The organism is Amycolatopsis ponsaeliensis (genome assembly GCF_030182635.1).
Classification (GTDB): Bacteria; Actinomycetota; Actinomycetes; order Mycobacteriales; family Pseudonocardiaceae; genus Amycolatopsis; species Amycolatopsis ponsaeliensis.
Map to the genome: position 1 here is coordinate 1 of NZ_JAPZLD010000039.1, position 114,648 is coordinate 114,648.

Below are 114,648 nucleotides of genomic sequence, written 5' to 3' on the forward strand. Positions count from 1 at the left end.
CCTCGAGTACGCCGATCGCGGGGTCACGGTCAACTGCGTCGCGGTCGGGGGGCCGCCGCCCGCCCCGGCCCCGGGGGGACGGGGGGGGCCGGCGGGCGCGGGGGGGGGGGGCGGGGGGCCCCCCCGGGCCCCCGCCCCCCCCCCCCCCCCCACGCCGAGAGAATCATCGACCCAACGCAAGCCAAAAGCAGGACGCGGCGCACTAGAGGGTACCTTTCGTGGTGTTGCCGATTTCGGTGGCGTGGGATTCTTCGGCATTCGCGTACTTGCCTAGTGCGGCAACAAACTTGTCGGCCATCGCCTCGCAGTACCTTGCCCGCTGCAGCAAAGTTTCGGTCAGGGCCTTTCCTGAGGCTCGAACCAGTTCTGCGTTACCCGCACTCGCGTATTCCAAGCCGGGACCCTGCGCTCGCCCCAGTGTTTCTGCCTGTGCTAGGTCAGTGCGGAACTCACGCGCGAGGTCTCGCCAATCCTTGACCAGCTCGTGCAGCGTCGCCTCGTCGTACTGGAACCCCGTCCCACCAGCCCCCACATGAGGCTCACCGCCATAAGACCCCGCATGGTGGGTAACCGGCCTAAGCGGTGCCCGCCGAGTCCCATGTGGGTCGTAAACCGGACCCTCAGGCATCACTCAACCCCGTCGTCATCAGCTCTCCCCTAGCTTGCAGTGTGCTCCGCCCCGGGCACCCTGCGTATCCGACGGCGCACAGACTACCAGGGTTCCCACACCCCAAAAGCCGGGAAAGAACGAGGGCCGCGGCCCCCTCGGCCGCGGCCCTCCACACCTCTACGGGGTTGGTGAACAGGATGTGTGACCCAGCACCACCTGGCCGCTGATTCCCGACGCCGGGAGGAAATCGATCCGCAGCATCGTCAACCCGATGCTGCCGTCGCCCGGGAGGTTCTGGATGTTGAACACCGCGTTCGCCACCACCGTCCCGTTGGTCTTCTTGAGCGGCGACGTATACCCCACCGGGACCGGGCGCGGCGGGTTCGGGATGCCCGACATCCCGCCGTAGCTCCAGTTCGCGCTCGTCTGCGTCTGCGTTGCCGTGCAGGTCACCGTGTACGTCGACAGCTTCACGCGCGGTCCGCCCGCGCTCACCAGTGCCGACAGCTCGAACGCCTTGCCCGTCGCCGTGGACTTGGTCGACGTCGCGTCCGTGTCCGGGTCCGTCACCGTTGTCGTGCAGGACGACGTGCCGCCGCCGAACGTGATGCCCGTCTTCGTCACCTTCGGGGCCGTTGCGCTCGTCGGGCCGTCGATCGAGCACTTCGCCTGGACCGGCACCTTGACCGCCGCATCACCCTTGGTGAACTCCGCCGAGCCGATCTGGGCCACGCCCGGCTGCGGTGCGGCCTGCGCCGGCGCCGCGGTGACGGCGAGCCCGGCCAACATCAGTGTTCCGGCGAGTGCACCCCGCCTCGCGATGGTGTTGCGCATGTCGCGTCCTCCTTGCCGACCGGGGAGAGCGACGCTCTTCCTCGAGCTGAATATCCGCCCGCCGGAGACGTCCGTTGCGCCCGAAACCGCTGATCACCCCTTCGTGGATCATGAACCACCCGTCGGATAATCCCTTCGGTATCCGGATACCGCTCTGTATATTGCCGCGCATGCCGACCTACCGCGTCCTCGTCCGGGGCAAGTTCGACCGGCCGACCCAGGCCACTCGCGAGAAGCTGCTGAGTGCTCTCGACCAAGACGACCTCGGCGGGCAGCTCTTCAGCCCGGAAGGCACGCTCACCTACAGTCACCACCTCGGCGGCTTCAGCTTCCGGGTCACCGTCGACGTCGCTCCCGGTGACGACGCCACGCGGCAGGCCCACGACCAGGCCGAGCTGATGGCCATGGAACTGCTGGAGCGGGAGGGCTATCCGCACCGCGACCTCACCGTCAGCTCGACCTGCATGGACGACATCCGGATCAAGCGCCGCTGAGGTGTCATGTTCGTCACCGTTTCCGCAGGACAGCGGGTAAACGACCGCGCGGGGTAGCCACTACGCTCAAAGGCATAACCCGACCGGTGCACGAGTAGAGCGGAGCCGACGTGTCTGTGCCTTCCCCAGCCCCCGGGGCGGGATCCCTCCCCGCTGCGCCGGGTGGCGCCCTCGAGGACCTGCGCGCGTCGGTCGGCCTGCAGATCGCCGACGAGACCCTGCTGCGCGCGATCGCTACCGGGCTGGCCGACGTCGAGAAGCTGCTGCGCGACGTCGTCCGCAGCGACGTCCAGGCCGTCAACGACGCCGCGTTGCACCTGGTCGAGGCGGGTGGCAAACGCTTCCGTCCGCTGTTCACCCTGCTATCGGCGCAGTTCGGCCCGAAGCAGGACGACCACGTCGTGATCGCCGCCGCCGCGGTCGAGCTGGTGCACCTCGCCACGCTCTACCACGACGACGTCATGGACGAGGCGGACATGCGCCGCGGCGCCGAGAGCGTCAACGCCCGCTGGGACAACACCATCGCCATCCTCACCGGCGACTTCCTCTTCGCCCACGCCTCGCGCCTGGTCGCCGACCTCGGCACGGACGCGGCGCGGATCATCGCCGAGACCTTCGGCGAGCTGGTCACCGGCCAGATGCGCGAGACCGTCGGCCCCGGACCGGGTGACGACGCCGTCGCGCACTACCTCACCGTGATCGCGCAGAAGACCGGCTCGCTGATCGCGACGTCCGGCCGCTTCGGCGGGATGATGTCCGGCGCCGCCGAGGAGCACATCCAGGCGCTGCGCCGGTTCGGCGACATCATCGGTACCGCGTTCCAGATCTCCGACGACATCATCGACATCGCCTCGCCGTCCGACGAGCTCGGCAAGGCGCAGGGCACCGACCTGCGCGAAGGCGTCCGGACGCTGCCGATGCTGTACGCGCTGGCCGATCCGGACACGGATCCGCGGCTCACCGAGCTGCTTTCGGGCCCGATCGCCGACGACGCCGTCGTCCAGGAGGCCTTGGAGCTGCTGCGGGCGAGTAGTGGACTCGAACGGGCACGCGTCACCCTTTCCGACTACGCTCAGCGCGCGCGAGCCGAGCTTGCCGCGTTGCCCGCGTCACCCGCCCGGGACGCGTGCGAGTCGGTCGCCGACTACCTGGTCGCGCGCACGCACTAAACAGGGGCAGGGATAGATGTCCATATTCGGACAGGTTTGGCTGTGGAGCCTCGCCGCGTTCTTCGTCGGAGTCCTCCTCACCTGGCTGGTGCTGGTGCTGCCGCTCCGCAAGAGCGTTCGCAAGCTGGAGAGTTCGCTGGCGCAGGCCCACGCCGACGCCGCGCGCACCCCCGCGAACGCCGCCGGGCTGGCCGCACCGGGCACCGAGGTCTTCGCCCGGCCGGAGCGTCGGCCCGAGCCGCGGCCGGAGCTGGTGCCGTCGCGGCAGGAGACGTCGTACCCGGGCACGCTGGTCGCCGCGGCGCCGCTCAACCGCGACGACGTCCACGACGACATCGACGCGGACTTCGCCGAGCTGGATTCGCAGGTGCCGCCGGGGGCGCACCCGGACCCCGACGACGCCTTCCGGCCGGAGTCCGAGTCCGAGGACGACGCTGCGTACCGGGCCTCGGAGACCCAGGTCATGGCCCCGGTCGCCGAGCCGGAGGACGAGGACCCGTACCGCAGCGCCGCGAGCGAATACCTGGCGCCGGAGGACGACTTCGAGCCCGCCACGCCGGCGCTCTCGCGGCTCGAGCAGCAGCTCGACCCGGAACCCGCCGCCGGTTCGCTGTTCCAGCCCCCGGCGGAGGAGCCGCACGCGCCGGCGCCGGACTGGTTCGACCACGAGCCGCCGTCCGAGCGGTCGGCGTTCGAGGAGCCGATGGAGCGCACGCGCTACCTGTCGGTCGGCGGCGACCAGGTCGAGGAGGTCGAAGAGACCGAGCCGGAGGAGGCGCCGCAGTACGCGTTCGCCGGTGACGACTCCGGGGCCAACGGCGAGCTGGACGTGCCGCCGGAGACTCCGGCCGAAGCGACGCAGGTGCTGCCGAAGCGGCAGCCGCGGGAGGCGCTGCGCGGCGGGTTCGAAGCGCCGCAACCGATTCAGCCGTCGATGCGCACCGTCGAGCGGCGCGAGACCGACGTTTCCGGCGCGCACAGCGGCTCGCTGTTCGAGCCTTCGGTGCAGCCGAACCAGGCGGCGGTGGTCGCGCCGGAGCCCCCGCCCGCGCGGCAGGCGGCCGGTGACGCTGTCCCGCCCGGCCCGTTCGGCCCCGGCTCGGCGATGCCGCGCCCCGGTGGCGGGCGGCCCGGTGACGGGTTCGAGGTGAAGGCGAGCGTGACGGCGTTGCGGTACTGCACCGACGAATCGGCGCAGTTCCCGAAGATGGTGGCCGAGGTGTGGTTCCGGACCGCCGAGGACGCCGAGCGGGTCGGGTTCCGGCCGCTCAGCTGAGTTTCGCGTTGTGCCGTTAAGGCCACCTTACGGGCGTCAGACGCCCGTAAGGTGGCCTTAACGGCATTTCAGGCCGCTTGGAACAGGACCATGGCCGCGCCGCCGGGATCGGCGACCACCACCAGGGAACCGACCGGCAGATCGGTGCGCTCGCGCACGATCTTTCCGCCCAGCTCCACGGCTTTCGCCACCGCGGAGTCCACATCGGACACCGGCGCGTAGGGCAGCCACTGCGGCGCGCGGTCGTCGCCAGGGGCCAGCTCGGTCAGGCCGCCCCACGGCGCACCGTCGTCGGTCAGCAGGGCGCCGGACGTCTGCCAGCCCAGCAGGTCGGCGAAGAACCGCTTGGTGCCGTCCGCATCGGACGTCCGGACGTCGAAGAACACAAGAGGTCGCATGACCCAAAACTTAGGACACGTGTCCTATTCTGGCAATCCCGAAAACGCCGAAGGCCGCCACGCGCTGGGCGTGGCGGCCTTCGGAGCAGCGGAACTACGCGACCGTCCAGGTGTCCTTGCCGTTCAGCAGGCCCTGCAGGTCGGGCGTGCGGGCCGCGCGGGCCTGCTCGACCTGGGCGCGGGCGCCGTCGTCGTACGTCGGGCGCTCGACCTGGCGGAGGATGCCCGTCGGGACGTGGTTGAGGCTCTGGTCGCCGAGGCGCGACAGCGCGAACGCGTACGACGTGTCGTAGATCGACGGGTCGTGCACCACGACGTTGTCCTCGCCGATGTCCGCGACCTTCGCGACGTCCAGGCCGCCCCAGTCGCCGCGCTTGACGCCGAACTCCTGGTTGGGGCCGAAGCGGATCGGCTCGCCCGCGCGCAGCGGGATCAGCCGGGCGGCGGCCTCGTCGGCGTCCTTGAGGACGTCGAACGCGCCGTCGTTGAAGATCGGGCAGTTCTGGTAGATCTCCACCAGCGCCGACCCGCGGTGCTGCGCCGCCGCCTGCAGGACCTCGGTGAGGCCCTTGCGGTCGGAGTCCATCGCCCGGCCCACGAACGACGCCTCCGCGCCGATCGCCAGCGACAGCGGGTTGAACGGCGTGTCCACCGAACCCATCGGGGACGACTTGGTGACCATGCCCGGCCCGGACGTCGGGGAGTACTGGCCCTTGGTCAGGCCGTAGACCCGGTTGTTGAACAGCAGGATCTTGATGTTCACGTTGCGGCGCAGCGCGTGGATCAGGTGGTTGCCGCCGATGGACAGCGCGTCGCCGTCGCCGGTGACGACCCACACCGACAGGTCCGGGCGCGTGGTCGCGAGCCCGGTCGCGATCGACGGCGCGCGGCCGTGGATCGAGTGCATGCCGTAGGTGTTGAGGTAGTACGGGAAGCGCGACGAGCAGCCGATGCCCGAGATGAAGACGATGTTCTCGCGCTTGAGGCCGAGCGTGGGCAAGAAGGACTGCACCGCGTTGAGCACGACGTAGTCGCCGCAGCCGGGGCACCAGCGGACTTCCTGGTCGGACTTGTAGTCCTTGGCCTTCTGCGGCTCTTCGGTGGTGGGCACAAGGTCCAGGCCGCCGATGGTCGGAAGCCCGATGTCGATTGCGGTCACTTCGCCGCCTCCGTAGTAGCGCTGGTGATGATCTCCGCGAACAGGTCCTGCAGCTCTTCGGCCTTGAACGCCATGCCCGCGACCTTGGTGTGGCTGTGGACGTCGACCAAGTACTTCGCCCGCAGCAGCAGCGCGAGCTGGCCCAGGTTCATCTCCGGCACCACGACCTTGTCGTAGCTGCGCAGGATGTCGCCGAGGTTGGCCGGCAGCGGGTTGAGGTGACGCAGGTGCGCCTGCGCGATCGGCATGCCGAGCTTGCGTACCCGGCGGCACGCGGCCCCGATCGGGCCGTAGGACGAGCCCCAGCCCAGCGCCAGCACTCGCGCCTTGCCGCCGGACGGGTCGTCGACCACGACGTTCGGGACGTCGATGCCGTCGACCTTCGCCTGCCGCAGCCGCACCATCTTCTCGTGGTTGGCCGGGTCGTAGGAGATGTGGCCGGTCTTGTCGGCCTTCTCCAGTCCGCCGATGCGGTGCTGCAGCCCGGGCGTGCCCGGGACGGCCCACGCGCGGGCGAGCGTCTCGGGATCGCGCACGTACGGCCAGAACTCGCCGGAGTCGTTGTCCGCGTTCGGCTCGGACGCGAAGTCGACGTGCAGGTCGGGCAGCGTCTCGACGTCCGGGATCAGCCACGGCTCCGAGCCGTTGGCGATCGCGCCGTCCGAGAGCAGCAGCACCGGCGTGCGGTACTTCAGCGCGATCCGGGTGGCCTCGACGGCCGCGTCGAAGCAGTCCGCGGGGGACAGCGGCGCGACGATCGGGACCGGCGACTCGCCGTTGCGGCCGAACATCGCCTGCAGCAGGTCGGCCTGCTCGGTCTTGGTCGGCAGGCCGGTGGACGGGCCACCGCGCTGGACGTCGATGACGACCAGCGGCAGCTCCACCATGACGCCGAGGCCGACGGCTTCGGACTTCAGCGCGACACCCGGGCCGGACGTCGAGGTGACGCCGAGCGCGCCGCCGTAGGACGCGCCGAGCGCCGCGCCGATGCCGGCGATCTCGTCCTCGGCCTGGAAGGTGATGATGCCGAAGTTCTTGTGCTTGGACAGCTCGTGGAGGATGTCCGACGCCGGCGTGATCGGGTAGGTCCCGAGCAGGATCTGCAGGCCGGAGCGCTGCCCGGCGGCCACGATCCCGTAGGCGAGCGCGGTGTTGCCGGTGATCTGCCGGTAGGTGCCCTGGGCCAGCTTCGCCGGCGCGACCTGGAACGTCGTCGCGAACGACTCGGTCGTCTCGCCGTAGTTCCAGCCCGCCCGGAAGGCCAGGATGTTGGCCTCGGCGATGTCCGGCTTCTTGGCGAACTTCTCGCGCAGGAACTGCTCGGTGCCCTCGGTGGGCCGGTGGTACATCCAGGACAGCAGGCCGAGGGCGAACATGTTCTTGCAGCGCTCGGCGTCCTTCTTGCCGAGGCCGGTGTCGGCGAGCGCGCCCTGGGTCAGCGTCGACATGGCGACCCGGTGGACCTGGTAGGGCGCGAGCGTGTCGTCGTCGAGCGGGTCGTTCGCGTAGCCGACCTTGATCAGGTTGCGCTTGATGAAGTCGTCGGTGTTGAGGATGATCGTCCCGCCGTGCGGGACGTCGCCGAGGTTCGCCTTGAGCGCGGCCGGGTTCATCGCCACCAGCACGTCCGGGCGGTCGCCGGGGGTGAGGATGTCGTAGTCGGCGAAGTGGACCTGGAACGAGGAGACGCCGGGGATCGTGCCCTGCGGAGCCCGGATCTCGGCGGGGAAGTTCGGCATCGTCGACAGGTCGTTGCCGAACGCGGCGGCCTCGGAGGTGAAGCGGTCGCCGGTCAGCTGCATACCGTCACCCGAGTCGCCGGCGAACCGGATCACGACCCGGTCCAGCTTGCTGATCTCGGTGTGCCTGGTCGCGGCGAGCGAGCCGTGACCAGCGCCGTTGCCGTTCGCACTCGTGCTCATGGGTCAGGGATTCCCTCTCTCCCGACGTTGCGGCCATCGGTCACCTGCCCGGTGTCGTGACAGGCGGATCACCAGGCCCTACCACGAGGTTAGCTCGCGTCCGACCACGATGTTCCTAGACTCCCGCCGTCCGGAACGACCTCATTACTGCGCTACCGCTTCTTCTGTGCTGGTCCGACAAATATGTGTGACCGATGGTAACGGGTAAACCCCTGTCCTCGCTGTGACCCGAGTCTCGCGTAGGGGTGTCCACCTGGTGGGATCAGGAATGGGACCGGATCCGTGCCCGCATGGCCTCGAGCCGCTCGGCGAACTCCGGCGAGGCCAGCGACGCGAGCTGGGGCTGGAGCTCGACGTCGACGGCGTCGGCGTGCGCGGCCAGCGAGGCGGTCGCCCGGAGGCTGCGCTTGGTGGCCAGGAGCGCTTCACGCGGCGCGGCGACGGCCGGGGCGGCGAGCTCTTTCGCGGCGGCGACGAGGTCGCCTTCGACCACTCTGAGTGCCAGGCCGGCGCGCACGGCGGCTTCGGCGTCGAGCGGCTGCCCGAACAACGTCATCGCGGCGGCCTGCTGCGGGCCGGCCAGCCGCTGCGTCATCCAGGTCATCCCGCCGCCGGGGTGCAGGCCGAGCTCGAGGAACCGGGCGACGAACTTCGCGCGCGGCCCGGCGAGCCGGACGTCGGCGGCGAGCGCCAGGTTCAGCCCGGCCCCGACGGCGGCGCCCCCGACCGCGGCGATGGTCGGCAGCGCGCACCGCGCGACGGCGAGGAAGCCCTCGTAGATGGCCCGCAGGCCGGTCTCGTCGGCGCTGCCCAGCGCGGTCAGGTCGGCCCCGGCGCAGAAGGCGGGCGGCGTCCCGGTGATGACGACGGCGTGGACCGCTTCGTCCTGTTCGGCGGCTTCGACGGCGGCCGCGAGCTGGGCGGAGAGGTCGAGGGTGAGCGCGTTGCGGCTGCCGGGCGCGTCGACGGTCAGCAGCGCGACGCCGCCGGTGTGCTCGCTGACGATGCTGTCGGTCATCGGGTCAGGGTATTAGTGGGGTGTGGGGGAATTGCTGGTGGTGCTGGTGGGCAACCTGCTGACGATGATCGACATGACGGAGCTGTTCGGCGGCCGTCGTCGGCGCGCGCGGGCCGCGGCTGCTGCGCGTGGTGAGCGGGTGCCGGTTCCGTGCGTGCTGCGGTCCGAGGAGCTGACGGAGGGCCGGGAACGCCGTGGCTGGATCGCGGTGGGCGAGGGACCGGCGACGTGGCGGACGCCGGGCGCGGAGCCGGTGCCGTTCGACCCGGGCGAGCTGACGATGCAGGCGGTGGACAAGCAGTCGGTGACGTTCCACTCGGCGGGCGGCCGGACGGAGCTGCGGCTGCACCCGGACGAGGCACCGCTGGTGTTGCGGGCCCTCGCGAGCTGAGGGCGGGCCTCCGGCCCCCGGTCTCCAGCGTATCGGCGGTGGGCGACAGTTTCGCGATCTCGGCGGCGCTGCTCGCGGAGCTGTGCACAAACGCTCCGGGCTGTGGACAGGCGGCCCGCTCTGTGCGCAGGCGTCCCGGGCCTGTGGACAGGCGCGCTGGGGCTGTGGACAGGCGCGGCGGGCCTGTGGACAAGCCCGCGCACCCGGCCGAAATCGTCGGTACCCGCCGATAAGCTGGAAGACGGGGGCCGGAGGCGTCACTCCTCCGGCGTCGGCGGCCGCTCCAGCAGCCGCGAGAGCACCACCGTCGACACCGTCCGGTCCACGATCTCCAGCCCGCGCAGCCGCTCCAACGCCGTCTCCAGGTGATGGATGTCCGCCGCCCGCAGATGGACGATCGCGTCCGCCGCCCCCGAGACCGTGTACGCCGCCACCACTTCCGGGAGCGGCTCCAGCCTGGCGCGGATCCGGGCCGGCGTGATGTTGCCCTGGCACGTGACCTCGACGAACGCCTCCGTGCCCCAGCCCAGCGCCTCCGGGTCGACCACCGCCGTGAAGCCCCTCAGGATGCCCGTCTCGAGCAATCGGTCGACCCGTCGCTTCACCGCCGGGGCGGACAGGCCGACCACTTTGCCGATCTCCGCGTAGCTCGAGCGGGCGTTCGCCACGAGGCACGAAACGATTCGCTGGTCGATGGTGTTCACACGCAACACTTAGCACAGATACGCGCAGCGAACAGCGATTGATTGCGAGTTTAGGCGCGCCTTACCCTGCAATCATGCAGGGATCATCGCCAATGCGCGTACCGACCACCCGTCGATACCTGATGTGCCCCCCGCGCCACTTCGCGGTGGACTACGTGATCAACCCCTGGATGGACCCGACCCAGCCGGTCAGCGCCGACGTCGCCGTCGCGCAGTGGACCGAGCTGCGCGACACCTACCGCCGCCTCGGCCACACCGTCGAGGAGATCGACGCCCAGCCCGGCCTGCCCGACATGGTTTTCGCCGCGAACTCCGGCACCGTCGTCGACGGCCGCGTCCTCGGCTCGCGGTTCCGCGCGCCGCAGCGGGCCGCCGAGGCCGAGCACTTCCGCCGCTGGTTCGTCGAGCACGGCTACCGCGACATCACCATGCCGGAGAAGATCAACGAGGCCGAGGGCGACTTCGCCTGGACCGGCGCGCTGCTGCTGGCCGGCACCGGCTTCCGCACCGACCCGGCGGCGCATGCCGAGGCGCAGGAGGTCCTCGGCGTCCCGGTCGTCTCGCTGCACCTGATCGACCCGCGCTACTACCACCTCGACACGGCGCTGTTCGTGCTCGCCGAAGCGACGGACACGACGCGCGCGCAGATCGTCTACTACCCGGAGGCGTTCTCGGCCGGCTCGCGCCGCGTGCTCGAGCGGCTCTTCCCGGACGCCGTGCTCGCGACGAAGGAAGACGCCGAGTGCTTCGGCCTCAACGGCGTGTCCGATGGCCGCAACGTCGTCCTGCCCGTCGAGGCCACCCGATTGGGTGAACTCCTCATCGATCGGGGGTACGAGCCGGTGTACGTCGACATCTCCGAGCTGCGGAAAGCCGGTGGCGGGCCGAAGTGCTGCACCCTGGAAATCCGGAAGGGCTGATTTTCCGGAAAAGGTGTAACTCACCCGTTTGCCATGGCGATTAATCGAGGTAACAAATCGACTACTCGCAGTGGCAGGCGGTGGGAGTGGTGACCGTGAACCTCGCCGTGCACGGGATCGGGCGGCCGGCCCGTCAGCTCGACCCTGGCGAGGACGAGCGCTGGGTGACGGTCGAGCAGTTCGAGCAGGTGCTGGACGCCGTCGGCGAACGCGACGACGTCCACCTCACCTTCGACGACGGCAACGAGTCCGACGTCGAGGTCGCCCTGCCGCGCCTGGTCGACCGCGGGCTGACGGCGGAGTTCTTCCCGCTCGCCGGCCGCCTCGGCCAGCGCGGCTACCTCGGCCGCGACGCCCTGCGCGAGCTGACGCGAGCGGGCATGGAGATCGGGTCGCACGGCTGGGAGCCGCGCGACTGGCGCCGGCTCGACGAGCGCCACGCCCGCCGCGAGCTGACCGACGCGCCGAAGCTCCTCGGCGACCTGTGCGGCCGTCCGGTGCGCCGGTTCTCACTGCCGTTCGGCGCGTACGACCGGCAGGTGCTGACCCGGCTGCGGCAGGCGGGCGCGACGCGGGTGTACACGAGCGACGGCGGCGCGGCGAGCCACGACGGGTGGCTGCAGGCGCGGACGGAGCTCCGGCACGACCTCGACGGCGACTGGCTGGACGACGTGCTCGTCGCCGGGCGCCGGCGGGCCGGGAACTGGGTGAGCCGGGTGTTCCGGCGTCCCGCTCGCTGACGTCGTATCCGCTAAGTCGCTTTTGCCGGATCAGGGGTCTTCCCGGTCATCGGCACGGGGCCGGGACCGATTTCGCGGCCCGGCTCCCGGTGAGCAGCCTTTTCGTCAACCGGGCTCGCATGATGGGAAATTCCCGCACCGTCAGGTCTTGTACCGGCCCTCGCCCGGGGTGCATCCTGGTCGCCTCGCCGCCGTAAGGAAAGTTTCCTAACTAAAGGGAGCACCAGGAATGCGGAAACTGATCCTGCTCGCGACCATGGCACTCGCCGCGGCCGTGCTGCCCTCGGCCCTCGCATCGGCGGCGCCCGCCCCGGCCGCGCAACCCGCCACCACCGCGGCCGCCCCGACCGCGGCCCAGCTGCTCGCCAAGACGAACAGCTGCAAGCAGATCTCCAACGGCAAGTACAAGACCGACGAAGACGTCTCCGCCAAGACGGTCGCCGTCTGCGACGCCAACGGTGCCGTGTTCTGGAAAGCCGACATGGACATCGACTGCGACGGCCAGCGCTCCACGCAGTGCAACGAGGACACCGACTGCTGCTACCAGGACGACACGGCGTTCCACCAGTCCGACGGCAAGCCGCTCAACGCCGCGAAGCTGCCCTACATCGTCGTGCCGAGCTCGAGCAGCATCTGGAAGTACTCGTCGTCGCAGCTGAAGGGCGGCGGCTCCTGCGCGGTGATCTACAACGGCAAGGTCGAGTACGCGGTCATCGGCGACACCGGCCCGACGCAGATCATCGGGGAAGCCTCCTACGCCACCGCGAAGGACCTCGGCATCAACCCCGACCCGTCCAACGGCGGCACCGACTCCGGTGTGACGTACATCTGCTTCAAGAACTCGACGGTCTCGCCGATCGAGAACCACGCCAACGCGGTGAGCAAGGGTGAGGGCCTCGCCACCACCTTCGTGAACAACAACTGACCGACGCACGAGCCGGGGCCGATCCGTTCAAGACGGGATCGGCCCCGGCTGCTGTGCTGGGGGCATGAGCAAGGAACTGCTGAAACTCGCCAATATCGGACCGGCGATGGTCCGCGACTTCGCGCGGCTCGGCATCACCGAGCCCGCGCAGCTCGCCGGCCGCGACGCCGTCGAACTGTACGAGCGGCTGTGCGAGCTCGACGGGCAGCGTCACGACCCCTGCGTGCTCGACACCTTCATGTCCGCGGTCGACCAAGCCGACGGCGCCCCGCCGCGGCCGTGGTGGACCTACACCCCGGAACGGAAACGCCTTCTCGGGACCCGCTGACCGGAACCGCGACGACCGCGTTGCCCACCCACTGCAAGATGCAATTCGAGATCCGATTTTTACGCGAAAACCGTTACGCCTAACGGCCGTCTCACGCTTTACCCCGTTCGCCACCCCGGCGGTAACGATCCAGGGGAGCGCGGCGACCAACTTGAGGGTCGCGCGGAATAGCGGAGGTTTTGGCGTGAAGATCAGTGTCTTCGGGCTCGGTTACGTCGGTTGTGTCTCCGCCGCGTGCCTGGCGGGGCAGGGGCACCGGGTGGTCGGCGTGGACGTCAACCCGGTCAAGATCGACCTCATCACCCAGGGCAAGGCCCCGGTGGTCGAGGAGCGGATCGGCGAGCTGACCGCCGAAGTCGTCGCGAGTGGCGCGCTGAGAGCCACGACCGACGTCGCGGAAGCCGTCGCCGACAGCGAGATCTCGCTGATCTGCGTCGGCACGCCGTCGGCGCCGAACGGCAGCCTCTCGACGGTGTACCTCGAGCGCGTCGCCGAGGAGATCGGCGAGGCGATCGCGAACAAGAGCGAGCGGCACACCGTCGTCTTCCGCAGCACGATGCTGCCGGGCACCTGCCTGGACCTGCTGATCCCGATCCTGGAGAAGTCCTCGGGCCGCACGGCCGGCGTCGACTTCGGCGTCGCGGTGAACCCCGAGTTCCTGCGCGAGGGCACCAGCGTCCGCGACTTCTTCGACCCGCCGAAGACCGTGATCGGCGAGATCGACGCGGCCAGCGGCGACGCCGTCGCGGCGCTGTACGAAGGCCTGCCCGGCCCGGTCTTCCGCGTGGCGATCCCGGTGGCGGAGATGACGAAGTACGCCGACAACTCCTTCCACGGCCTGAAGATCGGGTTCGCGAACGAGCTCGGCTCGGTCTGCCGGGCCCTCGGGCTCGACTCGCACGAGGTGATCGACGTCTTCCTCGCCGACACCAAGCTCAACATCAGCCCGGCCTACCTCAAGCCCGGCTTCGCGTTCGGCGGCTCCTGCCTGCCGAAGGACCTGCGCGGACTGGTCTACGCCGCGCACCGCAACGACGTCAGCGTGCCGATCCTGTCGCACGTGCTCGCGTCCAACGCCGACCACCTGCAGCGCGCGTTCGACCTGGTCGCGCGCACCGGCAAGCGCAAGGTCGGGCTGTTCGGGCTGTCGTTCAAGCCCGGCACCGACGACCTGCGCGAGTCCCCGCTGGTCGAGCTGGCCGAGAAGCTGCTCGGCAAGGGCTTCGACCTCAAGATCTACGACGCCAACGTCAGCCTCTCGCGGCTGATGGGCGCCAACCGCGAGTACATCGAGGGCCGGCTGCCGCACCTCGGCCAGCTGCTCGCCGGGTCCGTCGAAGAAGTCATGGACCACGCCGACGTCCTGCTCGTCGGCACCAAGGACCCGGACGTGCTGGCGGCGTTGCCGCACGGCCGGGCGATCGTCGACCTCGTCCGCCTGCCCGACGCCGCCGAGCGTCGCCTTGAAGAGGGATACGCCGGCCTTGCCTGGTAAAGCGCTCATCCTCGTCGAAAACCTGTCCGTCCCCTTCGACCGGCGGGTCTGGCAGGAGTCCACGACCCTGCGCGACGCCGGGTGGGAAGTCCACGTGATCTGCCCGCAGGGCACCAAGCGCGACACCGAGGCCGAAGCCGTCGTCGACGGCGTCCACATCCACCGGTACCCGCTCAAGGCGGCGACCGGCGGACCCGCCGGCTACCTGCAGGAGTACGGCACCGCGCTGTGGCACACGCTGCGGCTGGCACGCAAGGTCGGGCCGGTCGACGTCGTGCACGCCTGCAACCCGCCGGACCTGCTGTACCTGGTGGCCAAGTTCCTGAAGCGCCAGGGCGCGCGGTTCATCTTCGACCAGCACGACCTGTGCCCCGAGCTGTACCTCTCGCGGTTCGACCGCGGGCAGGACCTCCTCTACCGCGGGGTCTGCGCGCTCGAGCGCGCCACCTACCGCGCCGCCGACGTCGTGATCTCGACGAACGAGAGCTACCAGCAGGTCGCCCGGATCCGCGGCGGCAAGCGGCCCGAGGACGTCTTCGTGGTGCGCAGCGCCCCGGTCGTCGAGCGGTTCCACGAGGTCCCCGTCGAGCCCGAGCTGAAGAAGGGCAAGCCGCACCTGCTCGCCTACCTCGGCGTGATGGGCCCGCAGGACGGCGTCGACTACGCCCTGCGCGCGCTCGCGAAGCTGCGGGACGAGATCGGGCGCACCGACTGGCACGCGGTGTTCGTCGGCTCCGGCGACGCCTTCGACGACATGGTGGCGCTCTCGGCGAAGCTCGGGCTGGCCAACCAGGTCGAGTTCACCGGCCGGATCCCCGACGAGGACCTGGTCCGCTACCTGTCGGCCGCCGACGTCTGCCTGTCGCCGGACCCGCTCAACCCGCTCAACGACGTCTCCACGATGAACAAGGTCATGGAGTACATGGCGATGAGCAAGCCGATCGTCTCGTTCGAACTGCGCGAAGCGCGCGTTTCGGCGGGCGACGCGGCGGTCTACGCCCCGGCGAACGACGAGTCGGCGTTCGCGAAGCTCGTCTCGCAGCTGCTCGACGACCCGGAGGAGCGCGTCCGGATGGGCAAGCTCGGCCAGGCCAGGGTCGCCGGCGCGCTCTCGTGGGAGAACTCGGCGAAGAACCTGCTCGCCGCGTATGAGCACGCCGTGAAGTCCTGATCGCCGTTAGGTCAAGAACTCACCGGACGTGTAACCAATGTCCCCGGTCCGACGACGGTTCGGGTAACCGGCCGATCATGTGACCCCGTTCGGCGTACCCGCTCAGGAATGGAGATACCGCCGTTGACTGACGACACGGTGCGCCTGGCCCTGATCGGGCAGGTCCTCCGCCGACGCTGGAGGTTGCTGGTCGCCCTCGCTGTCCTGGGAGCGGCGGTCGGTGCCGGCGCGTCGGTGCTGTTCTCGCCCGGCTACCAGACCTCGTCGAGCGTGCTGCTCCAGGGACCGCGTCAGGCGGACGAGCTGCTCACCCAGGCCGAGGTCGCGACCAGCTCGGTCGTCCTCGACCGCGCCGCCGCCGTGCTCCCGTGGCACCCGAGCGGCGCGGACCTGAAGAAGCAGGTCACGACGTCGGTGGCGAACGGCAACGTCGTGACGATCACCGTCTCGGCCGACACCGCGGAGCACGCCCAGCAGCTCGCGGACCAGATCGCGCAGCAGTTCGTCAAGTACTCCGGCCAGCTGGCCAGCAACTCCGCGGACGCGTCGGTGCAGCTGGCCCAGGAGCAGCGCGAGTCGCTGCGCCAGCAGGTCCAGCTGACCACGCAGAAGATCAGCGACCTCGCCAAGACCGTCGGCGGCGACCTGACCGTGGAGAGCGTCCAGGTCCGCACGCAGCTCGAAGGCCTGCGGACGTCGCTGGAACAGGCCATCAACGACCTCAACCAGGCCGACCTCGCGACCGGCGTCGGCAACACCGTGGTGCTGGGGCCGTCCGAGCGCCCGAGCGGGCCGGCCGCCCCGACGATGGTTCAGCTCGTCGCCGGGGGCGCGGTCCTGTTCTTCCTCATCGGCGTGTTCGGCCACCTGTTCGCCGCGCGCGCCGACCGGCGGCTGCGGGGCGAGCCGGAGATCGCTTCGGCGCTCGGTTCGCCGATCCTGGCCGGCGTCGACGTCACGACGCCGCAGGGCGACCGCCTCCCGGCGACCGGCCTCTACGGCAAGGTGCGGCGGCTGCTCGGCGGCGATCGGCCGTGGGTGCTGCCGCCGATCGCGAGCTCGGCCGACGGGGTCAACCGCGACATCCGCTACCGCCGCGTGCTGGCCCGGCTGGCCACCGGCCCCGCCGACGTCCTGGCGCTCGTGGCCGGCGACGACGAGACCGGCAAGCTCGCCGCCGGGCAGCTCGCCGAGCTGGCCGACCGGCTGTCCGTGCCGCTGCGGATCTTCGAGTTCACCGCCGGGCGGCCGACGGTGCCGGACGCCGGCCCCGACGCCGGTGTCCTGGTGGTGCTCAGTGCCGGCTCCCGCACCGCGTGGGAGCTCGTCCGGCTCGCCGAGGCCTGCAACGACGCGGGTCAGGAGATCGTCGGCGCGGTCCTCACTCATCCTGTCCGGCCATCCGCGCCGGAAGCCGAACCCGTGGCGGAAGACGCCCCCGAGAAAGCCCTGGCAGGTTCGGCGTGACGACTACCTCCGAGACTCAGGCCGCCCCGCTGCTGGACCTCCAGCGGCTCTTCGTCGCGATCCGGCGGCGCAAACGCCTCTGGCTGGCCACCGGGCTGCTCGGGCTGATCGCCGGGGCGCTGGTGGCGATCGTGCTGCCGACGCCGCCGACCGCGGTCACCAAGGTGATCATCGTCCACCAGGACGACTCGCCGACCGACAGCGGCACGCTGATGCGCACCGACGTCGCCGTGCTGTCGACGACCCAGATCGCCGAAGGCGCGCTGAAGAAGATCAACAGCACCGAATCGCCCGAAGAGTTCATGAAGAACTTCGCCGGGCTGGGCCTGACGAACAACGTCATGCAGATCACCGTCAAGGCGAAGAGCACCGAAGAGGCCGTGGCGCAGGCGCAGGCGCTGGCCGACACCTTCATCGCCGACCACGTCCAGCGCAGCCAGGCCGCCGCGGCCGCGCAGTCCAAGGCCATCCTCGACCAGCGGAAGAACGCCCAGGACGAGCTGACGAAGGTCGACCAGCAGATCGCCGACGAGACCGGCAAGGGCCGCAACGCCAACGCCAGCACCCTCGAAGGCATGTACGGCCGCCGCGCCGCGCTCGCGTCGCAGATCTCCGACTTCGACTCCCGCGCCCAGCAGGCCGGCATCGGCAGCCCGCAGGTCGCCGCGGGCACCCAGGTCGTCGACGCGGCCCGCGCGCTGCCGAAGGCGTTCCTCAAGACCACCGCGACCAACGGCGGCATCGGCTTCGCCCTCGGCCTGGTCCTGGGGATCGCGATCGCCGCCGTCGGCGCGGTCTCGCGCGACCGGCCGGTGCTGCGCCGCGAAATCTCCACGCACCTCGGCGCGTCCGTGCTCGCCCAGCTGCCGTCGAAGCGCCGGGGCCCGGCGCGGCTGTGGCGGCGTTCGCGGGCGGTGACCGAACGCCAGCGCGTCGCGACGACGCTGGTGCGCGCGATCAAGAAGGACAAGCCCGCCGTGTCGCTGCTGGAGCTCGGCGCACCGAAGGTCGCCGCCGCGCTCGCCCTCGACATCGCCGGGGAGCTGGCCGCGGACGGCAAGGCGAGCGTCCTCGACGACCTGCCGAACGAGGACGTCCGCAAGCTGGCCGGCGAAACGAACAGCGAGGTCACCGTCGTCGGGGCCGGCGACCCGGACGCCGAGCCGGACGAGCGCCGGGTCGGCGTCGGCACGGTCTCACCGGGCACGGCGTGGACCGACCTGGAGCACCTCGGCCAGGAGACCGTGCTGGTCGTCAAGGCCGGGCACGCGAACACGCTGTGGCTGCACACCGTGGCGCGGCAGCTCGCCGACCAGCAGATCCCGATCATCGGCGTGGTGCTGGTCGACCCGGACCCGCGCGACAAGTCCGACGGCACGCTGTGGGACGGCCTGCACACGGCGCTGCGCGGCCGAGCCAAGACGTCCCCCGCGGAGCACCGCGTCTCGGTCGTCGGGCACGACCGCATCGACGAACTGGCCGCCCGCATCGCCGAGCGCGTCGCGGTCGCGGAGCCGCCGACGCGGCGGATCGCGCCGGTCCGCCCGGTCGGCCCGCCGCCGGCGCCGCCCAAGCCTTCTGCCGCACCACTGCCGGAACCCGGGAAGGTCAGCGTCGACCACCTGGACGCGCCGACGAAGAAGTTCGCCCCGGTCAAGCCGAAGCGGCCGACGCCGTTCAAGCGCGACCACGGCGAGCCGGCGCACAAAGGCGAACTGAACGCCCAGCTCGAGCCAGAAAAGAGCGCGGAGGTCTCCTGACCCCGCGCGCCGCGACCAAAGGGGACCCACTCGAGATGTGCGGCATCGCAGGCACCTACCTCTGGCCGGACGGCGGGCCGCTCACCGACCGGCTGACCAAGACGCTGGCCCACCGCGGGCCGGACGGCTCCGGTCGCTACGACCACGCCGTCGGCGCGGGCTCGGTCCACCTGGGGCATCGAAGACTGTCGATCATCGACCTGTCCGAGACCGGCGCCCAGCCGATGGTCCTCGACGGCCTCGCGCTGAGCTACAACGGCGAGCTGTACAACGCCCCGGAGCTGCGCGCCGAGCTTTCCGCGGCCGGCGTCCGGTTCCGCGGGACGTCCGACACCGAGGTGCTGCTGCAGGCGTGGCGGCGCTGGGGCACGGACTGCCTGCCGAAGCTGCGCGGGATGTTCGCCTTCGCGATGTTCGAGGAAGGCACCGGCGAGCTGTTCCTGGTCCGCGACCAGCTGGGCATCAAGCCGCTGTTCTTCGTGCCGCGGGCCGGCGGGGTCGCCTTCGCCTCCGAGCTGAAGGCGCTGGCCGGTGAGCTGGGTGGGTCGCTGCAGGTCGACAACGCCGCGCTGATCGCGTCGCTGCTCTACTACTGGGTGCCGGACAGCCGCTGCGCCTACCAGGGCGCGGAGAAGCTGCAGCCGGGCACGTGGCTGCGCTGCCGCCCGGACGGCCAGCTCGACCGCGGCCGCTTCTGGTCGCTGCGGGAGGTCGCCGAGGAAGGCGCGGCGTTCGAGGGCGAGGTCGACCTGCACGAGGTGATCTCCGAGTCGACCGCCAAGCACCTGCTCTCCGACGTCCCGGTCGCGACGTTCCTTTCGGGTGGGCTGGACTCCAGCTACCTGACGGCGCTGGCCGCGCGCTCGCAGCCCGGGATCTCCGCTTACACCATCGGGTTCCGCGCCGAGGACGCCAAGTTCGAGGCCATGCCGGACGACCTCAAGTACGCCCGGATCGTCGCCGGGAAGTTCGGCGTCGACCTGCACGAGATCGAGATCGCGCCGCAGGTGCTCGACCTGCTGCCGAAGATGATCCACCACCTCGACGAGCCGATCGGCGACCCGGCGGCGATCAACTCCTTCCTGATCTGCTCGGCCGCGCGCGAAGCCGGCGTCAAGGTGATGCTGTCCGGGATGGGCGCCGACGAGCTGTTCGCCGGCTACCGCAAGCACCTCGCGAACCTGATCGCCTTGCGCTACCACAAGGTTCCGGGTGCGGTCCGCCGTCCCGTCGAGTCCCTGGTGGACCGGCTGCCGGTCGCGTCGGCCAAGCGCGGGTACCGGTCGGTGCGGTTCGCCAAGCGGTTCCTGTCCTTCGCGGGCCTGCCCGAGGAGACGGCGTTCCGGCGCAGCTACACGATGTACGACCAGGCGGAGCTGCTTTCGCTGGTGAACCCGGACTTCGCCCCCGAGGTCGAGGACGTGCTGACCGAGCACGCGGACACGTACAACGACCAGGCGCTCGACGACTTCGTCAACCGCATGTGCCTGGCCGACTCGCGGATGTTCCTGCCCGGGCTGAACCTGACCTACACCGACCGTTCGACGATGGCGGCGTCCACCGAGGTGCGGACGCCGTTCGTCGACGTCGAGGTCGTGCGCGCGGCGTTCAAGATCCCGGGGAACAAGAAGATCGTCGGCCGCGCCGGCAAGGTCGCGCTGAAGAACGCGGCGCTGAACATCCTGCCCAGCGAGATCGTGCACCGGCCGAAGGGCCTGTTCAGCGCGCCGCTGCGGGCGTGGATGAGCCGTGACCTGGCGCCGCTGGTGCGCGAAGTCGTCAACGAAGGCGTGCTCGTTTCCTCGGGTTTCCTGCAGCGCGAGGCACTGCAGCGCATGGTCGCCGAGGACGCCGCCGGCCAGGAGGACCGCGGCAAGCACCTCTGGCACGTCTTGACTCTTGAGTATTGGTACCGGAACGCGATGTCTGGAGCGGGAGCGAAGTGAAGCAGGTAGTCCAGAACTACAAGAGCGGGGAACTGGCGCTCCTCGAAGTCCCCGAACCCGCCTGCAAGCCCGGCGGCGTGCTGGTGCGGACGGTGTACTCGCTGATCTCGACCGGCACCGAGATGATGAAGGTGTCCGAGGCCAGCCTGTCCCTGGTGGGCAAGGCGAAGGCCCGCCCGGACCAGGTCGCGAAGGTCATGCAGAGCGTCGCCACCAACGGCCTCTCGGCGACCTACCGCAAGGTGACGTCCAAACTGGACTCCTACACCCCGCTCGGCTACTCGCTGTGCGGCATCGTCGAGCAGGTCGGCGACGGCATCACCGACGTCGCGGTCGGCGACCTCGTGGCCTGCGCGGGCAACGAGCACGCGCTGCACTCCGAGCTGAACTGGGTGCCCAAGAACCTCTACTCGCGCGTCCCGGCCGGCGTCGACCCGCGGCACGCGGCGTTCGGCACCGTCGGGTCGATCGCCATGCAGGGCGTCCGCCGCGGCGAGCCGCAGATCGGCGACGTCGCCCTGGTCATCGGGCTCGGCCTGATCGGCCAGCTCGTGGTGCAGCTGCTGTCGTCGTCCGGCGTGCGCGTCGTCGGCGTCGACCCCGACCCCGAGCGCTGCAAGCTCGCCGAGAGCCTCGGCGCGCTGACCTGCGCGCACCCGGCGTCCGGCATCGTCGACACGGCCGTGGACGAGCTGACCCACGGCGCGGGCGTCGACCAGACGTACCTCGCCGCCGGCGGCAACACGAACGACCCGGTCGAGCTGGCCGCGAAGCTGTCGCGCGACCGCGGCCGCGTCATCGACATCGGCAAGTGCAAGCTCGACCTGCCGTGGAACGCCTACTACGAGAAGGAACTGGACGTCCGGTTCTCCCGCTCGTACGGCCCGGGCCGCTACGACCCGTCGTACGAGCTCGAAGGCCGCGACTACCCGATCGGCCAGGTCCGCTGGACCGAGCGCCGCAACCTCGAGTGCGTCCTCGACCTGATCGCGCGCGACCGCCTCGACGTGGAGCCGCTGATCACGCACGTCTCGGACTTCTCCGACGCGGTTTCGACGTACAAGTCGTTGAACGAGGGCGAGCTCAAGGCCGTCGCGGTGCTGTTCCGCTACCCGGACGCGGTCGCTCGGACGGAGCCCGTGGTGACGTCCGCCCGCGTCGGGCTGATCGAGCACAAGGCCGCACCGCTGCCGGCCGGGCAGCCCGTGCGGCTGGGCTTCATCGGCGCGGGCAACTACGCGTCGTCGATGCTGCTGCCGCACCTCGTCGAGCGTTCGGATGTGCAGCTCAAGCACGTCTCGACGACCTCGGCGCTGTCGGGTGCCAACGCGCGGCGCAAGTTCGGCTTCGCCGCCGCGTCCACCGACATCGACGACGTCCTCGGCGACTCGTCGATCGACGCGGTGTTCGTGGTGACGCGGCACAGTTCGCACGCCGAGCTGACCCGCCAGGCGCTGTTGGCGGGCAAGTCGGTGTTCGTCGAGAAGCCCCTGGCGTTGTCCGCTGACGAGTTGCAGAAGGTCCTCGACGCGATCGAGGAGTCCGGCAACGACCGCCTGCAGGTCGGCTTCAACCGCCGGTTCGCCCCGCTGCTGCACGAGGCCCGCGGCCAGTTCGGCCCGCGCGTCGGCCCGGCGACGGTCCGGTACCTGGTCAACGCGGGCCGCCTCGACCACAGCAGCTGGTACAACCAGACGGCCACCGAGGGTTCCCGGTTCGCCGGCGAGGGCGGGCACTTCATCGACACGGTGAGCTGGCTGCTCGACGCCGACCCGGTATCGGTGTACGCGACTGGAGACCTCCAGGTGACGCTCGGCTACCCGGACGGTTCGACGGCGGTCATCACGTACGCGGAGACGGGCTCGTCGGGCTTCCCGAAGGAGACGCTCGACCTCACGGCCGACGGCAAGGTCCTGAAGTTCGACGACTTCGTGCGCGCATCGGTGTACTCGCGCAAGAAGTGGGCCAGCTCCCGGATCCCGAAGGGCCGCGACAAGGGCCAGGCCGCCGAGGTCGACGCGTTCCTGACGGCGGTGCGGACAGGTGGCCCGATGCCGATCCCGGTGGCTTCCCTGGCCGCGACGACGCTGGCGACGCTGGCCGCGCAGTCGAGCGTCTCGAACGCGGCGCCGGTGCGGATCGAGCTGCCGAACAAGGCGGGTGCCCCGGCATGACGAGCCTGGTGGCGGGCCGGCCAGAGCTGCGGTCGGAGGCGAGGTCCGGCGTGCCCAGCTTGGCGCGGGTTCGGCCGGAGCTGCCGTCGAAGGCAGGTGCCCGGACATGATGGGGCCCGGGTGGTACCTGCGCCGGCTGTCCCGGATGGGGCCGGCGGAGGTCGTCGGCCGTGCTCGGCATGCCGTTGTTCAGCGGCAGTGGCGGAGCGCGCTGCCCACTCCGCCCGACTGGCCGTCGCACCCGCGGTTCACCGCCGCGGTGCCGGAAGGCGTGCTGGGCACCGTGTCCGGCGAGGCCGTCAAGCGGCTGCTTGCCACCGCCGACGAGCTGATGGCCGGCCGCGCCGAGTACTTCGGCGTGGTTCGCACCGACCTGGAGTCTCCGGACTGGTTCCTCGACCCCAAGACGGGTCGGCGCGCGCCTTCCGATGTCTACGCCTTCGACGTGCCGTACCGGTCGGAGGACTCGGTCGGCGACATCAAGCAGATCTGGGAGCCGTCGCGCCACCAGCACCTCACCGTGCTGGCCGCGGCCTACGCCCTCACCGGCAACTCGGACTACGCCGCGCGCGTGGCCGCCCACCTGCGTTCGTGGTGGGCCGAGAACCCGCCGCTGCGGGGGCCGCACTGGGTGAGCGGCATCGAGCTGGGCATCCGGCTGCTGTCGTGGGTCTGGACACGCCGCCTGCTCGACGGCTGGGCCGGCGTCGGCGACCTGTTCGAGGACAACCCGGACTTCCAGCTCCAGCTGTGGCACCACCAGAACTGGCTCTCCACCCTGCGCAGCCACGGCTCGTCGGCGAACAACCACGTCATCGCCGAAGACGCCGGGCTGCTGGCCGCGGCGTGCGCGTTCGGCTGGTTCCCGGAGTCGGCGCGCTGGCGGACCGAGGCGATGCGCTCGCTGGACGTCCAGCTGGCCCGCAACACCTTCGACTCCGGGCTGAACGCCGAACTGGCGTCCGAGTACCACGGCCTGGTCCTGGAACTCGGGCTCACCGCCGCGGTGGAGGCCGACGCGGCGGGCACGCCGGTGCCGGACTCGACCTGGGACGTCCTGCTCCGGATGACCGACGCCCTGGCGTCCATTGTGGACAACCGGCTCCGGCCGCCGCGGCAGGGCGACGCCGACGACGGCTTCGGCCTGATCGTCGACGGGCTCGAAACCGACCGCTGGGCATCGCTGCTCGCTACCGGCGAGGCGCTGTTCGGCCGGCTCGACTGGTGGCCGCCGATCCCGGGCGAGGACGTCCGCACACCGCTGCTCGCTTCGTTGGCGTCCCGGACTCCCCGCGCTTCGGGCGTCCGCGCCGGTCGCCGTCCCGCGCACCTGCGGGACGCGGGCATGACAATCCTGCGGTCGGGCCGGATCTGGGCCCGCTGCGACGGCGGCCCGCACGGCTTCCTGTCCATCGCCGCGCACGCCCACGCCGACGCACTGTCGGTGGAGGTCCGCCACGACGGCGTCGACGTCCTCGCCGACCCGGGCACCTTCTGCTACCACGGCGAGCCGCGGTGGCGGTCGTACTTCCGGTCGACGCTCGGCCACAACACCCTCGAGCTGGGCGGGACCGATCAATCCGTGTCCGGCGGGCCGTTCCTGTGGACGCGGCACGCGGTCACGAAGGTGCTCGATGTGCGCACCCCCGACGAGGGACCCTCCCGCTGGACGGCCGCCCACGACGGCTACGCGCCCGCGGTCCACCGCCGCACGGTCGAGCTCGACGGCGACCTGCTGAAGATCGTCGACGAAGTGCTCGGCGACACCCGCCCGGCCGCGCGCCTGGCGTTCCACCTGGGCCCGGCGGTCACCGTCCGGCTCGAAGAGAACGTCGCGCACCTGAGCTGGCCGGGCACCTCCACCGGTTCCGTTGCCCCGGTGCACACCGCCGTCATGGAACTGCCGTCCGAGTTGTCGTGGACGGCCCATCGCGGTGAGCTCGACCCACCCCTCGGCTGGTACTCCGCAGGTTTCGGCCGCAAGGAGCCTTCGACCACACTCGTCGGCTCCGGCACCCCCGGACTCCTCGCCACCCTGCTCCACTTCAGTTAGGACCCGCCCGTGACAGCCCGCCGTTCCCGACTCCGCCGTGCCGCTCCGCTGCTCGGCGTCCTCCTCACGGTCGCGGCGTGCTCCAGCAGCCCGGACACCACCGGTCCGGCTCAGGCGACCCCGGCCCCCAGCGGGTCGGTCGCGGCGGTCTGTGACAAGGAACCGGCCGGCCCGGTGACGGCCCCGGCAGGCGCGGTCGCCGTCGATCCGGCGGTGCCGGGCGACCTCGCCGCGAAGACACGCGCGGCCGGCCCCGGCACGACGTTCTGGCTCAAGGCGGGCAAGCACATCCTCGGCGACGACAAGTACGACCAGGTGTCGCCCAAGGACGGCGACGTCTACATCGGCGCCCCCGGCGCCGTCGTCGACGGCCGGAAGATCAACCAGTACGCGTTCACCGGCCACGGGACGAACGTCAAGCTCACCTACCTGACCGTCCAGGGCTTCGCCGCGCCCCGCGACGAAGGCGTGGTCAACCACGACTCCGGCGACGGCTGGGTGATCGAGCACACGACCATCCAGGACAACGACGGCGCCGGCCTGATGGCGGGCGCGCGCCAGCAGGTGCGCGGCAACTGCCTGCGCCGCAACGGCCAGTACGGGATGAACGCCTTCTCCGGCAGCACCCCGATCACCGCGCTGGTCGTCGAGGGCAACGAGATCGCCGGCAACAACACCGGTGACTGGGAAGCGAAGGTCGACGGCTGCGGCTGCACCGGCGGCGTCAAGTTCTGGGACGTCAACGGCGCCGACGTGCGCGGCAACTGGGTGCACGACAACCACGGCACCGGGCTGTGGGCCGACACGAACAACAACGACTTCCTCATCGAGGGCAACCTCATCGAGAACAACGACAGCGCCGCGCTGATCTACGAGATCAGCTACAACGCGATCATCCGCGACAACACGATCCGCAAGAACAACTGGGTCGACGGCCGCAGGTACGCCGACAAGGGCGACAACTTCCCGACCCCGGCGATCTACATCTCCGAGTCCGGCGGCGAGCCACGGATCAAGGCGCGGACGGCGAAGATCGAGATCTCCCGCAACTACCTGGAGAACAACTGGTCCGGGATCACGTTGTGGGAGAACGCCGACCGCTACTGCAACAGCCCGGCCAACACCAGCTCCGGCGACTGCACCCGGCTGGTGCCGGAGGTCAAGACATGCGCGGACCCGGCCATCACGAGCGGGCCGCTGCTGAGCGACTGCCGCTGGAAGACCCAGCACGTCGACATCCACGACAACAAGTTCGTCCTGGACCCGGCCGTCGTCGGCTGCCAGGCGTCGTGCGGCCGGATGGGCCTGCTCTCGAACTTCGGCACCTACCCGGACTGGTCGCCGTACAAGGGCGACGTCGTCCAGGAAGCGATCACGTACAAGCAGGACAACCGCTGGCACGACAACAGCTACGCCGGCCCGTGGACCTTCATCGCCTACACGACCGACCGCATCCTCGAGGTCGGCGAGTGGGAAGGCTCGCCGTACTCGCAGGACACCGGCAGCACGTACACCGCACAGGGCGGGGGCTGACATGGCGGCGCACACCGGCATCGCGGGCATCCGCGGCGACACCGCGGCCGAGCCCGCGTCGGCGACCCCGAAGTGGGCGGCCCTGGCGTGGGCCCTGCTGATCATCAACACGCTCGGCTCGACCGGCGCGAAGACGGTCATCCCGCTGCCGCGCTCGGTCAGCCAGCTGGTCACCATGGGCGCGCTGATGACGGCGTTCGTGATCGCGCTGGTGCTGAACAAGCACCTGCGGATCCGGCCGAGCGCGTACCTGCTGCTGCTGACGTTGCTGCTGGTGTCGAGCATCCTGTCCAGCGCCGACCTGCAGGAGGGTGCCGGCGCGCTGTTCCGGTGCTTCCGGCTCACGGTGTTCGTCTCCACGCTCTGGTTGCTGACCCGCTGGTGGGACGGCGGGTTCACGTTCGTCCGGGCCCACATCCGCACGTACTCCGTCGTGCTCGCGTCGGTGGCCATCGGCCTCGTGGTCTCGCCCGGCAACGCGATGCCGGAGGAGTACGGCGGCCGGCTTTCGGGCGCGATCTGGCCGCTGACCCCGCCGCAGATCGGTCAGTACGCGGCGGTCATTTCCGGGCTCACGCTCCTTCTCTGGTTCGGGCGCCGCACGACGTGGCGCAGCGCGCTGTACATCGTGGTGCCGGCGTTGGGGCTGTTGTTGCTCACGCACACCCGCACGGCGACGCTCGGTCTGGTCGCCGGGCTGGCCGTGGCGTTCCTCTCGATGCTGTTGACCAGCGCCCGCGCGCGAAAGGTGTTCGCCTGGACGGTCGGCGTCGGCGGGGTCGCCGGCGTGGTGCTGGCGGGCGCGCTGCAGGCGTGGTTCCTCCGCGGGCAGAGTGCCGACAACTTCTCCAGCCTGACCGGCCGCGCGAAGGTGTGGGACTCGCTGCTGGAGGCCCCGCGGACGACGGCGGAGTACATCTTCGGGGTCGGGCTGACGGACAAGTCCTACGACGGCCTGCCGATCGACAACAGCTGGCTCGCGATCTACCACGAGCAGGGCTTCGTCGGGATCGCGCTGGTGGCGGGGTTCCTCCTCACGTTGGTCGTGGTGGCCGTGCTGCGGCCGCCGTCGCTGGCTCGCGCGTGCGCGATCTTCCTGATCACCTACTGCCTTTCGGCCTCCTACACCGAAGCCGGTCTCGGCGACGCGTCGCCGTACCTGCTGCACCTGGCCTTGGCGGCGTCGTTGCTGGTCCGCGGGGTGCCGCAGTCCGACGAACAAGCATTCATCCCGGCGAAGGGGACAGTCGCGTGAAGGTGCTCGTGGTGCACAACCGGTACCGGTCCGAGCAGCCGAGCGGTGAGAACAACGTCGTCGACGCCGAGGTGACGCTCCTTTCCGAGGGTGGGCACCAGGTGTCGCTGTTCGAACGCCGCAGCGACGACATCGCGTCGATGCCGGCGCCCCGCAAGGCCCTGGTGCCGCTGACGGTGCCCTGGAACCCAGCGGTGCGGAAGGAGCTCGCCGCCCGGCTGCGCGCGACCCGCCCGGACGTCGTGCACATCCACAACACGTTCCCGCTGCTGTCGCCGTCGGTGGTCGCGGCCTGCGCGGACGCGGGGGTGCCCGCGGTCGCGACGCTGCACAACTACGGGATGGTCTGCCCACCCGGCACGCTCCACCGCGACGGCCACATCTGCACCGAGTGCGTCGGCGGCGCACCGCTGCCGGCGGTGCAGCACGGCTGCTACCGCGGTTCACGCGTGGCGACGCTCCCGATGGCGGCGAGCACGGCCGCGAACCGGCGCCGGTGGTGGACGGGCATCGCCCGGTTCTTCTGCATTTCGGCGGCCCAACGTGACCTCCTGGTGTCGGCCGGGATGCCCGGCGAGCGGATGGCGGTGAAGCACAACTTCGTCACCGACCCCGGCGTCCGCCGCACCGGCGACGGCAAGCACGTGCTGTTCCTCGGCCGCGTCACCGAGGAGAAGGGGGTCGGCCTGCTGATGCGGGCTTGGGATCGTCTCGGCGGAGCCCTGGGCGTGCCGCTGGTCATCGCCGGCACCGGCCCGATGCAGGACGAGGTCGCGACCTGGGCGGCCGGCCGCGCCGACGTGTCGTATGTCGGTCTGCAGAACAAGGCGGAATGCCGTGCCCTGACGGCCGACGCGGTGGCGGTGGTAGCGCCGTCGACGTGGCTGGAAGCGTTCGGCCTGGTGGTCGTCGAGGCGATGGCCGCGGGCGTCCCGACGGTGGCGGCGTCGCACGGCGCGTTCCCGGAGCTGGTGGACGACGGCGTCACCGGCCTCCTGCACGCACCGAACGACCCGGCCTCGCTGGCGGACCGGCTGCGGGAGGTGGCCGGCGACCGCAACCACGAGATGGGTGACGCGGCCCGGGTCCGATACGAGAAGGACTTCACCCCGGCGGTCGGGCTCGATCGGCTGATCGCCGGGTACGAAGCGGCGATCGAGGCGCGCGGGTGAGGCAGCTGGTCCGGACGGCACCCGCGGCCCTGCCGGCCGCGTTGCATGCTCCCTTGGCCATGACGGCCGCCTTGGCGACGGCGGTGCTGATCGCGCTCGGCATCCTCCATTTCCACGACTCGGGGTTGACGGGAATCGACGCGGCGGTGCTCCCGTCGATCGACGGGGTCCAGCCGCCCTGGCGGTACGTGGCGCTGGTGTTCGACTTCGGCGGCGAGCCGGTGGGGTCGACGATCCTGGTCGCGGTACTCGCGGCGGTGTGTTTCCTGGTCCACCGCATCCGGGCGGCGGTGGTGACGGTGCTCGGCGTGGTGGTCACGGTGGCGGTGACGACGCTGCTGAAGCCGATCGTCGGCCGCACGATTCATGGCGAGTTCCTTTCGTATCCGAGTGGCCACACGGCGTTGGCTACCGCGCTGGCGTTGGTGATCGCGCTGCTGTTGGCCGACCGGCTGGGTCTGGGGCGGGCCGCGGCGGTGGTGTTGGTCCTGGGGTTGGCGTTGGTCGCGGGGGTGGCGATGGGGTGGGCCGAGGTGGCGTTGGGGGCGCACTACCCGACGGATGCGGTGGGTGGGTTCTGTGCCGCGCTGGCGGCGGTCCCGGCGACGGCTTGGCTGGTGGATCGCGTAGCCGAACGGCTGTGACACCGGCGCGAACTTCCGGCGGATCGCGTAGCCGACGGCTGTGATGCCGGGCCGGCGACGGCTTCTGGCGGCGTTTGTGCCGTCGGCGAGGTGAACGGCCCGTGGGTGGGCGCCCCGCCAGCGCGGGGTCGCCGCCGGGCTCGGTGCGGAGGTCTCAGCCCTGTCGCCCTGGTGATCGGCTGCCCCTGCCACTGGCCCTGGTTCCTGGCCCTAGCTCCACGGGCCCGGCTCAGCCTGGCCGAGGGGCAGCGCGCGGATTGGGCGGGCTCCGCCGCGCGGGTTGAGTGTCGGTCTGGGTGGGGCGCGTTCGTCGGTGGGGTGACCTACCTGCGAAGGAGAGACCGATGACCCAAGAACTGATCGCCGCCGAGCGGCGGGAGCTGGCTGCCGTGCTTGGGGAGCTCACGCCCGCCGAGTGGGGCTCGGCCACCCTGTGCGCCGGGTGGCGGGTTCCCGAGGTTGTTGCCCATATGACCATGCCCTTCCGGTTCACGACCGGACGGTTCGTGCGCGAGCTGGTGAAGTCCGCGGGGCGCTTCAACCGGATGGCCGATCGCGTGGCTCGGCAGGAGGCCGCCGTGCTTTCGCGGGATGCCTTGGTCGCCTCGCTGCGGGACAACGCCGAGCACCCCTGGCAGCCGCCCGGCGGTGGGCCGGAGGGCGCTCTGAGCCACGACGTCATCCACGGCCTCGACATCACGACCGCCCTCGGGCTGGATCGGCGCGTGCCCCCGGAACGGCTGGAAGTGGTGCTCGGCGGCGTCCGGCCCAAGCAGGCGAAGTACTTCGGCACCGATCTGGCCGGTGTCTGCCTGCGTGCCGACGATCTCGACTGGGAGTACGGCACCGGGGTCCCGCTCACCGGCCTGGCCCAGGATCTGCTGCTGGTGCTCTGCAACCGGCGTCTGCCGGCGGGACGTCTTCGGGGCGAGCCGAGCGCGCGCTTCACCACGGTCTGAGCTCCTTTCGCAAATCTTCCATTGTGGACAGTGGGGCGGTGCCGTACCGCAGTGCTTGGAGGCCGGCGGCGCGCGCGGCCGAGACGTTCTCCGCGCGGTCGTCGATGAGCAGGATCCGGCTCGGGATCACGTCGAGACGCCGGCATGCGCCGGTGAATGCTTCGGGCGCTGGTTTGCGCACCCGAGTGTCGCCGCTGATGAACCAGTCGGTCAGGTACTCGCCGAGGCGGAACCGTTCACGCAAGAGCTTCGACCACTCGCTGACGTCGTTGCTCAGGCAGCCGAGCCGCACTCCGGTCGCGTCGAGATCCGCGAGGACCGCGACCACGCCTTCCGTCAGGCGGTGGTTCCGGCAGTACTCCTCGTCCGATGCGCCGGAGGCGCCGGCGTCCGCCCAGAAGTCGGCCGAGGACATCTTGCCGAGGCTGCATTCCTGGTACAGCTGGGCGATTTCTTCCCTGCGCAGCACGCAGCCGTGGCTGCGGAGGTAGGGCACGAGCAGCTCGCCGACGTCGTCGGCGGCGGAGTAGAGGACGCCCATCGCATCGAACAGGACGATGTCGATCGCGTCGCGGTCGAGGGGTGCGGGGATGGCGGGCATGTCTCCGACGGTACCGAACACCCGTGCGAACGCCATCGCTGAAACGGGTGATGTGCGCGCTGTCCGGAATTCTCCGTTCGCGACTTTTCCCTTTGGTAGCAAGGGAATCCGGCATCAAAGACGGGTGCCGCGGCGAAAAGTGTCAGACCCCGTCGGCAAGCTCCTGATCAGCAGCCGGCGGTCCCACCGTCGAACGAAGAACACTCGTCCTGCGAGTAGGGCTCCGCCCGCCAGCCCGCAGCGTCGACCGTCCTGGAGGTGTCATGCGCGACGAAGGCCCACGGCCCGGCGTAGGAGTTGTCGTGCCACCGGTTGCCCTGCTGGAAGGTGATCGCCTCCTCCACGACGGTTCCCTTGTAGGGAGACCAGTCCGGGAAGGTCCCGTAGTTCGACAGCAGTGCCATCCGCCCGCAGAGGCTCGTGCAGCCCACCCGTCCAGGATCGAACCGGAAGGTGTTCCCGTGAACCTCCACGCGCTGGGTCTTCCAGCGGCAGTCGTCGTACGCCGGTGGCTTCGCGATCGTGCCCGCCGTGCACGAAGACTGGGAAGTCACCTTGGTGCAGTAGCCCGAAGACGTGTTGGCCGGGCTGGTGCAGAAGCGGTCGGCGTTCTCCCACAACGTGATCCCTGCCCAGTTGTCCTCGAACGTGTTCCCGCTGATGTCGACGGCCGACGTCCGCGCCTGAACGCGGGGCTCGCCGCCCGACTCCGACAGGTACACCGTCGCGGCCGGGAAGTTGTCGCCGCGCGTCGCGAACGCGCGGCCCTGCACCAGGGTGTTGCCGCGGAACGTGTTGCCGCGCAGCACGAGGTTGTAGCTGGTCTCGTAGAACAGCGCCTCGGCGTCGTTGGCTTCGAACAGGTTGTCCTCGACGAGGAAGTCGTTGTTGTTCGTGTCCGCCCACAGGCCGGCGCCGTGGTTGCCGTGGACCCAGTTGCCCCGGACGTCCGCGCCGTTCACGGCCCAGAACTTGGCGCCGCCGCTGCACCCGCAGCCCGGCACCTTGGCCTCCCAGTCACCGGTGTTGTTGCCGGTGATCTCGTTGCCCTCCAGTACCAGCCCGGTGATGCCGTCTCCGGCCTGGTACGCGTTGAGCCCGTACTGGCCGTTGTCACGCAGGCAGCTGTGCCGGACGACCTGACGTGCCCCGGCCATCAGCCCCGCGCCGGCGTTGGCCTCGATGGTCGTGTTCTCGATGAGCCAGCCGTCACCGGAGTCGTGGTTCACCACGCCCTGGTCCTGGGGCGCGGCGAACCCGCGGACCGTGAGCCCGTGGAGCTCGACGTCGCGGGCCCGCTGGGTGAAGGCCGCCTGGTTGACGCCCCGGCCGTCGACGACCGCGCCCGGCGCGCCGAGGTAGACGTCACCGTCCTTCGGTGCGACCTGGCCGAACCGGTCGGTGCCGAGGGTGTGGGTGCCGGGGCGGAGCCAGAACGTCGTGCCGGGCGGGTTCGCCGCCGTCTTGGCCGAGAGGTCCCCGTCGACGCCCGGATCGACGGGGACGGCCCCGGGAGGCGCTTCCTCGTGCTCCGCGGGCTGGTGGTCGCACACCGGCCCGGGCCCGTCGGTGGCTCGCGCGATCGCCGGGCACGCCACGGCGATCAGGAGCGAGCTGGCGGCGACGAGAACCGCACGAGATCTGCCCATGGCAGGAAGTTACGCACGAACGGGCCGGAAAACAGTCACCCTCAAGTGTCCTCATCGGACCCATGGGGTGAATCCGGCTCGCCGGTCGGGGGAGGCCACGGCGAAGGCCGGCCGGGGTGGGCTCCCCGGCCGGCCGGCACCGATCCCGGGTCAGGCGAACTTGCGGAACACGGGCTTCACCGGGCGCCCGCCCATCCACGGCGCGGGGTCGTTCGCGTCGAGGGCCTTCCGGTACACCGTGCAGGCCTGGGCGACCACGTCGATGGTCTTGTCGATGTCCGCCTCGGTGAGCGCGGCACTGACCACGAAGGACGGCCCGAGCACCCCGCCGCTCACCAGCTCGCGCAGGAACAGCGTCCGGTACGGCTGGGACGGCTTGAGCTCTTCGTCGAAGGTGCCGAAGACGAGGTTGCTGGAGCGCCCGCGGACGACCACGTGGTCCTCGACGCCGATCCCGGCCGCCACCTCTCGGACGCCGGCGGCGAGGCGGTCGCCGAGGGCGTGCAGCCGGGCGATGACATCCTCGTCGCGGTAGACGTCCATGACCGCGATCGCGGCGGCGAGGGAGTGGGTCTCGGCGCCATGAGTGGTCGACAGCAGGAACACCCGTTCCCGGTCGGTGTGCAGCCCGCCGATCTCCATCAGCTCCCGCTTGCCGGCCAGCGCGGAGACGGCGAAGCCGTTGCCGAGCGCCTTGCCGAACGTCGAGAGGTCCGGGGTGACGCCGTAGAGGCCCTGCGCGCCGTGCGCGGACCAGCGGAACCCGGTGATCATCTCGTCGAAGATCAGCACGACGCCGTGGCGCGTGGCGAGTTCCCGCAGGCCCTGCAGATACCCCGGCGGCGGGCCGGCCGCGGCGGCCGGCTCCAGGATCATGCACGCGATCTCGCCCTCGTGGCGCTGCAGCAGCTCCTCCGTGGCCTGCAGGTCGCCGTACGGGAAGGACACCGTCGCTTCCGTCGCCTCGTCCGGGATGCCCGCGTTCATCGCCGTGGTGCCGATGAACCAGTCGTCGGTCGAGAAGAAGGCGTGGTCGGCGCACTTGGCGACGAGCTTGCGCCCGGTGGCGGCCCGGGCCAGCCGGACCGCGGCGGTCGTGGCGTCCGAGCCGTTCTTGGTGAACTTCACCATGTCGGCCGTCGGCACGTTCTCCAGGAACCGCTCGGCGGCCTCGGCCTCGATGATCGACGGGCGGATGAAGTTGCTGCCCTTGCCGAGCTCGGCGCGGACCGCGTCCAGGATCCGCGGGTGGGCGTGGCCGAGGCTGACGGCTCTCAGCCCGGCGCCGTATTCGATGTAGTCGTTGCCGTCGACGTCCCAGACGTGGCCGCCGAGACCGTGGGAGATGACCGGAGCCATCCCTTCGGGATACTGGTCCGAGCCCTTGGCGTACGTGTGCGCACCACCCGGGATGACCCGGTGCAGCCGCTCGTTCGCCTCCGTCGAGCGGGGCAAGTTCGTTCCCATGTGGGTCACCTCGTTGGTTTCAACGCCTCTCCGAGAGACGGCGCGCGCTCATCCCGGTCACTGACCATTGTGACCGACAGTGGCCACGAAATGTCCAATTCTGGGTCTTTGTACGAAATTGTGATGTCTTCGGACGGGTCGTGGGGTCGATCGATACGGTACGAGACGTCCGAGATATCGGTGAGTGACTGGAATCCGTGCGCGCAGCCCGCCGGGATGTACACGGAAACCTGCGTATCACCGGAAAGTTCGAACGTTTTGACATTGCGGAACGTGGGCGAATCCGGTCGGAGATCCACCACGACGTCGAAGACCGCGCCGTGCGAGCAGCGCACCAGCTTCGCCTCGCCGGCCCCGCCGCGCAGGTGCATCCCGCGGATGACTCCCTTGCGGGAGCGGGAAAGACTGTCCTGGGCGAAGCCGTCCGGGTCGATCCCGACCGACGCGACGACCTCGCGGTCGAACGTCCGGCTGAAGAACCCGCGCTGGTCGGCGTGCGGGGCCGGTTCGAACAGGTACACGCCCTCGATCTCGGGCACCGGAATGGCCTTCATCGCGCACCCCCGAAGAGGGCCGCCGAAAGGGCGGCGAACTGGTCCTTGAGTCGTTGCACGTTGTTCTCGTTCCGTTCCGCCAGGATCTGGCGCAGTTCCGGCGAACGGTTTTCGAGTTCGGTGAACTGCTCGACTAGCCGGTCGAAGTCGACGGTCTTCGCCCGCTGGGTGAAGCCGTCGAGGCCCATCTCCGCCATGAGCACGTCGTTCTTCGGCGCGTACCCGATCGCGACGGTCGGCTTCGCGACCTTCAGGGCGCAGAGCACGTTGTGGTAGCGCGTGGCCACCACGCTGTCCACCGCCGCCATCTCGTGCATCAGCTCGTCCAGGGTCTCCGCCGAAGCCGCCGTCACCAGCGGGGAAGCGGTCTTCTCGAGGATCTCGTCGACGACCTGCCGGTCGATCTGATCACCGATGAACAACCGGACCGGTCTGTCCTGGTCAACGAGCCAGGCGACGAACCGGTTCATCGTGTCCACGTAGTGGCGGTAGATGCGGTCGCTGTCGGCGCGGTCGTCGTTGCCGCCGTAGTAGGCCATCACGCCGACGCCGACGGTGCCCGGCTCGCCGCCGGCAGCCGGAGTGGGGAGGGAGAACGCGAGGTCGGGGTAGACCTCGTCACGGCTGGTGTCGACACCCATGGCGCGCATGGCGTCGCGGGAGATGTCGTCGCGGTAGGAGCGGTACGCGGCGAGCCGGCCGGACCAGCGGACGAGCGTCCGCGTGGCCGGCGCGCTGATCTCGTTGGCGCCGACGCTGACCAGCGCGACCTTCGTGCCGAAGAGCCGCCCGGCGGCGGAAAGGAGGAAGAGCGAATACGGGAAACCCCATGGACGCAGCGGAAGTGTCGCTTCGAGGACGCCCATGCCGGGCACGATGACGACGTCCTGTTCGCGGACCCAGGCGGCCGTGCGGCCGATGTCCACCAGCTTGCCGAGTCCCTTGAGGACGATCGAGCGCAGGCCGGACGCCGTCTCGTACTCGGCTTGGTTCCAGTGCAGGGGCGTGGTGTCGACGCCGTACCGCTCGCGGACGATGTCCGGGCCGCCCACCAGGCCGGTCAGGACGGCGTCCGGGTGTTCGGCGCGCAGGTAGCCGAGCACGGCTTCGAGGGAACCGTCGTTGCCGAGGTTCCCCGAGCCGAGCAGGCCGAAGACGCCGACGCGCGGGGCACGCTTCACGCGAGCCTGCCTTCGCGGCCGGCCACGATCTCGTTGACCGTGGCGACGTCGGAGGCGGTCGGCGCGCGGTCCTCGACGCGCTCGCCGTGGCCGGAGCGCGCCCGGTTGGTCAGCCAGGCGCCGAGGTGCCCGAAGCACTCGCGCTTGTCGGCGGCCGAGATCGGCGCGCGGCGGATCAGGTCCGCGAACCCGTAGACGTACTCGCCGAGCAGGCGGACGGTGGGGTTCCGGAGCCGGTTCGCGCGCCGCGGGTCCAGATTCGCGCACCGGCTCCGGATGGTCGGGTTGGCCCGTTCCGCGCGGCCCGGGTGGTCGCGGCGGAAGTAGAGCAGCTCGGGCACCTGGTGGAACGCGCCGTGCAGGGCCATCTCGGCGGAGTAGGTCCGGTCGGCGTGGTGGTAGCTGTCGAGCGGCTTGACGCGGCGGAGGACGTCGGCGCGGATGACGCCGTAGAAGTCGTCGCCGCCGGGTTCGAACAGGACGCTGCGGAAGCGGTCCGGGGCGTGCGGGGACGCGGTGTCCAGCGTGTACTCGAGCGGCTGGACGATGCGGCCGTCGCCGTCGATGATCGCCTGGTCGCAGTGGGCGAGCATGATGTCCGGGCGCTCGTCGAGGGCCTCGATGCACCGCTTGAGCAGGTCGCGGGCGTAGAGGTCGTCGTGGGAGACCCACTTGAAGAGCTCGGTGCGGGACACGTCGAACACGTAGTTGTGGTTCGGGGTCGCCCCGATGTTCTTCGGCTGCCGGACGTAGCGGATCCGGGAGTCCTTCTCGGCGTAGCGGCGGCAGATCTCGTCGGTGCCGTCCGTGGAGGCGTTGTCCGAGATGATCAGCTCGAAGTCTTCGTAGGTCTGGCCGAGCAGGGCGTCCAGCGACTCGGCGAGGTACTCCTCGCCGTTGTACACCGGGAGGCCGAGGCTCAGCCGCGGGACGGTGGTCATGGAGTCCTCATTCCTTGATCGGCAGTTTGATCGGCTCGAAGACCACGGTGGTTTCGTTCATCCCGATCGGCGCGAAGACGATGGTGGTTTCGTTGGCCCCGGCGTCGTCCACGGCCGGCGGCACGTACTCCCGCAGGCCGAGCCGCAGTTGCCACCACCAGATGACCGACCCGGTGAGCGTCGCGGCCGCGACGCCCCACGCGGACCCGGCCGCACCGCCGAGGAAGGCGCCGGTGATGCCGAACGTGACGTAGAACAGGGAGGCGATCAGCTGCGAACGCAGGCTCCGGGGTGCGGCACCCAGCGCTCGGAGCCCGGCGGCCGCGCCGGTGGCGAAGCTCGCGCCGACCACGGCGAGGGTGACCGGGAGGATCAGCGGGGACGACGAGTCCCACACCGAACCCATCACCCAGCGGCCGGCGGAGTCGGGGAGCAGGACCAGCAGGCCGAGACCCCAGCACAGCGCGGCGGCGGCCTGCCCGCCGCCGAGGATCATGCAGAAGTGCTTGAGCCGGTGCGGTGCCCGCTTGAGTACCCGTGCGCCCTCGGCGACCGTGACCAGGGACAGCCCCATGAGCAGGGCCAGGAACGGCCCGAGCAGCTGCTCGGCGCCGCGGACCGCGCCGACGGCGGTGATGCCGGCGATGGCGCCGAGGCCGTACGCGCGCAGCTGGGACGCGCCGCTGTTGCTGACGTTCTCGACCAGGTACCGGACGCTCAGGTCGCGCTGGGACTTGAACCAGCCGAGCACCTCGCGCGGGTGCGGGAGGACGCCGGTCTGGAACCAGCCGAAGATCGCCGCGACCGCGCCGGAGAGGCCCCAGGCCAGCACGAACGCGACCACGGTGTGGACCTGGGCGGCGATGTACAACGCCGGAAGCAGCGCGACGCCCCACACGCAGTCGTTGATGAACGCCTTCTTGCCCGCACCGCGCGCGAAGAAGGCGAACCGCCAGGCGTCCTGCAGGAGCAGGCCCGGCAGGACGACGGCGAGCGCGACGAACGCGTTGCCGAGCGGGCCGCCCGCGGCCAGCCCGGCGACGAGGCTGACCACCCCGGTCGCGCAGCCGACGCCGATGGCGGTGCCGGAGGCGCTGGCGACCCCCAGGCGCCAGCGGTCCTCCGGCACCGCGCTGAACCGCACCATCAGCGGGTCGGTGGCCAGCCCGCGCGAGACGTTGAGCACCACGCCGTAGGTGACCCAGGCGAGGCTGAAGATGCCGAACGCGAACGTCCCGAGAGAGCGAGCCACATACAGCCCGACGGCGAAGTTGGTCAGGCTCGACACCGCCTGGTCGCCGAGGCCCCAGCTCAGCCGTCCGGCCATGGCGCGCACGGCGCCGTTCCGGAGCAGCGAGCGTGGGGCCCGGCGATGGTTGGCCACGTCGCTCACTCCTTGACCAGACCGGCGTCGTGCAGGGCGCGGGCGGCGACGTCGACGATGTCGAAGGGCAGCCCGGCCCGCTCGGCGATGTCCAGGAGGCTGTGCTCGCCGTCGGAGAGGTTGAGCACCCACAGCATGGCCATCTGGGCCTGCTTGGCGTCGCTGCGGCCACCGAGCGAGTCGTACAGCCCGCGCTTGCCGAGCTGGGGCTCGCCGTACGGGCTGAGGTTGACGTACCGGCGGTTGCGGTCCAGGACGCCGAAGGCATCCCGCAGCGCGCCGAGCGTGTCCTCCATGGCCGCCGGCGAAACGAAACTCGGGTTGTCCGCCGAGGTGTGGTATTCGGGGTAGCCCGCGTACGGCGTCCGCGTCAGCGACCCGACGCCGAGGTTGAAGCCCGGCGAGCAGAACTGGCGCTCGTCGTAGCCGTACGGCGAGAAGTCGACGACGCGGTGCTCGCGCGAGCGCAGCACGTGCTGCATGACGCGGTCGATCTCGGCGTCGTCGCGGCGGGACTTCTTGTACGTCAACGATCCCGGGTCGCCCGCGCAGGCCAGCACCAGGCCGTGACGGACCTTCTCGATCCGGGAGGCGTTGCGGGCCAGCCACGTGATCGAGCCGATCGTCCCCGGCATGAACAGGAACCGGTACGTGTAGTGCGGCTGCGCCAAGGCCAGCTGCTGGGCCAGCGAGACCGCCACCGCGATGCCGGCCAGGTTGTCGTTGGCCAGCGACGGGTGGCACACGTGGCACGACACGATGACCTCGTCGGTGACGCGGCCCGGCACGACGTGCTCGCCGTAGGTCAGCGAGCCGTCGGCCAGGGTCGAGTCGATGACGACGTCGTACTCGCCGTCGGGCAGCGCGTCGAGCTTCTCCTTCGCGAGGCAGAAACCCCAGGCCGGGGCGTAGTAGCTGGTCCGGTAGGGCACCCACGACGGCTGGTCCGGCAGCGTGTGCAGGTGCTCCCGCAGCTCGCTCAGCGGCATCCGCTCGTTCACCGGGACGCTGTACCCGACGACGTGCAGGTTCGACTCCTGGAAATCGATGACGCGCGAGCCGTCAGGAGCGGCGACGTACGCGTCCCGGATGTTCCATTCCTGCGGGATCGTCCAGTCCAGCACGGCCGTGCCGGTCGGGACCTCGTGCCGCTCCAGCGCGATGTGCTCGCCGATGATGTCCAGGGTCTGCCGCACGCCGTCGCCGGTGATGCTGCGGCAGATCGGGTACAGCCGCTCGACCAGGGCGTGCAGCTCCGCCCCGGTCCGCAGCTGCGCGCCCGCCACTAGTGCCGCCGCAGGGTGTCGTCGACGCGGCCGGCCGCACCCTCGCTGCGCAGCCAGGCCAGCCGGGTGAACAGCTTCTCGAACGACTCGCGGGTCAGCCCGAACTTGCGGTAGGCCTCGATGAGCTCGACGGCGCCGTCCTTGACCGACCACTCGCAGGCGAAGCCCGGGATGGCCTCGCGGAAGCGCGAGAAGTCGACGCGGTAGGAGCGCGGGTCGGCGCCGGCCTCGCCGGTGATGTTCAGCGTCGAGCCCGGCACGGCCTCGACGACCTCCTGGGCGATCTCGGCGACGGTGACGTTGTTGTCCTCGGTGCCGATGTTGAAGGCCTTGTTGTGCACGGCCTCCTTCGGCGCCGTCAGCGCGGCGGTGAACGCGCGCGCGATGTCCTGGGCGTGCACCAGCGGCCGCCACGGCGTGCCGTCGGAGAGCACCAGCACCTCGCCGGACAGGTGCGCGTGCGCGGTGAGGTTGTTCAGCACGATGTCGCCGCGCAGGCGGGGCGAGTAGCCGAACGCCGTCGCGTTGCGCATGTAGACCGGGGTGAAGTCGTTGTCGGCGAGCTCGTGGACGTCGGCCTCGACGCGCACCTTCGACTCGGCGTACGGCGTCACCGGCTTCAGCGGCGCGTCCTCGTTGACGAGGTTGTCGCCGCCCGCGCCGTACACCGAGCAGGTCGACGCGTAGAGGTACCGACCGACGCCGGCGTCCTTCGCCAGCTTCGCGAGCTTCACGGACGCGTGGTGGTTGATGTCGTAGGTCAGCTCGGGCGCGAGCGAACCCAGCGGGTCGTTCGACAGCGCGGCCAGGTGGATCACCGCGTCGACGCCGGTCACGTGCTTGGCCGTGACGTCGCGCAGGTCGACCACGTACCCGCCCGGGTCGGCCGGCGCGGGTCCGAGCAGGCACTGTTCGAACAGCCCGGAGTCGAGGCCGACGACCTCGTGGCCGGCCGCGGCGAGCACCGGGGCCATCACCGTTCCCAGATAGCCCTTGTGCCCCGTCAGCAACACCCGCATCGAATTCAGCCCTTCAGGTCGAGAGTGAGTTTCTTGACGAAAAACGCTTCGGCGTACTTCGCGGCCGCTTCGATCCCGCGGATCCGGGCCAGGCCGAGGAAGGCCTCCCGGTCGTACCAGCCGCGGTGCCGCTGCGACGCGTAGTGCGTCTGCAGCAGCCGCACCTTCTCCTCGGCGACGTCGTCGTCGAGGGGCTGGTAGACGGACGGGGCGCCGAGGTCGCCGTCCCACTTGACGATCTCGTAGCCCAGCGCCAGGTGGTCGCGGAACGCCGTCGGCACGAGCTTGGCGAGCCCGCGGTGGTCCTGGTGGGCGTCGTCGGTCCGGGGCGCCAGGATGACGTCCGGGTCGGTCCGCCGCCGCAGCTCCTCCAGCGCGTTCTTGGCCTCTTCCCAGTGCGCCGGGAAGCGCCCGTCGGGCATTTTCAGCACCGTGACGTCGACCTGCGCGCCCGGGCAGAACGCCGCGAGCGCCGCCCGCTCCTCGTCCTCGCGGGGCGTGCCGCCGCCGGAGAGGACCAGCGCGTCGACCTTCAGTCCCGGCCGCGAAGAGCACATCGTCAGCAGGGTGCCGCCGGCGCCGATCGCGATGTCGTCGCAGTGCGCGCCGAGGGCGACGACACCGCCGAGCCGTCCCGGCCGGAGCCCGATCACGCGGTGCTCGCGACGGGCTGCTCCCAGAGCGCCCAGGGCTTCTTGCCGTGCGTGTACGCGTCGTCGAGCGCCGCGCGCTCCTTGACCGTGTCGGTCGGCTTCCAGAACCCGCGGTACGGGTAGGCCAGGAGCCGGCCGCGCTTGGCCAGCTCGCCGCAGCCGTCGGCGACCAGGTCGCCGTTCTCCGGGATGTGGTCGAAGACCTCCTGGCGGAGCACGAAGTACCCGCCGTTCTCCCACAGCGGCATTTCGCTGACCGCGGTGATCGAGCCGACCATGCCGCCTTCGTCCATCTCCACGCAGTGGAACGACGACTGCGGCGGCACGACCATCATCGACGCGCCGGCGTCGGTGTTCGAGAACCGCTCGATCATGTCGGGCAGCGGGACGTCGGACAGGACGTCGGCGTAGTTCGCGAGGAACATCTCGTCGCCGTCGAGGTAGTCCCGCACGCGGCGCAGGCGCTCACCGATCGGCGACTCGATGCCGGTCTGCACGAAGGTGATCGTCCAGTCGGCGATGTCGGTCGAGAGCAGCTCCGCCTGGCCGTTGCGCAGGACGAAGTCGTTGGAAATGGTCTCCTGGTAGTTCAGGAAGAAGTTCTTGATGTGCGCCGCGCCGTAGCCCAGGCACAGGATGAACTCCGTGTGGCCGAAGTGCGCGTAGTAGCGCATGACGTGCCAGATGAGCGGTCTCGGACCGACCATCGCCATCGGCTTCGGGACGTCGTCGGCCGCGCCGTTGCGCATCCGCATCCCGTAGCCACCGCAGAAGAGAACGACCTTCACTTCAAGACACCTCGACGATTTCCAGGCGGGGGATGGGGAACACGAGCTTTCCGCCCCAAGCACCCACGAACGACAGCTGTTCGGTCAGTTCCTCCCGGAGGTTCCACGGGAGGACGAGGACGTAGTCGGGCCGATCGGCTTCGATCCGCTCCGGGGGCAGCACCGGAATGCGCGTGCCCGGGGTGAACCGGCCGTGCTTGTACGGGTTGCGATCGACCGTGTACTGCAGCAGGTCCGTCCGGATGCCGCAGTGGTTCAGCAGGGTGTTGCCCTTGCCCGGGGCGCCGTAGCCGACGACGGTCTTGCCGTCGTTGCGCGCCTCGATGAGGAACTTCAGCAGGTCCAGCCGCACGCGGGTGACGCGCTCGGCGAACTCGGTGTACCCGGACAGCTCGTGCAGCCCGGCGGCCTTTTCGCGCTCCAGGACGTCGGTCATCCGCTCGCTGGGCTCGCCCGCGACCGCGTCGGGACGCGCCCAGAGCCGGATCGAACCGCCGTGCGTCGGCACGAGTTCGACGTCGACCACGGTCAAGCCGCCGGTCGCGAGGGCCCGGCGCGCGGATTCGACCGTGTAGTACTGGAAGTGCTCGTGGTAGATCGTGTCGTACTGGTTCTTCTCGATCAGCGTGAGCAGGTGCTGGACCTCGATGGAGACCCAGCCGTCGTCGGCGACCAGGGCGCGCAGGCCCTTGGTGAAGCCGATCACGTCGGGGATGTGCGCGTAGACGTTGTTCGCGGCGACGAGGTCGGCGGGCCCGTGCTCCTCGCGCACCCGGAGGCCGGTCTCCTCGGAGAGGAAGGCCGTCAGGGTGGGCACGCCGGCGTCGCGCGCCGCCTGCCCGACGTTCACCGAAGGTTCGACACCCAGACACCGGATGCCGTGCCCGACGACGTGCTTGAGCAGGTAGCCGTCGTTGCTGGCGACCTCCACGACGAAGGACTTCTCGCCCAGGCCCAGGCGCTCGACGGAGCTGTCGACGAAGCGCCTCGCGTGCTCGACCCACGAGGTCGAGAACGACGAGAAGTAGGCGTACTCGGTGAAGGTGTCGTCAGGATCGATCAGCGGGGGGATCTGGGCGAGCCAGCAGTCGGTGCACACGATGAGGTGCAGCGGGAAAGTGGCTTCCGGCTCGTCGAGCTGTTCGGCGGTCAAGAATCGCTCACACGGGGGAGTGGCCCCGAGGTCCACCACGCTGGCCGTGTTTGTCGAACCGCAGAGTCGACATGTGGTCATCTACCAGGCTCCTTGGCTCGCGGTCGCGATATGCGCTTAACACGTCGAGCAGGGGTGGATCGTCGTTACAGCGACGCGTGGCGGCCTGGTGGACCGATTCGGAACCGCAACATGGATGGTGGGAATGTGGCAGAGATCACGGACGGTGCCGCCCTGGATCCGTAACGTCCACAGTGGACTTGGCGGCGGGACTAGGCTGACCGGATGACTTCGGAGACCGGTCCCCGCCTGAGCGGGATCGCGGGCGTGGTGCTGACGGTCCGCTTCCTGACGGAGCTGGCCCTCCTGGGCGGCCTGGCCCTGGCCGGCACCCAGCTCGGCAGCGGGGTGGCGCTGGCGATCGTCGACGCGGTCCTGCTGCCGCTGGTGGCCGCCGCGATCTGGGGCCTGTTCATCGCCCCGCGGGCCCGCCGACGGCTGCCGGAACCGGCCCGTTTCCTGGTGGAGTTCGCCCTGTTCGCGGTCACCGGAGTGGTGCTCGTGCTGGTCGGCTGGGTGGTCGCGGGGATCGTGCTGGCCGTCGCCGGCATCGGCGTCGCGGCGCTGACCCGGGTCGTCGCCAAGGACGGCTGACCGGCCCTGCCATCACTGCCAACCTGCCCGCATTCGATTGCTCCGGCCGCGGGTTCGCCCATTTACTGGGTGAGCACCCCGAAACCCACGGACAGGAGCGGAATCATGCAGAACGCAAATGGTGACATGCAGGTCGTGCCGGACGAGTTCGACCTCGACGTCCAGGCGGAGTTCAACCCGGACCTCGTGGTCTGGATCCTCGGCACCGACTGCTGCTCGTCCTTCTGAGCACCGCGGCGGGCGGAAAACCGGACGCGCTCCGGTTTTCCCCCGCCGGTTTCCGGGAGGTCGGAAATGGACGACGCGATTTTCCGCGTACACGACAATTTCGTTGTACGCACCCCACTGCACTCGACTCGCACGCGGCTCCCGGCCGCGGTCGACGGCCCGGAGCCCGAGGCGTGCCGGGACGTCCTGCGGGCCGCCGCCGAGCGGGCCGAGCTGGCCGAAGCGATCGAGGTCGCCAGCCCGAGTCTCGCTGCGGTCCTGGCGGACGCGCGGACCGGCCGGCTCGCTTCGCGCAAGCCGGCCCAGCTGCGGCGGGCCGCGCTCGCCGTGCTCAAGTACGACCTCCGGGCGCGGACCCGGCCGACCCCGTTCGGGCTCTTCGCCGGGGTGTCCGCCGGACGGTTCGACGTCGCGCCGAAGGTGGAGGACGACGGACCGGCGCGGACGCGCACCCGCCTCGACCTCGGCTGGCTGCAGGAGGTCGTCGAAGCGGCCGAACTGCAGCCTGACCTGCTGCCCCACCTCGACGTCCAGGCGCACGGCATGGTCGTCGCGCGCGGCGACCGACTGCACCTCGAGACGTCTTCGGCGGCCGTTTCGGTGCGGCGCACCCCAGCGGTCGAAGCCGTGCTCGCCGGCACGCGGTCGGCCCGTCCGGTCGCGGACGTCGTCGCCGATCTGCGAGAACGGTTCCCGGTTTCCGAGGTCGTGGCGACCAGGTTGGTCACCGAGCTGGTGCGTCAAGGCCTGCTGCTGACGTCGCTGCGGCCGCCTCTGGACGGCGGTGACCCGCTCACCCACGTGCTCACCGTTCTGGCCACCGCCGAACGCCGCGGTGCGGCCGTGCCGTTGCGCGCGGCCCTCGCTGCCGTCGCCGAAGCGCGTGACGGCTACGACGCGCGGCCGATCGGCGAAGGCGCCGAAGAACTGCGCCGCGTCGTCGCCCTGGCGCGCGATGTGCGGCCGCACGCGAACCCCGTGCACGTCGACACTCGTCAAGGCCTGCGCGTCCGGTTGCCCGAGGACGTCCGCGCCGAGGCCGCGGCCGCGGTCACCGCGATGTGGCGGATGTCCTCGGGCCACCCGACCGTCCTGGCCGGGTGGCAGGCCCGGTTCACCGAGCGGTACGGCACCGGAGCGCTCGTTCCGCTGCTGGAGGCCCTCGACGAGACCACCGGGGTCGGTGCCCCGGCGGGCTACCGGTGGCCGGCCGCGCGCCCCGCGCCGCCGGAGCCGCCGCTCGAGCGGACCACCCGGGACCGCCGGGTGGCCGCGCTGGTGGCCGAGGCGGTCCGGGACGGCGCGCGCGAGGTCGTGCTCGACGACGAGACCGTCGACGCGCTCGCCGACGACGGTGACCCGGCCGAGGTCACGCGGTTCGGCGAGTACTGCTTCCAGCTGTGCGCGACGTCGCTCGAAGACCTCGCCGCGGGCGAGTTCCGGCTGGTCACCGCGCCGAGCCACGGGTCTTACCAGCCCGGCGCCACCGCGAGCCGGTTCGTCGGCCTGCTTCCCGACCTCGATGCCGCGTTGCGGGACGAGGCGGCCGCGGCGGCCCGCGAGCTGGCCCCGGTCGTGCCCGTGACGCTGGCCTACCAGCCGCGCGAAGGCCGTGGCGCGAACGTCGTCAACACGCCCGCGCACACCGGACGGCGGATCGCGGCCGGCCTGCCCGGCGACGCGATCGGCCCGGCCGAGCTCGCGGTCGGCGTGGCCGCCGGCCGGGTGAGCGTCGTGCACGTCCCGACCGGCACCGAGCTGCTGCCGGTGGTCCACACCATGCTGCGGCTCGAGGACCAGGCGCCGAACGTCGTCCGGTTCCTGCACGACGCCGGGCTGGCCGGGACGCGGCGGTGGGAACCGTGGGACTGGGGCAGCGCGCTGGCCGGGCCGTACCTGCCGCGCGTGCGCTACCGGCGCACGGTGCTGAGCCCGGCGGTGTGGCGGCTGGACGCCCTGCGCGAGCTGCCGGACGACGCCTGGCCCGGCGCGGTCGAGCGCTGGCGGGCGGCGTGGCGGGTGCCGGAGCGGGTCGAGGTGCGGAGCCGGGACCAGCGGCTGACGCTCGACCTGACCGACCCGTGGCACCGGGCGATCCTGCGCGACGAGCTGCGGAAGGACGCGGGGCTGGTCGCCACCGAGTCCTTCGACCCGGGTGGCTGGCTGGGTGGCCGGCCCGCCGAGGTGGTCGTCGGGCTCAGCCGCCGGACGCCGGTGCGGACCGCGCCGCCGCCCCGGCCGCTGCGCGCCCGCCGCCGTTACCAGCCGGGTGGGGAATGGCTCCACGTCAAGGTTTTCTCGCCGCGGCCGGACGTCGTCCGCGACCGGCTCCCGGCGCTGGCCGCCGAAGCCGGCCTGCCCTGGTACTTCGTCCGCTACGCCGAGCCGGACCCGGTCCTGCGGCTGCGGTTCCACGGCGACCCGGAAACGTTGTGGCCGTCGGTGTTCCCGCGGCTCGCGGCGCGTCTGGGCGAGTGGTCGGACCAGCGGCTGATCGGCGACTGGCTGGTGGCGAGCCACGAGCCGGAGCTGGAGCGCTACGGTGGCCCGGCGGCGATTCCGGCGGCCGAGGCGGTGTTCCACGCCGACAGTGAGCTCGCGCTGAAGCTGCTGGACCTCGAGCGGCGAACGGGCTTTTCGCTGGACGAGCTGGCCGCGGTGTCGCTGGCGGCGCTGGCCCACGCGTTCGGTGCGGCGGACCGGCTCCCGGTGGTCGCTCCGGGCCGCGAGTACGCCCGCAACCGCGTGCGGTGGCGGGCCGTCGTGGATCCGGCGGGCGGCTGGCCCGGCCTGCGGGCGACGGCCGAGGGGCACGCGGTCGTCGAAGCGCTCGGCCCGCGTGACGAGGCGGTGCGCCGCTACGGCGAGGTCGTCCGCGAGTCGGGCGACGCCGCGGACATCCTGGCGAGCCTGCTGCACATGACGTGCAACCGGCTGTTCGGCGGGCCCGTCGAGCGGGAGCGGAAGGTGCACGGTTACTCACGCGCCGCGGTGCTCGACCACCTCGGCCGCCGGAAGCACTCGTGACCGCGGACTTCGGGGCGCTGGTGATCGAGACCGCGCGGCGGCTCTCGTCCGCCGGGCCGATCACCGCGCGGCCGACGTCGTTGTTCCGCGGCCACCCCGGCGTCGCGATGCTGTTCGGGGAGCTGGGCCGGGCGGACGAGCGCTGGCTGCCGGTGGCTCACCGGCACCTCGCGGCCGCGGTGGCCGCCCTGGACACCGCGCCGACCGCCGGTCTCTACGAGGGCCCGGCGGCCGTGCTCGCGGCCGCGCAGACGTGCGCGGCAGGCACCGGCCGCTACCGAGGGCTGCGGGAGCGGCTGACCGCGTACGCCGAGGACGCGCAGGCGCACCGGCTCGCTCAGCCGGGCGGCTACGACGTCGTCAACGGCCTCACCGGGCTCGGGCGCGTCCTGCTCGACTCCGGCGCCGAGGTCGGCCCGACCCTCGACGCGCTGGTCCGGCTGGCGGTCTTGGAAACCCGGCCAGGCGCCGACGCCGGGATGGCCCACGGCGTCGCCGGGGTCCTCGCGTTCCTCGCCCTCACCGCGGAACACGGGCGGCTGGTGCCCGGGCAGCTGGACGCGATGCACCACCTCGCCGGCTGGCTGGGCGACGTTGCCGGTGCAGACGCCGCCGGCCCGTACTTCCCGGCCTGGGCCGGGGAAACCGCGGTCCCGGCCAAGAGTGCTTGGTGCTACGGCACTCCCGGTGTCGCCGTGGCCCTGCACCGGGCCGGGACCGTGCTCGGCGAACCGGCCTGGCAGCGGCTCGCGGTCGAGTCGCTGCGGGCCGTCGCACGGCGTCCCGAGGCCGAGTGGCACCTCGACGGACCGACCGTCTGCCACGGTTACGCCGGCCTGCTGCACGCCTTGCACGTGGTCGCCGCGGCGACCGGCGATCCGGAACTGCAGGCGGCGGCCGACCGGGTCGCCCTGGTCGTGGCCGACGCCGCGGACGACACAGCGGAGTTCCTGTTCCGGCACCACGAATCCGGCTCGCCCGTCGACTCGGCCGGGCTCGTCGAAGGCGCGGCCGGGGTCGCCTGCGTGCTGCTGCCGTTCGCGGGCCACGCCGTGCGCGGCCCTTCGTCGTGGGACCGCGTCCTGCTGTTCAGCTGAACGCCCGCCGGCGCGTGGCGAGCAGTTCGAGGAGCCCGCGGCGGCCGTCGACCCCGACGTGGCCGTAGATGTCCTTCAGCCGCCGGTACATCGTCCGCTCGGAGCAGTAGAACCGCCGCGCCATCTCCCGCGTCGACCGGGCTTCGATCACCATCTCGAGCACCGCGAAGTCACTCACGCTCAACGCCGGGGCGGCGCCGGGGCTTTCCGGCGCGGCCAGGGCGAGGCGTGCGGCCTGCCGGTGGATCACGGTCACCGCGCGGGACGGCGGCAGCTGGACGTTGAGCACCCCGTGCGCCCCGGCGTGCATCGCGGCGTACGTCTGGTTTCCGGAGACGTCGTCGACGACGCCGATCACCGCTTGGCCGGGAAATGCCTCCCGGAGTGAGCCGATCACCGATACTTCCGCTTCGGTGAAGGCGGGCACCGCGGCCACGGCGCCGCGGTGTTCCCGCAGGGTGCGGGTCAGCTCGGCCGTCAGCACCAGCCGGATGTCCTGCTTTTCGAGCAGGAACACGTGCGGCGAAAGGGCGGCGCCGAGACAGGCCGGAGCGACGACGCTCAGCTGGGCAGGCAATTCCATGGTTTCACCCCCGCGGATCCCGAAATATCGAAGAAACGATATCAGGGGATCCGCGGGGAATTGATTGTTCTTTTGTCCGGCGGTCGTCAGCCGATCTTCGCGGCGGCCGGGATGACGTCGGTGCCGAACTTCTCCAGCACCGCCGGGTTGTGGACGTGCGGGACCATGCCGAGCGCGACGTCGATGCCGAGGCCGTGCAGCCGCTCCAGCTCCTTCAGCAGCTCGCCGGTCTTCTCGCCGCGCTCGCCGATGTCGAGGATGTGGTAGACGGTCTTGGTGATCGTGTCGTAGTCGCGGCCCTCGTTCTCGCAGTGCTGCTTGAGGACGTCGAGCTTGTGCTCCAGCTCGGGGCTGTTGAAGAGGTTGCACTGGTCGGCGTACTTGGCGACCAGCCGCAGCGTCTTCTTCTCGCCTCCGCCGCCGATCATGATCGGCGGGCGCGGGTCCGATAGCGCCTGCGGCACGTTCAGCAGCCGCGACGCGTCGAAGTGCTTGCTCTTGAACGGCTCGTCACCGTCGGCCCACATCTGCAGCACGTACTGGAGGTTCTCCTCCAGCAGCTCGAAGCGCTCCGCGACCGGCGGGAAGGGGAAGCCGAGCCCGCGGGACTCGTCCTCGTTCCAGCCCGCGCCGATGCCGAGGATCGCGCGGCCGCCGGACAGCACGTCCAGCGTCGTGATCGCCTTGGCCAGCAGGCCCGGGTGCCGGTACAGGACGCCGGTGACGACGGTCAGCAGCTTGGCGCGCTCGGTGTGCGCGGCGATGAAGCCGAGGGTGGTGTACGCCTCGAGCATGTCGTTTTCGACGGGGCCGACCCCGCCGATCTGGAAGAAGTGGTCCATCACGGCGATGGAGTCGAAGCCCGCGTTGTCGGCGGTGCGGACGACGGCGGCCAGTTCGGCGCCCAGCGCGGACGCCCCGTTCGGCCAGGTGAAGTCGGGGATCTGCAGTCCGAGTTTCATAGTCTCCGACCGTATACCTGGAGTTACCCCAGCTGCGGGCTCAAAAATCCCGGACGAGGGAAACCCTGCCGTGCAAGGGATCCGTGACGAGCACCGTGCGCGTGCGCTCGTCGACCGCGACGTCGCCGGGGTTGACGCCCAGCGACAGCTCGCCGGTCAGCGTCCCGCTCGCGCCGTCGATCCGGCTCAGGCCGTTCTGGCCGCCGTTGGTGTACACGGTGTTCGTGCCCTGGTGCACGGCGAGTGCGGACGACTCGCTGCGCAGCAGCACGGTCTTGCGCTCGGCGTGCGTCGCCGCGTCCACAATGGACATGTGGTGGATGCCGGAGTTGGCCACGTACACCGAACCGCTCTCGGCGTGCACCGCGACGGCGGTCGGCCGCGCCCCGACCTTCACGCTGGCGACGAACTTCCCGCTGTCGATCGAGAACACTTCCAGCGAGTCCGTGCCGGTGCTGGCGCAGTAGGCCAGCTTGCGGCCGGGGTCGACCGCGATCCCGCCGAGGCTCGGTTTCGGGCCCGGCACGAGCGCGGCGAGGGTGCAGCTGACGCCGTCGAGCACAGCGAGCGTGCCGGTGCCGCCGCTTGCCGCGTAGACGCGGTTGGCCTGCTCGTCCACGGCCAACGCGGACGCGCCGGCGCCCGCGCCGATCACGCTCACCAGGTCGTGGGTGCGGCCGTCCAGCACCACGACGGTGCCGGCGGGCGGGTTCGCGACGTAGATCCGGTTCACCTTCGGGTCGACCGCGACGTCCCCAGGGGCGCCGCCGACGCGGATCACCGCGCCGGCCGTGGCGGTGCGCGGGTCGAGGACCGTGACCGTCCCGGCCTCGGGGTCCGTGACGTACGCGAGCCCCGTGACGGGGTTCACCGCGACCGCGGTGGGCGCCCCGCCGAGCTCGATCGACCGGACGTCCTCCGCTCGGGCGACCCCGGGCAGGACCAGTGCCCCGGCACCGGCCGTGACCAGCGCGAACAGGGTCCTGCGGCCTATCGGGCGACCTCGCATCGGCGCCTCCGCTCGTGATCAACTCGCCTGCCGAGCCTAACCCGCGCGATCATCACGTGAAGGAACTTCGCGTCGCCCGATCGCGTTGTTTCCACTGGGTAACCACGGGGAATAAGCGGACGGAGGCGAGCGCGCGTGCACGGGCACCAGAACGGGTTGAAGACAGCGATGCTGCTCGGCCTGCTGTCGGCGATCATCATCGCGATCAGCGGCCTGTTCGGCCGGGGCGCCCTGGTCATCGGCCTGGTCATCGCCCTCGGGATGAATGCGTTCGCGTACTTCAACTCGGACAAGCTGGCGCTGCGCGCGATGCACGCCCGGCCGGTGTCCGAGGTCGAGCAGCCCGCGATGTACCGGATCGTGCGCGAGCTCGCCCACGTCGCCCGCCAGCCGATGCCGCAGCTCTACCTGAGCCCGACCGTCGCGCCCAACGCGTTCGCGACCGGCCGCAGCCCGCGCCACGCCGCCGTCTGCTGCACCACCGGCATCCTGGACCTGCTGGACGAGCGGGAGCTGCGGGCCGTGCTCGGCCACGAGCTGTCCCACGTCTACAACCGCGACATCCTCATTTCGTGCGTCGCCGGCGCGCTGGCCAGCGTGATCAGCGTGCTCGCGAACATCGCGCTGTTCTTCGGCGGCAACAACCGCGACGGCAGCCCGCTGGTCAGCCTGATGCTGATCTTCGTCGGGCCGATCGCGGCGGCCGTCATCCGGATGGGCGTCAGCCGGTCGCGGGAGTACCAGGCCGACGCGTCCGGCGCGGAGCTGACCGGCGACCCGCTGGGCCTGGCGTCGGCGCTGCGGAAGCTGGAGGCCGGGACGCGGGCGCGGCCGCTGGTCGCCGAGCCGCAGCTGGTGTCGCAGTCGCACCTGATGATCGCGAACCCGTTCCGCCCGGGTGAGGGCCTGAGCAAGCTGTTCTCGACGCACCCGCCGATCGCCGAGCGCATCGCGCGCCTCGAAGAAATGGCCCGCCGCAGCATCTGACCCAGCCGCACTTTCACGTGAAAGTGGCGCCCCCAGGTGGGAGCTTTCACGTGAAAGTGCGCTTTCTCATCTGGTGGGAGCGGGAATCTCATTCGAGCGCGCGGAGTTGCGCAGGCATGGTCTCCGCAGAGCTGCACCTGGGCGTCGCGATCGACGGGGCCGGGTTCCACCCGGCCGCCTGGCGGGTTTCCGCGGCCGAGCCCGCCGCGCTGTTCACCTCCGGCCACTACCTGAAGTACGCGAAGCTGGCCGAAGCCGCTTCGCTCGACTTCGTCACTCTCGACGACTCGCTGGCGCTGCAGTCCGGCGGCGAGGGAGTCGTGCGCGGGCGCCTCGACGCGCTGCTCACGCTGTCGGCCATCGCCCCGGCGACCAGCCGGATCGGCCTGGTTCCGACGGTCACCACCACGCACACCGAGCCGTTCCACGTCTCGACGTCGGTCGCGACCCTGGACTACGCGAGCCGCGGCCGCGCCGGCGTGCTCGCGGTGCCGTCCCTGACCGAGGCCGAGGCCACGCACTTCGGCCGCCGTCCGGCCCCTTCACCGCAGGACGGGGAGGCCGAGACCACCGAGGTCCTCGACGTCATCTCCCGGCTGTGGGACAGCTGGGAGGACGACGCGATCATCCGCGACGCCGCGTCCGGCCGGTTCATCGACCGCGAGAAGCTGCACTACGTCGACTTCGAGGGCCGCTTCTTCAGCGTGAAGGGCCCGTCGATCACCCCGCGCCCGCCGCAGGGCCACCCGGTGACCGCGGTCTACGGCGACTCGCCGCACGCGGTCGGGGCCGACCTGGTCATCACCCGCGCGGACCACCTCGACGCCGTGCGCGCCGCGGCCGCCCGGTTCCCCGGCGCCAAGGTGCTCGCGACGGTGTCGATCGTGCTCGCCGAGACCGAGCAGGGCGCCCGCGACCGGCAGCACGAACTGGACGCCCTGGTCCCGTTCGAGCCCGTCGGCCTGTCGTTCGTCGGCACCCCTGCGCAGCTGGCCGCCGAGCTGCCCCGCTGGGCCGCCGAGACCGGCGTCGCCGGGTTCCACCTGCGCCCCGCCGTCCTGCCCGACGACCTCGACCTGCTCGCCGGCGAAGTCGTTCCGGCGCTGCGCGCGGCCGGCGCGTTCCGGACCGGCTACCGCGGTACGAGCCTGCGCGACCACCTCGGCCTCGGCCGGGCCGTCAACGCCTACGCCGTCACCCCGGGAGCCTGAGATGACCAAGCAGATCAAGCTCGCCGCGCACTTCCCCGGCGTCAACAACACGACGGTCTGGAGCGACCCCGCGTCGGGCAGCCAGATCGACTTCGCCTCCTTCGAGCACCTCGCCCGCACAGCCGAGCGCGGCAAGTTCGACTTCCTCTTCCTCGCCGAGGGACTGCGGCTGCGCGAGCACGCCGGCAAGATCCTCGACTCCGACGTCGTCGGCCGGCCCAACACGACCACCGTGCTGGCCGCGCTGTCCGCCGTCACCATGCACCTCGGCCTGGCCGGGACGCTGTCCTCGACGTTCAACGAGCCCTACGAGGTCGCCCGCCAGGTCGCGAGCATCGACCACCTCTCCGGCGGGCGCGCGGCGTGGAACGTCGTGACGTCGCCGGACGCGTGGACCGGGAAGAACTTCCGCCGCGGCGGCTTCCTCAAACGCGAGGACCGCTACGCGCGCGCCGAGGAGTTCCTGGCCACCGTGCGCGAGCTGTGGGACAGCTGGCAGCCCGGCACCCTGGTGGGGGACAAGGAAAACGGCATCTTCGCCCGCGACCCCGGCAAGTTCGTCCACAGTGGACCGCAATTCGGCATCCACGGCGAGTTCACGCTGCCGCGGACCCCGCAGGGACAGCCGATCGTCATCCAGGCCGGCGACTCCGACGAAGGCCGCGAGTTCGCCGCGAAGGCCGCCGACGTCATCTTCAGCCGGCACGGCACCCTCGAAGACGGCCAGGCGTTCTTCCACGACGTCAAGCGGCGGCTGGCCACGTACGGCCGCGAGCACGGCGAGCTGCTGATCATGCCGGCCGCGACGTTCGTCCTGGGCGACACCGACGCCGAAGCCGAGGAGCACGCGCGCGAGATCCGGCTCCAGCAGGTGCGGCCGGCGACCGCGATCCAGTTCCTCGAGCAGGTCTGGAGCCGCGACCTGTCGGGCTACGACGTCGACGGCCCGCTGCCCGAGATCGACCCCGACCCGGCCGCCGAGCCGCTGACCTGGGGCCGCGTCCGGCACGAGAAGGACCAGCTCGCGCTCGCGCGCAAGTGGCGGGCGCTCGCGGAGGAGAAGAAGCTCTCGATCCGCGAGCTGGTGATCGAGGCCACCGCGCGCCAGCAGTTCGTCGGCACGCCGGCGACGGTCGCTTCGGCGATCGACGGCTACGTCCAGTCGGACGCGGCCGACGGGTTCGTCCTCGTGCCGCACCTGACGCCGGGCGGGCTCGACGAGTTCGTCGACAAAGTCGTCCCCCACCTGCAGGAACGCGGGGTGTTCCGTACCGAGTACGCCGGGCCGACGCTGCGCGAGCAGCTGTTCTAGACCGAAGCTCCCGCGGCCGCGGCGACTGCCTTCACGTAGTCGCCGTAGCCGGACTTCGCGAGCTTCTCGCCCAGCGCGTAGCACTCGTCGGCGTCGATGAAGCCCATCCGCAGCGCGATCTCCTCGAGGCACGCGATGCGCACGCCGGTGCGGTGCTCCAGCACCTGCACGAACTGGCCGGCTTCGAGCAGCGAGTCGTGCGTGCCGGTGTCGAGCCACGCGAAACCGCGGCCGAGGTCGACCAAGGACGCCCGGTCCTGGCGCACGTACGTGAGGTTGACGTCGGTGATCTCGAGCTCACCGCGCGCCGACGGCTTCAGCGCGCGGGCGATGTCGACGACCTCGTTGTCGTAGATGTACAGCCCGGTGATCGCCTTGTTCGAGCGCGGCTTGGCGGGCTTTTCTTCGATGGACACGAGCTTGCCGCCCGCGTCGACCTCGCCGACGCCGTAGCGCTCGGGGTCCTTCACCGGGTAGCCGAACAGGACGCAGCCGTCGAGCTCGAGCACAGCCTGCTGCAGGCGGCCGGAGAAGCCCTGGCCGTAGAAGATGTTGTCGCCGAGCACGAGCGCCACGTCGTCGTCGCCGATGAAGTCCGCGCCGATCACGAAGGCCTCGGCCAGTCCGTTCGGGCTGGGCTGCTCGGCGTAGGAGAACGAGAGGCCGAACTGGTCGCCGTTGCCGAGCAGCTTGCGGAACATCGGCAGGTCGGCGGGGGTGGAGATGACGAGGATCTCGCGGATCCCGGCCAGCATCAGCACCGAGATCGGGTAGTAGACCATCGGTTTGTCGTAGACCGGCAGCAGCTGCTTCGACACCGCCTGGGTGATCGGGTGCAGGCGTGTCCCGCTGCCTCCGGCCAGCACGATGCCCTTCATGAACTGCCTCCTCGGAACCGGGCTTCTCGGTCGGCCCCACCCTACGGGCCGGGCGGGATCAGAAAGCCGGTCCCTTGCCGAAGTAGGCCTTGCAGCCCGAGTTGTACTCGGTGGCGATCTCGAGGACGTTCTTGCCGTCGTCGACCGGCAGCAGCGTCGAGGAGTAGTTCGGGCAGAAGTTGTTGTGGATGCCGGTGATGTGCACCGGCGCGGGCAGCTCGTACCAGTTGCCGCTGCCGAAGTTGTCGTTCGCCAGCAGCACCTGGCCGTTCTTCGGCTGCGGCTGGCCCTTCGCGTTGGTGTAGATCTGCCCGACCATGACGATCCGCACGCCGTTCGGGCCGCCGGGGAAGAGCGTGATCGTCTGCGCGTGCTGGAAGTAGTTGCCGTTCGCGGTGTCGACGCGCGTGCCGGGGTCGGTGGGGCTGCCCCAGTTGGCGCCGTCGGGGGAGATCTTGAAGTACGGGTCGCAGTAGCGGTCGCGGAAGTTGCAGATCTCGTAGGCGAAGTAGTAGCGGCCGTCGGGCAGCCTGCGGATGATCGGCATGCCGGGCCGGACCCGGTCCGGTGGGATGGCGAGGGTGAGCTGCTTGGTGCCCCAGTTCACGCCGTCGGTCGAGGCGACGCGGTTGAGGACCTGCGCGTACTTCGGTGCCTGCGTCTCGTCGGCGAAGTGGAGCCAGAGCGTGCCGCCGGCGTCGACGGTGAACTCGGGCTCCCAGATGCCGTCGATGTTGTGCGAGCGGGCGGCTTCGGACAGGAAGCCCCACGAGCGGCCGCCGTCCTTGCTGGCCCACACCTTGATACCGACGCGCCGCTGCGCCCCGGCGTCCTGCCGGTAGGAGGCGGCCCAGAGCAGGGTGCCCGCGCGGAGCCGGCCGACCCGCTGCGGGAGTTCGTAGAGCGTGCCGCAGCACATGCCGTACCGGCCGTCGGGGTCGTGGATGGCGCCGATCTGGTGGAACGTCTCGCCCTCGTCGGTGCTCTCCATGACGGGCGTGAACTTGCCACCGGCGTCTTCGCTGGTCAGCGCGGCGATGATGTGCCCGCGGCCGAAGATCGAGTAGTCGAGCCGGACCAGGCGCGCGTAGGAGCCGAGGCCGGGCAGGAGCTGCTTGCGCTCGGCGGCGCTCGCGGGGGTCAGTGTCGCGCCGATCACGGTTAGTGACAGCACGAAGGCGAGCAAGCGGCGCATCTTGACCCTCTCCACGCGGTGACCGCGCGATTACAGCACGCGTCCCGGGTCCTTCGTGGACAGTCACACGGGGCATTCCCGCGTTCGAGGGGTTTGCAGTGCGCTTTCGGGTGACCGGTGACGCGCGGCGACGGTAACGCTCCGGCAAAGGGCGCCGAAAGATCACCAGGGGGGCCGGTTGGTGGTCCCGAGGGGGAACGATGAAACTCCGGCTGTCCTGCCTGCTGGCGGTGGTCCTGGTGTCCGCGTGCGCACCCGCGACAGGGTTCGGCACGATCGTCGGGGCGCCGACGTCGTCTTCGGCCGAGGTGCCGGCGCCCACGTCTTCGGCGGCCCCAGTACCGCACGACGTGCCGACCGAGACGCACACGGGCAAGGGCGAGGGCGAGTTCGCGGTGACGTGGCCGGCGGACCAGCTGGGTTTCTTCACGTTCGACTGCCCGAAGTGCGACTCGAACGTGATCATCAGCACGGACGGCGGCGAGTTCGGCCTGGTCAACGCGATCGGCAAGTACAAGGGCACGACGTGGCTCAACACGGACCCGGACCGCCCGACGAGAAAGGTGACGGTCCTGGCGAACGCGGCCTGGACGGCAACGATCGCGGACTACCGCAGCGTGCCGGCGGTGGCCTCGGGCGCACCGACCTCAGGCAAGGGCGACGCGGTGTTGCGCGTACCGGAGGGGATCACGCACGTGAAGTTCACGGCGAAGACCCGCGGCAACATCGGACTGTGGGTCCATTCGGAGGAGGACCGCGACCTGCTGGTGAATGAGATCGGCGACGTCGACGTGGACCGTGAAGTGCGCGGGCCGGCATATCTGCGCGTGGACGGGTACGAAGCGAGCTGGACGGTGACGCCGTCCTGAGAAAGCCGCGGCAGACAGCCACCAGCCCGAGCGCAGGACGAAAAGCCCGGCCATCTCGGAGACCTGCCCGTCCGGCGAGGACATCTTTAGAAGTGAGGCGGACCCACGGGCAGCTAACGCCCGCAGGTCAACCCGCCAAAATCACCGGTAGTTCGTGAACTGCAACGCGATCTCGAAGTCCTTGCCCTTCAGCAAGGCGATCACATCCTGCAGCTGGTCCTTCTTCTTGCCCGAAACCCGCAGCTGATCACCCTGGATCTGAGCCTGCACACCCTTGGGCCCCTCATCCCGGATGAACTTGGCGATCTGCTTCGCCTTGTCGGACGCGATGCCCTGGATGATCTTGCCGCTGAGCTTGTAGATCTTGCCCGAGAGGGCCGGCTCGTCCGCTTCGAACGCCTTCAAGGAGATGCTGCGCTTGATCAGCTTCTCCTTGAACACCTCGACCGCGGCCAGCGCGCGCTCCTCCGTCTCGGACTCGATCGCGATCGCCTCCTCGCCGGACCAGTTGATCGTCGTGCCCGTGCCGCGGAAGTCGAAGCGCGTGCCCAGCTCCTTGCTCGCCTGGTTGAGCGCGTTGTCCACCTCCTGGCGGTCGACCTTGCTCACGACGTCGAAAGAGGGATCCGCCACGTGTCCTCACACCTCGTACTCGCTTGTCAGGGGCACCCAGCCTAGTCCCGGGTATCCCGGTTGACCCCCGCCGGGAGTGCTTGGGTAAGCTTCTTCCCGGCCGGTACGACCGGCCATGGCGGGTTACCCGAGTGGCCAAAGGGGACTGGCTGTAAACCAGTTGGCTTACGCCTACGGGGGTTCGAATCCCTCACCCGCCACGCTCAACGGCCCCGGTGACCAGCAAGGTCACCGGGGCCGTTTGCGTCAGAAGCCCGAGTTGCCGGCTCCCCGCACCAGCGTGTAACCGCCGTCGTTGAGCAAGCCGCCCGATGTGGCGCCCGTCACCGTGGTGTGCGCGATCGCCGCGCTGCCCGTCGCGTTCGTCTCGAGGCCGTACGTGCCCGCCCCCGCGATCGTCACGCGGTCGAAGCTCAGCTGCGTGATCGACTTCTGGTAGCTCAGCAGCACGCCCTGGTAGCTGCTGTCCGTCAGCGTCAGGTCCTCGACGACGATCGGCGACGCGATGTCCGCCGAGTCCGCGTAGATCCAGAGCCCGCCGATCGCCGAGTTCCAGTTGTGCTCGAAGCTGCCCGTGCGCAGGAGCGTGTTGCGCCGGATCGACGTCGTGCCGGACAGCGGGACCGGGTTGAACCGGGTGCCGACCGTGATGCCCGAACCCGCCTCGACGTTGTCCGACACCACGTTGTCCTCGACGCGGTTGCCGCTGCCGCCGAAGACGCCGATGCCGTTCGCCAGCGCCGGCGACTGGACCGTGTTGAACGTGTACGCGCTCCCGGCCACCGTGTTGCCTTCGGAGAACATCGCCAGCCCGTCGTCGCCGGTGTTGCGGACCATCGACTGGTCCACCCGCACGTTGCTCGTCCCCGCGTCCTTGGCGTGGATGTTGACGCCGTCCGCGAACGTGTCGCGGATCCGCGTCCCGACCACGTACAGGCCGTTCGTGCCCGAGTCCGCCCACAGCCCGACCTTGGTGTGCTCGATCCACAGGTTCTGGATCAGCGACCCCGTCCCGAAGTTGCCGTCGAGCGCGCCGTCCGAGCCGTTGTCGTCGCGGACCCGGACGTCACCGAAGATCGCGAAGTCCGCCAGCGTCACGTTGCTGCCCGTGCCGAAGAAGCCACCGCGCGGGCCGGTGCCCTGGATCACCGAGGACCACGGGCCGGTGCCGTAAACGCGCACGTTCGCGACGTTGATCTTCGACGTGATCCGGAACGTCCCGGCCGGGATCCACACCGGCTTGTTCTGCGACGCGCCCGCCGCGATCGCGGCGTTGATCGCCGACGTCGCGTCCGAGCCGTTGTCCGGCACCGCGCCGTACGACGTGATGGACAACGCACCCGCCGGGGCCGTCGCCGCGGCCGGCGCCTGCTCGGCGTCCAGCAGGTCGACGTCGTAGTACGCGGCCGTGCTCGACGCGTCCTTTTGCAGCTTCAGGACCGTGCCTGCGGGCCAGTCGCCGATCAAGGCGCGCGTCTCGTCGTAGAACCGGTGCGGGCTGCCCTGCGACGGCACGTTCGTGTACGGGTACGCGCCGTAGACCCAGCTGTAATTCGACGTCAGCGACAGGTCGCGGATCTTCGTCCCGTTCGCGTAGAGAGCGAGCGGCGCGGTCTGCCCGGCGCCGTCCGCGGTGTCCGGGATCGAGAACCGCAGCGTGACGGCGTTCGCGGGCTTGGTCAGCGTGAAGCTCACCGACTGCCCGGTCGCGCCCAGCCGCACCGCGCGGCGGCCGCTCGACTCGGCCTGGACCGTGTGGAACGTCCGGTCCGCGGCGAGCACAGTCCCGGTGGTCGTCTCGGCTTCGGCCTCGTACTCGGTGTACGGCGTCGTCGCGCCACGCGCGGCCAGCGCCGTCTCGTTCGCGACGACCACGCTGTCGACCTGCACGTCGCTGCCGGTCCCGGCCAGCTGCAGCGTGTTGACCCCCGCGCGGACCGGTACCGAAACCGTCGCCGTCCGCCAGCCGGTGCCAGTGGGCAGGGACGCGGACCCGGCGTCACGGCCGTTCGCCGACACCGCGAGGGCGCCTGCTCCACTGAACCGGATCGTCGCGGTCGCCGTGCCCGCCGACGCCATCGCGAAGGTGCGGACCAGACGCGCGCCCGTCGTCGCGAAGCCCGTCACATAGCCCGGACCGGTGTATCCAGCGGTCGTCGCGCCGACGGTCGCGCCGCCGGAGAGGAATGCGGCTTCAGCCTCGCCAGGACCAGCAGGCACCGAAGTAGTCACGGTCAGGCTGTCGAGGTTCACGTTGCCGGAATCGGTGCTGTCGAAGGCGTACGCCACCGTGTGGTCACCCGCGGCCAGCGTCACGGACTCGGTCGCCGACGTCCAGGTGTCCCAGTTCGCCGACGCCGGCAGCGACACCTGCCGTTGCCGGACACTGTCGACATAGAGCGAAAGCGTCATGGCGGTACCGGTGCCGTTCGCGTACCGGAGCGCAAGGGACTGCGGCCCGGCGGTGGTCACCTTGACCGCGAACGACGTCCGGGCGTTGCCCTTGTTCCCGTCGGTGTACCCGCCGACGAACCCGCTCCCGCTGTAGCCGGGATGGTCGGTCGCGACGACCGCGCCGCCCGAGAGTGTCGCGTTCTCCGCCTCGAACAACGGACCCGCCTGCCCGGTCGCGGACGGTGTGACGTCGAGGCGGTCCAGGTTGACGTTGCCGCTGTCACCCGAGCCGAAGGTGTACGACACGCTGTGCGCGCCCGCGCCGAGCGAGACGGCCACGCTCGCCGAACCCCAGCTGTCCCAGGAAGCTGTGGCGGGCAAGGAAATCTGCTGTGCCGTGGAATCCACGGTCAGGGTGAGGGTTCGAGAAGAGCCGGTGCCGTTCGCATAACCGAGCGCGAGGGTGTACGAACCGGCCGACGCGGCGGAGACGGCGAACGTCGTCCGCGCGGTGCCGCGATGGCCGTCGGTGAAACCGCCGACGAAGCCGGAACCGCTGTAGCCGGGATGGTCGGTTTCGACCACGGCGCCGCCCGCAAGAGCGGCGGATTCGGCTTCGAGACGGGTGGTCGCGGCGTGGGCCGGGACCGTGGAAACCACCGCGGTGAAAGTGAGTACCGCGACGGCCAGAACAGAGGATGTGCGCATCTGTTTTCTCCCAACCAGAGAGTCAGCCTTTGACAGCTCCGCCCAGCGCGTTGCCGCGCAGGAACATCCGCTGGAACACGAGGAACAACACGACGGGAATGACCGTCGAAATAGCCAAAGCGGCGAGGAAGACGTCCAGCTCGACGAACTTCTGCAACGCCGGCAACCGGACCGAAAGCGGCTGGACCGCCGGGTCGGGCAGCACCAGCATCGGCCACAGGAAGTCCTTCCAGGCGGCCACGATCGCGAACACCGAGACGACACCCAGGATCGGGCGGGACATCGGCAGGACAACCGACCAGAACAGGCGTAGCGGCCCGGCGCCGTCGACGCGCGCCGCTTCGAACACCTCACGCGGGAGGTTGTCGAAGAACCGTTGCACCAGAAGGATGTTGAACGCGCTGGCACCCGAGGGCAGCCAGACCGCCCAGAACGAGTTGATCAGCGAGAAGTCCACCATGGACAGATAAAGCGGCACCAGCAGCACGATCGCCGGCACGAACAACGTCGTCAGAACGACGCCGGTGAGCACGCGACGGTAGCGCGGCCGCAGCACCGACAGCGCGAACCCGGCCGTCGTCGCGACGAGCAGCTGCACCAGCCACGACCCGGCGGCGACCCACACGGTGTTGAGGAAGTACTTGTCGATCTGCACCCGGTTCCACGCCGTGGCGAGGTTGGCGAAGTCGATTCCGTGCGGCCACAACGCGAGTGGTTCGCGCAGCGTGTCCTGCGTCGGCGTGACCGCCGCCTTCGCCAGCCACAGCATCGGGCCCAGGCCGGCCAGGAACAACGCCGCGAGCAGGAGCGTGTGCAGCGTGCGGGTGGTGCGGCGGACGGCGGGCCGCCGCCAGTCCGACGGCGAGAGCAGGGCGCGCGTCATGACTTGCTCCAGGAGCGGGTGAGGCGGAAGTACACGGCGGAGAACAGGCCCAGGACCAGGGCGAGCAGGACGCTCAACGCGGTCGCCGCGCCGTAGTCGCCGCCGAGGCTGTCGGCGAAGGCGTAGTTGTAGACGAGCAGCAGGATCGTGGTCGTCGACCGCGCCGGGCCGCCGCCGGTGAACAGGAACGGCTCGAGGAACACCTGCGCCGTGCCGACGATCTGCAGGATGAACGTGATCAGCAGGACCCCGCGCAGGTGCGGCAGCGTGACGTGCCGGACCTTGCCCCAGACCGACGCGCCGTCGATCTCGGCCGCCTCGTACTGCTCGGGCGGGACGCTGGTCAGCGCGGCCAGGTAGATGATGATCGTGGCGCCGGCCGCGGCCCACGTCGCTTCCGCGACCAGCGAAAACATCGCCGTCGACGCCGACTGCAGCCACGGCGCCGGGCTGATCCCGACCGCGCCCAGCACGGTGTTGAACACGCCGTTCGGGCTCGCGTCGTAGAAGAACTTCCACAGCAGCACGGCCACCACCGGCGGGATCACCACCGGCAGGTAGGCCAGCGCGCTGTAGAGCCCCTTCGCCCGGCGGACCTCGCTCATCAGCACCGCGGCCAGCAGCGGGATCGGGTAGCCGAGCAGCAGCGCGAGCACGGCGAACCACAGCGTGTTGCCGACGGCGTTCCACAGCTGCGGATCACCGAGGACAGCGCGATAGTTGTCCAGCCCGACGAACACCGGGTCCGAGACGAGGTTCGTCTGCTGGAAGCTCATCACGACGGCCTGGCCGATCGGCCGCCACGAGAACAGCCCGAACACCACCAGCATCGGCAGCAGGAAAAGCACCGTGCCGAGGCCACCGCCGCGCACCCACGTCATGGGGGTGCGACGGCGGCGGGCCCGGGCCGGGCGGGTGCTGGTGACCGCCGGCCGGGCCGCCGTGAGCGTCACGGCTTGTCCAGCAACGCCTGGGCCTGCGTCTGCGCGTCGGCCAGCAGGGCGGGGATGTCCGCGCCGCGGTCGGTCAGGACCTTCTGTGCCACCGGGTCGAGCAGGCCGTAGACCTGCTGGGTGGATCGCGTCGGCTCGGGGATCAGCGGCTGGCCGAACATCTTGTCCGTGTACGGCGTCATCTGCTTCACCGGCACGTTGACGTACTGCGCGATCCAGCCCAGCCGCTGGTCGAAGGTGGCCTTGTCGAACACCGGCAGCTCGGGCGAGCCGACGGCCTCGCCGGAGTCCGCGGTCGTCTTCGCGTCGGCGACCGCGGCGGCCTGGTCGGCCTGCTTCTGCAGGTAGTAGAAGTCGATCCACTTCACGGCCGCGGCCTTCACGGGGTCCTTCGCCTTGGCGTTGACCGCCGCGAGGGTGCCGCCACCGAGGACGCCGGCGCCCGGGCCGTCGAGCGGGAGGGCCGTAACGCCGTAGTCGTCCGCCTTGATCGCGTTCTGCGCCTTGAGCGAGCCGTAGTTGCCGCCGCCGGAGACGTACATCCCGATCCGGCCGGCGGCGAAGTCCTGGTTGATGCCGTTCCAGTCGTAGAGGAAGTTGGCGCCCATGCTGTTGTCGTCCCAGCGCATGGTGTGGATGGTCTGCAGCGCGCGGGCCATCTGCGGGGTGTTCAGCGTGGCCGTGGCCTTGTCACCGGAGAGCTGTTCGGTGCGGCCGCCGAAGGCGTAGTCGAGCGTGGTGAGGATCCAGCCGCCGGTGTTGTCCGTGGTCAGCTGGGCGTACCCGGCCTGGCCGGTCTTCTGCGCGATCTGCTTCGCGTCCGCGCGGATCTCGTCCCAAGTGGACGGCGGCTTGTCGGGGTCGAGGCCGGCTTGCTTGAAGAGCGTCCGGTTGTAGTGCAACGCCTGGCCGTGCGCGGCGATCGGGACGGCCCACATCTTCCCGTCGGCGGCCGAGCCCGCCTTCGCGACCTCGGGGTTGAACTTCTTCGCGTACGGCAGCTGGTCGACCAGGCCGCTGATGTCGGCGAGCTGACGGCGTTCGATCAGGCCGCGGCCGTCGGTGAACGGCATGGTCAGGACGTCCGGGAGCGTGCCGCCCGCCAGCTGCGCGGTGAACGTCGTCGCGTCCCACTTGAACTCCTGCGGGACGAGGTCGATCTTCGGGTTCGCGGTTTCGAACTGCGTCACCCGGGCGTTGAACGCGGCGACCGCGCCCTGGTCGAGGCCCGGTTCGATGGACACCTTGACGACGGTCTTGCCGTCGGCGGTCGTGGTGTCGTCGGTGCCGGAACAGGCGGTCAGCGCGGCGGCGGCGCACAGGCAGACCGCGGCGATCTTCGAGGACTTCATCGTCACTCCTGGCGGGTTACTGGACTCGCAGCCAGACGGCTGTGTCGGTGGGCAACTGGGAGCCGGTCAGCTCGCTGCTGGCGAGCAGGATTTCGAGGTGGGCGGGCAGGTCGGTCGGGGTTGCGCCGAAGTTGACCAGGCAGAGCAGGTCGTCGCCACGGCGGAAGGCGAGGATGTCGGCGCTGTCCTCGGCCGCCCAGGCGAACTCCTCGCCACGCAGCGCGGGTTCGGACCGCCGCAGCGCGATCATGGTGCGGTAGAGCGTCAGCATCGACCGCGGATCGCCGTCCTGCCGCTCGACCGAGTAGTCGCCCCAGTTCGCCGGCTGGGGCAGCCACGGTGTTCCGGCACCGAACCCGAACGCGCTGTCCGCGTCGGACGTCCAGGGCAGCGGGACGCGGCAGCCGTCGCGGCCGGGGTCGGTGCCGCCGGAGCGGAAGTGCATCGGGTCCTGCAGCACGTCCAGCGGCAGGTCCTCGACTTCGGGCAGGCCCAGCTCGTCACCCTGGTAGACGTACAGCGAGCCGGGCAGGGCCGCCGACAGCAGTGCGGCCGCGCGGGCGCGACGCTGGGCCTTCGCGAGGTCCGTGGGGATGCCGAAAGCGCGTGCGACGAAGCCGAACGAGCTGTCCTCACGGCCGTAGCGGGTGGCCGCGCGGGTGACGTCGTGGTTGGACAGCACCCACGTCGGCGGCGCGCCGACCGGGCCGTGGGCGTCCAAAGTGGACACGATGGCGGTGCGCAGCTCGCCGGCGTCCCACGGGCGCATCATGAAGTCGAAGTTGAACGCCGTGTGCATCTCGTCCGGCCGCAGGTAGCGGGCGAAGCGGTGCGGGTCGGCCAGCCAGACCTCGCCGACCAGCACGCGCGGCTCGGCGTAGGAGTCGGCGACGGCCCGCCAGGCTCGGTAGATGTCGTGGATCTCGTCGCGGTCGACGAACGGGTGCGCGTCCGGCGTCACCTCGGTGGGTAGCGAAGGGTCCTTGACCGGCATGGTCGCGGAGTCGATGCGGATGCCCGCGACGCCCCGGTCGAACCAGAACCGCAGTACCCGCTCGTGCTCGGCGCGGACGTCCGGGTGGTTCCAGTTCAGGTCCGGCTGCTCGGGCGCGAACAGGTGCAGGTACCACTCGCCGGGTGTGCCGTCCGGCTCGGTGACGCGGGTCCAGGTGCCGCCGGAGAAGCTGGACTCCCAGTCTGTCGGCGGCAGCTCGCCGTGTTCGCCACGGCCCGGGCGGAACCAGAACCGTTGCCGCTCGGGCGATCCCGGCCCGGCAGCGAGCGCGGCTCGGAACCACTCGTGCTGGTCCGAGACGTGGTTGGGGACGATGTCCACAATGGTCTTGATGCCCAGCCCGGCGGCTTCGGCGATCAGCTGCTCGGCTTCTTCGAGGGTGCCGAAAGCCGGGTCGATGACGCGGTAGTCGGCGACGTCGTAACCGCCGTCGGCCAGCGGCGAGGAGTACCAGGGCGTGAACCAGAGGGCGTCCACGCCGAGGCGTTTGAGGTGGGGCAGGCGGGCGCGGACGCCGGCGAGATCGCCGGTGCCGTCGCCGTTGCCGTCGGCGAAACTGCGCGGGTAGATCTGGTAGATGACCGCACCGCGCCACCACGGCGCCGCCTGTTCGGCGGGTGCGGTCAGCGGGCTGGTCGAGAGGTCTGTGGTCACGGGACTCCCGTTCTGGCTCAACGGTTTCCGGAGCGCGGCGAAGGGTGCGGACCGGCGTCCGCAGGGATTAGGTTTAGCGCTATACCTCGATAGACGGTAATGTCGTCCCCGGCCGGTTGTCAACGGCCGGTCCCGTAACCTTGGGGCCCGGGTGAGCGAGAGGAGTCCGAGGGTGCGCGTCACGCTGCGGGAGGTCGCCGAGCAGGCGGGCGTGAGCATGATGACCGTGTCGAACGTGATGAACGGCAACCGCGCGCGGGTCTCACCCGGGACCATCGAAAAGGTCCAGCGCATCGCGGACGAGCTGGGTTACGTCCCGAGCGCGTCAGCCCGCAGCCTCGCGACCAAGGCGTCCCGGCTCGTCGGCCTGCTGGTGCCGGCCGCCGACGAGGACAGCCTGATGATCAGCCCGCACACCATGGCGATCGTCGGCCTGATCGAGCGCGAGCTGCGCAAGTACGGCTACCACCTGCTGCTGCGCGGCGTCGCCCACCCGGACGAGGTCGCCGAGGCGCTGCGCTCGTGGAGCCTCGACGGCGCGATCCTGCTGGGGTTCCTCGACGAGGAGGTCGGCAAGCTGACCAAGAAGACCATCGGCGCGGTCCACGTCGTCGCGATCGACAGCTACTCGGCGAACCGCCTCACAACGGGAACGCGTTCCGACGACTTCGCCGGCGCCCGGCTCGCGGCCCGGCACCTCCTGGACCTCGGCCACCGCCGGATCCTGTTCGCCGGCCCGGCGTTCAGCGGCGTCGGCGTGGTCCACGAACGCTTCGAGGGCTTCTGCCAGGCGTTCGCGGACGCCGGCTTCTCACGGCCGGACCTGGTCGAGACGGTCAACACGACGTACGCGGAGGGCCGGGCACTGGGCCTGACCCTGTGGGATCGGGGCTTGACCGCGGTGTTCGCGACGGCGGACATCCTCGCGGTCGGCATCGTCCACGGCCTGACCGAGGCAGGTGCGCGCGTGCCGGAGGACGTCTCGGTGGTCGGCTTCGACGACCTCGACCTCTGCAACTACGTGACGCCGAAGCTGACGACGGTCGCGCAGGACATCGCCCGCAAGGCGTCGACGGCGGTCTCGATCCTGATGGACTCGATCGAGAAGGGCGAGCGCCCGAAGCGCCCGGTGACGATCGACGTCTCCCTCGTCGAGCGCGAGTCGACCGCCCCCGTCCGGACATAAGAAACGGCCGGTTTCCCTGGGGGAGAGGGAAACCGGCCGTTCAGGTGGCGGCGTTCGGGGTTACGCCGCCTGGGAAACCGGCGTCGAAGCCGGGGTCAGGGCGAGGTCGAGGACCTCGCGGACGTTCGCCACCGCGTGGACGTCCAGCTGGGACAGCACCTCGGCCGGGACGTCGTCGAGGTCCGGCTCGTTGCGCTGCGGGATGATCACCGTCTTCATCCCGGCCCGGTGGGCCGCCAGCAGCTTCTGCTTCACGCCGCCGATCGGGAGGACGCGTCCGGTCAGGGACACCTCGCCGGTCATCGCGACGTCCGCCTTGACCACGCGGCCCGAGAGCAGCGACGCCAGCGCCGTCGTCATCGTGACGCCGGCCGACGGGCCGTCCTTGGGCACCGCGCCCGCGGGGACGTGGACGTGGATGCCGCGGTTCTTCAGGTCACCGACCGGAAGTTCCAGCTCCGCGCCGTGCGACCGCAGGTAGGACAGCGCGATCTGGACGGACTCCTTCATCACGTCGCCGAGCTGGCCGGTCAGCTGCAGCCCGGACGCGCCGGACTCCTGGTCCGCCAGCGACGCCTCGATGTAGAGGACGTCACCGCCGGCACCCGTGACCGCCAGGCCCGTCGCCACACCCGGGGTCGCGGTCCGCTGGGTCGACGCGGGCAGCGACGACTCCGGCAGGTGACGCGGCCGGCCGAGGTAGTCCGGAAGGTCGGCATCGTCGATCGTGAGCGGCAGGGTGGCCTGGTCGAGCGCCACCTTCGTCGCGATCTTCCGCAGCACCTTCGCGATCGTGCGGTTCGCGTCGCGCACGCCCGCCTCGCGGGTGTACTCGGCGGCGATCCGGCTGAACGCGGCGTCGGTCAGCGCGACGTCGTCCGTGCTCAGGCCGGCGCGCTCCAGCTCCCGGGGGAGCAGGTGGTCGCGGGCGATGGTGACCTTCTCGTGCTCGGTGTAGCCGTCCAGCGTGACGAGCTCCATGCGGTCCAGCAGCGGGCCGGGGATGGTCTCGAGCGCGTTGGCCGTCGCCAGGAACACGACGTCGGACAGGTCCAGCTCGACCTCGAGGTAGTGGTCGCGGAACGTGTGGTTCTGCTCCGGGTCCAGCACTTCGAGCAGCGCCGCGGTCGGGTCGCCGCGGTAGTCGGCGCCGACCTTGTCGATCTCGTCGAGCAGCACGACCGGGTTCATCGAGCCGGCTTCCTTGATGGCGCGGACGATCCGGCCGGGCAGCGCGCCGACGTAGGTGCGGCGGTGGCCGCGGATCTCCGCCTCGTCGCGGATGCCGCCGAGGGCGACGCGGACGAACTTGCGTCCCATGGCCTTCGCGACGGACTCACCCAGCGACGTCTTGCCGACTCCGGGAGGGCCCGCGAGGGCGAGCACCGCGCCGGACCGACGTCCGCCGACCGGGCCGAGACCCGATTCCGCGCGACGCTTGCGCACGGCCAAGTACTCGATGATGCGTTCCTTGACGTCGTCCAGGCCCGCGTGGTCGGCGTCGAGCACCGCACGCGCGGCGGCGATGTCGTAGATGTCCTCGGTGCGCTCGTTCCAGGGCAGCTCCAGGACGGTGTCCAGCCAGGTGCGGATCCAGCCGCCCTCGGGGGACTGCTCGGACGTGCGGTCCAGCTTGTCCACCTCGGCCAGCGCGGCCTTCTTCACGGCGTCGGGCAGCTCGGCGCCTTCGACGCGGGCGCGGTAGTCGTCGTCCTGCGCGGTGCCGTCGAGCTCACCCAGCTCCTTGCGGATGGCCTCGAGCTGGCGGCGCAGCAGGAACTCCTTCTGCTGCTTCTCCATGCCCTCGGCGACGTCCTTGCGGATCGTGTCGGTGACCTCGAGCTCGGCCAGGTGCTCCTTGCTCCACTCGAGCGCCTTCTCCAGGCGCGCGCTGACGTCGAGCGTGGTCAGCAACTCGACCTTCTGGTCGGTGTCGAGGTACGGCGCGTTGCCGGACAGGTCGGCGATCGCGGAGCCGTCTTCGACCTGCTGGACGGCGTCGATCAGCTGCCAGCCGCCGCGCTGCTGGAGGATCGAGATGACGACGGCCTTGTACTCGGCCGCGAGCTGCGCGGTCCGGTCGTCCGTGGTCTCGGTGGCGTCCTCGGCGTGCACCCAGCGGGCGGCGCCGGGGCCGTCGGCCATCCGGCCGACGAGCGCGCGAGCGGTGCCGCGCAGCAGGACGGCGGCCTTGCCACCGGGCACGCGGCCGATGCGCTCGACCGTCGCGACGGTGCCGAACTCGGCGTATTCGCCGTGGACGCGCGGGACGATCAAGACCTCGGCCTTGCTGCCGCCGGTCGACCGGATGCCGGGGAAGGACGCTTGGCTGGGGGTGTTGGCCTGGGCGGACTCCACCGCGGCCCGCGTCTCGGTGTCGGTGAGGTCGAGCGGGACGACCATGCCCGGCAGCACGACGTCGTCATCGAGCGGGAGCACGGGCAGGAGGCGGGTGTCGGACATGTGCACTCCTCGGGTAGTTGAGTCTGCCTAGCTCAACTCTCCGATGGGTGTGTTTGTTTCCGAGAGTGCGTTCGCCCACAGCGATCAGCAAATATGCAGGTCAGAGGCTTGGCCGACGCGCGACGGCGCACCAGGCGAAGGGCCGCGTCTCCGTTTCGATCGCGTTCGGCGGCTCGTCGGGACGCCAGTCCGGCAACGATGTCATCCCCGGCGGGAGCAACGGCCAGCCGCCGAACCAGGGGAGCAGTTCCTCGGCCGAGCGCAGCCACGCGGGGTTCGACGTGTCGCGGTAGGCGTCGATGAATCGTTTCACCTCCGCGGCACGCGCCGGCGGGGCGTCGTCGCGGCAGGTGCCGTGCGTCAACGCCAGCCAGCTGCCCGGTGCGAGCTTCGACCGGTACGTCGCCATCAGGCCCTCGGGATCGTCCGAAGGCCCGACGAAGTGCATCACCGTGATCATCAGCAGGCACACCGGCCGCGACCAGTCGATCAACGACGTCGTCACGTCGTCCGCGAAGATCGCGGCGGGCCGGCGGATGTCCTTCTCCACCAGGCCGGCCCAGTCCGTCGCGCCTTCCTTCTCCAGGATCAGCCGCGAATGCGCGGCCGCGACCGGCTCGTAGTCGACGTAGACGACCGACGCGCGTTCGCCGGCAGGCAGCCGGTCGCGGACGATCTCGTGCACGTTGCCCGCGGTCGGCACGCCGGAGCCGAGGTCGACGAACTGGCGGACCCCGGCGTCCATCGCCGCCGAGACCACCCGGTTCATGAACGCCCGGTTCTGCCGCGAGATCGGCCGGATCAGCGGCCACACCTTCTCGACGCGCCTGCCGAACTCGCGGTCGACCGCCCAGTGGTGGTCGCCGCCCAGGTACCAGTCGTAGACGCGGGCCGCGGACGGCTTGTCGGTGTCCACCCCGGCCGGGGCGATCGGCGCTTTTTCGCTCATCCACCGGGCCTTTCCGCGATGCCGCACCACGCGTACGGGCGGGCTTCCGCCTCCAGCGCGTTCAGCTTCCGGTCGGGCCGCCAGTCCGGCAGGTGCACGATGCCCGGCTCGAGCAGCGGCCAGTCGCCGAACAGCGGCTCGATCTCCTCGCGGTCGCGCAGCCAGACCGGGTTGCTCGTCTTCCGGTACTGCTCGACGAACCAGCGCAGCCCGGCCAGGGTCTCGCCGGTCCCGTCGCCCTCGCTCATCTGCGAGATCGCCAGCCAGCTCCCGGGCGCGAGCTTGTCCCGGTAGGCCTTCAGGAGGCCGATCGGGTCGTCGTCCGGGCCGACGAAGTGCAGCACCGCCATCATCATCAGGCAGACGGGCTTCGAGAAGTCGATGAGCCGCGTCGTCTCTTCGGCGCGCAGCACGGCCTTCGCGTCCCGCATGTCGGCCTGGACGATGCCCGCCCAGTCCGTCGCCGCCTCCTCTTCGAGGATCAGCGTCGCGTGCGCGACCGCGACCGGCTCGTAGTCGACGTACACGACCTTCGCGTCGTGGTCCTCGGGCAGCTCGGCCTCGACGACCTCGTGCACGTTCCCGGCCGTCGGGACCCCGGAGCCGAGGTCGACGAACTGCCGGATCCCGGCCCGCAGCGCCGCCCGCACCGCGCGGTTCATGAACTCGCGGTTCTGCTTCGACCCGGGGCGCACCAGCGGCCACTGCTGCTCCATGCGCCTGCCGAACTCGCGGTCCACGGCCCAGTTCTGCGTGCCGCCCAGGTACCAGTCGTAGATCCGGGCCGCGGACGGCTTCTCGGTGTCGACGCCCTCGGGTGCTCTCGGCGCGGAATCCCGCTGATCGGTCACGTCCGGCTCCCCTCACTGCTCCGGGAGCCAGCCTATAAGGACTGACGACCAGGGGTAATCCGCCAGTCGTTCACCGAACGGCCGGTCGACGCTGCCAGTACGTCCACAGCGGGCGGTACCCCTGCGCGTACCAGAACGGCGTCGACAGCGGGTTCGCCGCGGCGTGGTGCAGCAGGACGACGTCGGCACCCTCCTCGTCGAGGACGTGGTGGGCGTGGGTGGCCAGCGCGGTACCGACACCGGACGACCGCGCCTCCTTCGCGACGGCCAGCGAAGACAGGTAGCCGACGCGGTCCGCGGCGACGCGGTCGCTGATCCAGCCGGTCTCGCTCGGGTGCTGGACGTTCACCATGCCGAGCGGGCGGCCGTACAGCTCCGCGATCCACACCGCGGGCTCCGGCCGGTTCAGCTTCTCGGCCAGGTCCTTGGACAGGATGTCCTCGACGCCCTCGCGCCAGTTCACCGTGCCGTACTGCGCGTCGTAGGAGTGCAGCTCCATGCCGAGCGCGACGGCGGTCTCGAGGTCGCCGGGCTCGCCGCGGCGGATCTTGACGCCGGGGGTGCCGAGCGGCGTCGCCGGGACCATCCGCTCGGACGGGCGGACCGCGACCACCCGCAGCGGGGCGAACCCGTGGTGCAGCAACTCCCGCGCGCCGGCGCCGTCACGGCTGGCGCGCGGCACCACCGCCGCGGTCTCGGTGTCGCCACGCTCGGCGACCGCGCGCAGATGTTCATCCCATCGGGTGAGGAGGGCGTCGAGGACGGCCGCGGGCTGCGGGCCGGCGAGCTGGAGGTCGAGGCGGTGCTCGGTCAGCGCCCGCCACGGCGCGTTGGGGGCGTCCTGGTCGACCTGGATGCGCGAGGCGAGGCCGGACGCGGCCGAGTCGGGCGTCGCCACCTCCAGCACCACGGCGCTTTCGGCCGCTTCGAAGGGGGAAGAACCGGGGAGCAGGGGATCCACCGCCGCGAGCCGGGCCGCGTGTTCGGTGGCAATCACGTCGCTGTGCATGGGCACATTGAAGCGCTACCCGGATTGGCGTGCGCAAGGAACCACCCCTGGTTCCGAATCCAAAACTTTCACCCCTTGGTCCACGCAGGTCAGCGCCATCGAGGCATTGTTAACCCTGGGGTGATCTCCTACTGTCTCGAAAGGGACGCGGGTACGCCCTACGGGGTACGGTATGGCCCTTGTCCACACCCGAAGTCACGGATCAGCACCGGTGGACAAGCCGGGAGGGAAGGTCGGATGCCGGACACCAACGCCCACGGCGACGCCGTCGCACAGGCGCAGCCCGGGCCGGGAGCCGCTTCCGGGACACCACCCGTATCCGCCGAAGCCCGCACCGACGAGCGCCGCTTCCGCGCGTACACCTTCGCCGTCCTGAGCATCGGGCTCGTCGCCGCGTTCGCCGTCGGGTCCTGGCTGCCGTTCCACTGGGACAGCCGGCTGCTGTGGATCGGGCCGGTGCTCGCGGTCGCGTTCCTGCTCGCCGAGCAGCTCGGCATCAACGTCGACGTCCGCAGCGGCATCTCGTGGACCATCTCCTTCACCGAGATCCCGCTCGTCATCGGGTTCTTCGTCGCGCCCTTCGAAGTCGTGCTGGCCGCGCACCTGGTCGCCGGCATCGGCACGCTGCTCGCGCGCAAGGTCGCCGGCCGCGTCCTCTACAACGCGGGCGCGTTCCTGCTCGAGATCACCGGTGCCTTCGCGGTCGCCGGGCTGGTGAAGGTCGCCGTCGGCGCCGGATCGGGCAGCGAGATCCCGTGGGTCGCCGCGCTCGCCGGCACGCTGACCGCGCCGCTCGTCAGCACGCTGCTCGCGCTGGCCGCAGTCCGCGTGCTGCGCCGCCGGATGCGGGTCAGCACCGCGGTCCGGCTCACCGCGCGGATCCTGGTCGTCGGGTTCGTCAACGCGTCCGTCGGCCTGTCCGGCTACCTCGTCATCTCCAACACGCCCAAGGCGTGGCCGCTGGTGCTCGCCGTGTTCCTCGGCTTGACCGCGCTGTACTGGGCCTACTCCGACCTGCTGCGCGAGCAGCGGGACATGGAGGCGCTCTCCGACGTCAGCCTGATGGTGGCCCGCTCGGGCCAGCAGGCGGCGGCGCGCCCGGCCAGCCGGGCCGACGAGCTCGTCGGCGGTGTCGACGTCCGCGAGTGGGCCACGATCGCCGAGCGCATCAAGGACCAGCTCGCCGCCGGCCGCGTCGTGCTGCGGCTGCGGCTGGAGCCGAAGGACACCATGCGCGTGGTCGTCGCGGGCGACGACCTGCCCGCCGCCGACCCGGGCGCCGACGACCCGCTGCTGCGCCTGCCCGGCGCGCACGTCCGGCACTTCCGGATCACCGAGGCCAACCCCGACGTCCGTGCCGCGCTGCTCGACCGCGGCGCGCAGGAGGCGCTCGTCGTCCCGCTGCGCAGCGCGAACCAGCTGCTGGGCGTCGTCGAAGCACATGACCGGCTGTCCCGCTGGCGCGGCTTCGGCAAGTACGACGTCCAGCTGCTCGGCACGATGGCCAGCCACCTCGCGACGTCGCTGGACAACCGGCGGCTGCTCGCGACCCTGCGCCACGACGCCTACCACGACCCGCTCACCGGGCACCTCAACCGGCCGGGCTTCCGGCAGGTCGCGAAGGAACCGTTGCGGGACTTCGCGAACGCCGTGGTGCTGCGCATCGACCTCGACGTCTTCTCGACCGTCAGCGACGCGCTGGGCTACGCCTGGGCCGACCGGATGGTGATCGCCGCCGGCCGCCGCATCCGCGACGCGCTCGGCCCCGACGTCCCACTCGCCCGCCTGGAAGGCGCGTCGTTCGCGGCACTGCTCGTCGGCTGCCCGCCCGAGGACGCCCACGCCGCGGCGGAACGGCTGCGCGAGGAGCTTTCCGCGCCCTACCCGGTGGACCGGCTTTCGGTCGAGGCCAACGCGATGATCGGCTACGCGACGACGACGCCCGAGGAGTCCGGCGACGTCGTCGACATCGAAGGCCTGCTCCAGCGCGCCGATGTGGCTGTTCGCGCCACCAAGGGCGGCGAAGAGGTCCGCGGGTACGTACCGAGCATGGGCCAGATCTTCCTGCGCCGCTTCCAGATGGTCACGCAGTTCCGGCAGTCCCTCGAAGACGGCCAGGTCAGCGTGCACTACCAGCCGAAGATCACCCTGCCGAACCGGCAGGTGGCGGGCGTCGAGGCGCTGGTCCGCTGGGTGCACCCGGAGTTCGGCAGGCTCGGCCCGGACGAGTTCGTCCCGGCCATCGAGGCGGCCGGCCTGATCGGCGTGCTGACGTCGTTCGTGCTCGGGGAGGCCCTGAAGCGCTGCCGCAAGTGGCTCGACGAGGGCCTGCGGATCTCGGTGGCGGTCAACCTGTCGGTGCGCAACCTGGCCGACGAGGACTTCCCGAACAAGGTGGCCCGCGAGCTGGAGCGCGTCGGCATCCCGCCGGAGCTGCTGACGTTCGAGCTGACCGAGTCCGGCGTGATGTCGGACCCGCAGAAGGCGCTGCCGATCCTGCGCGAGCTGCACTCGCTGGGCATCACGCTCGCCGTGGACGACTTCGGCACCGGTTACTCGTCGCTGGCGTACCTGCGGCAGCTGCCGGTCGACCAGGTCAAGATCGACAAGAGCTTCGTCCTCGGCATGGGCACCGATCTCGGCGACCTCGCGGTGGTGCGCTCGATCGTCGAGCTGGGGCACTCGCTCGGGCTGACGGTGGTCGCCGAGGGCGTCGAGGAAGACGTGGCACGCGACCAGCTCGAGGCGATGGGCTGTGACGTCGCCCAGGGGTACCTGATCTCGCGCCCGCTGCCGGAGGACCGCTTGGAGGCGTGGCTGCAGGCCCGCACGGCGCGGTCGCCGGGGCGGCACTCCGAGACCGTGCTGACCCTGCTGACCTGAGGTTTTGCTTTTTGAGGACCCCGGTTGCACGGCTGGGTGACGGGGGTTGGTAATCTTTCGAAGTCCTCGCGAGAGGCCAGGCCCCTTTAGCTCAGTCGGCAGAGCGTCTCCATGGTAAGGAGAAGGTCTACGGTTCGATTCCGTAAAGGGGCTCACGACCTCAGCCGCGTCACGCCTGCGTGTCGCGGCTTGGGTCATGTAGGGCGGTGTAGCTCAGCTGGCAGAGCAAGCGGCTCATAATCGCTGTGTCGCCGGTTCAAGTCCGGCCACCGCTACGCGGTAACGACTGGGGCTCGCCCCGGGACCTGAGAGAGAAGGAAACGCTGTGGCTGCCACCGACGTGCGACCCAAGATCACGCTGGCGTGCGAAGAGTGCAAGCACCGCAACTACATCACCAAGAAGAACCGGCGCAACAACCCGGATCGCCTGGAGATGAAGAAGTTCTGCCCGAACTGCGGTACGCACCGGACGCACAAGGAAACCCGCTGACCGCGTAGCGCGTTCGCACCAGCTTTCGAGAAGCCGCCCTGGGTGACCAGGGCGGCTTCTTGCTGTCGGCGGCCCGGTAGCCTCTCGGGGTGCCCTTGGACGAGTCGTTCACCGGACGGGTTTACCCGCCGCAGACCAGCTACGAAGTGAGCCGGGAGAAGATCCGGGAGTTCGCCGACGCGATCGGCGACGCGAACCCGCTCTACCGGGACCCCGAAGCCGCGAAGGCGGCCGGCTACCCGGACGTGATCGCGCCCCCGACGTTCCTCACGATCATCAACCTGGCGTCGATCAACTCGATCGTCACCGACCCCGAGCTGGGTCTGGACTACTCGCGCATGGTCCACGGCGACCAGCAGTTCACGTACAGCCGCCCGGCCCACGCCGGCGACACCCTGCTGCTGACCACGCACATCGACCGGATCATGGCCCGGGCCGGCAACGACTTCATCAACTTGCGCGCCGAGATCACCGACGGCGACGGCGCGCACATCGCCACCACGAAGGCGCAGCTTGTGGTGCGGGGGGAGGACGCGTGAACGCCGGAGACGAACTGCCCGCCCTCGAGGTCCGCATCACCCGCGACCAGCTGGTCCGCTACGCGGGCGCGGCCCTGGACTTCAACCCGATCCACTGGAACGAGACGTTCGCCAAGGAGGTAGGCCTCCCCGACGTGATCGCGCACGGCATGCTCACGATGGCGGTAGCAGGCCGGGTGGTGACGGACTGGCTGGGCGACCCCGGCCGTCTAATCGACTTCAGCGCCCGCTTCACCCGCCCGGTAGTGGTCCCCAACACGTCGGAAGGCGCACTGGTCGAGATCACCGGCAAGGTCGCCACCGTCAACGACGAGGGCGTCGCACGCATCGACCTCGTGGTCAAGTTCGACGACAAGACGGTACTGGGCAAGCCCCAGGCCCTGGTCCGCATCTAGAACGCAAGACGGCATCGAAAGCAGGGGCACCGAGAACCCAGACCGCCCCCCGCACCCCGATCCGAAGCCAGAACACGGCCGACGCCACCGGGTCAAGGCATCTTTCCCGCCTTGACGCGGTGACGCCGGTCGTAGTCACAATCGGGCTTCGGGGTGCCGGCCAGTCAAAACGGCCTAGAACAGCTTCAGAACACCCAAAACGGCATCAGCCATCCCCTGCTCCCCCCGAGCATTGGGGTGAAGCGGAGTGGAGTGCAAGGTAGGAAGAACCCCCTCCACCCACCGAGTATCCGAAGCAGTACAGAGGTCATGCCCCTTACCCGGCGTAGCGGTATCGGCATACCCGGCCGAATGCGCATCAGCCTGGTCCTCAAGCATCTTGTTCAACTTCCCCAGCGCCCCGCGGAAGTAAGCGACATCCCCAGCCCCGAGAGGCAGCACAGGCCAGCACCCATCCCCATCGGGAAGCACGGACGGATACCCGACAACGACGACCTTCGCCTTCGGAGCCTGCTTGTGGATCCGATCCAGCACGGCTCCCACCTTCGGCGCAGTGGCATCGATCCGCTCAGCCAGCTGATCGTGCCCCCCAGCGGTCATCCGGTCCTTGCACGGAGACGCGGACCGATGCGCCGTCGCACAGGACGAAGCGAGCGACAAGAACCCGATGTCGTTGCCCCCGATACCGAGGGTGACCAACGTCGTCTTCGCGGTCACGGCGTCCAACTGCGGAGGGTTGGAACCGTTCCCCGTCTTCTGCGCCCCAGTCAAGTTGGCGGTCGTCGCACCGCTGCAGCTGACGTCGTCGAACTCGGCCGGCTTCAGGTCCGCCGAGACGAGGCGGGGGTAGTTGTCGTCGGACCGGTCGCAGCCAGGCGGAGTCCCGACGTTCTTCCCGGTGCGCGGCGAGGCCGTGTAGGAGTCACCGAGAGCGACGTAGCGACCGGTGCCGTCCCCGGTGGCCGCGCCCGCCGGCGGTGCGGACGACGAACCGTGGTCCCACTTGTAGTACCCGAACGCCAGAAGCCCGACCACGACCACCACGACGAGGCAGCCGCCCCCGCTGTTCTTCGCCACACCTTCGTTTCTACCGAACCAGGACTGGCGGGAACCTAGTCAATCCGGGTGGTTCGCAGCGCGAGGAGGTCGTTCACCAAGCCCGCGCCGGTCACCGGGTCGTCCACGCTGACCAGCACCGTCCGGCCGCTTTCGAGGGCCAGCGCCATGGCCGGGCCGCCGCGCACCTTGTACGCGGTCGTGCCGGTCACCGGGTTGAAGCGCAGGCCGAGGCCGCCGTCACCGAACGTCGTCAGCTCGCGCGCGGTGGCTTCGCGGATGCCGTTCAGCCCGATGTGCCGCCACGGGAAGCCCAGGAGGCCGAAGCGGATCGTCACGCCCTTGGCGTCCACCGTCGCCTTCAGGCGGTACGTCATCGCCGTGACGAACGTGCCGACCAGCGCGATCCAGACGGCCATCGGCCAGGAGAGCCCGGCGGGCAGCAAGGCGATCGCGACCGGGACCAGCGCGAGCGCCCAGAGCATCGCCGGGTTCGCCGCCCGGCCCGACCAGTAGGCGCGCTGCCCCGGCCGGAGCCCGACGCTCGGGCGGTCGGGGCTGTCTTCGACGGGCGGGGCCGGCAGGCCGCCGACGAACGCCGCCACGACCCCGAGCGCGGTCGCGCCCGCCAGGAACAGCAGGACGACGGAGCCGCCGCGCGCCGCGTGCCAGTCCGGCACGTCCAGGTTGGGCACGAGCACCGAAAGCAGGGTGGCCGGCGCCAGTGCGGCGAACCCGGCGCCGACACCGACGGTCACGCGTGGCACCGGCCGCCCGCGGCGCAGCGCGGCGACGGCCGTCGCCGCGAGGATCGCCGTCGCGACCGCGCCGAGCGCCAGGCACACGGTGACGAACACCGCGGCCGGGGTGGAGCCGTCCGGTGCGCCGTTCCAGTGCGTCGCGATGGGGTCGGGCAGCCGGTCGGCCCAGGCGCTCGCGAGGAGCCCGGCGGTGACCAGCACCGCGCCCGGCAGCACGGCCGTCGCGGTCAGGACCCGGATCAGCTTGGTCATGAGTACTTCTCCTTCAGGATTCCGGTGAGCTCCTCGAAGCCGATACCCGCGCGCTTGGCCTCGCCGGCCAGTTCGCCGGCCAATTCGGTCAGGCGGGCCCGGGCCGAAGCTCCGCCGATCACGACGGCGCCCCGGCGTCGCCGCAGGTCGATGAGGCCTTCGTCGCGAAGTGCCGCGTACGCCCGCAGCACCGTGTGGACGTTGATTTCCAGCGACGCCGCCAGTTCGCGGGCGGGCGGCAGCTGTTCGCCGGGCGCGGGGCTGCCGTCCGCGAGGGCGCGCCGCAGCGACGCCGCCACCTGTTCGAACAGTGGGACGGTCGAAGCCGGGTCGATCCGTACGAGCATAGTTCTAACTGTACTAGAACAAACCGACTTTGGGTGGGCGACCCTGTGTGGGGGACCGGGTGTTGCGGTGGACGGGGATCGCGGCGAGGGTGGGCCGCGTTCCGCGAGTCGAACCGAGAAAGGCAGGAAGCGCCATGGGCCTGAACCTGAACAAGCTCGTCGACAAGGCATACGAGGACAAGTCGATCAAGGAGCTGCTCGACGCCCCGCCGTCGGCGTTGGAGGGACTCACGCCGAAGCACGACGAACTGCTGGCCGAGCTGAAGATCAAGACGATCCGCGACCTCGCGAACTGGAAGTACGCCGCGAAGGCGCAGGCGCTCGCCACCCTCGCCGACAGCGAGAGCTGACCGCGTCAGACCAGTTCGGCGGCCAGTTCCAGGGCGTGGTCGACGTCCTTCGCGACGTAGTGCAGGTCGACGAGCACCTCGGTGATGCCCTCGTCGCGGGCCACGTCCAGGCACGGCGCCACGTCCGCGACCGTCTCGACCCCGGTACCCGCGCGCGGGTTGATCCGCAGCACGCGACGCAGGGTGCCGGGGTCGCGCCCGGCCTTCTCCGCCGCTTCGAGCGCGACCGACCACAGGCCGTTCAGGTACTGCTTCGGCATCCAGCCGGCCAGCCAGCCGTCCGCGCGCCGTCCGACGCGGGCCAGTGCCGGCGGCGAAAACCCGCCGAGCAGCACCGGCGGCCGCGGGTCCTGCGCCGGGCGCAGGCCGACCGTCGACGGCGCGATCCGCCACTGCGGGCCCTCGTGTGCCACCGGGTCGCCGGTCCAGATCGCGTCGAGCGCGTCGAGCACCGCGTCCAGCCGCTTGCCGCGGTGCTCCCACGGCACGCCGGTCGCGAAGTACTCCTCGCGCAGCCAGCCGAGCCCGAGGCCGACGTCCAGCCGGCCGCCGCTGGCGAGGTCGAGCGAGGTCAGGGCCCTGGCGAGCAGCACCGGGGAATAGACCGGGCCGGTCAGCGCGCTCATCCCCAGGCGGGCCGTGCGGGTCACCGCGGCCGCGGTCGCGAGGGTCGTGAACGGGTCCGCGAAGGTCTCGAACTCCCGGGGGTACGGGTGCTCCGGCGTTCCGCCGCCCGGGTACAGATCGGACGGCTCGAGCGGCGTCAGGATGCGGTCGCCGACCCACAGCGAGCCGAAGCCGAGGTCCTCCGCAGCGGTCGCGAAGCGCGCGACGGCGGCGGGATCGGCGAGGGAGCCGTACTGCGGGAGCGCCAGCCCGAGCCGCATCCCGCTCACCGGTTCCCGACGGACGGCCGTGGCGGACCGGTTGGGAGGCCCGGGATGCTCGTCATGGCGGACATCCTGGCATGATCGGGTGGTCGGCGGGGAGTTTTCCGCTGGCCGGCCGGGGTACGGCGGTCGATCGGGGGGCGCGGTTGCGGGCTCTCGTGAGGGTTGCCGTAGACTTCGGGACTTGGAACGCACTACGGTCATCCCCGCCTGGATGGTGGGGATGATGGAATGCGTCCTCGGGGGCTCCGAGCGATCGGGGCTCCACAGGGGTGTAGCTCAATTGGCAGAGCAGCGGTCTCCAAAACCGCAGGTTGCAGGTTCAAGTCCTGTCACCCCTGCGTAACGGAACTGGTGGAGCAGAGGAGTGGTCGTGAGCGACAGCGACGCCAGCGGCGGCGAGCAGGAGCAGGACGGCACCGGGCAGAAGCCCGAGAGCCCGTCCCGTCCCGTCACAGCCGCTGCCAGGCGTGAGCGACGTGCGACCGCTCGCCCGGCGGGCAAGTCCGCGGCACGTGCGGACGACAAGACCCGGCCGGCCGGGAAGTCGGGGGAGAAGTCCGCCTCCGACGCGAAGGGCGCTCCGACTCCCAAGCGGGACCAGAAGCCGAAGAAGGCGTCGGTGTTCGCGCGGCTGGTCCGCTTCATCCGCGAGGTGTGGGCGGAGCTGCGCAAGGTCATCTGGCCGAACCGCAAGCAGATGGTCACCTACACCGCGGTCGTGCTGGCCTTCGTGGTGTTCATGGTGGCCCTTGTCAGCGTGCTCGATCTGGCATTCAAGTGGGGCATCGGCAAGATCTTCGGCTGACGCGCCTCGGCGCGCGCCGATGGGGCTCAGGTCCCGGCCTGACCCCGGCAATGATCAACTGAGAGGACGGAACGTGACCTCCGAAAACGGCACATCAGCCGGTCACGACCTGACCGAGCTTTCCGACGAGCAGGTGCACGCGGCACTCGGTGACGAGGAGTCCGCGCACCTCGAGCCCGTCGAGGTGTCCGACGAGGTCGACGAAGCCGCTTCCGACGTTGATGGCGCTGCGGAAAGCACCGACGACGTGGCCGAGGCCGCCGCTGACGAAGCCGAGCCCGAGGCGGACGACGAGGACCCGGTCGCGAAGCTGCGTTCCGAGCTGCTCGCCGCGCCCGGCGAGTGGTACGTCGTGCACTCCTACGCCGGGTACGAGAACAAGGTGAAGACCAACCTCGAGACCCGGACCACGACCCTGGACGTCGAGGACTACATCTTCCAGATCGAGGTCCCGACCGAAGAGGTCACCGAGATCAAGAACGGCCAGCGCAAGCAGGTGCAGCGCAAGGTGCTGCCCGGCTACATCCTGGTCCGGATGGACCTGAACGACGCCTCGTGGAGCGCCGTGCGCAACACGCCGGGCGTGACCGGGTTCGTCGGCGCCACCTCGCGGCCGTCGCCGCTGACCGTGGACGAGGTGCTGAAGTTCCTCGCCCCGAAGGTCGAGAGCGAAGCCCCGGCGAAGGGCGGCAAGGGCGAGTCCACCGCGACCGCGGCCCCGCTCGGCGGCCCGGCCGTCGAGGTCGACTTCGAAATCGGCGAGTCGGTCACGGTCATGGACGGCCCGTTCGCCACGCTGCCGGCGACGATCTCCGAGGTCAACGTCGACGGGCAGAAGCTGAAGGTCCTGGTGTCGATCTTCGGCCGGGAGACCCCGGTCGAGCTGTCGTTCAACCAGGTCTCCAAGATCTGACGGCCGCCGCGCGGCCGCAGTCCCCACGTCCACGGCAGGTACGCGGGGAACGTAGTACAGGACAGGAAAAGAAATGCCACCCAAGAAGAAGAAGCTTGCGGCGATCATCAAGCTGCAGATCAAGGCGGGTGCGGCCAACCCCGCTCCGCCGGTCGGCCCGGCTCTGGGTCAGCACGGCGTCAACATCATGGAGTTCTGCAAGGCCTACAACGCCGCGACCGAGTCGCAGCGTGGGGACGTCGTCCCGGTCGAGATCTCCGTGTACGAGGACCGGTCGTTCGACTTCAAGCTGAAGACGCCGCCGGCCGCGCGCCTGCTGCTCAAGGCCGCTGGTGTCGAGAAGGGCTCCGGCGAGCCGCACAAGACCAAGGTCGCCAAGGTCACCTGGGACCAGGTCCGCGAGATCGCCAAGACCAAGGAGACCGACCTCAACGCGCACGACATCGACCAGGCGGCGAAGATCATCGCCGGCACCGCCCGCTCCATGGGCATCACGGTCGTCGACGCCTGACGTCTGCAGCACCAGCAGTACGTGGGAGAGCCCGGTGCGGCTCGTCACCACACTGATCCGTTTTGAGAAGTTAAGGACAGAAGCATGACCAAGCACAGCAAGGCATACCGCCAGGCTGCGGAGCTGATCGACAAGGCGCGGCTGTACGCGCCTCTCGACGCCGCGAAGCTGGCGAAGGAAACCTCCAAGACGAAGATGGACGCGACCGTCGAGGTCGCGATGCGTCTCGGTGTGGACCCGCGCAAGGCCGACCAGATGGTCCGCGGCACCGTGAACCTGCCGCACGGCACCGGTAAGACCGCCCGCGTCATCGTCTTCGCCGTCGGCGACAAGGCCGCCGAGGCCGAAGCCGCCGGCGCGGACGCGGTCGGCACCGACGAGCTGATCGAGCGCATCCAGGGTGGCTGGCTCGACTTCGACGCCGCGATCGCGACGCCGGACCAGATGGCCAAGGTGGGCCGCATCGCCCGCATCCTCGGCCCGCGTGGCCTGATGCCGAACCCGAAGACCGGCACGGTGACCCCCGCGGTCGAGAAGGCCGTGAAGGACATCAAGGGCGGTAAGATCAACTTCCGCGTCGACAAGCAGGCCAACCTGCACCTGGTGATCGGCAAGGCTTCCTTCGACACGGAGAAGCTGGTCGAGAACTACGCCGCCGCGCTGGACGAGATCCTCCGCGCCAAGCCGTCCTCGGCGAAGGGCCGCTACCTGAAGAAGGTCACCTTCACCACGACGATGGGCCCGGGCATCCCGGTCGACCCGCTGCGGACCCGCAACCTCCTTTCCGAGGACGCGAACGTCTGAGTCGGACATCACCAGAAAGGGCGTCCCCGCTTGCTGCGGGGGCGCCCTTTCTTCGTGTCTCATGGAGGTCATGCCGACTTTCGCGTCGTTCGACGGCCTCCGGTTGAACTACACCGTGTGGGAGGGCGCCGCCGCCCACCACCCGGTGCTGCTCCAACACGGCTTCGCGGCCGACACGAACGCGAACTGGATCTCGACGGGCGTGGTCGCGGCACTGCGCGCGGCCGGCCTGACGGTGATCTCCCTGGACGCCCGCGGCCACGGCCGTTCGGAGAAGCCCCACGACGAGTGCCGCTACACGGGCGACAGCATGGCCCGCGACATTTCGGCGCTGCTCGACGAGCTCGGCCTGGACGAGGTGTCCCTGGTCGGCTACTCGATGGGCGCGATCATCGCTTTGGCGGCGACGGCGGTGGACAAGCGCATCCGCTGCCTGGCAACGGGCGGAGTGGGGTCGGGCATCGTCGACTTCGGCGGCGTCGACCTGCGCGTGGTGAAGCCGGCGGAGATCGCTTCGGCGTTGCTGGCGGAGGACCCGTCGACGGTCCCGCCGTCCGGAGTGCCGTTCAGGCTGCTGGCCGACGCCACCGGCGGCGACCGCCAGGCGCTGGCAGCGGTGGCGCTGGCATCGCAGGAGGGCCACCTGGACCTGTCGTCGATCGGCGTGCCGACGCTGGTGCTGGCGGGAGATCAGGACCCCCTGGCGGCCGAGCCGGAGCGCCTGGCGGCGGCGATCGCGGGGGCGAGGCTGGTCCGCATCCCAGGCGACCACATGACGGCGGTGATGTCGCCGGCCTTCTCCGAGGCGCTCGTGACGTTCTTGACTGCCCCGCAACCCCGCTGAGTCAGCGGGCACCGGAGCCGGCTCAGCCGGTCGGCGAGGTGGTGGTGGGTACTCCGCTGCACTTCGCCGGTCCGATGGCGTGGCCGGTGATGAGCCACTGGCCCTTCTCTACCTTCGAAACCGTGAAGACGCCCAATGCCGGGCCGCCGCTGATGGCGAAGGTGCAGGAATCGATCGTCACGGTGTCACCGGGCAGCGGGTCCGAGACGCTCGACGGCAGGGATTCCGCGTAGTCGTTCTTGTTCGTCACCTGGGTGGCGAGGAACTCGACGGCCTTCTTGCAGTCGGTTTCGGCGGTGTTCTGCCGGAACGTCTGCGCGATGTCCTGCGCGAACTGGGTCTGGATGTCGCGCTGCCCCTCGTTCTGGAAACGGCCGCAGGCGTCGGCGACCCGCCCTTGAGCGATGTTGTGGTACACGAACCGCACCGCCTCGTACGGGTTCGTCGAGAACACGTGGTTCGTGTGGTACTTCCCGCCGCCTTCTTGGGCCAGCTGGGCCGAGGTCTTGCCGGCGTCGTTCGGGAAGAAGTGGTTGTACAGCCACGTTCCCGCCAGGCCGAGGATCACGATCGCCAGCACCCACGCGATCACCTTCTTGCCCAGCCAGCTCAGCCAGCGAGGCGCACGGCGGCGCTCGGTCGGGACCAGCTCGTAGCCCGGCGGAATGACCGGCGGCTGCCCGGCACCGGCGTTCTGCGTGGCCGGCTGTGAAGGCGGCGCTTGGACCATTCCGGCGTCCGGTGGGGGCGCCGGCTGGTTGCCCTGCTGGGACTGCGTGAACTTCAAGTAGTCCTGGAACTGCTGGAACTGCCTGAACTGCTCCAGCTGCGCCGGATCCACCGGCGGCGGCGGCGAAGCGGGCGTCGAAGAGCCCGCCGGTTCGATTTCCGAGCCCGGCTTTCCGTCATCGCGCTGCTCCGCCACGTGACCATGATGCCCCACGCCGCCGCCAAGGTGGGGGTGGGAGAAGGCTTGTCGGCTTGACAAGGTATTCTTCTCGATGGTTCTACCGAAGACCGCTGGTTTTCCCCGCAAGGGGAACGAAGGTCCCGCACTCGCCGGGGCGGCCCGCGCAGGAGGAACGAGGCTCGGCGCCATCGTGTGCCGTACAACGCCCCGCGCCTGTTGCGCGAGGGCGTTTCGTCGTTTCGGGGGCCCCTCGGTGCCAGTGGAAACACTAGCCAAGAGAGGAGGCGACCATGGCGAAGCCCGACAAGGTGGCGGCCGTCGCCGAGATCGCGGAGAGCTTCCGCACCAGCTCGGCCACCGTCGTTACCCAGTACACCGGCCTCTCCGTGTCCCAGCTGTCCCAGCTGCGCCGCGCTCTCGGCACCAGTGCCAAGTACCGGGTCGCGAAGAACACCCTCGTCAAGCGTGCCGCCGAAGACGCGGGCGTGACGGGGCTCGAGGACCTGTTCGTCGGCGCGACCGCCATCGCCTTCGTCGAGGGTGAGGCTGTCGACGCCGCCAAGGCGCTTCGCGACTTCGCGAAGGACAACAACGCGCTTGTGATCAAGGGCGGCTACATGGACGGCAAAGCGCTGTCCGTGGACGAGATCAACCGGATCGCCGATCTCGACAGCCGTGAGGTCCTGCTCGCCAAGGCGGCGGGCGCGTTCAAGGCGAAGCTGTCCCAGGCCGCCGCGCTGTTCCAGGCGCCGGCGTCCCAGGTCGCCCGCCTGGCTGCCGCGCTGGAGGAGAAGCAGCGCAACGCCGCCGGTACCGAAGCAGCCGAAGCACCCGCCGAGAGCTGAACCACCCCCCACCCCGAACGTCTAGTTCGTTTTTCTGAGAGGAAGCCATCATGGCGAAGCTGAGCACCGCCGAGCTGATCGACGCCTTCAAGGAGCTGACCCTCCTCGAGCTGTCCGAGTTCGTGAAGGAGTTCGAAGAGGTCTTCGACGTCACCGCCGCCGCTCCGGTCGCCGTCGCCGCCGGCCCCGCCGCCGCCGCTGCCGCCCCGGTCGAGGAGCAGGACGAGTTCGACGTCATCCTCGAGGGCGCCGGCGACAAGAAGATCCAGGTCATCAAGGTCGTCCGCGAGGTCGTCTCCGGTCTGGGCCTGAAGGAGGCCAAGGAGCTGGTCGAGGCCGCTCCCAAGGCCCTCCTGGAGAAGGTCGACAAGGAGGCCGCCGAGGCCGCCAAGGAGAAGCTCGAGGCCGCGGGCGCCAAGATCTCCATCAAGTGATTCCCGGCGCGCAAGCGCCGCAGCACCACCTCGAGAAGGGGCGGGCATCCACACGGATGCCCGCCCCTTCCGTTTTGCCTGGTCACCCGGACCCCCTAGGAGTGGTGTCCGAATAGCCCCGGGTCCCTAAATCGCAGGTTCGGGGCTTCGAAGATCTGCGTCGTTGCCCCGAATGGACTACCGTGCCTCCCGTTGCCGATCACGGCGGGGTGACGAAGGAACCAGGGCTGGCCAGAAAAGAAAACTGGTGAGTAACCTGTTCGCACTCAGCTCGTTGCACCTGGTTGACGCGGGTTCTCGGGGTGCCACAGCCCGCACCCGCCGACAGGGTGTGGCAGCGGGCGCAAAGACGCGGAACAGCTCCTGGAGGTGCGATGGGTGCCGAGGTGGTCATCGAAGGTCTGACCAAGTCCTTCGGTAAGCAGGCCATCTGGCGGGACGTCACGCTGACGCTGCCTCCGGGCGAAGTGTCGGCGATGCTCGGTCCGTCCGGAACCGGCAAGTCGGTGTTCCTCAAGTCGATGATCGGCCTGCTCAAGCCCGACCGCGGCCGCTGTGTGATCAACGGGGTGGACATCGTCACCTGCTCCGAGCACAAGCTGTACGAGATCCGGAAGCTCTTCGGCGTCCTCTTCCAGGACGGCGCGCTGTTCGGCTCGATGAACCTCTACGACAACGTCGCCTTCCCGCTGCGCGAGCACACGAAGAAGTCCGAGACGGAAATCCGCCGGATCGTCCTCGAGAAGCTCGACATGACCGGTCTGAACGGCGCCGACAAGAAGCTGCCGGGCGAGATCTCCGGCGGTATGCGCAAGCGCGCCGGCCTCGCCCGCGCCCTGGTGCTGGACCCGGAGATCATCCTGGTCGACGAGCCGGACTCGGGCCTCGACCCGGTCCGCACCACCTACATCTCGCAGCTGTTCCTCGACGTCAACGCGCAGATCGACGCGACGTTCCTGATCGTCACGCACAACATCAACCTGGCCCGCACGGTGCCGGACAACCTGGGCATGCTCTTCCGCAAGGAACTGGTCATGTTCGGCCCGCGCGAGGTGCTGCTGACCAGCGAGGAGCCGGTCGTCAAGCAGTTCCTCAACGGCAAGATGCAGGGCCCGATCGGCATGTCCGAGGAGAAGGACTCCGCCCAGATGGCCGCCGAGCAGGCGATGTTCGACGCCGGGCACCACGCGGGCGGGGTCGAGGACGTCACCGGGGTGCCGCCGCAGATGCAGACGACGCCGGGCGTGCCGACCCGGATGGGCGGGGTCCGCCGCAAGGACCGCGTCATGGAGATCATGCACCGGCTGCCGGACGCCGCCCAGCAGAGCATCATCGCCTCGCTGAGCCCGGAAGAGCAGCGCCACTACGGCGTCAGCCCGCGGCAGGTCGCCCACGCCCAGCAGCAGCAACAGCAGCAGGTCCCGGCGGGCGCCCGGCAGGGTGACGGCGTCCCGAACCAGCACCACGGCCAGCTGCCCGCCGACCAGGTCGCGCGGATCCCCGGCGGCCAGCCGCCGAGACCGGGCGCACGCCGGATGCCACCGCCGCCGAACAACGGGCCAGGTGGCCGGTGAGTTCTCCCGCAACACAGGCGAAGATCCCCGGGATCGGCATGCTCCGCGAAACCGGGAACCTGTTCGCTCTCGGCCTGGACATCATCCGAGGCCTGTTCCAGCGCCCGTTCCAGCTGCGGGAGTTCATCCAGCAGTCGTGGTTCATCGCGAGCGTGACGATCCTGCCGACGGCCCTCGTGGCGATCCCGTTCGGCGCGGTCATCTCGCTGCAGTTCGGTTCGCTCGCCCGTCAGCTGGGCGCGCAGTCCTACACCGGCGCGGGCTCCGTGCTCGCCACCGTGCAGCAGGCCAGTCCACTGGTCACCGCGCTGCTGGTGGCGGGTGCGGGCGGCTCCGCCGTCTGCGCCGACATCGGGGCGCGGACCATCCGCGAAGAGATCGCCGCGATGGAGGTGCTCGGCGTCTCCGCGGTGCAGCGGCTGATCGTGCCGCGCACCCTCGCGATGATGCTCGTCGCGCTGCTGCTCAACGGCATGGTCAGCGTCATCGGCGTGCTGGGCGGCTACTTCTTCAACGTCGTGCTGCAGGGCGGGACGCCGGGTGCGTACCTGGCGAGCTTCTCCGCCCTCGCGCAGCTGCCCGACCTCTGGGTCGGTGAGCTCAAGGCGCTGATCTTCGGGTTCATCGCCGCCGTCGTCGCGTCCTACCGGGGTCTCAACCCCTCCGGCGGCCCGAAGGGCGTCGGGGACGCGGTGAACCAGTCGGTGGTCATCACGTTCCTCATGCTGTTCGTCGTGAACTTCGTGATCACCCTGATCTACCTGCAGATCGTGCCCGGAAAGCTGGACTAGCGCCATGACGTTCCTCCAGGGCGCGAAACGCGTCGCCAACCGACCCCTCCAGACGCTGGACACGCTCGGCGACCAGATGTCGTTCTACGGCCGTGCGCTGCTGTGGACGCCGCGGACGCTGCGCCGCTACACGAAGGAAGTCCTCCGGCTGCTCGCCGAGGTGAGCTTCGGTTCCGGCTCGCTCGCGGTCATCGGCGGCACGGTCGGCGTGATGGTCGGCCTGACGCTGTTCACCGGTGTCCTCGTCGGCCTCCAGGGCTACTCGGCGCTGAACTCGATCGGGACGTCGGCCTTCACCGGCTTCCTGACGGCGTTCTTCAACACGCGCGAGATCGCCCCGCTGGTCGCCGGCCTCGCCCTGAGCGCCACCGTCGGCGCCGGCTTCACGGCGCAGCTGGGTGCGATGCGGATCTCCGAGGAGATCGACGCGCTCGAAGTCATGGGCGTGCCGAGCCTGCCGTACCTGGTGACGACGCGGATCATCGCCGGGTTCGTGGCGGTCATCCCGCTCTACATCATCGGCCTGCTGAGCTCGTACCTCGCGTCACGACTGGTCGTCATCTACATCTACAACCAGTCGGCCGGCACCTACGACCATTACTTCGACCTGTTCTTACCACCGCAGGACGTGCTCTATTCGTTCATCAAGGTGCTGATCTTCAGCGTCTTGATCATCCTGTCGCACTGCTACTTCGGGTACCGGGCGACGGGCGGCCCGGCCGGTGTCGGCGTCGCCGTCGGCAAGGCCGTGCGCCTGTCCATCGTCACGGTGTCGATCATGAACTTCTTCATCGGGTTCGCCATCTGGGGAACCGACGTCACGGTAAGGATCGCGGGATGAGGACGCTCCGACGCAGGCTGCTCGGCCTGCTGCTCATCGCCGTGATGGTCGGCGGGGTGGCGCTGTCCATCGCGCTCTACGACAAGGCGTTCACGCCCGTCGTCACGGTCAAGCTGCAGGCCGACAAGATCGGCAACCAGCTGATCAAGCAGTCCGACGTCAAGGTGCGCGGGCTGATCGTCGGCTCGGTCCAGGACATCGTCGCCACCGACAAGGGGGCGGAGCTCACGCTCGCGCTCAACCCGGAGTCGGTGAAGCTGATCCCGGAGAACGTCTCGGCGCGGTTCCTGCCGAAGACGCTCTTCGGCGAGCGGTTCGTCTCGCTGGAGATCCCGAAGGACCCGTCGGCCAAGACCCTGGCCAGCGGCGACGTGATCCCGCAGGACCGCACGTCGAGCGCCGTCGAGCTGGACCAGGCGTTCGAGCACCTGATGCCGGTGCTGCAGGCGGTGCAGCCGCAGAAGCTGTCGGCGACGCTCACCGCGATCTCGACCGCCCTGCAGGGCCGCGGCGACCAGCTCGGCGACACGCTCACGCAGCTGGGCACCTACATCGGCGAGCTGAACCCGCACGAGCCGGAGCTGCAGCACAACCTGAAGGCGCTCGCGGAGTTCTCCGACCACCTCAAGGACGCCGCGCCCGACCTGGTGCAGAGCCTCGACAACCTGAGCACGACCACCCGGACCGTGGTCGACCAGCAGCAGAACCTGTCGAACCTCTACGGCAGCCTGACCCAGGCTTCGGTGGACCTGCAGACGTTCCTGCAGAACAACAAGGACAACATCATCTCCCTCGCCGACACCGCCCGGCCCACGGCCGAGCTGCTGGCGAAGTACGCGCCGGAGTACCCCTGCGTGATCTCCCAGATGGCCAAGAACGTCCCGCTGATCGACCAGGCGCTGGGCAAGGGCACCGACCAGCCCGGCCTGCACGCGACGATCGAGATCATCGTCCCGCGCGGGCCGTACCAAGCGGGCAAGGAAGAGCCGCGGTTCGACGACAAGCGCGGCCCGCGGTGCTACGACGCGGACAAGCTGCCGAACCCGTTCCCCTCGGAGCCGCCGGACGGCGCCTTCCAGGACGGCACGAAGCACCAGACCGCGCCGAAGACCGTCGGCGAGGGCCTCAACCCGGCCAAGTTCAAGGCCGACGCGGCCGGCGGCAACGGTAGCGGCGGCGACCTGGCGTACTCGCCGGCGGAGCAGGGCTTCCTGGCCGACCTCCTCGGGCCGCAGCTGGGCATGAACTCCGCCGACGTGCCGGGCTGGAGCTCGCTGCTCGTCGGACCGCTCTACCGCGGGGCGGAGGTGACGGTGAAGTGAGGGGCCTGCTCGCGCCGCTGATCAAGCTCGGCATCTTCGTGGTCGTCACCGTGCTGTTCACGACGATCCTCGGGATCAGCATCGCCAACATCAACACCACCAGCACCAACGCCTACAAGGCGCGCTTCACCGACGCGACGCTGCTGCTGCCCAACGACGACGTCCGCATCGCCGGCGTCCGCGTCGGGCAGGTCAAGGACGTCAAGATCGTCGACAAGCGCCAGGCCGAGGTCGAGTTCGAGGTCGACTCCGGCCGGCAGCTGCCGGCCGGGGTGACCGCGCAGATCAAGTTCCGCAACCTGGTCGGCCAGCGCTACGTCTCGCTCGGCGAAGGCGACGACTCCTCCGGCAAGACGCTCAGCCCCGGCGGCACCATCCCGCTGCAGCGGACGACGCCGGCGCTGGACCTGACCGAGCTGTTCAACGGCTTCAAGCCGCTGTTCACCGCCCTCAACCCGGACGACGTCAACAAGCTGTCGTACGAGGTCATCCAGGTCCTGCAGGGCGAGGGCGGCACCGTGGAGAGCCTGCTGTCGCACACGGCGTCGCTGGCCACCACGATCGCCGACAAGGACCAGGTGATCGGCCAGGTCATCGACAACCTCAACTCGGTGCTCGACACGGTCAACGCGCACACCCCGCAGCTCAACGACCTGATCGTCAAGCTGCAGCAGCTGGTGTCCGGGCTGGCCGCGGACCGCAAGCCGATCGGCGACGCGATCGAGAGCCTCGGCAACCTGGCCGAGACGACGTCCGGCCTGCTGGGTGACGTCCGGGAGCCGCTGAAGAACGACATCAGCGCTCTCGGGAACCTCACGGACCAGCTCAACAAGAACGAGCCGGAGCTGGAGCACTTCATCCAGTTCCTGCCGACCAAGGTGAGCACGCTGACCCGCACCGCGGACTACGGCTCCTGGTTCAACTTCTACGCCTGCGAGTTCTCCGGGAGCGTCAGCTTGCCCCCACTGATCAACGACGTGCCGATCCCGCTGGTGCCTCTCAACCGGGAGAGGTGCAAGGGATGAAGTCCTTCCAGAAGCGCAACCCCGTCCCGATCGCGCTGGTCGGCATCGCCGTACTGGCCCTCGGTTTCATCGCCGCGCTGAACTCCGACGACCTGCCGGTGATCGGCGGCGGCACGACGTACTCCGCCGAGTTCAGCGAGGCCTCCGGGCTGCAGAAGGACAACGACGTCCGGATCGCCGGCGTCAAGGTCGGCAAGGTCAGCGACATCGAGCTCGACGGCGCGTCGGTCAAGGTGTCGTTCAAGGTCAAGGACGCCTGGCTGGGCGACCGGACCAGCGCCGCGATCAAGATCAAGACGCTGCTGGGCCAGAAGTACCTGTCGCTGGACCCGCAGGGCGAGGGCTCGCTGAACCCGGGCACCGGGATCCCGCGGGACCGCACGATGGCCCCCTACGACGTGCTCGACGCGTTCCGCGGGCTCTCGCAGACCGTCGACAACATCGACACCAAGCAGCTGGCGCAGAGCTTCGACACCATCTCGCAGACCTTCGCGAACACGCCGGAAGACGTGAAGGGCGCGCTGTCCGGGCTGTCGAAGCTGTCGGACACGATCGCCTCGCGCGACACGCAGCTGTCGAACCTGCTGGCCAACACCCGCGAGGTGTCGCAGACGCTGGTCGACCGCGACGCCGAGGTGCAGAAGCTGCTCACCGACGGCAACAAGCTGCTCGACGAGCTCTCGAAGCGCGAAGACGCGATCACGTCGCTGCTGAACGGCTCCCGCGAGCTGGCGACGCAGCTGCAGGGCCTGATCGACGACAACGGCAAGCAGCTCGACCCGGTGCTCACGTCGCTGGACCAGCTGACGTCGATGCTGCAGCGCAACCAGGACTCGCTGGCCCAGGGCATCGCGAAGTTCGCGCCGTTCATCCGCGTCTTCACCAACACCATCGGCAACGGCCGCTGGTTCGACAACTACATCTGCGGCCTGGTGCTGCCGTCGTTCGGCCCGATCAACGAAGAGGGGTGCTACACGAAATGAGTGACACCCGCTTCGGCCAGGCCCTGACCCGGGGCTTCACCATCGCGATCGTCCTCGCGCTCGTCGTCGCCGGCGGGATCTGGTGGACCCTCAAGGACGCCGGCCGCAACCACCTGACCGCGTACTTCGCCGGCGCTGTCGGCCTGTACGAGGGCAACAGCGTGCGGATGCTCGGCGTCGACATGGGCACGGTCACCAAGATCCAGCCCATGGGCAACCAGGTGAAGGTCGAGTTCGAGTACGACCGCTCGGTCGCCGTCCCGGCCGACGCCAAGGCGCTCATCGTGGCGCCGTCGCTGGTGTCGGACCGCTACGTCCAGCTCGCCCCGGCCTACACCGGCGGCCCGCGGATCTCCGACGGCGCGGTCATCGGCCTCGACCGCACCGAGGTGCCCCTCGAGGTCGACCAGCTGGCGTCCAGCCTGGCCCGGGTCAGCGAGACCCTCGGCCCGAACGGCGCCAACAAGAACGGGTCGCTGTCGAACCTGCTGAACACCGCGGCGGCCAACGTCGACGGCAACGGCCAGGCCCTGCACGACACGATCACCAAGCTCGGCCAGGCGGCCGGGACGCTGTCGGGCAACAAGGACGACCTGTTCTCCACCGTGGAGAACCTCGGCAAGTTCTCGCAGACGCTGGCCGACAGCGACAAGCAGGTCCGCAGCTTCGAGAGCCAGCTCGCCGACGTCAGCGGCTACCTGGCGTCCGAAAAGGACAACCTGGCCGCGACCGTGCAGCAGCTGGGCACCACGCTCACCTCGGTGCAGGCGTTCATCGACCAGAACCACGACCGGCTCAAGTCCAACGTGGACAAGCTGGCCGGCATCACCAAGGTGCTCGTCGACCAGCGCAGCTCGCTCGCCGAGATCCTCGACGTCGCGCCGGTCGGCCTGAGCAACCTGGTCAACACGTACAACGGCTCGTCCGGCACGCTCGACGCCCGGCCGAACCTCAACGAGCTGACCCAGCCGCCGCTGGTGATGATCTGCCGCCTGCTCAAGCAGGCCGGCAAGGGCATTCCGGACGTGCTCGGCAGCGCCTGCGAGGGCATCGCCGGCGTGGTCGACAAGGTGATCCCGCTGCCGTCCGTGGCGCAGACGGTCCAGGCGCTCCAGGCGGGCCAGCTGCCGCCGCTGCCGCTGCCCATCGCCGGGCAGCTCTACGGAGGTGGCCAGTGAGGAAGCTCCTGTCCGTCGGGGCACTCGCGACCGTGTCCGCGCTGACGCTGTCCGGCTGCGCGTTCAACGGCATCTACGACCTGCCGCTGCCCGGTGGCGCCGACCTCGGCGACCACCCGTACACGGTGAACGTCGAGTTCCGGGACGTGCTCGACCTGACCCCGCAGGCCGGGGTGAAGGTCGACGAGGTGCCGATCGGCCGCGTCGAGAACGTCGGGCTCACCAAGGACGGCTGGCACGCGCTGGTCACGCTGCGGGTCAACGGCGACATCAAGCTGCCGGCCAACGCGATCGCCAACGTGAAGCAGTCGAGCCTGCTCGGCGAGAAGTACGTCGAGCTGGCCTCGCCCGGTGACGACCAGGCCCAGGGCAAGCTCGCCGACAACGCGACCATCCCGCTGGCCCGTACCAACCGCAGCGTCGAGGTCGAAGAGCTGCTCGGCGCGCTGTCGCTGCTGCTCAACGGTGGTGGCGTCGACCAGCTCAACACCATCACCAAGGAGCTCAACAACGCCACGTCCGGCCGCGAGCCGGACATCAAGGCGCTGCTGGACAACGCGAACCAGCTGGTCACGAACCTCGACCAGCAGTCGCGCAACATCACCCGGGCCATCGACGGGCTGAACCGGCTGTCCTCGACCCTGAACGGCCAGAAGGACAAGCTCGTCGGCGCGGTCGACAACCTCGGCCCCGGCCTCGGCGTGCTGGAGCAGCAGCGCGGCCAGCTGGTCACGATGCTGCAGGCGCTGGACAACCTCTCCGGTGTCGCCACCGACACGGTCAACCGGTCGCAGAAGGACCTCGTCGCCGACCTGAAGGCGCTGACGCCGACGCTGCAGAAGCTCGGCGAGGCGGGCAACGACCTGCCGAAGGCCCTGCAGATCCTGCTGACGTTCCCGTTCAGCGACCAGGCCGTCAACGACGTCAAGGGCGACTACTTCAACCTGTTCGCGAAGGTGGACCTGAACCTGAAGACCGTCGTGGAGAACTTGGGCAACAGCCGCCAGAACATCCTGTCCGGGCAGCTGCCGCTGGCCGGGCTGACCGGCGGCACCGAGGGAGCGTCGGGCAATCCGCCGCTGCCGATCCCCGGGGAGAGCGGCCAGCCGCAGTCCGGGCAGTCGAAGCCGGGGCTCGGCAACCTCTTCGGGCTCCTGCCGGGAGGTGCGGGCTGATGCTGGTTCGCCGGACGAAGATCCAGTTGATCGCCTTCGCGGTCATTTCCATCGTCGCGATCGTCTACGCGCTGATCCGGTTCGCCGGGCTCGGCACCGTGTTCGGGAACAGCGGCTACACGGTGAAGCTGCAGCTCAACGAGTCGGGCGGCATCTTCACCAACGCCGAAGTCACCTACCGCGGCTACAACATCGGCCGGGTCGGCGAGATGCGGCTGACCCCGACCGGGCTCGAAGCCGACCTGAACATCGACCCGTCGGCGCCGCAGGTGCCGTCGGACCTCGACGCGGTCGTCGCCAACCGGTCGGCCGTCGGCGAGCAGTACGTCGACCTCAAGCCGAAAGCCGACAAGGGCCCGTACCTGGCGGCCGGCTCGGTGATCCCGGCGTCGAAGACGACCACCCCGGTCAGCACCGAGCGGCTGATCGGCGACCTCGACACGCTCGCCGCGTCGGTCCCGGTCGACTCGCTGCGCACGGTCGTCGACGAGTCCTACGACGCCTTCCGCGGCACCGGCGGCGACCTGCAGAAGCTCCTGGACACCGCGCGCAGCTTCACCACGACCGCGCAGGAGTACCTGCCGCAGACGATCCAGCTGCTCGACCAGGGCGGCAAGGTGCTGGACACGCAGAACGACGAGGCCGAGAACTTCGCGTCGTTCAGCAAGAGCCTCAACGAGCTCACCGGCACCCTGAAGAACTCCGACGGCGACCTGCGCAAGCTCATCGGCATCACGCCGCAGGTGGCGACGCAGATCAGCCAGGTGCTGCGGGAGTCCGGCCCGGGCCTCGGCGCGCTGACGGCGAACCTGCTCACCACGGCGAACCTGACCGTGACCCGGCTCGACGGCATCGAGCAGGGCCTGGTCACCTACCCGGCGCTGGCCGGCGCGGCGAGCAGCGTGGCGCCCGGCGACGGCACCGCGCACCTCGGCCTGGTGCTCAACCTCTTCAACCCGCCGTCGTGCACCAAGGGGTACCTGCCGTACTCGCAGTACCGCACCGGAGCCGACACTTCGCCGAAGGCGGCGAAGGAGGACGCGTACTGTGCCGAACCGAAGGGCAGCCCGATCAACGTGCGGGGCGCGCAGAACGCGCCGTACGGCGGGGTGCCGGTCGCGCCGTCGGCGAGCGACGTGTCGGCGAACGCGAACCGGCCCGCGGAGGAGCTGGCCGAGGAGCGGGACAGCCGGGGCGTCCCGGGCATCGTCGGCAGCCCCGGCGTCAGCCTGAACAGCCTGGGTTCACTGCTCGGCCTCGCCTGACGTGGATTTGATGACCGTTACCTACCCTGGAGTGCTATGAGTTCGGACGAGCCGGCCGACGTGGCGGTGAAGGAGCCCGAAGCGGCCCCTGCGGCCGACGAGACGCCGTCGAAGGAGCCGTCGTCCACGCGGATCCTGGTGCTCGGCGCCGCGGCGCTGGCCCTGGCCGCGCTGATCGCGGCGGCGATCTTCGGCGTCCAGTGGTGGGTGGCGGCGAACGACGACAACGCCGGCCTGGCGGCCTCGCGCGAGGCCGTGGTCAAAGCGGGTACCAACGCGCTGAAGGCCTACACCGAGGTCGACTACACGGACCTGGACGGCTTCTTCGCCCGGCAGAAGTCGGTGTCGGACGACAAGATGTCGCAGCAGATCGACCAGTCGGCGCCGACGTTCCGCAAGGCGCTCGCCGACGCCAAGACGAAGGTCAGCACGGACGTCCAGGACATCGCCGTCGAGGAGCTGGACGACCACGAAGGCAAGGCCAGCTTCCTCGCCGCCATCGCCACGACCGTCACCCAGGGTGACAAGAGCAGCGCGAAGCCGCTGCGCCTCGAGGTGTCGATGACCCGCGTGGGCGAAGACTGGAAGCTGTCCGGCATCGACAGCGTCCCGCTCGTCGCGGCCGGCCAGTAGCGTCACGCAGAAGGAGCTCGTAGTGCCCCCCTCCCGCCGCCAGCCGCCTCGCAGCAGCAGCACTCCGCCGCCGTCGCGCCGGCCCCGTGTGGCCGGTCTGCGCAAGCCCGCGGCGGACGAGTCCGCCGCGGAGCGGACCGGTCAGCTCCCCGCGGTGCCGGCCGAGCCGCGCAAGCCCCGGCCCCGGCCCGCGCCGCGACCGGTGCCGCGCCCGGCCGCCAAGCCCGCGGAGCCGTTCGAGGCCTCGAACGGGCAGCTCGACGCGGACACCGCGCCGTCCGCCGAGGACACGGCGGTGTTCGCGGCGGTCGACACCGACGACGAGCCGAAGGCCGACGCCCTGACCGGCGAGCTCGAGGACGCTCCGGCGCGCCCGGCCCCGCGGCGGAAGAAGCGCGACACGGGGATCGCGAAGCCGACCGACTTCGACGAGGTCCCGGTTTCGGACACCGACCACGAGCCGGCGAAGCCCGCGGGCTCGACGGTGCAGCGGCCGTACGTGGTCGCCGGCGCGCTGGTGCTCGTCGCGCTGATCCTGGGCGGCCTGGCGTACTGGTTCAAGTCCGAAGAGGTCGCCGTGTCGCAGGCGACCAGCAACACCGCGCTGCTGGACGTCGCGAAGACCGCGCAGGTCAAGGACGCCGTGTCGAAGGCGGCCGAGGCGCTGTTCTCCTACGACTTCAACAACATCAAGAAGACCGAGGACGCGGCGAACGACCTGCTCGCCAACGACGACGTCAAGAACAAGTACAACTCGCTGATGGGCGAGGTGAAGCGCCTCGCGCCGACGCAGAAGATGGTCGTGACCTGCAAGGTGACGCGCGCCGCGGTGATCATGCTCAACGGCGACCTGGCGAAGGTGATGGTCTTCGTCGACCAGACCTCGACCCGCACGGACACGAAGAAGACGACCGCGGGTACCGCCCAGCTCCACCTGAACGCCCAGCTCCAGGGCGACAAGTGGAAGATCACGGACATGGACACGTACAACGCGCCCAAGGTCCCGGCGGCCACCCAGGCCCCGGCGTCCTCGGCCCCGCCGGCGTCCCCGTCCAAGTAGTGCCGCCGGGCGACGGGCGGTGCCGCTCGTCGACGCCGGGGCGCCCGTGAGGGGCAGCGGGCGGTAGTGCCGCGGCTACGCTGGGCCGATGGGATTCGAACAGGCGTACGCCAGCCTCGCCGGCCTTGCCGTCGGTGATGCCTTCGGCGCGCAGATCCTCCTGCCCGGAGACCACCCGGACGTCGCCGGCCGGCTGCTGCCGGCCGCGCCGTGGAACTGGACCGACGACACCGAAATGGCCTGCGCGGTAGTCGACGTCCTGCGGCGGCACGGCCACGTCGACCAGGGCGTCCTCGCCGCCTCGTTCGCCGAGCACCTCGACCCCGGCCGCGGCTACGGCGCCGGGGCGGAGTGGCGCCTGAACCAGATCAAGGCCGGCCGGTCGTGGCAGGAGGTCACCGAGCGGAACGGCCGGGGCTCCTGGGGCAACGGCGGCGCGATGCGCGTGGCGCCGCTGGGGGCGTGGTTCTGCGACAACCTGCCGCAGGCGCTGCGGCAGGCCGAGCTGTCCGCGGTGATCACGCACTCGCACTTCGACGGGGTCGCGGGAGCGGTGGCCGTCGCGGCGGCGGCCGCGCTGCGGGCAGCGTCACCCGGGCTGGCCGGCGCGGACCTGCTGGACGGGGTGATCCCGCTCGTGCCGCCCGGCCGGGTGCGCGACGGGCTGACGTGGGCCCTGAAGTTCTCCGACGCGCGAGAGGTCGCCGCCAAGCTGGGCGCGGGCCGTGAGCTGGCCGCGCACGACACGGTCCCGCTGGCCCTGTGGATCGCTGCCCGCTTCGGCGACAGCTTCGTCGACGCCCTGTGGACGGTGGCCCAGGTGGCCGAGGACGTCGACACGGTGGGCGCCATCGTGGGCGGCGTGCTCGCGGCGGACGGCACGACGGTCCCGGAGAGCTGGCGCGCGGCCTGTGAGCCCCTTCCCGGCTGGCTCGCCGAGTCCTGAGGGGGCTGCGGTGGCCGGCGTCGCCCACACGAGGGAGTGCGGCCGGCCGGGGGAGCGGATCGGGGACGCTCTTAGCGCCTGCGGGTCCGTGGTCGCGGCCGGTGAGCCCGTCCCCGGCCGGCTCGCCGCGTCCTGAGCGGGCGCGGCGGCGAGGCGCGTCCGCAACCGGTCCGGGAGCCGCCCCGGATGCCTTCGAGCCGCTGAGGCGGGCGGGGTGCGTGGGGCAGCTGTGGCGGCGCCCGAGAGGGCTCCGGCCGGTTACCGAAAACCGTCGCGACACGCCGCCGGTGGCGGAACCGGTGCCGTCCGAAGTGGCCTGGAACACAGGTGCGAGCGGGTGCGAAACGAGGAAAAGGCGCAGGTCCAACGCCTCTTACTGGCGCTACCAGCCAGTAGCTGGAAGACTATTCGGCCGCTCACGCTCTGCTGACCTTCTCCAACGCTGCGCCAACCGGCGGGACCCCCGTGTGGCATCTTGACTCTCGGGCCCGGTGGGTTCACGCTTACTCCCGAACGGCGAAACCGGCGGCCCTTGCGGGAGGGACAACCGGCTCGCCTGGAGGCATACCTGAAGACGTCGCGAGGCAGGCTGGGCCCCATCGGGAGAGCCCCCTGGACAGACCGCGCCGTTCGGGCTAGACTGCCTCTTTGCGCTGCCCTCTTTCAGGCTGCCCGGAGCCGGTAGTTAGGATAGTGGGCACACGGCACCCTTGACAGTCGCTGATAGCTGTTGCTATGGCGGCCGTCACCGCTCATTGTCCCCGGAAGGACGCATCTTGGCAGTCTCTCCCGCGAACCAGGCCACTGCTGCGACCACCTCGGCTGAATCTCGCTCGGAGTCCACGGGAATCCCCGGCGCGCCCAAGCGGGTTTCCTTCGCAAAGATTCGCGAACCGCTCAACACCCCCAACCTGCTCGACGTCCAGATCCAGTCGTTCCAGTGGTTCACCGGGGACGAAGCGTGGTTCGAACGCCGTGTCGAAGAAGGTGAAGAAAACCCGGTCGGCGGCCTGGAAGAGGTCCTGAACGAGATCTCCCCGATCGAAGACTTCTCCGGTTCGATGTCCCTGTCCTTCTCCGCCCCGCGCTTCGACGAGGTCAAGGCCTCGATCGAGGAGTGCAAGGACAAGGACATGACGTACGCCGCGCCGCTGTTCGTCACGGCCGAGTTCGTCAACAACAACACGGGCGAGATCAAGAGCCAGACGGTCTTCCTGGGCGACTTCCCGGTCATGACCGACAAGGGCACGTTCATCATCAACGGCACCGAGCGTGTCGTCGTGTCCCAGCTGGTCCGCTCGCCGGGCGTCTACTACTCGAAGGACGTCGACAAGACGACCGACAAGGACGTCTTCAGCGTCCGCGTGATCCCGAGCCGCGGCGCGTGGCTCGAGTTCGACGTCGACAAGCGCGACACCGTCGGCGTCCGGATCGACCGCAAGCGCCGCCAGCCGGTCACCGTGCTGCTGAAGGCCCTGGGCTGGACCACCGAGGCGATCCGCGAGCGCTTCTCCTTCTCGGAGACGCTGCTGGCGACCCTCGAGAAGGACCACACGGCCGGCACCGACGAGGCGCTGCTCGACATCTACCGCAAGCTGCGCCCGGGCGAGCCGCCCACGAAGGAGAGCGCGCAGACCCTGCTGGAGAACCTGTTCTTCAAGGCGAAGCGCTACGACCTGGCGAAGGTCGGCCGGTACAAGGTCAACAAGAAGCTCGGCCTGTCGACGCCCTACGACACCGGGACGCTGACCGAAGAGGACATCGTCACGACCATCGAGTACCTGGTCCGGCTGCACGCCGGCGAGGACAAGCTCGATGCGCAGAACGGCACCGAGATCCCGGTCGAGACGGACGACATCGACCACTTCGGCAACCGCCGCCTGCGCACCGTCGGCGAGCTGATCCAGAACCAGATCCGGGTCGGCCTGTCGCGCACCGAGCGAGTCGTGCGTGAGCGCATGACCACGCAGGACGTCGAGGCGATCACCCCGCAGACCCTGATCAACATCCGCCCGATCGGCGCGGCGATCAAGGAGTTCTTCGGCACCTCGCAGCTGTCGCAGTTCATGGACCAGAACAACCCGCTGTCGGGCCTGACGCACAAGCGTCGTCTGTCGGCCCTCGGCCCGGGTGGTCTGTCCCGTGAGCGCGCCGGCATGGAGGTCCGGGACGTCCACCCGTCGCACTACGGCCGGATGTGCCCGATCGAGACGCCGGAAGGCCCGAACATCGGCCTGATCGGCTCGCTCTGCTCCTACGCGCGGGTCAACCCGTTCGGCTTCATCGAGACGCCGTACCGCAAGGTCGTCGAGGGCCGGGTCACCGACCAGGTCGACTACCTGACCGCGGACGAAGAGGACCGGTACGTCAAGGCCCAGGCCAACGCACCGATCACCGAAGACGGCACCTACGTCGAAGACCGGGTCATGGCCCGCCGCAAGGGCGGCGAGGTCGAGCTGATCGACCCGCTCGACATCGACTACATGGACGTCTCGCCGCGGCAGATGGTCTCGGTCGCGACGGCGATGATCCCGTTCCTCGAGCACGACGACGCGAACCGCGCCCTGATGGGTGCGAACATGCAGCGCCAGGCCGTGCCGCTGCTCCGCAACCAGGCGCCGTACGTCGGCACCGGGGTGGAGCTGCGTGCCGCGGTCGACGCCGGTGACGTGCTCGTCGCCGAGCAGTCCGGTGTCGTCGAGGAGCTCTCGGCGGACCTGATCACGATCATGCACGACGACGGCACGCGGAAGAGCTACGGACTGTACAAGTTCCGCCGCTCGAACCACGGCACCTGCTTCAACCACCGCCCGATCGTCAACGAGGGCGACCGGGTCGAGCAGGGTCAGGTCATCGCCGACGGCCCGTCCACCGAGAACGGTGAGATGGCGCTCGGCAAGAACCTGCTCGTCGCGGTCATGCCGTGGGAGGGCCACAACTACGAGGACGCGATCATCCTCTCCGAGCGCCTGGTGCAGGACGACGTCTTGACGTCGATCCACATCGAGGAGCACGAGATCGACGCCCGCGACACCAAGCTGGGCGCCGAGGAGATCACCCGGGACATCCCGAACGTCTCCGAGGAGGTGCTCGCCGACCTCGACGAGCGCGGCATCATCCGGATCGGTGCCGAGGTCCGCGACGGCGACATCCTGGTCGGCAAGGTCACGCCGAAGGGCGAGACCGAGCTGACGCCGGAAGAGCGCCTGCTCCGCGCGATCTTCGGTGAGAAGGCCCGCGAAGTCCGCGACACCTCGCTGAAGGTGCCGCACGGCGAGACCGGCAAGGTCATCGGCATCCGCGTGTTCTCGCGCGAGGACGACGACGAGCTGCCCCCGGGCGTCAACGAGCTGGTCCGCGTCTACGTGGCCCAGAAGCGCAAGATCCAGCCGGGCGACAAGCTCGCCGGCCGCCACGGCAACAAGGGCGTCATCGGCAAGATCCTGCCGGTCGAGGACATGCCGTTCATGGAGGACGGCACTCCGGTCGACATCATCCTGAACACGCACGGTGTGCCGCGACGGATGAACATCGGCCAGATCCTCGAGCTGCACCTGGGCTGGCTGGCCTCGCAGGGCTGGACGATCGAGGGCGAGCCGGACTGGGCGAAGAACCTCAACGAGGAGCTCTACGACGTCGCGCCCGGCACGAACACCGCGACCCCGGTGTTCGACGGCGCGAAGGAAGAGGAGCTCACCGGGCTGCTCGGGGCGACCAAGCCCAACCGCGACGGCGAGCGCATGGTCAAGGAGAACGGCAAGGCGACCCTGCTGGACGGCCGCTCCGGCGAGCCGTACCCGTACCCGGTCGCGGTCGGCTACATGTACATCCTGAAGCTCCACCACCTGGTCGACGACAAGATCCACGCTCGCTCCACCGGCCCGTACTCGATGATCACGCAGCAGCCGCTGGGTGGTAAGGCGCAGTTCGGTGGCCAGCGCTTCGGTGAGATGGAGTGCTGGGCGATGCAGGCGTACGGCGCTGCCTACACGCTGCAGGAGCTGCTGACGATCAAGTCGGACGACGTGGTCGGCCGCGTCAAGGTGTACGAGGCCATCGTCAAGGGGGAGAACATCCCCGAGCCGGGCATCCCGGAGTCGTTCAAGGTGCTCCTCAAGGAGCTCCAGTCGCTGTGCCTCAACGTCGAGGTGCTCTCCAGCGACGGCTCCTCCATCGAGATGCGCGATTCCGACGACGAGGACCTCGAGCGCGCTGCCGCGAACCTCGGCATCAACCTGTCCCGCAACGAGTCGCCCTCGGTGGACGACGTCGTGCACTGATCGCGAGCTGAGTGAGGAGGGCCGGCCTCCCGCAGGCCCTCCTCACTCGCCCGCCAACCCCTCTAGTCGAATCAACCCCAAGGGGATGCAAAGACGTGCTGGACGTCAATTTCTTCGATGAGCTCCGCATCGGCCTTGCCACCGCTGACGACATCCGCCAGTGGTCCTTCGGTGAGGTGAAGAAGCCGGAGACCATCAACTACCGCACGCTCAAGCCCGAGAAGGACGGCCTCTTCTGCGAGAAGATCTTCGGCCCGACCCGGGACTGGGAGTGCTACTGCGGCAAGTACAAGCGCGTCCGCTTCAAGGGCATCATCTGTGAGCGCTGCGGCGTCGAGGTGACCCGCGCCAAGGTGCGCCGTGAGCGGATGGGCCACATCGAGCTGGCCGCCCCGGTCACCCACATCTGGTACTTCAAGGGTGTTCCGTCCCGCCTGGGCTACCTGCTGGACCTGGCGCCGAAGGACCTCGAAAAGATCATCTACTTCGCTGCTTACGTCATCACGGGCGTGAACACGGAGCTGCGCCACAACGACCTGCCGACCCTCGAGAACGAGATCGGCGTCGAGCGCAAGAACCTCGAGACCAAGCGTGACGCGGACATCGAGACCCGCGCGCAGAAGCTGGAAGCCGACCTGGCCGAGCTGGAGGCGGAGGGCGCCAAGTCCGACGTCCGCCGCAAGGTCAAGGAAGGCGGCGAGCGCGAGATGCGCCAGCTGCGTGACCGCGCCGGTCGCGAGCTGGACCGCCTCGAGGAGGTCTGGACGACCTTCACGAAGCTCGACACCCGTCAGCTGATCGCCGACGAGCTGCTCTACCGCGAGCTCGTCGACCGCTACGGCGAGTACTTCACCGGCGGCATGGGCGCGGAGGCCATCCAGAAGCTGGCCACCGAGTTCGACGTCGCGGCCGAGGCCGACAACCTGCGCGACACGATCCGCAACGGCAAGGGGCAGAAGAAGCTCCGCGCGCTGAAGCGGCTCAAGGTCGTCGCGGCGTTCCAGGCCACCGGCAACGACCCGCGCGGCATGGTGCTCGACGCCGTCCCGGTCATCCCGCCGGACCTGCGCCCGATGGTGCAGCTGGACGGTGGCCGCTTCGCGACCTCCGACCTGAACGACCTGTACCGCCGGGTGATCAACCGGAACAACCGCCTCAAGCGGCTGATCGACCTCGGCGCGCCCGAGATCATCGTCAACAACGAGAAGCGGATGCTGCAGGAGGCCGTCGACGCGCTGTTCGACAACGGCCGCCGCGGGCGTCCGGTCACCGGCCCGGGCAACCGGCCGCTGAAGTCGCTGTCCGACCTCCTCAAGGGCAAGCAGGGCCGGTTCCGCCAGAACCTGCTCGGCAAGCGCGTCGACTACTCGGGCCGTTCGGTCATCATCGTCGGCCCGCAGCTGAAGCTGCACCAGTGCGGCCTGCCGAAGGACATGGCGCTCGAGCTGTTCAAGCCGTTCGTCATGAAGCGGCTGGTCGACCTGAACCACGCGCAGAACATCAAGTCCGCCAAGCGGATGGTGGAGCGCTCGCGGCCGCAGGTGTGGGACGTGCTGGAAGAGGTCATCACCGGCCACCCGGTGATGCTGAACCGCGCGCCGACGCTGCACCGCCTCGGCATCCAGGCCTTCGAGCCGCAGCTGGTCGAGGGCAAGGCCATCCAGCTGCACCCGCTGGTCTGCGAGGCGTTCAACGCGGACTTCGACGGTGACCAGATGGCGGTGCACCTGCCGCTGTCGGCCGAGGCGCAGGCCGAGGCCCGGATCCTGATGCTGTCGGCGAACAACATCCTGTCGCCGGCGTCGGGCCGTCCGCTCGCCATGCCGCGACTGGACATGGTGACGGGCCTGTTCCACCTGACCCGCCTCAACGAGAAGGCCGAAGGCGCGGGCGGCGCGTACTCCTCGCCGGCCGAGGCCATCATGGCCTTCGACCGCAAGGCGCTGGGCCTGCACGCCCCGATCAAGATCCGCGTCGCGGACCGTCAGCCGGCGAAGGCCGACGAGGCGCGGCTCGCGGAAAAGGGCTGGGAGCCGGGCAAGACCTGGCTGGCCGAGACGACCCTGGGCCGCGTGCTGTTCAACGAGCTGCTGCCGGCGGACTACCCGTTCATCAACGAGCCGATGCCGAAGAAGCGTCAGGCCGCGATCGTGAACGACCTCGCCGAGCGGTACTCGATGACCCAGGTCGCGCAGACCCTGGACCGCCTGAAGGACGCCGGGTTCTACTGGGCGACCCGCTCGGGCGTCACCGTCGCCATCTCGGACGTGCTCACCCCGGTGGGCAAGGCCGCCATCCTCGACGAGTACGAGGGCAAGGCCTCCCAGGTGGAGAAGCGCTACCAGCGTGGTCAGCTGTCGCACACCGAGCGCAACAACGAGCTCGTCAAGGTGTGGACGCAGGCCACCGAAGAGGTCCACAAGATCATGGAGACGGCGCTGCCGGACGACAACCCGATCGCCATGATCGTGAAGTCGGGTGCGGCGGGCAACATGACGCAGGTCCGGTCGCTGGCCGGCATGCGTGGCCTGGTGTCGAACCCGAAGGGTGAGTACATCCCGCGTCCGATCAAGGCCAACTTCCGTGAAGGCCTGTCGGTGGCGGAGTACTTCATCGCGACGCACGGTGCCCGGAAGGGCCTGGCGGACACGGCGCTGCGTACCGCCGACTCGGGTTACCTGACCCGTCGTCTGGTGGACGTCTCGCAGGACGTCATCGTCCGCGAGGTCGACTGCGGCACCACCCGCGGCATCATGATGCCGATCGGCGAGGACATCGGCGACGGCAAGGTGCTGCGCGACCAGCACGTCGAGACCAGCGTGTACGCGCGGAACCTCGCGACGGACGCGGTGGACGCCAAGGGCAACGTCGTGCTCAACGGCGGCGACGACATCGGCGACCCGGCTCTCGACAAGCTGATCTCCAGCGGCATCTCGAAGGTCAAGGTCCGCTCGGTGCTGACCTGCGAGTCGGCCGTCGGCATCTGCGCGACCTGCTACGGCCGCTCGATGGCGACCGGTCTGCTCGTCGACGTCGGCGAGGCCGTGGGTATCGTCGCGGCCCAGTCGATCGGTGAGCCGGGTACGCAGCTGACGATGCGTACGTTCCACCAGGGTGGTGTCGCCGGTGACGACATCACGACCGGTCTGCCCCGTGTGCAGGAGCTCTTCGAAGCTCGTGTCCCGAAGGGCAAGGCGCCGATCGCCGACGTCGATGGCCGCGTGCGCATCGAGGAGAGCGAGCGGTTCTGGAAGATCACGCTGATCCCGGACGACGGTGGCGAAGAGATCGTCTTCGACAAGCTGTCCAAGCGTCAGCGGCTCGCGAACACCCCGAACGGCCCGCTGGGCGACGGTGACCACGTCAACGTCGGGCAGCAGCTGCTCGAGGGCACCCCGGACCCGCACGAGGTCCTGCGCGTGATGGGCCCGCGTGAGGCGCAGATGCACCTCACCGACGAGGTCCAGAAGGTGTACCGGGCCCAGGGTGTGTCGATCCACGACAAGCACATCGAGGTCATCGTCCGGCAGATGCTGCGCCGGGTGACGGTCATCGATTCGGGTGGCACGGACTTCCTGCCGGGCGAGCTGCCCGAGCGGACCAAGTTCGAGGCACGCAACCGCTCGACGGTTTCCGAAGGCGGCGAGCCGGCTTCGGGTCGTCCGGTGCTGATGGGGATCACGAAGGCGTCGCTCACCACGGACTCGTGGCTGTCGGCGGCGTCGTTCCAGGAGACCACGCGCGTCCTGACCGACGCGGCCATCAACGGCCGCTCGGACCGGCTCGTGGGCCTCAAGGAGAACGTGATCATCGGTAAGCTGATCCCGGCCGGTACGGGCATCAACAAGTACCGCAACATCCAGGTGCAGCCGACGGAAGAGGCCCGGGTCGCGGCGTACGCGATCCCGTCCTACGACGACGGTTACTACACCCCGGACGTGTTCGGTACGGGCACCGGTGCCGCGGTTCCGCTGGACGACTACGACTTCGGCCGCGACTTCCGCTGACGAAGCTGATCCACGAGAAAGGCCCCTGCCGGGTTTCCGGTGGGGGCCTTTCCCGTTGTGTCCGGAACCGGCCAATCGGCCGCGGACACTGTTCCCCTTTTGCCCGCTGTGGTTACAGTGAGGTGGTTCTGCGCGATTCGGGGGCTTTGCGCGTTCCAGCGGGTAGCAGGGGGAGACTGCTTTGACCAATCGATTTGTCATGCGTTCAGCCGGGCGAAGAGCGGCGGTTCTGCTCGCCGTGCTCGTCACGGCGATGGCTACGTTGACCAGTGCGTTCGCGGCTCCGGCGGGAGCGGCCGGGGGCCGGATCGACGTTTCGGTCACTTTCGACAAGCCGTCCTACGGGACCGGCGACGAGGTTCGTGCCACGGTCAAGCTGACGAACAACAACTCCGGCCGGGCAGCCGGGCTCACGGTTTTCCAGGACTTCGACCCGATCGACCTGTTCGTTCCCTACGGCGGCTGGGGTGTGCTCCAGAATCGGCCGGGGTTGACGCTCGAGTCCGGTCAGACGTTCGAGCTGACGGTGTCCGGGCAGGTCCGGGACCCCGAGCAGACCACGACGGCCCTGCGCGGCACCGTGTTCGACGAGACCGGCTTCGGGGTCGGGTCGTTCGACTCCCGGGTGCCGGTCACGAGGGTGCCCGGCCGCGCGACGGGTGTCTTTTACGCGGACCGGAACGGCGACGGTGTCCTCGACGCCGGCGAACCGCTCGCCGGCGCCGAGCTCACCCTGCGGTACGTCACCGGCACCAGGAACTACACGGCCACGAGCGACGCCGAAGGGAAGTTCACCTTCGACGTCCCGGCGGGGGACTACACCCTGGGCGGTGACGTCGTCGACGGCTGGCTGGTCCGCTGGCAGACCGTCCGGATCGACCCGGACACCCCGGACCTGCTCGTCCGCGGCGCGCCGCCGTTGAACGGCGCGCTGACCGCGCAGTTGGCGTTCACGCAGGACACCTACCAGCCGGGCGACCTGGCGCACCTCACCGTGACGCTGGCCAACTCGGGCACTACCCCGCTCATCGGCATCGTGGCCGCGTGCAACCGCATCGGTGACGGCCACCTTCTGAACGGGACCGGCCCCGGCTGGGGCGATCTCGTGTGGAATCGCGGCGTGACGATCGCCGCGGGCGAAACGCGCACCTTCGACGTGTCCGAGACGGTGCCGCAGGCATCCCTCAACCGCGGCAAGGTCGTTGCCGCCTGCGACTTCGGGTACAGCGAAGTCGACATCGAGAACCACGTGAACGCCCGCGTCGAAGCCGCCGTGCCCGGCGGCAAGGCCGTCGTCGAGGGCACCATCGGAGTCATCGACGACCGGGGCGAGGTGACGCGGGGGCTGGCCGGAACCGAGGTTGTGCTGGTGTCCGACCGGCACTGCCCGGTCACCGGCCGGCGCACCAGTGACGAGAACGGGCACTTCCTCTTCGAGGACGTGGCTCCCGGGCCCGCCTACCAGCTGTACTTCCTGACGCCGTCAGGCTGGAAGACGAAGTACGAGAACCCGACGGGCATCGAGGTCCAGGGTCCGCCGGAGAACCACTCCGCGTACCGGATCGCCGCCGAAGAGGGGGACGCGCCGCAACCGGAGGTGCCGGTCAACCCCGCGGACTGCGCGCGGTGACGGGCAGCGCCCCGGTCCACAGTGGACCGGGGCGCTTTGCGTTTCAGCGGACGCTGTGGCGCGACACCGGGAAGTCGAAGTAGGTGTCCGGGAACGGCTCGCCGTCGAGGGTGTAATGCCACCACTCCTCGGGCAGGTTGTGGAAGCCCGCCGCGATCATGGTGTCCCGCAGCAGGTCGCGGTTCTGCCGCGCGACGCCGGTGATCGCCGGGTTGTCGGTGTGGGCGAGCGGGTCGAAGCAGTCGTAGCCGGTGCCCATGTCGACCATGTTGTCGGGGAAGCGCTGGTTCCGCGGCGCGAAGCACGGCACGAGCGGCTCGCCGGGGAAGTAGGGGCGTTGGAACCGCGGCGGGAGCTTCACGATGGTCAGGTCCATCGTGCTGCCGCGGCTGTGCCCGGACTTCTCGGCGATGTACCCCTCTTCGAACAGCCGGTCCTTCGCGACGTTCGGGTAGAACTCGGCCTTCATCTTCTCGTCGGCGAGGTCCTTCGCCCACCGCACGAAGTGGTCGACCGCGCGCTGCGGGCGGTAGCAGTCGTAGACCTTGAGGGTGTAGCCCTGCTGCCTCAACCGAGCCTGGGCCTGCCGCAGGCCTTCGGCGGCCTGCCGGGTCAGGATGCAGGTGGGTTCGAGGTAGCCGTCGATACGCCGGCCGACGAAGTTGTGCCGGGTGGCGTAGCGGATGTCCTGCAGGATCGACGGCGCGACGTCGGAGAGGGCGACGAACCCGGCGGGGGCGGCCGGCGGCGCGGCTTGGGCGGTGGCGGTGGCGGGGACGGCGAGGGTGGCCAAGGTGGTGAGGGTGACGGCCAGGGCACGCACCCTCCGAGTCAAGATCGGCATACCTCTCATCTAGCAGGTAATCGCTCCACGATCAGCCGCCGCTCAGGGTGAAACCCAGCCTTCCGACGTCGTCGCGCGCAGGAAGTCGTCCGAAGGCGGCTGCACCGGGCGTCCCTCGAACTGCGTCGACAGCACCACCGACGACCGCAGCTCGCCGTGCTTGCCGAGCCGTTCCAGCAGCCCTTCGAAGTGCTCGAGCGAGGCCGCGCGGATCTTCAGCATCGTGCAGTGGTCGCCGGACAGCCGGTGGATCTCGACGACCTCCGGGTAGTCCTCGGACTTCGACGTCTTCAGCAGGCAGCTGCTCAGCGCGCACCGCATCTCGACGAACGCCTGCAGCGGCTGGCCCGCGCGCCGCCCGTCGACCTGCGCGCGGTAGCCGGTGATCACGCCGGTCTCCTCCAGCCGCCGCACCCGCTCGGCCACCGCCGGCGCCGAGAGGTTGATGCGCCGGCCCAGCTCCTTGAACGACAGCCGCCCGTCGGCCTGCAGCAGGTCGAGCAGCCGCCAGTCGACGTCGTCCAGTGGCTTTTCCGAACGGAAGGTCATGGGCCCCATCTTCCTGCCGAACCGCTGCCGTGGCGACGGATTTGCCGTTGATCGCCCCTTCGAAAGACCGGCGCGAGTTCCTAAAGTTGCTGGTCATGGGGACTTCCACGGTGACCGGCCGGGCTCGGTCGATGGGCGCGCTGTTCGCCGGCGTCGCACTGCTCAACACGGCCACGGTCGGCCTGAGCACCGCGGCGACGCTGATCGTCGCCGCGGGCAGCGGACCGGGCTGGAGCGGGCTGCCGAGCGTCGCGAACGTGCTCGGCACGGCCGCCGGCGCGTTCGGCGCGGGGCTGCTGCTGCCGGTGTACGGCCGCCGCCGCGTGCTGGTCGCGGGCTACGGCGTCGCCGCGGCCGGCGCGTCGATCGCGTTCGCCGGCGCGCTGACGACGTCGCTCGTACCGCTCCTGCTCGGCATCCTGCTGGTCGGCCTCGGCAACGGCGGCGCGCAGCTGTCGCGGTACCTGGCCGCGGATCTCTACCCGGAGGAACGCCGGGGCCGCGCGCTGTCGAACGTCGTGTGGGCCGGGACGGTCGGTGCACTCGCCGGACCGGCGCTGATGGCCCCGGCGGCGGACGTCGTCACCGGGTTCGGCTGGCCGTCGCTGTCCGGGCCGGTCGCGGTCGCGGTGCTGGCCACGGCGGGCGCCGCGCTGGCGGCCGCGTTCCTGCCACGGCACGTCCCGCTCCCGCCGGAGAAGCCGGTGGCCGCGGTCGCCCCGGTGCGGCCGGCCGGCGTCGCGCGGCCGCTGGTCGCGATGGTCGCCGCGCAGCTGACGATGGTCGCGGTGATGACCATGACGCCGCTGCAGCTGGAGAACCACGGGCACGGTCTCGACGTCGTCGGCTGGGTGCTGAGCGCGCACCTGTTCGGCATGTTCGCGCTGGCGCCGCTGTCCGGCCGGATCGCCGACCGCTGGGGCCCGCGCGTCACGATCAACGCGGGGCTGGGCGTCCTGGCGCTGTCGACGGCGACCGCGCTCGCCGCGCCGACCGCGCACACGTCCGGCCTGCCGGTCGCGTTGTTCCTGCTGGGGTACGGCTGGAACCTGGTGTTCGTCGGCGGCAGCGCGCAGCTGAGCCGCGACCTCGCGCCCGAGACGCGCAGCCGCATGCAGGGCACGGTCGACGCGGTGGTCTGGTCCGCGTCCGCTTTGGCCGGTTTGGGGTCGGGACAGCTGTTTGCGGGCGGCGGATACGCGCTCGTCGCGGTCGTCGGCGGCGTGCTGGCGCTGCTTCCGTTGGCCCTGCTGGTATCCCGTGACGGCCGGTAGCCGGGCCGTTGTCGGCAAATCTTCCGTCGCCGTGGTGGCGGTGCGCTGGCGAAGATGGGCCGTGGCTGACTCTGTGCCCTTCACGGACAACTTCTCGGACCTCTCGAACACGCAGGGGTACCAGTTCGAGTTCCGCTGCGAACGCTGCGGGAACGGGTTCCGTTCCGCGTTCCAGCGCGACACCATGGAAACCGGGCGAAGCGTGCTTCGCACGGTCGGCTCGTTCTTCGGCGGGACGCTGCGGGACCTGAGCAACTCGGCCGACCAGTGGCGCTACGACCGCGCGACCAACTCGCCCGCGAAGGACCGCGCGCTCGCGGCGGCGGTCAAGGAGATCACGCCGAGCTTCCGCCAGTGCCGTGGCTGCAGCGACTGGATGTGCCACGACCAGTGCTGGAACGAGGAGATCGGCCAGTGCCTGCGCTGCTCGCCGAGCGTCGCCGAGGAGATCTCGCGCGCGCAGGCGTCGGCCCAGCGCGACCAGATCTGGGACAAGGCCCGCGAGAAGGACTGGACGTCCGACCTCGACCTCGACACCCGGGCCAAGGTCACCTGCCCGGGCTGCGGCCTCAAGGCCGAAGGCGGGAAGTTCTGCTCGTCGTGCGGGACTTCGCTCGCGCTGAAGGTCCGCTGCGGCGGCTGCGGGAGCGAGGGCAACAAGCCCGGCGCGCTGTTCTGCTCGGACTGTGGCGCCAAAATTTGACCGAAGTTCCCGGCACTTCATAACGAATTCGTAACTCGCAGCCCCGGCGTTCAGGCGCCGGGGCTGCGCCATTGTGACCAACCGTGACACCGCCGGTTGGCCCACGTCGTTCACTCACCCATTCGGCGCAGTGGGTCCCGTCAAATCGGCCCACGTCGTGGGAGATTGACCCGATTGGGGCGAGTCTCATTCTTTGATCACGGCTGGACGCTTTGCCCGCTTGGCGCGAATATCCCGTTCAGATCTGCTGACGTCAGATTTCCGTTGTGCCCCAACGGTTTCCGTTCGTGGTGAAGAACAGGGAGAACCATGCGATCAACTCCGTCGCGCCCGGGCCGGTGGCGAAAGGTGGTGACCGGCGCCGCCGCGCTCGCTCTCGCGGTCGGCGCCGTCACGTACACCGGTTCGTCCACCGGCGCCTACGCCGACGTGCAGACCGTCACCGACGCGAAGACCGCGTCCGACGGCAAGCAGTACTGGGTGCAGAACCACCTGGTGAGCAAGGATCTCGCCGCGCAGAGCCGGGCAGCGAGCGGCACGCCCAAGAAATGGCTGCTCGTCTGGGCCGGTGACGAGAACATCGCCGACACGCTCGTCAAGGACGTCAAGAACTTGCCGGGCACCCTCGGCGGTGGCCTCAACAAGCTCAAGAACGCCTTGCCTGGCCCGGACTTCCTCGCCGTGATCGACGCGACGCAGGGATCGCCGACCTACGGCAAGGTCGTCAACACCGCCACCGTCGGGCCGCTGGTCGAGAACGAGCCGCACCACATGCAGTACGTGTGGCACCAAGGCGACACCATCTACGCGGGCGCGCTGTTCGCCGCGGCGACGTACGCCTTCGACGTCAGCGCCTTGCCGCAGCTGAAGCTCAAGGGCGTCAGCCTCCCGACGAACACCCTCGGCGGCAGCGTCCCGGACGCCTACTGGGTGCTCAAGGACGGCACCGCGTACGGCACGTACATGGGCGGCCCGGTCGTGCCCGGCCCGCACTCCTACGCCGACGGCTCCACCCAGATCGGCAACGGCTTCGCGGGCAGCCCCGGCGAGGTCGTCCACTTCGGACAGAACGCCGAAGTCCTGTCGGAGTCCCCGGCGGCGACCCCGCAGGGCGACAACCAGAAGCTCTGCGACAACCTGCCGCAGCTGGGCAAGCCGACGTGCGCCAACCCGCACGGCATCCAGGCCCGCGAGGACCTGAACACGCTCGTCACGAGCGACTACGCCGAGCCGCGCAACATCATCCTCGACCCGGTGAAGCAGCCGTCGCCGTACCTGCGCCGGCCGACCGTGCGGACCTGGGACATCTCCGACCGCAACCACCCGAAGCTGAAGTCGGTGTCGTACCTGCAGGACGGCCCGCGTGCCGATCCGGCCGACCCGCTGCACGCCGAGAGCCGCGCGGTCATGGAGACCACGGTGACGAACCTGCCGGGGCACAAGGGTGCGTTCGCCCAGACCATGCAGGGCGGCGCGGTGTTCTACACGCCGGACATCACCGCGGCCGAGCCGCACTGGATCGAGGTGTTCGACGACGGTGCCGCCAACAAGTCCATCTACGCGAACAACGACTCCAACGGCGCCAGCTCCAACGGCGGCTGGATCCAGACCAGCCCGGACGACAAGTACCTCTACCGCGCGATCGTCGGGCGGCAGAAGGGCACCCTCTCGGCCGACGACCCCGGCACCACCGGCGGCGTCTACGTCCTCGACATCCAGAAGCTGCTCGCCGCGGGCGACAAGGTCGAAGACATCCAGGGCCGGGTCGACACCAAGGCGAAGGCGCAGCAGGGCGGAGGCGGCGACCTGCCGACCGTCGTCGGCGCGGCCCCGGTCAACCCCGGCACGCCGGGGGCGGGCCCGCACTGGGGCGCCTACGACAACTGGGCGCTCGGCAGCGACGGTTTCTACCACGAAACCACGTCGCCGCAGCACCTCGCGGTGTCGAACTACTTCGTCGCGCGGTCCGGTTTGGACGGTGACCACAAGGTCAACCTGCTGAACCTGGGTCCGGACGGGAAGGTCGCGGTCGACCAGAACTTCCGGGACGAGTTCACCGGGCAGGTCGGCATCAACTTCAACCGCAAGTCGTGGCCGCACGGGGACTTCGGCAACGCCAAGCCGCACTCCGAGCTGTTCGTGGTCGCGGACGCGGACATCAAGTAGTCCCGGTGGGGGGGGGGGGGGGGGGGGGTGAGTGCGGTTAGGAATCGCCAGACCCCCCCCCGGGGGGGGAGGGGGGGCGAGAGACCCCACCACCCCCACCGCCCCCCCAGCGGTG

The 114,648-nt window shown here is 70.0% G+C and carries 99 protein-coding genes and 4 tRNA genes; 63 read left to right on the forward strand and 40 right to left on the reverse strand.

Features of this window, described 5'->3' with window-relative positions:
- Positions 1-787: 787 nt before the first annotated feature.
- On the reverse strand, positions 788-1,444 hold the full coding sequence (locus tag QQ657_RS41045; protein WP_284747761.1) for a hypothetical protein: 657 nt from the start codon (positions 1,442-1,444) through the stop codon (positions 788-790).
- Between the two features lie 170 nt (positions 1,445-1,614).
- Between QQ657_RS41045 and QQ657_RS41050 the strand changes: the two genes are divergently transcribed.
- The 3 genes from QQ657_RS41050 to QQ657_RS41060 all read left to right on the forward strand — a co-directional run bounded on the left by QQ657_RS41050 (position 1,615) and on the right by QQ657_RS41060 (position 4,383).
- Positions 1,615-1,938, forward strand: coding sequence for a DUF6204 family protein (locus QQ657_RS41050; protein WP_284747762.1), 324 nt, complete (start codon positions 1,615-1,617; stop codon positions 1,936-1,938).
- Between the two features lie 116 nt (positions 1,939-2,054).
- Positions 2,055-3,107: a polyprenyl synthetase family protein gene (locus QQ657_RS41055; protein ID WP_284747852.1), complete on the forward strand. Its 1,053-nt coding sequence runs from the start codon at positions 2,055-2,057 to the stop codon at positions 3,105-3,107.
- A gap of 16 nt (positions 3,108-3,123) precedes the next feature.
- On the forward strand, positions 3,124-4,383 hold the full coding sequence (locus tag QQ657_RS41060) for a sunset domain-containing protein (RefSeq protein WP_284747763.1): 1,260 nt from the start codon (positions 3,124-3,126) through the stop codon (positions 4,381-4,383).
- Positions 4,384-4,451: 68 nt separating this feature from the next.
- Here QQ657_RS41060 and QQ657_RS41065 read toward each other — a convergent pair whose 3' ends face one another.
- From QQ657_RS41065 to QQ657_RS41080, 4 genes are all read right to left on the reverse strand, one after another.
- Positions 4,452-4,781 (reverse strand): VOC family protein, encoded by a 330-nt coding sequence (locus QQ657_RS41065; RefSeq protein ID WP_284747764.1) that lies wholly within the window; start codon positions 4,779-4,781, stop codon positions 4,452-4,454.
- A gap of 94 nt (positions 4,782-4,875) precedes the next feature.
- The gene (locus QQ657_RS41070; RefSeq protein ID WP_284747765.1) at positions 4,876-5,940 is read right to left on the reverse strand and encodes a 2-oxoacid:ferredoxin oxidoreductase subunit beta; all 1,065 of its coding nucleotides are present in this window, start codon (positions 5,938-5,940) and stop codon (positions 4,876-4,878) included.
- Complete coding sequence (locus QQ657_RS41075) at positions 5,937-7,862, reverse strand: 2-oxoacid:acceptor oxidoreductase subunit alpha (RefSeq protein ID WP_284747766.1); 1,926 nt, start codon at positions 7,860-7,862, stop codon at positions 5,937-5,939. The genes QQ657_RS41070 and QQ657_RS41075 overlap by 4 nt, the downstream gene beginning before the upstream one ends.
- Before the next feature lie 262 nt (positions 7,863-8,124).
- Positions 8,125-8,880 carry an enoyl-CoA hydratase gene (locus QQ657_RS41080; RefSeq protein ID WP_284747767.1) on the reverse strand — a complete coding sequence of 252 codons (756 nt, stop codon included), beginning with the start codon at positions 8,878-8,880 and terminating at the stop codon, positions 8,125-8,127.
- A 22-nt stretch (positions 8,881-8,902) separates the two neighbouring features.
- Between QQ657_RS41080 and QQ657_RS41085 the strand changes: the two genes are divergently transcribed.
- Positions 8,903-9,271, forward strand: a complete 369-nt coding sequence (locus QQ657_RS41085) for a hypothetical protein (RefSeq protein ID WP_284747768.1) — start codon at positions 8,903-8,905, stop codon at positions 9,269-9,271.
- Between the two features lie 257 nt (positions 9,272-9,528).
- On the opposite strand, the gene QQ657_RS41090 is transcribed toward QQ657_RS41085, so the two are convergent.
- A complete protein-coding gene (locus QQ657_RS41090; RefSeq protein ID WP_026468878.1) occupies positions 9,529-9,975 on the reverse strand; it encodes an Lrp/AsnC family transcriptional regulator in 447 nt (148 codons plus the stop codon).
- 74 nt (positions 9,976-10,049) lie between these two features.
- Here QQ657_RS41090 and ddaH point away from each other — a divergent pair, with 74 nt between their 5' ends.
- The 16 genes from ddaH to QQ657_RS41170 all read left to right on the forward strand — a co-directional run bounded on the left by ddaH (position 10,050) and on the right by QQ657_RS41170 (position 30,517).
- A complete protein-coding gene (gene ddaH / locus QQ657_RS41095) occupies positions 10,050-10,895 on the forward strand; it encodes a dimethylargininase (protein WP_434056832.1) in 846 nt (281 codons plus the stop codon).
- An 80-nt stretch (positions 10,896-10,975) separates the two neighbouring features.
- Positions 10,976-11,635 (forward strand): polysaccharide deacetylase family protein, encoded by a 660-nt coding sequence (locus QQ657_RS41100; protein WP_284747769.1) that lies wholly within the window; start codon positions 10,976-10,978, stop codon positions 11,633-11,635.
- 229 nt (positions 11,636-11,864) lie between these two features.
- Complete coding sequence (locus tag QQ657_RS41105; protein WP_284747770.1) at positions 11,865-12,560, forward strand: glycoside hydrolase family 75 protein; 696 nt, start codon at positions 11,865-11,867, stop codon at positions 12,558-12,560.
- Between the two features lie 64 nt (positions 12,561-12,624).
- A complete protein-coding gene (locus tag QQ657_RS41110; RefSeq protein WP_284747771.1) occupies positions 12,625-12,888 on the forward strand; it encodes a helix-hairpin-helix domain-containing protein in 264 nt (87 codons plus the stop codon).
- 184 nt (positions 12,889-13,072) lie between these two features.
- Positions 13,073-14,383 carry a nucleotide sugar dehydrogenase gene (locus tag QQ657_RS41115; RefSeq protein WP_284747772.1) on the forward strand — a complete coding sequence of 437 codons (1,311 nt, stop codon included), beginning with the start codon at positions 13,073-13,075 and terminating at the stop codon, positions 14,381-14,383.
- Complete coding sequence (locus QQ657_RS41120) at positions 14,373-15,554, forward strand: glycosyltransferase family 4 protein (protein WP_284747773.1); 1,182 nt, start codon at positions 14,373-14,375, stop codon at positions 15,552-15,554. Before QQ657_RS41115 ends, QQ657_RS41120 begins: the two co-directional genes overlap by 11 nt.
- A 108-nt stretch (positions 15,555-15,662) precedes the next feature.
- The gene (locus QQ657_RS41125) at positions 15,663-17,021 is read left to right on the forward strand and encodes a GumC domain-containing protein (RefSeq protein ID WP_284747774.1); all 1,359 of its coding nucleotides are present in this window, start codon (positions 15,663-15,665) and stop codon (positions 17,019-17,021) included.
- Positions 17,018-18,781 carry a Wzz/FepE/Etk N-terminal domain-containing protein gene (locus tag QQ657_RS41130; protein ID WP_284747775.1) on the forward strand — a complete coding sequence of 588 codons (1,764 nt, stop codon included), beginning with the start codon at positions 17,018-17,020 and terminating at the stop codon, positions 18,779-18,781. The genes QQ657_RS41125 and QQ657_RS41130 overlap by 4 nt, the downstream gene beginning before the upstream one ends.
- Positions 18,782-18,816: 35 nt before the next feature.
- On the forward strand, positions 18,817-20,727 hold the full coding sequence (gene asnB, locus QQ657_RS41135) for an asparagine synthase (glutamine-hydrolyzing) (RefSeq protein WP_284747776.1): 1,911 nt from the start codon (positions 18,817-18,819) through the stop codon (positions 20,725-20,727).
- The gene (locus QQ657_RS41140; protein WP_284747777.1) at positions 20,724-22,901 is read left to right on the forward strand and encodes a bi-domain-containing oxidoreductase; all 2,178 of its coding nucleotides are present in this window, start codon (positions 20,724-20,726) and stop codon (positions 22,899-22,901) included. The genes asnB and QQ657_RS41140 overlap by 4 nt, the downstream gene beginning before the upstream one ends.
- Positions 22,902-23,007: 106 nt before the next feature.
- Positions 23,008-24,954 (forward strand): heparinase II/III family protein, encoded by a 1,947-nt coding sequence (locus tag QQ657_RS41145; RefSeq protein WP_284747778.1) that lies wholly within the window; start codon positions 23,008-23,010, stop codon positions 24,952-24,954.
- Between the two features lie 9 nt (positions 24,955-24,963).
- On the forward strand, positions 24,964-26,487 hold the full coding sequence (locus QQ657_RS41150; RefSeq protein ID WP_284747779.1) for a right-handed parallel beta-helix repeat-containing protein: 1,524 nt from the start codon (positions 24,964-24,966) through the stop codon (positions 26,485-26,487).
- Between the two features lies 1 nt (position 26,488).
- Positions 26,489-27,742, forward strand: a complete 1,254-nt coding sequence (locus tag QQ657_RS41155; RefSeq protein ID WP_284747780.1) for an O-antigen ligase domain-containing protein — start codon at positions 26,489-26,491, stop codon at positions 27,740-27,742.
- Positions 27,739-28,914 (forward strand): glycosyltransferase, encoded by a 1,176-nt coding sequence (locus QQ657_RS41160; protein WP_284747781.1) that lies wholly within the window; start codon positions 27,739-27,741, stop codon positions 28,912-28,914. The genes QQ657_RS41155 and QQ657_RS41160 overlap by 4 nt, the downstream gene beginning before the upstream one ends.
- The gene (locus tag QQ657_RS41165) at positions 28,911-29,558 is read left to right on the forward strand and encodes a phosphatase PAP2 family protein (RefSeq protein WP_284747782.1); all 648 of its coding nucleotides are present in this window, start codon (positions 28,911-28,913) and stop codon (positions 29,556-29,558) included. Before QQ657_RS41160 ends, QQ657_RS41165 begins: the two co-directional genes overlap by 4 nt.
- 344 nt (positions 29,559-29,902) lie before the next feature.
- Positions 29,903-30,517 carry a maleylpyruvate isomerase family mycothiol-dependent enzyme gene (locus tag QQ657_RS41170; RefSeq protein ID WP_284747783.1) on the forward strand — a complete coding sequence of 205 codons (615 nt, stop codon included), beginning with the start codon at positions 29,903-29,905 and terminating at the stop codon, positions 30,515-30,517.
- On the opposite strand, the gene QQ657_RS41175 is transcribed toward QQ657_RS41170, so the two are convergent.
- The 12 genes from QQ657_RS41175 to QQ657_RS41230 form a co-directional block, all read right to left on the reverse strand.
- Positions 30,504-31,118 (reverse strand): HAD family hydrolase, encoded by a 615-nt coding sequence (locus tag QQ657_RS41175; protein ID WP_284747784.1) that lies wholly within the window; start codon positions 31,116-31,118, stop codon positions 30,504-30,506. The genes QQ657_RS41170 and QQ657_RS41175 overlap by 14 nt on opposite strands.
- Positions 31,119-31,285: 167 nt before the next feature.
- Positions 31,286-32,767, reverse strand: a complete 1,482-nt coding sequence (locus QQ657_RS41180) for a right-handed parallel beta-helix repeat-containing protein (protein WP_284747785.1) — start codon at positions 32,765-32,767, stop codon at positions 31,286-31,288.
- A 150-nt stretch (positions 32,768-32,917) separates the two neighbouring features.
- Positions 32,918-34,234 (reverse strand): glutamate-1-semialdehyde 2,1-aminomutase, encoded by a 1,317-nt coding sequence (locus tag QQ657_RS41185; protein WP_284747786.1) that lies wholly within the window; start codon positions 34,232-34,234, stop codon positions 32,918-32,920.
- Between the two features lie 5 nt (positions 34,235-34,239).
- Positions 34,240-34,788 carry a dTDP-4-dehydrorhamnose 3,5-epimerase family protein gene (locus tag QQ657_RS41190; protein ID WP_284747787.1) on the reverse strand — a complete coding sequence of 183 codons (549 nt, stop codon included), beginning with the start codon at positions 34,786-34,788 and terminating at the stop codon, positions 34,240-34,242.
- The gene (locus QQ657_RS41195; RefSeq protein WP_284747788.1) at positions 34,785-35,969 is read right to left on the reverse strand and encodes a polysaccharide pyruvyl transferase family protein; all 1,185 of its coding nucleotides are present in this window, start codon (positions 35,967-35,969) and stop codon (positions 34,785-34,787) included. Before QQ657_RS41195 ends, QQ657_RS41190 begins: the two co-directional genes overlap by 4 nt.
- The gene (locus QQ657_RS41200; RefSeq protein WP_284747789.1) at positions 35,966-36,910 is read right to left on the reverse strand and encodes a glycosyltransferase family 2 protein; all 945 of its coding nucleotides are present in this window, start codon (positions 36,908-36,910) and stop codon (positions 35,966-35,968) included. Before QQ657_RS41200 ends, QQ657_RS41195 begins: the two co-directional genes overlap by 4 nt.
- A gap of 7 nt (positions 36,911-36,917) precedes the next feature.
- Positions 36,918-38,294, reverse strand: coding sequence for an MATE family efflux transporter (locus tag QQ657_RS41205; RefSeq protein WP_284747790.1), 1,377 nt, complete (start codon positions 38,292-38,294; stop codon positions 36,918-36,920).
- 5 nt (positions 38,295-38,299) lie between these two features.
- Entirely contained in the window at positions 38,300-39,580 is a 1,281-nt protein-coding gene (locus QQ657_RS41210; RefSeq protein WP_284747791.1) for a DUF4910 domain-containing protein, read from the reverse strand.
- Positions 39,580-40,599, reverse strand: a complete 1,020-nt coding sequence (locus QQ657_RS41215) for an NAD-dependent epimerase/dehydratase family protein (RefSeq protein WP_284747792.1) — start codon at positions 40,597-40,599, stop codon at positions 39,580-39,582. The genes QQ657_RS41210 and QQ657_RS41215 overlap by 1 nt, the downstream gene beginning before the upstream one ends.
- 5 nt (positions 40,600-40,604) lie before the next feature.
- Positions 40,605-41,252 carry a PIG-L deacetylase family protein gene (locus tag QQ657_RS41220; protein ID WP_284747793.1) on the reverse strand — a complete coding sequence of 216 codons (648 nt, stop codon included), beginning with the start codon at positions 41,250-41,252 and terminating at the stop codon, positions 40,605-40,607.
- The gene (locus QQ657_RS41225; RefSeq protein ID WP_284747794.1) at positions 41,249-42,040 is read right to left on the reverse strand and encodes a glycosyltransferase family protein; all 792 of its coding nucleotides are present in this window, start codon (positions 42,038-42,040) and stop codon (positions 41,249-41,251) included. Before QQ657_RS41225 ends, QQ657_RS41220 begins: the two co-directional genes overlap by 4 nt.
- Position 42,041: 1 nt before the next feature.
- Positions 42,042-43,274, reverse strand: coding sequence for a class I SAM-dependent methyltransferase (locus tag QQ657_RS41230; RefSeq protein ID WP_284747795.1), 1,233 nt, complete (start codon positions 43,272-43,274; stop codon positions 42,042-42,044).
- Between the two features lie 204 nt (positions 43,275-43,478).
- On the opposite strand from QQ657_RS41230, the gene QQ657_RS41235 reads away from it, so the two are divergent.
- From QQ657_RS41235 to QQ657_RS41250, 4 genes are all read left to right on the forward strand, one after another.
- A complete protein-coding gene (locus QQ657_RS41235; protein ID WP_284747796.1) occupies positions 43,479-43,847 on the forward strand; it encodes a YrdB family protein in 369 nt (122 codons plus the stop codon).
- 105 nt (positions 43,848-43,952) lie between these two features.
- Positions 43,953-44,075: a hypothetical protein gene (locus tag QQ657_RS41240; RefSeq protein ID WP_284747797.1), complete on the forward strand. Its 123-nt coding sequence runs from the start codon at positions 43,953-43,955 to the stop codon at positions 44,073-44,075.
- A gap of 66 nt (positions 44,076-44,141) precedes the next feature.
- Positions 44,142-47,102: a lantibiotic dehydratase gene (locus QQ657_RS41245; protein ID WP_284747798.1), complete on the forward strand. Its 2,961-nt coding sequence runs from the start codon at positions 44,142-44,144 to the stop codon at positions 47,100-47,102.
- Positions 47,099-48,199, forward strand: a complete 1,101-nt coding sequence (locus tag QQ657_RS41250; RefSeq protein WP_284747799.1) for a lanthionine synthetase C family protein — start codon at positions 47,099-47,101, stop codon at positions 48,197-48,199. Before QQ657_RS41245 ends, QQ657_RS41250 begins: the two co-directional genes overlap by 4 nt.
- On the opposite strand, the gene QQ657_RS41255 is transcribed toward QQ657_RS41250, so the two are convergent.
- The 3 genes from QQ657_RS41255 to QQ657_RS41265 form a co-directional block, all read right to left on the reverse strand.
- On the reverse strand, positions 48,192-48,782 hold the full coding sequence (locus QQ657_RS41255; protein ID WP_284747800.1) for a helix-turn-helix transcriptional regulator: 591 nt from the start codon (positions 48,780-48,782) through the stop codon (positions 48,192-48,194). The genes QQ657_RS41250 and QQ657_RS41255 overlap by 8 nt on opposite strands.
- An 86-nt stretch (positions 48,783-48,868) precedes the next feature.
- Entirely contained in the window at positions 48,869-49,744 is an 876-nt protein-coding gene (locus tag QQ657_RS41260; protein WP_284747801.1) for an LLM class F420-dependent oxidoreductase, read from the reverse strand.
- A gap of 40 nt (positions 49,745-49,784) precedes the next feature.
- Positions 49,785-50,753, reverse strand: coding sequence for a YncE family protein (locus QQ657_RS41265; protein ID WP_284747802.1), 969 nt, complete (start codon positions 50,751-50,753; stop codon positions 49,785-49,787).
- Positions 50,754-50,888: 135 nt separating this feature from the next.
- Here QQ657_RS41265 and htpX point away from each other — a divergent pair, with 135 nt between their 5' ends.
- From htpX to QQ657_RS41280, 3 genes are all read left to right on the forward strand, one after another.
- Positions 50,889-51,740 carry a zinc metalloprotease HtpX gene (gene htpX, locus QQ657_RS41270; protein ID WP_284747803.1) on the forward strand — a complete coding sequence of 284 codons (852 nt, stop codon included), beginning with the start codon at positions 50,889-50,891 and terminating at the stop codon, positions 51,738-51,740.
- Positions 51,741-51,856: 116 nt separating this feature from the next.
- A complete protein-coding gene (locus QQ657_RS41275; protein ID WP_284747804.1) occupies positions 51,857-52,951 on the forward strand; it encodes an LLM class flavin-dependent oxidoreductase in 1,095 nt (364 codons plus the stop codon).
- Between the two features lies 1 nt (position 52,952).
- Complete coding sequence (locus tag QQ657_RS41280; protein WP_284747805.1) at positions 52,953-54,263, forward strand: NtaA/DmoA family FMN-dependent monooxygenase; 1,311 nt, start codon at positions 52,953-52,955, stop codon at positions 54,261-54,263.
- Here QQ657_RS41280 and rfbA read toward each other — a convergent pair.
- Together rfbA and QQ657_RS41290 are read right to left on the reverse strand one after the other, a co-directional pair.
- On the reverse strand, positions 54,260-55,141 hold the full coding sequence (gene rfbA / locus QQ657_RS41285; RefSeq protein WP_284747806.1) for a glucose-1-phosphate thymidylyltransferase RfbA: 882 nt from the start codon (positions 55,139-55,141) through the stop codon (positions 54,260-54,262). The genes QQ657_RS41280 and rfbA overlap by 4 nt on opposite strands.
- 58 nt (positions 55,142-55,199) lie before the next feature.
- A complete protein-coding gene (locus QQ657_RS41290; RefSeq protein ID WP_284747807.1) occupies positions 55,200-56,336 on the reverse strand; it encodes a sialidase family protein in 1,137 nt (378 codons plus the stop codon).
- 200 nt (positions 56,337-56,536) lie between these two features.
- Here QQ657_RS41290 and QQ657_RS41295 point away from each other — a divergent pair, with 200 nt between their 5' ends.
- On the forward strand, positions 56,537-57,205 hold the full coding sequence (locus QQ657_RS41295; RefSeq protein WP_284747808.1) for a hypothetical protein: 669 nt from the start codon (positions 56,537-56,539) through the stop codon (positions 57,203-57,205).
- A gap of 141 nt (positions 57,206-57,346) precedes the next feature.
- Here the strand turns inward: QQ657_RS41295 and QQ657_RS41300 are convergent, their stop codons facing one another.
- A complete protein-coding gene (locus QQ657_RS41300; protein ID WP_284747809.1) occupies positions 57,347-57,838 on the reverse strand; it encodes a YajQ family cyclic di-GMP-binding protein in 492 nt (163 codons plus the stop codon).
- Positions 57,839-57,955: 117 nt separating this feature from the next.
- Between QQ657_RS41300 and QQ657_RS41305 the strand changes: the two genes are divergently transcribed.
- A tRNA-Tyr gene (locus tag QQ657_RS41305) sits at positions 57,956-58,038 on the forward strand.
- A gap of 46 nt (positions 58,039-58,084) precedes the next feature.
- Here QQ657_RS41305 and QQ657_RS41310 read toward each other — a convergent pair.
- From QQ657_RS41310 to QQ657_RS41330, 5 genes are read right to left on the reverse strand one after another with little or no spacing between them, the layout of a single operon-like run.
- Positions 58,085-60,940 (reverse strand): carbohydrate-binding protein, encoded by a 2,856-nt coding sequence (locus QQ657_RS41310; protein WP_284747810.1) that lies wholly within the window; start codon positions 60,938-60,940, stop codon positions 58,085-58,087.
- 22 nt (positions 60,941-60,962) lie between these two features.
- On the reverse strand, positions 60,963-61,823 hold the full coding sequence (locus tag QQ657_RS41315; protein WP_284747811.1) for a carbohydrate ABC transporter permease: 861 nt from the start codon (positions 61,821-61,823) through the stop codon (positions 60,963-60,965).
- A complete protein-coding gene (locus tag QQ657_RS41320; RefSeq protein ID WP_284747812.1) occupies positions 61,820-62,776 on the reverse strand; it encodes a carbohydrate ABC transporter permease in 957 nt (318 codons plus the stop codon). The genes QQ657_RS41315 and QQ657_RS41320 overlap by 4 nt, the downstream gene beginning before the upstream one ends.
- Positions 62,773-64,128, reverse strand: coding sequence for an ABC transporter substrate-binding protein (locus tag QQ657_RS41325; protein ID WP_284747813.1), 1,356 nt, complete (start codon positions 64,126-64,128; stop codon positions 62,773-62,775). The genes QQ657_RS41320 and QQ657_RS41325 overlap by 4 nt, the downstream gene beginning before the upstream one ends.
- Positions 64,129-64,144: 16 nt before the next feature.
- Positions 64,145-65,797 carry a glycoside hydrolase family 13 protein gene (locus QQ657_RS41330; RefSeq protein ID WP_284747814.1) on the reverse strand — a complete coding sequence of 551 codons (1,653 nt, stop codon included), beginning with the start codon at positions 65,795-65,797 and terminating at the stop codon, positions 64,145-64,147.
- A 172-nt stretch (positions 65,798-65,969) separates the two neighbouring features.
- Between QQ657_RS41330 and QQ657_RS41335 the strand changes: the two genes are divergently transcribed.
- A complete protein-coding gene (locus QQ657_RS41335) occupies positions 65,970-66,983 on the forward strand; it encodes a LacI family DNA-binding transcriptional regulator (RefSeq protein WP_284747815.1) in 1,014 nt (337 codons plus the stop codon).
- Between the two features lie 60 nt (positions 66,984-67,043).
- Here the strand turns inward: QQ657_RS41335 and lon are convergent, their stop codons facing one another.
- From lon to QQ657_RS41355, 4 genes are all read right to left on the reverse strand, one after another.
- Entirely contained in the window at positions 67,044-69,446 is a 2,403-nt protein-coding gene (lon, locus tag QQ657_RS41340) for an endopeptidase La (RefSeq protein WP_284747816.1), read from the reverse strand.
- Positions 69,447-69,546: 100 nt separating this feature from the next.
- Positions 69,547-70,395, reverse strand: a complete 849-nt coding sequence (locus tag QQ657_RS41345) for an SAM-dependent methyltransferase (RefSeq protein WP_284747817.1) — start codon at positions 70,393-70,395, stop codon at positions 69,547-69,549.
- On the reverse strand, positions 70,392-71,246 hold the full coding sequence (locus tag QQ657_RS41350) for an SAM-dependent methyltransferase (protein WP_284747818.1): 855 nt from the start codon (positions 71,244-71,246) through the stop codon (positions 70,392-70,394). The genes QQ657_RS41345 and QQ657_RS41350 overlap by 4 nt, the downstream gene beginning before the upstream one ends.
- A gap of 70 nt (positions 71,247-71,316) precedes the next feature.
- Positions 71,317-72,255 (reverse strand): GNAT family N-acetyltransferase, encoded by a 939-nt coding sequence (locus QQ657_RS41355; RefSeq protein ID WP_284747819.1) that lies wholly within the window; start codon positions 72,253-72,255, stop codon positions 71,317-71,319.
- A gap of 237 nt (positions 72,256-72,492) precedes the next feature.
- Between QQ657_RS41355 and QQ657_RS41360 the strand changes: the two genes are divergently transcribed.
- The 6 genes from QQ657_RS41360 (at position 72,493) to QQ657_RS41385 (ending at position 76,562) form a co-directional block, all read left to right on the forward strand.
- Positions 72,493-75,138 carry a putative bifunctional diguanylate cyclase/phosphodiesterase gene (locus QQ657_RS41360; protein ID WP_284747820.1) on the forward strand — a complete coding sequence of 882 codons (2,646 nt, stop codon included), beginning with the start codon at positions 72,493-72,495 and terminating at the stop codon, positions 75,136-75,138.
- Positions 75,139-75,218: 80 nt separating this feature from the next.
- A tRNA-Thr gene (locus tag QQ657_RS41365) sits at positions 75,219-75,291 on the forward strand.
- Positions 75,292-75,340: 49 nt separating this feature from the next.
- Positions 75,341-75,413 (forward strand) — tRNA-Met (locus QQ657_RS41370).
- A gap of 50 nt (positions 75,414-75,463) precedes the next feature.
- The gene (rpmG, locus tag QQ657_RS41375; protein WP_005152047.1) at positions 75,464-75,628 is read left to right on the forward strand and encodes a 50S ribosomal protein L33; all 165 of its coding nucleotides are present in this window, start codon (positions 75,464-75,466) and stop codon (positions 75,626-75,628) included.
- Positions 75,629-75,717: 89 nt separating this feature from the next.
- Entirely contained in the window at positions 75,718-76,167 is a 450-nt protein-coding gene (locus QQ657_RS41380; RefSeq protein WP_284747821.1) for a MaoC family dehydratase N-terminal domain-containing protein, read from the forward strand.
- Positions 76,164-76,562 carry a MaoC family dehydratase gene (locus tag QQ657_RS41385; protein WP_284747822.1) on the forward strand — a complete coding sequence of 133 codons (399 nt, stop codon included), beginning with the start codon at positions 76,164-76,166 and terminating at the stop codon, positions 76,560-76,562. Before QQ657_RS41380 ends, QQ657_RS41385 begins: the two co-directional genes overlap by 4 nt.
- Positions 76,563-76,736: 174 nt before the next feature.
- Here QQ657_RS41385 and QQ657_RS41390 read toward each other — a convergent pair whose 3' ends face one another.
- The 3 genes from QQ657_RS41390 to QQ657_RS41400 are packed head-to-tail and all read right to left on the reverse strand — an operon-like array spanning position 76,737 to position 78,978.
- Complete coding sequence (locus QQ657_RS41390) at positions 76,737-77,639, reverse strand: SGNH/GDSL hydrolase family protein (protein ID WP_284747823.1); 903 nt, start codon at positions 77,637-77,639, stop codon at positions 76,737-76,739.
- A gap of 35 nt (positions 77,640-77,674) precedes the next feature.
- Positions 77,675-78,631 (reverse strand): hypothetical protein, encoded by a 957-nt coding sequence (locus QQ657_RS41395; RefSeq protein WP_284747824.1) that lies wholly within the window; start codon positions 78,629-78,631, stop codon positions 77,675-77,677.
- Complete coding sequence (locus tag QQ657_RS41400; RefSeq protein WP_284747825.1) at positions 78,628-78,978, reverse strand: GntR family transcriptional regulator; 351 nt, start codon at positions 78,976-78,978, stop codon at positions 78,628-78,630. The genes QQ657_RS41395 and QQ657_RS41400 overlap by 4 nt, the downstream gene beginning before the upstream one ends.
- 134 nt (positions 78,979-79,112) lie before the next feature.
- Between QQ657_RS41400 and QQ657_RS41405 the strand changes: the two genes are divergently transcribed.
- Positions 79,113-79,328 carry a hypothetical protein gene (locus QQ657_RS41405; RefSeq protein WP_284747826.1) on the forward strand — a complete coding sequence of 72 codons (216 nt, stop codon included), beginning with the start codon at positions 79,113-79,115 and terminating at the stop codon, positions 79,326-79,328.
- A gap of 5 nt (positions 79,329-79,333) precedes the next feature.
- Here the strand turns inward: QQ657_RS41405 and QQ657_RS41410 are convergent, their stop codons facing one another.
- Positions 79,334-80,215 (reverse strand): TIGR03619 family F420-dependent LLM class oxidoreductase, encoded by an 882-nt coding sequence (locus QQ657_RS41410; RefSeq protein WP_284747827.1) that lies wholly within the window; start codon positions 80,213-80,215, stop codon positions 79,334-79,336.
- 271 nt (positions 80,216-80,486) lie between these two features.
- Here QQ657_RS41410 and QQ657_RS41415 point away from each other — a divergent pair.
- The 6 genes from QQ657_RS41415 (at position 80,487) to QQ657_RS41440 (ending at position 84,098) form a co-directional block, all read left to right on the forward strand.
- Positions 80,487-80,559 (forward strand) — tRNA-Trp (locus QQ657_RS41415).
- Positions 80,560-80,585: 26 nt separating this feature from the next.
- Complete coding sequence (gene secE, locus QQ657_RS41420) at positions 80,586-81,026, forward strand: preprotein translocase subunit SecE (RefSeq protein ID WP_284747828.1); 441 nt, start codon at positions 80,586-80,588, stop codon at positions 81,024-81,026.
- A gap of 73 nt (positions 81,027-81,099) precedes the next feature.
- A complete protein-coding gene (gene nusG / locus QQ657_RS41425) occupies positions 81,100-81,939 on the forward strand; it encodes a transcription termination/antitermination protein NusG (RefSeq protein ID WP_284747829.1) in 840 nt (279 codons plus the stop codon).
- A 73-nt stretch (positions 81,940-82,012) separates the two neighbouring features.
- Complete coding sequence (gene rplK, locus QQ657_RS41430) at positions 82,013-82,450, forward strand: 50S ribosomal protein L11 (protein ID WP_003079266.1); 438 nt, start codon at positions 82,013-82,015, stop codon at positions 82,448-82,450.
- A gap of 84 nt (positions 82,451-82,534) precedes the next feature.
- A complete protein-coding gene (gene rplA / locus QQ657_RS41435; RefSeq protein ID WP_284747830.1) occupies positions 82,535-83,254 on the forward strand; it encodes a 50S ribosomal protein L1 in 720 nt (239 codons plus the stop codon).
- 70 nt (positions 83,255-83,324) lie between these two features.
- Positions 83,325-84,098: an alpha/beta fold hydrolase gene (locus QQ657_RS41440; RefSeq protein WP_284747831.1), complete on the forward strand. Its 774-nt coding sequence runs from the start codon at positions 83,325-83,327 to the stop codon at positions 84,096-84,098.
- Positions 84,099-84,120: 22 nt separating this feature from the next.
- Here the strand turns inward: QQ657_RS41440 and QQ657_RS41445 are convergent, their stop codons facing one another.
- Positions 84,121-85,023 carry a hypothetical protein gene (locus tag QQ657_RS41445; protein WP_284747832.1) on the reverse strand — a complete coding sequence of 301 codons (903 nt, stop codon included), beginning with the start codon at positions 85,021-85,023 and terminating at the stop codon, positions 84,121-84,123.
- 275 nt (positions 85,024-85,298) lie between these two features.
- Here QQ657_RS41445 and rplJ point away from each other — a divergent pair, with 275 nt between their 5' ends.
- The 17 genes from rplJ to QQ657_RS41530 all read left to right on the forward strand — a co-directional run bounded on the left by rplJ (position 85,299) and on the right by QQ657_RS41530 (position 108,997).
- Positions 85,299-85,853 carry a 50S ribosomal protein L10 gene (gene rplJ, locus QQ657_RS41450; RefSeq protein ID WP_086675530.1) on the forward strand — a complete coding sequence of 185 codons (555 nt, stop codon included), beginning with the start codon at positions 85,299-85,301 and terminating at the stop codon, positions 85,851-85,853.
- 50 nt (positions 85,854-85,903) lie between these two features.
- Complete coding sequence (rplL, locus tag QQ657_RS41455; RefSeq protein ID WP_284747833.1) at positions 85,904-86,287, forward strand: 50S ribosomal protein L7/L12; 384 nt, start codon at positions 85,904-85,906, stop codon at positions 86,285-86,287.
- Positions 86,288-86,661: 374 nt separating this feature from the next.
- Positions 86,662-87,861 carry an ABC transporter ATP-binding protein gene (locus QQ657_RS41460; RefSeq protein WP_284747834.1) on the forward strand — a complete coding sequence of 400 codons (1,200 nt, stop codon included), beginning with the start codon at positions 86,662-86,664 and terminating at the stop codon, positions 87,859-87,861.
- Between the two features lie 38 nt (positions 87,862-87,899).
- Positions 87,900-88,652, forward strand: coding sequence for an MlaE family ABC transporter permease (locus tag QQ657_RS41465; protein ID WP_086675527.1), 753 nt, complete (start codon positions 87,900-87,902; stop codon positions 88,650-88,652).
- A gap of 4 nt (positions 88,653-88,656) precedes the next feature.
- The gene (locus QQ657_RS41470) at positions 88,657-89,493 is read left to right on the forward strand and encodes an MlaE family ABC transporter permease (RefSeq protein WP_284747835.1); all 837 of its coding nucleotides are present in this window, start codon (positions 88,657-88,659) and stop codon (positions 89,491-89,493) included.
- Positions 89,490-90,815 carry an MCE family protein gene (locus tag QQ657_RS41475; protein WP_284747836.1) on the forward strand — a complete coding sequence of 442 codons (1,326 nt, stop codon included), beginning with the start codon at positions 89,490-89,492 and terminating at the stop codon, positions 90,813-90,815. The genes QQ657_RS41470 and QQ657_RS41475 overlap by 4 nt, the downstream gene beginning before the upstream one ends.
- Positions 90,812-91,840 carry an MCE family protein gene (locus tag QQ657_RS41480; RefSeq protein ID WP_284747837.1) on the forward strand — a complete coding sequence of 343 codons (1,029 nt, stop codon included), beginning with the start codon at positions 90,812-90,814 and terminating at the stop codon, positions 91,838-91,840. Before QQ657_RS41475 ends, QQ657_RS41480 begins: the two co-directional genes overlap by 4 nt.
- Positions 91,837-92,823, forward strand: a complete 987-nt coding sequence (locus tag QQ657_RS41485; protein WP_284747838.1) for an MCE family protein — start codon at positions 91,837-91,839, stop codon at positions 92,821-92,823. Before QQ657_RS41480 ends, QQ657_RS41485 begins: the two co-directional genes overlap by 4 nt.
- Complete coding sequence (locus QQ657_RS41490) at positions 92,820-94,001, forward strand: MCE family protein (protein WP_284747839.1); 1,182 nt, start codon at positions 92,820-92,822, stop codon at positions 93,999-94,001. Before QQ657_RS41485 ends, QQ657_RS41490 begins: the two co-directional genes overlap by 4 nt.
- Positions 93,998-95,176 (forward strand): MCE family protein, encoded by a 1,179-nt coding sequence (locus QQ657_RS41495; protein WP_284747840.1) that lies wholly within the window; start codon positions 93,998-94,000, stop codon positions 95,174-95,176. Before QQ657_RS41490 ends, QQ657_RS41495 begins: the two co-directional genes overlap by 4 nt.
- Positions 95,176-96,441 (forward strand): MCE family protein, encoded by a 1,266-nt coding sequence (locus QQ657_RS41500; RefSeq protein ID WP_284747841.1) that lies wholly within the window; start codon positions 95,176-95,178, stop codon positions 96,439-96,441. The genes QQ657_RS41495 and QQ657_RS41500 overlap by 1 nt, the downstream gene beginning before the upstream one ends.
- Positions 96,442-96,477: 36 nt before the next feature.
- Positions 96,478-97,074, forward strand: a complete 597-nt coding sequence (locus QQ657_RS41505) for a hypothetical protein (protein WP_284747842.1) — start codon at positions 96,478-96,480, stop codon at positions 97,072-97,074.
- A gap of 88 nt (positions 97,075-97,162) precedes the next feature.
- A complete protein-coding gene (locus QQ657_RS41510; protein ID WP_284747854.1) occupies positions 97,163-98,134 on the forward strand; it encodes a hypothetical protein in 972 nt (323 codons plus the stop codon).
- Positions 98,135-98,222: 88 nt separating this feature from the next.
- The gene (locus QQ657_RS41515) at positions 98,223-99,080 is read left to right on the forward strand and encodes an ADP-ribosylglycohydrolase family protein (protein ID WP_284747843.1); all 858 of its coding nucleotides are present in this window, start codon (positions 98,223-98,225) and stop codon (positions 99,078-99,080) included.
- Between the two features lie 776 nt (positions 99,081-99,856).
- The gene (gene rpoB, locus QQ657_RS41520) at positions 99,857-103,360 is read left to right on the forward strand and encodes a DNA-directed RNA polymerase subunit beta (protein WP_284747844.1); all 3,504 of its coding nucleotides are present in this window, start codon (positions 99,857-99,859) and stop codon (positions 103,358-103,360) included.
- 95 nt (positions 103,361-103,455) lie between these two features.
- A complete protein-coding gene (locus QQ657_RS41525; RefSeq protein ID WP_284747845.1) occupies positions 103,456-107,367 on the forward strand; it encodes a DNA-directed RNA polymerase subunit beta' in 3,912 nt (1,303 codons plus the stop codon).
- A gap of 199 nt (positions 107,368-107,566) precedes the next feature.
- Positions 107,567-108,997 carry a SpaA isopeptide-forming pilin-related protein gene (locus QQ657_RS41530; protein WP_284747846.1) on the forward strand — a complete coding sequence of 477 codons (1,431 nt, stop codon included), beginning with the start codon at positions 107,567-107,569 and terminating at the stop codon, positions 108,995-108,997.
- Between the two features lie 43 nt (positions 108,998-109,040).
- Here the strand turns inward: QQ657_RS41530 and QQ657_RS41535 are convergent, their stop codons facing one another.
- On the reverse strand, positions 109,041-109,841 hold the full coding sequence (locus QQ657_RS41535; RefSeq protein WP_284747847.1) for a M15 family metallopeptidase: 801 nt from the start codon (positions 109,839-109,841) through the stop codon (positions 109,041-109,043).
- Between the two features lie 42 nt (positions 109,842-109,883).
- Positions 109,884-110,390, reverse strand: coding sequence for an Lrp/AsnC family transcriptional regulator (locus QQ657_RS41540; protein WP_284747848.1), 507 nt, complete (start codon positions 110,388-110,390; stop codon positions 109,884-109,886).
- A gap of 95 nt (positions 110,391-110,485) precedes the next feature.
- Here QQ657_RS41540 and QQ657_RS41545 point away from each other — a divergent pair, with 95 nt between their 5' ends.
- The 3 genes from QQ657_RS41545 (at position 110,486) to QQ657_RS41555 (ending at position 114,533) form a co-directional block, all read left to right on the forward strand.
- Entirely contained in the window at positions 110,486-111,664 is a 1,179-nt protein-coding gene (locus QQ657_RS41545) for an MFS transporter (RefSeq protein WP_284747849.1), read from the forward strand.
- A gap of 61 nt (positions 111,665-111,725) precedes the next feature.
- Positions 111,726-112,367, forward strand: a complete 642-nt coding sequence (locus QQ657_RS41550; RefSeq protein ID WP_284747850.1) for a zinc ribbon domain-containing protein — start codon at positions 111,726-111,728, stop codon at positions 112,365-112,367.
- 309 nt (positions 112,368-112,676) lie between these two features.
- The gene (locus QQ657_RS41555; RefSeq protein WP_284747851.1) at positions 112,677-114,533 is read left to right on the forward strand and encodes a hypothetical protein; all 1,857 of its coding nucleotides are present in this window, start codon (positions 112,677-112,679) and stop codon (positions 114,531-114,533) included.
- Positions 114,534-114,648 lie beyond the last annotated feature (115 nt).

Coding starts and splice junctions, on each gene's coding strand:
- QQ657_RS41175 (WP_284747784.1), bottom strand. CDS start 31,118: ATGCCCGCCATCCCCGCACCCCTCGACCGCGACGCGATCGACATCGTC.
- QQ657_RS41050 (WP_284747762.1), top strand. CDS start 1,615: ATGCCGACCTACCGCGTCCTCGTCCGGGGCAAGTTCGACCGGCCGACC.
- QQ657_RS41470 (WP_284747835.1), top strand. CDS start 88,657: ATGACGTTCCTCCAGGGCGCGAAACGCGTCGCCAACCGACCCCTCCAG.
- QQ657_RS41490 (WP_284747839.1), top strand. CDS start 92,820: ATGAGTGACACCCGCTTCGGCCAGGCCCTGACCCGGGGCTTCACCATC.
- QQ657_RS41125 (WP_284747774.1), top strand. CDS start 15,663: ATGGAGATACCGCCGTTGACTGACGACACGGTGCGCCTGGCCCTGATC.
- QQ657_RS41465 (WP_086675527.1), top strand. CDS start 87,900: ATGCTCCGCGAAACCGGGAACCTGTTCGCTCTCGGCCTGGACATCATC.
- QQ657_RS41065 (WP_284747764.1), bottom strand. CDS start 4,781: ATGCGACCTCTTGTGTTCTTCGACGTCCGGACGTCCGATGCGGACGGC.
- QQ657_RS41405 (WP_284747826.1), top strand. CDS start 79,113: ATGGGCCTGAACCTGAACAAGCTCGTCGACAAGGCATACGAGGACAAG.
- lon (WP_284747816.1), bottom strand. CDS start 69,446: ATGTCCGACACCCGCCTCCTGCCCGTGCTCCCGCTCGATGACGACGTC.
- rfbA (WP_284747806.1), bottom strand. CDS start 55,141: ATGAAGGGCATCGTGCTGGCCGGAGGCAGCGGGACACGCCTGCACCCG.
- QQ657_RS41540 (WP_284747848.1), bottom strand. CDS start 110,390: ATGACCTTCCGTTCGGAAAAGCCACTGGACGACGTCGACTGGCGGCTG.
- QQ657_RS41345 (WP_284747817.1), bottom strand. CDS start 70,395: ATGAGCGAAAAAGCGCCGATCGCCCCGGCCGGGGTGGACACCGACAAG.
- QQ657_RS41485 (WP_284747838.1), top strand. CDS start 91,837: ATGAAGTCCTTCCAGAAGCGCAACCCCGTCCCGATCGCGCTGGTCGGC.
- QQ657_RS41240 (WP_284747797.1), top strand. CDS start 43,953: ATGCAGAACGCAAATGGTGACATGCAGGTCGTGCCGGACGAGTTCGAC.
- QQ657_RS41185 (WP_284747786.1), bottom strand. CDS start 34,234: ATGGGAACGAACTTGCCCCGCTCGACGGAGGCGAACGAGCGGCTGCAC.
- QQ657_RS41110 (WP_284747771.1), top strand. CDS start 12,625: ATGAGCAAGGAACTGCTGAAACTCGCCAATATCGGACCGGCGATGGTC.
- QQ657_RS41230 (WP_284747795.1), bottom strand. CDS start 43,274: ATGACCACATGTCGACTCTGCGGTTCGACAAACACGGCCAGCGTGGTG.
- QQ657_RS41325 (WP_284747813.1), bottom strand. CDS start 64,128: ATGAAGTCCTCGAAGATCGCCGCGGTCTGCCTGTGCGCCGCCGCCGCG.
- QQ657_RS41530 (WP_284747846.1), top strand. CDS start 107,567: ATGCGTTCAGCCGGGCGAAGAGCGGCGGTTCTGCTCGCCGTGCTCGTC.
- asnB (WP_284747776.1), top strand. CDS start 18,817: ATGTGCGGCATCGCAGGCACCTACCTCTGGCCGGACGGCGGGCCGCTC.
- QQ657_RS41180 (WP_284747785.1), bottom strand. CDS start 32,767: ATGGGCAGATCTCGTGCGGTTCTCGTCGCCGCCAGCTCGCTCCTGATC.
- rplL (WP_284747833.1), top strand. CDS start 85,904: ATGGCGAAGCTGAGCACCGCCGAGCTGATCGACGCCTTCAAGGAGCTG.
- rplJ (WP_086675530.1), top strand. CDS start 85,299: ATGGCGAAGCCCGACAAGGTGGCGGCCGTCGCCGAGATCGCGGAGAGC.
- QQ657_RS41315 (WP_284747811.1), bottom strand. CDS start 61,823: ATGACGCGCGCCCTGCTCTCGCCGTCGGACTGGCGGCGGCCCGCCGTC.
- QQ657_RS41145 (WP_284747778.1), top strand. CDS start 23,008: ATGATGGGGCCCGGGTGGTACCTGCGCCGGCTGTCCCGGATGGGGCCG.
- QQ657_RS41260 (WP_284747801.1), bottom strand. CDS start 49,744: ATGAAACTCGGACTGCAGATCCCCGACTTCACCTGGCCGAACGGGGCG.
- QQ657_RS41255 (WP_284747800.1), bottom strand. CDS start 48,782: ATGGAATTGCCTGCCCAGCTGAGCGTCGTCGCTCCGGCCTGTCTCGGC.
- QQ657_RS41080 (WP_284747767.1), bottom strand. CDS start 8,880: ATGACCGACAGCATCGTCAGCGAGCACACCGGCGGCGTCGCGCTGCTG.
- QQ657_RS41265 (WP_284747802.1), bottom strand. CDS start 50,753: ATGCGAGGTCGCCCGATAGGCCGCAGGACCCTGTTCGCGCTGGTCACG.
- QQ657_RS41105 (WP_284747770.1), top strand. CDS start 11,865: ATGCGGAAACTGATCCTGCTCGCGACCATGGCACTCGCCGCGGCCGTG.
- QQ657_RS41190 (WP_284747787.1), bottom strand. CDS start 34,788: ATGAAGGCCATTCCGGTGCCCGAGATCGAGGGCGTGTACCTGTTCGAA.
- QQ657_RS41235 (WP_284747796.1), top strand. CDS start 43,479: ATGACTTCGGAGACCGGTCCCCGCCTGAGCGGGATCGCGGGCGTGGTG.
- QQ657_RS41155 (WP_284747780.1), top strand. CDS start 26,489: ATGGCGGCGCACACCGGCATCGCGGGCATCCGCGGCGACACCGCGGCC.
- QQ657_RS41410 (WP_284747827.1), bottom strand. CDS start 80,215: ATGCGGCTCGGGCTGGCGCTCCCGCAGTACGGCTCCCTCGCCGATCCC.
- QQ657_RS41245 (WP_284747798.1), top strand. CDS start 44,142: ATGGACGACGCGATTTTCCGCGTACACGACAATTTCGTTGTACGCACC.
- QQ657_RS41440 (WP_284747831.1), top strand. CDS start 83,325: ATGCCGACTTTCGCGTCGTTCGACGGCCTCCGGTTGAACTACACCGTG.
- QQ657_RS41200 (WP_284747789.1), bottom strand. CDS start 36,910: ATGACCACCGTCCCGCGGCTGAGCCTCGGCCTCCCGGTGTACAACGGC.
- QQ657_RS41395 (WP_284747824.1), bottom strand. CDS start 78,631: ATGACCAAGCTGATCCGGGTCCTGACCGCGACGGCCGTGCTGCCGGGC.
- QQ657_RS41215 (WP_284747792.1), bottom strand. CDS start 40,599: ATGCGGGTGTTGCTGACGGGGCACAAGGGCTATCTGGGAACGGTGATG.
- QQ657_RS41075 (WP_284747766.1), bottom strand. CDS start 7,862: ATGAGCACGAGTGCGAACGGCAACGGCGCTGGTCACGGCTCGCTCGCC.
- QQ657_RS41290 (WP_284747807.1), bottom strand. CDS start 56,336: ATGCGCCGCTTGCTCGCCTTCGTGCTGTCACTAACCGTGATCGGCGCG.
- QQ657_RS41535 (WP_284747847.1), bottom strand. CDS start 109,841: ATGCCGATCTTGACTCGGAGGGTGCGTGCCCTGGCCGTCACCCTCACC.
- QQ657_RS41500 (WP_284747841.1), top strand. CDS start 95,176: ATGCTGGTTCGCCGGACGAAGATCCAGTTGATCGCCTTCGCGGTCATT.
- QQ657_RS41400 (WP_284747825.1), bottom strand. CDS start 78,978: ATGCTCGTACGGATCGACCCGGCTTCGACCGTCCCACTGTTCGAACAG.
- ddaH (WP_434056832.1), top strand. CDS start 10,050: ATGCAGGGATCATCGCCAATGCGCGTACCGACCACCCGTCGATACCTG.
- QQ657_RS41555 (WP_284747851.1), top strand. CDS start 112,677: ATGCGATCAACTCCGTCGCGCCCGGGCCGGTGGCGAAAGGTGGTGACC.
- QQ657_RS41310 (WP_284747810.1), bottom strand. CDS start 60,940: ATGCGCACATCCTCTGTTCTGGCCGTCGCGGTACTCACTTTCACCGCG.
- QQ657_RS41275 (WP_284747804.1), top strand. CDS start 51,857: ATGGTCTCCGCAGAGCTGCACCTGGGCGTCGCGATCGACGGGGCCGGG.
- QQ657_RS41295 (WP_284747808.1), top strand. CDS start 56,537: ATGAAACTCCGGCTGTCCTGCCTGCTGGCGGTGGTCCTGGTGTCCGCG.
- rplA (WP_284747830.1), top strand. CDS start 82,535: ATGACCAAGCACAGCAAGGCATACCGCCAGGCTGCGGAGCTGATCGAC.
- QQ657_RS41060 (WP_284747763.1), top strand. CDS start 3,124: ATGTCCATATTCGGACAGGTTTGGCTGTGGAGCCTCGCCGCGTTCTTC.
- QQ657_RS41360 (WP_284747820.1), top strand. CDS start 72,493: ATGCCGGACACCAACGCCCACGGCGACGCCGTCGCACAGGCGCAGCCC.
- QQ657_RS41355 (WP_284747819.1), bottom strand. CDS start 72,255: ATGCACAGCGACGTGATTGCCACCGAACACGCGGCCCGGCTCGCGGCG.
- QQ657_RS41475 (WP_284747836.1), top strand. CDS start 89,490: ATGAGGACGCTCCGACGCAGGCTGCTCGGCCTGCTGCTCATCGCCGTG.
- QQ657_RS41170 (WP_284747783.1), top strand. CDS start 29,903: ATGACCCAAGAACTGATCGCCGCCGAGCGGCGGGAGCTGGCTGCCGTG.
- QQ657_RS41515 (WP_284747843.1), top strand. CDS start 98,223: ATGGGATTCGAACAGGCGTACGCCAGCCTCGCCGGCCTTGCCGTCGGT.
- QQ657_RS41460 (WP_284747834.1), top strand. CDS start 86,662: ATGGGTGCCGAGGTGGTCATCGAAGGTCTGACCAAGTCCTTCGGTAAG.
- QQ657_RS41280 (WP_284747805.1), top strand. CDS start 52,953: ATGACCAAGCAGATCAAGCTCGCCGCGCACTTCCCCGGCGTCAACAAC.
- rplK (WP_003079266.1), top strand. CDS start 82,013: ATGCCACCCAAGAAGAAGAAGCTTGCGGCGATCATCAAGCTGCAGATC.
- QQ657_RS41505 (WP_284747842.1), top strand. CDS start 96,478: ATGAGTTCGGACGAGCCGGCCGACGTGGCGGTGAAGGAGCCCGAAGCG.
- QQ657_RS41045 (WP_284747761.1), bottom strand. CDS start 1,444: ATGCGCAACACCATCGCGAGGCGGGGTGCACTCGCCGGAACACTGATG.
- QQ657_RS41545 (WP_284747849.1), top strand. CDS start 110,486: ATGGGGACTTCCACGGTGACCGGCCGGGCTCGGTCGATGGGCGCGCTG.